The 105,084-nt window shown below is 60.4% G+C and carries 93 protein-coding genes and 2 pseudogenes; 42 read left to right on the plus strand and 53 right to left on the minus strand.

All coding sequences use genetic code 11. From position 1 onward, the window contains the following. Positions 1–47: 47 nt before the first annotated feature. Both ACTJK7_RS24125 and ACTJK7_RS24130 read right to left on the minus strand, forming a co-directional pair. Positions 48–449 carry a MerR family transcriptional regulator gene (locus ACTJK7_RS24125; protein WP_039767497.1) on the minus strand — a complete coding sequence of 134 codons (402 nt, stop codon included), beginning with the start codon at positions 447–449 and terminating at the stop codon, positions 48–50. 55 nt (positions 450–504) lie between these two features. Next, the gene (locus tag ACTJK7_RS24130) at positions 505–1,449 is read right to left on the minus strand and encodes a LysR family transcriptional regulator (protein WP_064380747.1); all 945 of its coding nucleotides are present in this window, start codon (positions 1,447–1,449) and stop codon (positions 505–507) included. 176 nt (positions 1,450–1,625) lie between these two features. Here ACTJK7_RS24130 and ACTJK7_RS24135 point away from each other — a divergent pair, with 176 nt between their 5' ends. Continuing rightward, entirely contained in the window at positions 1,626–2,855 is a 1,230-nt protein-coding gene (locus ACTJK7_RS24135; protein ID WP_011334996.1) for an acyl-CoA dehydrogenase, read from the plus strand. Between the two features lie 172 nt (positions 2,856–3,027). Here ACTJK7_RS24135 and ACTJK7_RS24140 read toward each other — a convergent pair whose 3' ends face one another. Together ACTJK7_RS24140 and xthA are read right to left on the minus strand one after the other, a co-directional pair. After that, complete coding sequence (locus tag ACTJK7_RS24140; RefSeq protein WP_108563704.1) at positions 3,028–4,362, minus strand: substrate-binding domain-containing protein; 1,335 nt, start codon at positions 4,360–4,362, stop codon at positions 3,028–3,030. A gap of 115 nt (positions 4,363–4,477) precedes the next feature. Continuing rightward, positions 4,478–5,290 (minus strand): exodeoxyribonuclease III, encoded by an 813-nt coding sequence (xthA, locus tag ACTJK7_RS24145; protein ID WP_064380745.1) that lies wholly within the window; start codon positions 5,288–5,290, stop codon positions 4,478–4,480. A 326-nt stretch (positions 5,291–5,616) separates the two neighbouring features. Between xthA and ACTJK7_RS24150 the strand changes: the two genes are divergently transcribed. The 7 genes from ACTJK7_RS24150 to ACTJK7_RS24180 all read left to right on the plus strand — a co-directional run bounded on the left by ACTJK7_RS24150 (position 5,617) and on the right by ACTJK7_RS24180 (position 16,857). Beyond that, the gene (locus ACTJK7_RS24150) at positions 5,617–6,267 is read left to right on the plus strand and encodes a GNAT family N-acetyltransferase (protein WP_064380744.1); all 651 of its coding nucleotides are present in this window, start codon (positions 5,617–5,619) and stop codon (positions 6,265–6,267) included. A 66-nt stretch (positions 6,268–6,333) separates the two neighbouring features. Beyond that, positions 6,334–8,061, plus strand: a complete 1,728-nt coding sequence (locus tag ACTJK7_RS24155) for an autotransporter assembly complex protein TamA (RefSeq protein WP_440780939.1) — start codon at positions 6,334–6,336, stop codon at positions 8,059–8,061. Then, on the plus strand, positions 8,058–11,732 hold the full coding sequence (locus tag ACTJK7_RS24160; protein WP_108562729.1) for a translocation/assembly module TamB domain-containing protein: 3,675 nt from the start codon (positions 8,058–8,060) through the stop codon (positions 11,730–11,732). Before ACTJK7_RS24155 ends, ACTJK7_RS24160 begins: the two co-directional genes overlap by 4 nt. A 260-nt stretch (positions 11,733–11,992) precedes the next feature. Beyond that, on the plus strand, positions 11,993–12,475 hold the full coding sequence (locus ACTJK7_RS24165; protein ID WP_011334990.1) for a MarR family winged helix-turn-helix transcriptional regulator: 483 nt from the start codon (positions 11,993–11,995) through the stop codon (positions 12,473–12,475). Further along, positions 12,465–13,934 (plus strand): efflux transporter outer membrane subunit, encoded by a 1,470-nt coding sequence (locus ACTJK7_RS24170; protein ID WP_440780942.1) that lies wholly within the window; start codon positions 12,465–12,467, stop codon positions 13,932–13,934. The genes ACTJK7_RS24165 and ACTJK7_RS24170 overlap by 11 nt, the downstream gene beginning before the upstream one ends. A gap of 15 nt (positions 13,935–13,949) precedes the next feature. Then, positions 13,950–15,152, plus strand: coding sequence for an HlyD family secretion protein (locus ACTJK7_RS24175; RefSeq protein WP_201820069.1), 1,203 nt, complete (start codon positions 13,950–13,952; stop codon positions 15,150–15,152). 175 nt (positions 15,153–15,327) lie between these two features. Then, positions 15,328–16,857 carry a DHA2 family efflux MFS transporter permease subunit gene (locus ACTJK7_RS24180; RefSeq protein WP_102717016.1) on the plus strand — a complete coding sequence of 510 codons (1,530 nt, stop codon included), beginning with the start codon at positions 15,328–15,330 and terminating at the stop codon, positions 16,855–16,857. Positions 16,858–16,914: 57 nt separating this feature from the next. Here the strand turns inward: ACTJK7_RS24180 and lpxH are convergent, their stop codons facing one another. Then, positions 16,915–17,670 carry a UDP-2,3-diacylglucosamine diphosphatase gene (gene lpxH / locus ACTJK7_RS24185; RefSeq protein WP_440780943.1) on the minus strand — a complete coding sequence of 252 codons (756 nt, stop codon included), beginning with the start codon at positions 17,668–17,670 and terminating at the stop codon, positions 16,915–16,917. After that, on the minus strand, positions 17,667–18,173 hold the full coding sequence (locus ACTJK7_RS24190) for a peptidylprolyl isomerase (protein ID WP_011334985.1): 507 nt from the start codon (positions 18,171–18,173) through the stop codon (positions 17,667–17,669). Before ACTJK7_RS24190 ends, lpxH begins: the two co-directional genes overlap by 4 nt. 250 nt (positions 18,174–18,423) lie before the next feature. On the opposite strand from ACTJK7_RS24190, the gene ACTJK7_RS24195 reads away from it, so the two are divergent. From ACTJK7_RS24195 to ACTJK7_RS24205, 3 genes are all read left to right on the plus strand, one after another. Then, positions 18,424–20,124 (plus strand): glutamine--tRNA ligase/YqeY domain fusion protein, encoded by a 1,701-nt coding sequence (locus tag ACTJK7_RS24195; RefSeq protein ID WP_108562722.1) that lies wholly within the window; start codon positions 18,424–18,426, stop codon positions 20,122–20,124. Positions 20,125–20,144: 20 nt separating this feature from the next. Beyond that, positions 20,145–21,527 (plus strand): cysteine--tRNA ligase, encoded by a 1,383-nt coding sequence (cysS, locus tag ACTJK7_RS24200; RefSeq protein ID WP_440780944.1) that lies wholly within the window; start codon positions 20,145–20,147, stop codon positions 21,525–21,527. 286 nt (positions 21,528–21,813) lie between these two features. Next, entirely contained in the window at positions 21,814–23,025 is a 1,212-nt protein-coding gene (locus ACTJK7_RS24205) for an MFS transporter (protein ID WP_440780946.1), read from the plus strand. A gap of 16 nt (positions 23,026–23,041) precedes the next feature. Here ACTJK7_RS24205 and ACTJK7_RS24210 read toward each other — a convergent pair whose 3' ends face one another. After that, complete coding sequence (locus ACTJK7_RS24210; protein ID WP_108562715.1) at positions 23,042–24,892, minus strand: sigma-54-dependent Fis family transcriptional regulator; 1,851 nt, start codon at positions 24,890–24,892, stop codon at positions 23,042–23,044. Positions 24,893–25,194: 302 nt separating this feature from the next. On the opposite strand from ACTJK7_RS24210, the gene ACTJK7_RS24215 reads away from it, so the two are divergent. From ACTJK7_RS24215 to ACTJK7_RS24240, 6 genes are read left to right on the plus strand one after another with little or no spacing between them, the layout of a single operon-like run. Further along, entirely contained in the window at positions 25,195–26,289 is a 1,095-nt protein-coding gene (locus ACTJK7_RS24215) for an ABC transporter ATP-binding protein (protein WP_007951489.1), read from the plus strand. Next, on the plus strand, positions 26,289–27,401 hold the full coding sequence (locus ACTJK7_RS24220) for an ABC transporter ATP-binding protein (protein WP_007951488.1): 1,113 nt from the start codon (positions 26,289–26,291) through the stop codon (positions 27,399–27,401). The genes ACTJK7_RS24215 and ACTJK7_RS24220 overlap by 1 nt, the downstream gene beginning before the upstream one ends. Beyond that, positions 27,398–28,264 carry a carbohydrate ABC transporter permease gene (locus tag ACTJK7_RS24225; RefSeq protein ID WP_007951487.1) on the plus strand — a complete coding sequence of 289 codons (867 nt, stop codon included), beginning with the start codon at positions 27,398–27,400 and terminating at the stop codon, positions 28,262–28,264. Before ACTJK7_RS24220 ends, ACTJK7_RS24225 begins: the two co-directional genes overlap by 4 nt. Before the next feature lie 9 nt (positions 28,265–28,273). Then, a complete protein-coding gene (locus ACTJK7_RS24230) occupies positions 28,274–29,074 on the plus strand; it encodes a carbohydrate ABC transporter permease (protein WP_064380730.1) in 801 nt (266 codons plus the stop codon). Positions 29,075–29,084: 10 nt separating this feature from the next. Then, positions 29,085–29,357, plus strand: coding sequence for a DUF2160 domain-containing protein (locus tag ACTJK7_RS24235; RefSeq protein WP_039767461.1), 273 nt, complete (start codon positions 29,085–29,087; stop codon positions 29,355–29,357). 47 nt (positions 29,358–29,404) lie between these two features. Continuing rightward, entirely contained in the window at positions 29,405–31,147 is a 1,743-nt protein-coding gene (locus tag ACTJK7_RS24240; RefSeq protein WP_064380728.1) for an ABC transporter substrate-binding protein, read from the plus strand. A 43-nt stretch (positions 31,148–31,190) separates the two neighbouring features. On the opposite strand, the gene ACTJK7_RS24245 is transcribed toward ACTJK7_RS24240, so the two are convergent. From ACTJK7_RS24245 to ACTJK7_RS24270, 6 genes are all read right to left on the minus strand, one after another. Further along, entirely contained in the window at positions 31,191–32,069 is an 879-nt protein-coding gene (locus ACTJK7_RS24245; RefSeq protein WP_440780949.1) for an alpha/beta fold hydrolase, read from the minus strand. After that, the gene (locus tag ACTJK7_RS24250) at positions 32,066–33,016 is read right to left on the minus strand and encodes a class I SAM-dependent methyltransferase (protein ID WP_064380725.1); all 951 of its coding nucleotides are present in this window, start codon (positions 33,014–33,016) and stop codon (positions 32,066–32,068) included. The genes ACTJK7_RS24245 and ACTJK7_RS24250 overlap by 4 nt, the downstream gene beginning before the upstream one ends. Next, positions 33,013–34,236, minus strand: a complete 1,224-nt coding sequence (locus tag ACTJK7_RS24255; protein ID WP_108562709.1) for a YcaO-like family protein — start codon at positions 34,234–34,236, stop codon at positions 33,013–33,015. The genes ACTJK7_RS24250 and ACTJK7_RS24255 overlap by 4 nt, the downstream gene beginning before the upstream one ends. 50 nt (positions 34,237–34,286) lie before the next feature. Next, entirely contained in the window at positions 34,287–34,415 is a 129-nt protein-coding gene (locus ACTJK7_RS24260; RefSeq protein WP_256576142.1) for a hypothetical protein, read from the minus strand. Positions 34,416–34,787: 372 nt separating this feature from the next. Beyond that, positions 34,788–36,197, minus strand: a complete 1,410-nt coding sequence (locus ACTJK7_RS24265; RefSeq protein WP_108562707.1) for a heavy metal sensor histidine kinase — start codon at positions 36,195–36,197, stop codon at positions 34,788–34,790. Beyond that, on the minus strand, positions 36,194–36,868 hold the full coding sequence (locus ACTJK7_RS24270; protein WP_007951475.1) for a heavy metal response regulator transcription factor: 675 nt from the start codon (positions 36,866–36,868) through the stop codon (positions 36,194–36,196). The genes ACTJK7_RS24265 and ACTJK7_RS24270 overlap by 4 nt, the downstream gene beginning before the upstream one ends. A gap of 409 nt (positions 36,869–37,277) precedes the next feature. On the opposite strand from ACTJK7_RS24270, the gene ACTJK7_RS24275 reads away from it, so the two are divergent. The 5 genes from ACTJK7_RS24275 (at position 37,278) to ACTJK7_RS24295 (ending at position 43,682) form a co-directional block, all read left to right on the plus strand. Continuing rightward, entirely contained in the window at positions 37,278–38,525 is a 1,248-nt protein-coding gene (locus ACTJK7_RS24275; protein ID WP_108562705.1) for a TolC family protein, read from the plus strand. 49 nt (positions 38,526–38,574) lie between these two features. Continuing rightward, positions 38,575–39,768 (plus strand): efflux RND transporter periplasmic adaptor subunit, encoded by a 1,194-nt coding sequence (locus tag ACTJK7_RS24280; RefSeq protein ID WP_108562703.1) that lies wholly within the window; start codon positions 38,575–38,577, stop codon positions 39,766–39,768. 15 nt (positions 39,769–39,783) lie between these two features. After that, positions 39,784–42,936, plus strand: a complete 3,153-nt coding sequence (locus ACTJK7_RS24285; RefSeq protein ID WP_108562701.1) for a CusA/CzcA family heavy metal efflux RND transporter — start codon at positions 39,784–39,786, stop codon at positions 42,934–42,936. A gap of 134 nt (positions 42,937–43,070) precedes the next feature. Beyond that, the gene (locus tag ACTJK7_RS24290; protein ID WP_041475587.1) at positions 43,071–43,271 is read left to right on the plus strand and encodes a co-regulatory protein PtrA N-terminal domain-containing protein; all 201 of its coding nucleotides are present in this window, start codon (positions 43,071–43,073) and stop codon (positions 43,269–43,271) included. Positions 43,272–43,349: 78 nt separating this feature from the next. After that, positions 43,350–43,682 carry a DUF2790 domain-containing protein gene (locus tag ACTJK7_RS24295; protein ID WP_064380710.1) on the plus strand — a complete coding sequence of 111 codons (333 nt, stop codon included), beginning with the start codon at positions 43,350–43,352 and terminating at the stop codon, positions 43,680–43,682. Positions 43,683–43,832: 150 nt separating this feature from the next. Here the strand turns inward: ACTJK7_RS24295 and ACTJK7_RS24300 are convergent, their stop codons facing one another. From ACTJK7_RS24300 to ACTJK7_RS24415, 24 genes and pseudogenes are all read right to left on the minus strand, one after another. Then, positions 43,833–45,158: an OprD family porin gene (locus ACTJK7_RS24300; RefSeq protein ID WP_108562699.1), complete on the minus strand. Its 1,326-nt coding sequence runs from the start codon at positions 45,156–45,158 to the stop codon at positions 43,833–43,835. Between the two features lie 322 nt (positions 45,159–45,480). After that, positions 45,481–45,561 (minus strand): annotated as a pseudogene (locus tag ACTJK7_RS24305) (transcriptional regulator); the annotation flags it as partial. 194 nt (positions 45,562–45,755) lie between these two features. Then, entirely contained in the window at positions 45,756–47,219 is a 1,464-nt protein-coding gene (gene nuoN, locus ACTJK7_RS24310; RefSeq protein WP_011334964.1) for an NADH-quinone oxidoreductase subunit NuoN, read from the minus strand. A gap of 7 nt (positions 47,220–47,226) precedes the next feature. Continuing rightward, on the minus strand, positions 47,227–48,759 hold the full coding sequence (gene nuoM / locus ACTJK7_RS24315) for an NADH-quinone oxidoreductase subunit M (RefSeq protein ID WP_011334963.1): 1,533 nt from the start codon (positions 48,757–48,759) through the stop codon (positions 47,227–47,229). 39 nt (positions 48,760–48,798) lie between these two features. Further along, positions 48,799–50,652: an NADH-quinone oxidoreductase subunit L gene (gene nuoL / locus ACTJK7_RS24320; RefSeq protein ID WP_085690006.1), complete on the minus strand. Its 1,854-nt coding sequence runs from the start codon at positions 50,650–50,652 to the stop codon at positions 48,799–48,801. Next, positions 50,649–50,957, minus strand: coding sequence for an NADH-quinone oxidoreductase subunit NuoK (gene nuoK, locus ACTJK7_RS24325; RefSeq protein WP_003180046.1), 309 nt, complete (start codon positions 50,955–50,957; stop codon positions 50,649–50,651). Before nuoK ends, nuoL begins: the two co-directional genes overlap by 4 nt. A 3-nt stretch (positions 50,958–50,960) precedes the next feature. After that, entirely contained in the window at positions 50,961–51,461 is a 501-nt protein-coding gene (gene nuoJ / locus ACTJK7_RS24330; RefSeq protein WP_011334961.1) for an NADH-quinone oxidoreductase subunit J, read from the minus strand. 9 nt (positions 51,462–51,470) lie between these two features. Beyond that, positions 51,471–52,019 carry an NADH-quinone oxidoreductase subunit NuoI gene (nuoI, locus tag ACTJK7_RS24335; RefSeq protein ID WP_011334960.1) on the minus strand — a complete coding sequence of 183 codons (549 nt, stop codon included), beginning with the start codon at positions 52,017–52,019 and terminating at the stop codon, positions 51,471–51,473. Between the two features lie 11 nt (positions 52,020–52,030). Beyond that, positions 52,031–53,038 (minus strand): NADH-quinone oxidoreductase subunit NuoH, encoded by a 1,008-nt coding sequence (nuoH, locus tag ACTJK7_RS24340; protein WP_007951460.1) that lies wholly within the window; start codon positions 53,036–53,038, stop codon positions 52,031–52,033. Continuing rightward, on the minus strand, positions 53,035–55,749 hold the full coding sequence (gene nuoG, locus ACTJK7_RS24345; protein ID WP_064380704.1) for an NADH-quinone oxidoreductase subunit NuoG: 2,715 nt from the start codon (positions 55,747–55,749) through the stop codon (positions 53,035–53,037). The genes nuoH and nuoG overlap by 4 nt, the downstream gene beginning before the upstream one ends. A gap of 137 nt (positions 55,750–55,886) precedes the next feature. Beyond that, complete coding sequence (gene nuoF, locus ACTJK7_RS24350) at positions 55,887–57,242, minus strand: NADH-quinone oxidoreductase subunit NuoF (RefSeq protein ID WP_064597744.1); 1,356 nt, start codon at positions 57,240–57,242, stop codon at positions 55,887–55,889. Further along, positions 57,239–57,736, minus strand: coding sequence for an NADH-quinone oxidoreductase subunit NuoE (gene nuoE, locus ACTJK7_RS24355; protein WP_003223804.1), 498 nt, complete (start codon positions 57,734–57,736; stop codon positions 57,239–57,241). Before nuoE ends, nuoF begins: the two co-directional genes overlap by 4 nt. A 2-nt stretch (positions 57,737–57,738) precedes the next feature. After that, a complete protein-coding gene (nuoC, locus tag ACTJK7_RS24360; RefSeq protein ID WP_323151600.1) occupies positions 57,739–59,523 on the minus strand; it encodes an NADH-quinone oxidoreductase subunit C/D in 1,785 nt (594 codons plus the stop codon). Between the two features lie 69 nt (positions 59,524–59,592). Next, the gene (locus tag ACTJK7_RS24365; protein WP_007951456.1) at positions 59,593–60,267 is read right to left on the minus strand and encodes a NuoB/complex I 20 kDa subunit family protein; all 675 of its coding nucleotides are present in this window, start codon (positions 60,265–60,267) and stop codon (positions 59,593–59,595) included. 10 nt (positions 60,268–60,277) lie between these two features. Then, a complete protein-coding gene (locus tag ACTJK7_RS24370) occupies positions 60,278–60,691 on the minus strand; it encodes an NADH-quinone oxidoreductase subunit A (RefSeq protein ID WP_003223812.1) in 414 nt (137 codons plus the stop codon). A gap of 547 nt (positions 60,692–61,238) precedes the next feature. After that, positions 61,239–62,564 carry an isocitrate lyase gene (gene aceA, locus ACTJK7_RS24375; protein WP_011334956.1) on the minus strand — a complete coding sequence of 442 codons (1,326 nt, stop codon included), beginning with the start codon at positions 62,562–62,564 and terminating at the stop codon, positions 61,239–61,241. Between the two features lie 476 nt (positions 62,565–63,040). Continuing rightward, positions 63,041–63,793 carry a secretin N-terminal domain-containing protein gene (locus ACTJK7_RS24380; RefSeq protein ID WP_011334955.1) on the minus strand — a complete coding sequence of 251 codons (753 nt, stop codon included), beginning with the start codon at positions 63,791–63,793 and terminating at the stop codon, positions 63,041–63,043. Positions 63,794–64,038: 245 nt separating this feature from the next. Continuing rightward, complete coding sequence (locus tag ACTJK7_RS24385) at positions 64,039–64,464, minus strand: GNAT family N-acetyltransferase (RefSeq protein ID WP_007951452.1); 426 nt, start codon at positions 64,462–64,464, stop codon at positions 64,039–64,041. Then, the gene (locus ACTJK7_RS24390) at positions 64,457–65,632 is read right to left on the minus strand and encodes a ribosomal protein uL16 3-hydroxylase (RefSeq protein WP_440780955.1); all 1,176 of its coding nucleotides are present in this window, start codon (positions 65,630–65,632) and stop codon (positions 64,457–64,459) included. The genes ACTJK7_RS24385 and ACTJK7_RS24390 overlap by 8 nt, the downstream gene beginning before the upstream one ends. Before the next feature lie 86 nt (positions 65,633–65,718). Further along, positions 65,719–67,089, minus strand: coding sequence for an adenylosuccinate lyase (gene purB / locus ACTJK7_RS24395; RefSeq protein WP_064380697.1), 1,371 nt, complete (start codon positions 67,087–67,089; stop codon positions 65,719–65,721). A 127-nt stretch (positions 67,090–67,216) separates the two neighbouring features. Further along, positions 67,217–67,840 carry a high frequency lysogenization protein HflD gene (hflD, locus tag ACTJK7_RS24400; protein ID WP_064380694.1) on the minus strand — a complete coding sequence of 208 codons (624 nt, stop codon included), beginning with the start codon at positions 67,838–67,840 and terminating at the stop codon, positions 67,217–67,219. Continuing rightward, positions 67,837–68,961, minus strand: a complete 1,125-nt coding sequence (gene mnmA, locus ACTJK7_RS24405) for a tRNA 2-thiouridine(34) synthase MnmA (RefSeq protein ID WP_323151602.1) — start codon at positions 68,959–68,961, stop codon at positions 67,837–67,839. Before mnmA ends, hflD begins: the two co-directional genes overlap by 4 nt. Before the next feature lie 59 nt (positions 68,962–69,020). Then, positions 69,021–69,467: an NUDIX hydrolase gene (locus ACTJK7_RS24410; protein WP_323151603.1), complete on the minus strand. Its 447-nt coding sequence runs from the start codon at positions 69,465–69,467 to the stop codon at positions 69,021–69,023. A gap of 200 nt (positions 69,468–69,667) precedes the next feature. Then, positions 69,668–71,893, minus strand: a complete 2,226-nt coding sequence (locus ACTJK7_RS24415; RefSeq protein WP_108562685.1) for an NADP-dependent isocitrate dehydrogenase — start codon at positions 71,891–71,893, stop codon at positions 69,668–69,670. Positions 71,894–72,374: 481 nt separating this feature from the next. On the opposite strand from ACTJK7_RS24415, the gene icd reads away from it, so the two are divergent. After that, positions 72,375–73,631, plus strand: a complete 1,257-nt coding sequence (gene icd, locus ACTJK7_RS24420; RefSeq protein WP_064380687.1) for an NADP-dependent isocitrate dehydrogenase — start codon at positions 72,375–72,377, stop codon at positions 73,629–73,631. 79 nt (positions 73,632–73,710) lie between these two features. On the opposite strand, the gene ACTJK7_RS24425 is transcribed toward icd, so the two are convergent. Beyond that, positions 73,711–73,992, minus strand: coding sequence for a cold shock domain-containing protein (locus ACTJK7_RS24425; RefSeq protein WP_064380685.1), 282 nt, complete (start codon positions 73,990–73,992; stop codon positions 73,711–73,713). Positions 73,993–74,216: 224 nt separating this feature from the next. Here ACTJK7_RS24425 and clpS point away from each other — a divergent pair, with 224 nt between their 5' ends. Both clpS and clpA read left to right on the plus strand, forming a co-directional pair. Next, positions 74,217–74,600 (plus strand): ATP-dependent Clp protease adapter ClpS, encoded by a 384-nt coding sequence (gene clpS, locus ACTJK7_RS24430; RefSeq protein ID WP_011334948.1) that lies wholly within the window; start codon positions 74,217–74,219, stop codon positions 74,598–74,600. Positions 74,601–74,630: 30 nt separating this feature from the next. Next, complete coding sequence (gene clpA / locus ACTJK7_RS24435) at positions 74,631–76,901, plus strand: ATP-dependent Clp protease ATP-binding subunit ClpA (RefSeq protein WP_007951436.1); 2,271 nt, start codon at positions 74,631–74,633, stop codon at positions 76,899–76,901. A 954-nt stretch (positions 76,902–77,855) separates the two neighbouring features. Here the strand turns inward: clpA and infA are convergent. The 3 genes from infA to aat all read right to left on the minus strand — a co-directional run bounded on the left by infA (position 77,856) and on the right by aat (position 79,633). Then, positions 77,856–78,074, minus strand: coding sequence for a translation initiation factor IF-1 (infA, locus tag ACTJK7_RS24440; RefSeq protein WP_002553999.1), 219 nt, complete (start codon positions 78,072–78,074; stop codon positions 77,856–77,858). A 112-nt stretch (positions 78,075–78,186) separates the two neighbouring features. After that, positions 78,187–78,894 carry an arginyltransferase gene (locus tag ACTJK7_RS24445; RefSeq protein ID WP_064380683.1) on the minus strand — a complete coding sequence of 236 codons (708 nt, stop codon included), beginning with the start codon at positions 78,892–78,894 and terminating at the stop codon, positions 78,187–78,189. 58 nt (positions 78,895–78,952) lie between these two features. Beyond that, positions 78,953–79,633, minus strand: coding sequence for a leucyl/phenylalanyl-tRNA--protein transferase (gene aat, locus ACTJK7_RS24450; protein ID WP_064380682.1), 681 nt, complete (start codon positions 79,631–79,633; stop codon positions 78,953–78,955). Between the two features lie 521 nt (positions 79,634–80,154). Between aat and ACTJK7_RS24455 the strand changes: the two genes are divergently transcribed. From ACTJK7_RS24455 to cysG, 6 genes are all read left to right on the plus strand, one after another. Continuing rightward, positions 80,155–82,563: a DNA translocase FtsK gene (locus ACTJK7_RS24455; RefSeq protein ID WP_084776936.1), complete on the plus strand. Its 2,409-nt coding sequence runs from the start codon at positions 80,155–80,157 to the stop codon at positions 82,561–82,563. A gap of 74 nt (positions 82,564–82,637) precedes the next feature. Continuing rightward, on the plus strand, positions 82,638–83,258 hold the full coding sequence (gene lolA / locus ACTJK7_RS24460) for an outer membrane lipoprotein chaperone LolA (RefSeq protein WP_108562683.1): 621 nt from the start codon (positions 82,638–82,640) through the stop codon (positions 83,256–83,258). Positions 83,259–83,282: 24 nt separating this feature from the next. After that, positions 83,283–84,605, plus strand: a complete 1,323-nt coding sequence (locus ACTJK7_RS24465; protein ID WP_007958186.1) for a replication-associated recombination protein A — start codon at positions 83,283–83,285, stop codon at positions 84,603–84,605. Continuing rightward, the gene (gene crcB, locus ACTJK7_RS24470) at positions 84,605–84,979 is read left to right on the plus strand and encodes a fluoride efflux transporter CrcB (protein ID WP_323151189.1); all 375 of its coding nucleotides are present in this window, start codon (positions 84,605–84,607) and stop codon (positions 84,977–84,979) included. The genes ACTJK7_RS24465 and crcB overlap by 1 nt, the downstream gene beginning before the upstream one ends. A gap of 15 nt (positions 84,980–84,994) precedes the next feature. Then, positions 84,995–86,275 (plus strand): serine--tRNA ligase, encoded by a 1,281-nt coding sequence (serS, locus tag ACTJK7_RS24475; protein WP_064380676.1) that lies wholly within the window; start codon positions 84,995–84,997, stop codon positions 86,273–86,275. Beyond that, positions 86,276–87,670: a siroheme synthase CysG gene (gene cysG / locus ACTJK7_RS24480; protein ID WP_108562679.1), complete on the plus strand. Its 1,395-nt coding sequence runs from the start codon at positions 86,276–86,278 to the stop codon at positions 87,668–87,670. It begins immediately after the preceding gene. Positions 87,671–87,715: 45 nt separating this feature from the next. Here the strand turns inward: cysG and ACTJK7_RS24485 are convergent, their stop codons facing one another. The 8 genes from ACTJK7_RS24485 to ACTJK7_RS24520 all read right to left on the minus strand — a co-directional run bounded on the left by ACTJK7_RS24485 (position 87,716) and on the right by ACTJK7_RS24520 (position 92,338). Further along, a complete protein-coding gene (locus ACTJK7_RS24485; RefSeq protein WP_108562677.1) occupies positions 87,716–88,717 on the minus strand; it encodes a glutathione S-transferase family protein in 1,002 nt (333 codons plus the stop codon). Between the two features lie 91 nt (positions 88,718–88,808). Beyond that, positions 88,809–89,810: a glycosyl transferase family protein gene (locus ACTJK7_RS24490; RefSeq protein WP_440781055.1), complete on the minus strand. Its 1,002-nt coding sequence runs from the start codon at positions 89,808–89,810 to the stop codon at positions 88,809–88,811. Further along, the gene (locus tag ACTJK7_RS24495) at positions 89,807–90,142 is read right to left on the minus strand and encodes a TusE/DsrC/DsvC family sulfur relay protein (RefSeq protein WP_064380667.1); all 336 of its coding nucleotides are present in this window, start codon (positions 90,140–90,142) and stop codon (positions 89,807–89,809) included. Before ACTJK7_RS24495 ends, ACTJK7_RS24490 begins: the two co-directional genes overlap by 4 nt. Next, complete coding sequence (tusB, locus tag ACTJK7_RS24500) at positions 90,139–90,432, minus strand: sulfurtransferase complex subunit TusB (RefSeq protein WP_440781053.1); 294 nt, start codon at positions 90,430–90,432, stop codon at positions 90,139–90,141. Before tusB ends, ACTJK7_RS24495 begins: the two co-directional genes overlap by 4 nt. Beyond that, positions 90,432–90,788, minus strand: a complete 357-nt coding sequence (tusC, locus tag ACTJK7_RS24505) for a sulfurtransferase complex subunit TusC (RefSeq protein ID WP_201820379.1) — start codon at positions 90,786–90,788, stop codon at positions 90,432–90,434. The genes tusB and tusC overlap by 1 nt, the downstream gene beginning before the upstream one ends. Position 90,789: 1 nt before the next feature. Then, positions 90,790–91,182 (minus strand): sulfurtransferase complex subunit TusD, encoded by a 393-nt coding sequence (tusD, locus tag ACTJK7_RS24510; protein ID WP_064384074.1) that lies wholly within the window; start codon positions 91,180–91,182, stop codon positions 90,790–90,792. A 100-nt stretch (positions 91,183–91,282) separates the two neighbouring features. Next, on the minus strand, positions 91,283–91,984 hold the full coding sequence (locus tag ACTJK7_RS24515; RefSeq protein ID WP_440781051.1) for a YoaK family protein: 702 nt from the start codon (positions 91,982–91,984) through the stop codon (positions 91,283–91,285). 24 nt (positions 91,985–92,008) lie between these two features. Then, positions 92,009–92,338 (minus strand): DUF6388 family protein, encoded by a 330-nt coding sequence (locus ACTJK7_RS24520; RefSeq protein ID WP_085654286.1) that lies wholly within the window; start codon positions 92,336–92,338, stop codon positions 92,009–92,011. A gap of 135 nt (positions 92,339–92,473) precedes the next feature. Here ACTJK7_RS24520 and ACTJK7_RS24525 point away from each other — a divergent pair, with 135 nt between their 5' ends. Then, on the plus strand, positions 92,474–92,824 hold the full coding sequence (locus tag ACTJK7_RS24525; protein ID WP_064380660.1) for a hypothetical protein: 351 nt from the start codon (positions 92,474–92,476) through the stop codon (positions 92,822–92,824). A 64-nt stretch (positions 92,825–92,888) separates the two neighbouring features. Here ACTJK7_RS24525 and ACTJK7_RS24530 read toward each other — a convergent pair whose 3' ends face one another. Beyond that, complete coding sequence (locus ACTJK7_RS24530; RefSeq protein ID WP_323151192.1) at positions 92,889–93,314, minus strand: GNAT family N-acetyltransferase; 426 nt, start codon at positions 93,312–93,314, stop codon at positions 92,889–92,891. A gap of 137 nt (positions 93,315–93,451) precedes the next feature. Between ACTJK7_RS24530 and ACTJK7_RS24535 the strand changes: the two genes are divergently transcribed. The 4 genes and pseudogenes from ACTJK7_RS24535 (at position 93,452) to ACTJK7_RS24550 (ending at position 96,547) form a co-directional block, all read left to right on the plus strand. After that, positions 93,452–93,889 (plus strand): hemerythrin domain-containing protein, encoded by a 438-nt coding sequence (locus tag ACTJK7_RS24535; protein WP_011334931.1) that lies wholly within the window; start codon positions 93,452–93,454, stop codon positions 93,887–93,889. 223 nt (positions 93,890–94,112) lie between these two features. Then, on the plus strand, positions 94,113–94,748 hold the full coding sequence (locus ACTJK7_RS24540) for a lytic polysaccharide monooxygenase auxiliary activity family 9 protein (RefSeq protein WP_108562669.1): 636 nt from the start codon (positions 94,113–94,115) through the stop codon (positions 94,746–94,748). Positions 94,749–94,788: 40 nt separating this feature from the next. Then, a pseudogene (locus tag ACTJK7_RS24545) lies at positions 94,789–95,814 on the plus strand (chitinase); the annotation flags it as partial. 142 nt (positions 95,815–95,956) lie between these two features. Then, complete coding sequence (locus ACTJK7_RS24550; protein WP_064380653.1) at positions 95,957–96,547, plus strand: NUDIX domain-containing protein; 591 nt, start codon at positions 95,957–95,959, stop codon at positions 96,545–96,547. Here the strand turns inward: ACTJK7_RS24550 and ACTJK7_RS24555 are convergent. Further along, entirely contained in the window at positions 96,544–97,059 is a 516-nt protein-coding gene (locus tag ACTJK7_RS24555; protein ID WP_064380651.1) for a methylated-DNA--[protein]-cysteine S-methyltransferase, read from the minus strand. The genes ACTJK7_RS24550 and ACTJK7_RS24555 overlap by 4 nt on opposite strands. A 136-nt stretch (positions 97,060–97,195) precedes the next feature. Between ACTJK7_RS24555 and ggt the strand changes: the two genes are divergently transcribed. From ggt to ACTJK7_RS24570, 3 genes are all read left to right on the plus strand, one after another. Then, positions 97,196–98,923 (plus strand): gamma-glutamyltransferase, encoded by a 1,728-nt coding sequence (gene ggt / locus ACTJK7_RS24560; protein ID WP_108562667.1) that lies wholly within the window; start codon positions 97,196–97,198, stop codon positions 98,921–98,923. 66 nt (positions 98,924–98,989) lie between these two features. Beyond that, entirely contained in the window at positions 98,990–99,523 is a 534-nt protein-coding gene (locus tag ACTJK7_RS24565; protein WP_440781050.1) for a cysteine hydrolase family protein, read from the plus strand. Positions 99,524–99,631: 108 nt separating this feature from the next. Next, entirely contained in the window at positions 99,632–100,651 is a 1,020-nt protein-coding gene (locus tag ACTJK7_RS24570) for a lysozyme inhibitor LprI family protein (protein WP_108562663.1), read from the plus strand. A 4-nt stretch (positions 100,652–100,655) separates the two neighbouring features. On the opposite strand, the gene ACTJK7_RS24575 is transcribed toward ACTJK7_RS24570, so the two are convergent. After that, positions 100,656–101,297: a TetR/AcrR family transcriptional regulator gene (locus ACTJK7_RS24575; protein ID WP_064600889.1), complete on the minus strand. Its 642-nt coding sequence runs from the start codon at positions 101,295–101,297 to the stop codon at positions 100,656–100,658. A 123-nt stretch (positions 101,298–101,420) separates the two neighbouring features. Here ACTJK7_RS24575 and ACTJK7_RS24580 point away from each other — a divergent pair, with 123 nt between their 5' ends. Further along, on the plus strand, positions 101,421–101,879 hold the full coding sequence (locus ACTJK7_RS24580) for a GNAT family N-acetyltransferase (RefSeq protein ID WP_323151193.1): 459 nt from the start codon (positions 101,421–101,423) through the stop codon (positions 101,877–101,879). Between the two features lie 5 nt (positions 101,880–101,884). Here the strand turns inward: ACTJK7_RS24580 and ACTJK7_RS24585 are convergent, their stop codons facing one another. After that, the gene (locus ACTJK7_RS24585; RefSeq protein WP_064384072.1) at positions 101,885–102,184 is read right to left on the minus strand and encodes a DUF7693 family protein; all 300 of its coding nucleotides are present in this window, start codon (positions 102,182–102,184) and stop codon (positions 101,885–101,887) included. A gap of 174 nt (positions 102,185–102,358) precedes the next feature. Here ACTJK7_RS24585 and ACTJK7_RS24590 point away from each other — a divergent pair, with 174 nt between their 5' ends. Both ACTJK7_RS24590 and ACTJK7_RS24595 read left to right on the plus strand, forming a co-directional pair. After that, a complete protein-coding gene (locus ACTJK7_RS24590) occupies positions 102,359–103,804 on the plus strand; it encodes a SulP family inorganic anion transporter (RefSeq protein WP_108562659.1) in 1,446 nt (481 codons plus the stop codon). Between the two features lie 311 nt (positions 103,805–104,115). After that, positions 104,116–105,078, plus strand: a complete 963-nt coding sequence (locus ACTJK7_RS24595; RefSeq protein WP_440779566.1) for an IS110 family transposase — start codon at positions 104,116–104,118, stop codon at positions 105,076–105,078. Positions 105,079–105,084: the final 6 nt, after the last annotated feature.

Genomic DNA, 105,084 nt, shown 5'->3' on the forward strand with positions numbered 1-105,084 from the left:
CCGCATTCGCGGGCAAGCCCGCTCCCACAGGAGATGAATTGTGGCTGTTACTGCGCGACTTGCTGACTCTTGAGCGTCTGCTCCAGCGCCTGCACGCAGCGTTCTTCGGCGGTGTCGAGTTCCAGCTTCATCTGTTCGATGTCCAGCAGTTGCTGTTCAAGCTGTGCCCGGCGCTCGCTGATTTTCGCCAGCATGCTGTTGAGTTGTTTGGTGTTACCGCTGGAAGGGTCGTAGAGCTCGATCAGTTCACGGCACTCGGCCAGGGAAAAACCGATGCGCTTGCCCCGCAGGATCAGCTTCAGACTGACCTTGTCGCGCGGCGAATAGATGCGTTCCTGGCCTCGGCGCTCGGGGCTGAGCAGGCCTTGTTCTTCGTAGAAGCGGATCGCCCGGGTGGTGATGTCCAGCTCGCGGGCGAGGTCGGAAATGCTGTAGGTCTGGCTGCTCATGAAAGCGCTCGAAGAAGGGTCTTGGCGCTAAGCTAATGGCAGGTTGACGTTTACGTCAAGTAGCGGGCGTCTGCAGCTTGTCGAGCTTCTTCTCGTGCGCTGTCACTTGCTGGCACAACTCGATCATCTGCTCGCGCATCCAGCGGTTGGCCGGGTCCTGATCGGTGCTTTCGTGCCAGTACAAATGGGTTTCCACCGGCGGCACATCGTTGACCGGCAGATTGAACGCATGCAGGTCATGGCGCCGGGCGAACCGCTCCGGCACGGTCATCACCATGTCGGTCTGCTGCAGCACTTGGGACGCCATCAGATAGTGCTGCGAGCGCAGGGCGATCTTGCGCTGGATGCCCATTTTGCCCAGGGCCAGATCGACGTGGCCCAGACCACTGCGCCGGCTGGAAATATGAATGTGGGTCAGGGACAGGTAATCGTCGAGGGTGAATTTTTCCTTGGTCGCCAGCGGATGGCCCTTGCGCATGGCGCAGACGTAACGGTCTTCCATCAGCTTGACGTGGCGTACTTGCGGGTCGGTGTTGAGCGGCGCATCCACGGCAAAGTCGAGACGCCCGGCAGCCAGTTCCTTGGTGGTTTCCCGGCGTTTGGACAGAAAGCTTTCGATGATCACAGTCGGCGCCAGACGACGCAGACGCTGGAACAGCGGCGGCAGAATCACCGCTTCGGTCAGGTCAGTCATACTGATGCGGTAGGTCTTGACCGCTTGCGAGGGGTTGAAAATGCGGCTTTCCTGAACCGATACCCGCAGCAGCGACAGCGCATTGCGCACCGGGCCGATGATGTTCTGCGCCATGGGCGTCGGCACCATGCCCTGGGCGGTGCGTACGAAGAGCGGGTCGTTGAAGGTTTCGCGCAACCGCGCCAAGGCGTTGGACACCGCAGGCTGGGTAATGCCGACAATCTGCCCGGCGCGGGTCAGGTTGGCTTCGGTGTAGATCGCGTCGAAGACGATGAAAAGGTTGAGGTCGACCTTGCTCAGATTCATTACGCGGCTCTCTTGTTATAGGTGAATGGCGCGGGTCAGGGCGGCCAGGAAAATCAACCAATCATATATCGGTGATGAATGTTTATACACGCCGAGAATAGGCTAGGTAAATTATCAACGCTGTTCTAGCATCGATTGCATGACTTAAACAACCTGCCGAAAAAAGGTAATTGCTCATGGATTTCGCTTATTCGCCCAAGGTGCAAGAACTGCGTGAGCGCGTGACCGCGTTCATGGACACTTACGTTTACCCGGCCGAAGCCGTGTTCGAACGCCAGGTTGCCGAAGGCGATCGCTGGCAGCCGACGGCGATCATGGAAGAACTCAAGGCCAAGGCCAAGGCCGAAGGTCTGTGGAATTTGTTTCTGCCTGAGTCGGAGCTGGGTGCTGGCCTGACCAACCTCGAATATGCGCCATTGGCGGAAATCATGGGCCGTTCGCTGCTCGGGCCCGAGCCGTTCAACTGCTCGGCACCCGACACCGGCAACATGGAGGTGCTGGTGCGTTACGCCAACGAAGAACAGAAACAGCGCTGGCTCGAACCGCTGCTGCGCGGCGAGATTCGCTCGGCGTTCGCCATGACCGAGCCGGACGTTGCGTCCTCCGACGCCACCAACATGGCCGCCCGTGCCGTGCGCGATGGCGACGAGTGGGTGATCAACGGCAAGAAATGGTGGACCTCCGGCGCCTGCGATCCGCGCTGCAAGATCCTGATCTTCATGGGCCTGAGCAACCCCGACGCCCCGCGTCACGCTCAGCACTCGATGATCCTGGTGCCGGTCGACACCCCCGGCGTGAAGATCATCCGTCCGCTGCCGGTGTTCGGTTACGACGACGCACCGCACGGTCACGCCGAAGTGCTGTTCGACAACGTGCGGGTGCCGTACGAAAACGTCCTGCTCGGTGAAGGACGCGGCTTCGAAATTGCACAAGGTCGCCTTGGCCCAGGCCGGATTCACCACTGCATGCGTTCGATCGGCATGGCCGAGCGCGCACTGGAACTGATGTGCAAACGTTCGGTAAGCCGCACCGCGTTCGGCAAACCGCTGGCGCGTCTGGGCGGTAACGTCGACAAGATTGCCGACTCGCGGATGGAAATCGACATGGCGCGTCTGCTGACCCTGAAAGCGGCGTACATGATGGACACCGTGGGCAACAAGGTCGCCAAGAGCGAGATTGCGCAGATCAAGGTCGTGGCACCGAACGTCGCGTTGCGGGTGATTGACCGGGCGATCCAGATTCATGGCGGGGCAGGGGTGTCGAACGATTTCCCGCTGGCCTACATGTACGCCATGCAACGCACCCTGCGCCTGGCCGACGGCCCGGACGAAGTGCACCGTGCGGCGATCGGCAAGTTCGAGATCGGCAAGTATGTGCCGAAGGAAATGCTGCGTAGCGAGCGCTGATTACAGACATTCCGCGTCAGCCCTGATCGTTCCCACGCAAAGCGCTGATCGCGGTGATCGTTCCCACGCTCTGCGTGGGAATGCATACCGTGACGCTCCGCGTCACAGTGGACGCGGAGCGTCCATGGCTGCATTACCACGCAGAGCGTGGGAACGATCAGTGGTTCGAGGTTCAGTAAACCCAAACCTCAACCCGCCGATTCTTGATCCGGCCCTCATCCCCGCTGTTGGTCGCCACCGGCATCAGTGCGCCAAACCCGCGCACTTCGCGCAATACCACGCCGTTTTTCACCAACTCTCGGCGTACCGCCATCGCCCGCAGCTTCGACAGCAAATCCGCCCGTGCCGGGTCATCCTTGGCGTCGCCGAAGCCCACCAGTGTTACCGCGCGGTCGGTCTTGTCGTGGTGCTTTATATAGTCGAACACCCGAGCCAGATCCTGGCGGGCCTTGTTGTCGAGGCTGGCGCTGCCTTCCTCGAATCGGAAGTTCACCGTCAGACGCTGGGCGTGGCGGCTGAGGGATTGATAACCCTCGGGCATCAGCGCATTCGGTGTGACGGCGATGGCTTGCACGGTCTGGGCGATAAAACCGTTGGCCGCGACAATCGCCTGACCCTGGCGGCTCTGCGCAAACTCCACCAACGCCCTGGCCCAGGGATTGTTGCTGTCGGGCGGCAGATAGAAGAACAGCCGCCGCGACAGTGGATAGTCTTCGGTGGCGATCAGGCTGGCGAGTGGCAGCATCGCCTGGGATTGCCCGTCGACAATCGCCACGGCCCTTGCCTGGCGCACATAGGGCAGGCCGATAAAACCGATGGCCTGCGGATCGGCACTGACGGCGTCGGACAACTGCTCGCTGGATTCGAACCGTTTCGCGGCATTGCTCAGGGATTTCCCACGACGACTGAGGACAAGTTCCTTGAACGTGTCGTAGGTGCCGGACTGGTCATCCCGCGCATATAAATGAATTGTCCCACCCTTGCCGCCGACGTCTTCCCACGTCTTCGCCTCGCCACTGAAGATCCGCGCCAGTTGTTCGGTGTTCAGTTGATTCAGCGGATTGTCGGGATGGAGGATGATTGCCAGGCCATCGATGGCGATGACCTGCTCGGCATCGGGGCTTTTCAGATCGCCCCGGGCTTGCAGGTTCAACAGTTCGCTGTCCTTGATCGGGCGCGACGAGGCGGCCAGATCGGCGCTGGCGTTCTTGAGTGCAGTGAAACCGGTGCTCGAACCGTGGGCGGCGATCTCCACCACGACCCTCTGGCCTTGGGCTGTCAGGCCGACGATCCGTTGTTCATTGGCGGTGTCCGGGGTTTCGCTGTGGACTTTCAACAGCCCCTGATCTTGCAACAGGCCTTCCACCAGTGCCGGACCGAGCGCCGCGCCGATGGTGTTGGAACCCTGGATACGCAATACCGGGCCGTTCTCGGGAATGGGCAACGCCGCAAACCCAACCTGCAGCCAGGCGCTCAGGAGAAAGACGAACAGAACACGCAGGGTCATGCCGGCACCGATTGCAGCCAAGGGGATTGCCGGGGAGATTAAGTCAGTGAGGTTGCTGAAAGATGACAGGGCAGAAGATCACAACCGCTGGCTGTGATCTTCTGCTTCAAGCGGGTCAGCTCAATTCCAGCCAGATCGGCGCATGGTCCGAAGGCTTTTCCATCCCGCGCAGTTCATAGTCGACGCCGGCGGCTTTCACCCGTGGCAGCAAACCGTGGGACGCCAGAATCACATCGATCCGCAGGCCGCGCTTCGGCTCGTCTTCAAACCCGCGGCTGCGGTAGTCGAACCAGCTGAACGTGTCGGTCACGTCCGGGTTCAGGTGACGGAAACTGTCGGTCAGGCCCCAGTTTTTCAGGCGGGCCATCCACTCGCGCTCTTCCGGCAGGAAACTGCATTTGCCGGTTTTCAGCCAGCGCTTCATGTTGTCCGGGCCGATGCCGATGTCGCAGTCTTCCGGGGAGATGTTGACGTCGCCCATCACCACCAGCGGCTGCTCGTTGTGGAACTGGCTTTCCAGCAACGCTTGCAGATCGCTGTAGAAGCGTTGCTTGGCGGGGAATTTGGTCGGGTGGTCGCGGCTTTCGCCCTGTGGGAAATAGCCGTTCATGATCGTCACCGGCACGCCGTTGGCGTCGGCGAACGTGCCCCAGATGAAGCGTCGCTGCGCGTCTTCTTCATCGGTGGCAAAGCCCTTGTGCACAGCAATCGGTTCCTGGCGCGAGAGCAGGGCAACGCCGTAATGACCTTTCTGGCCGTGGAAATACACGTGATAACCCAGGGCCCGCACTTCATCCAGCGGGAACTGGTCGTCGTGGACCTTGGTTTCCTGCAGGCCGATCACGTCCGGCTGATGCTTCTCGATCAGCGCCGCCAGCTGATGCGGACGGGCCCGCAGTCCGTTGATGTTGAAGGAAACGATCTTCATGGTCGGCAGTCCTGGCAAAAGGGCGATGCTAGCTGACATGTAGGATCTGGGCCAGCGTGGGGTAAGCAGATTCATTCAGGTCTGTCAGAGGTGCGCTGCCTTTAATGGCCTCATCGCTGGCAAGCCAGCTCCCACAGTTTCCGGTTCGTCCACAAAATTCGTGTACGCAAAAAATACCTGTGGGAGCTGGCTTGCCAGCGATGAGGCCCGACCAGTCGATGAAGATCTCTGGTTGGTCTATACCTGTGGGGAACTGTGCCATCACCAAAAGGTTCGTACCAACAAGAGCGCCGCCATCCGAGCACGCCCCGGGGAGAATCACCGTCATGCCTGAAACCCAAACCGCCATTGCCGACATTCATATGCTCGACCGCGGCTATTCCCGTGAAGCGCGATCCCTTCTTTATCAGGCCTATCGTCACGAGCCGACCTTCGCCTACCTGTTCGAAGCCGAGCGTCCGGGTTACGAGCAGCGGGTACGGGCCACGGTGCGGGAGCTGGTCAAACAGCATTTCCTGCAGGATCTGCCGGCCATCGGCCTGTTGGTCAACGACCGCTTGATCGGCATCGCCCTGATCGCGCCGCCGCAGCGGCGTCTGGGTGTTACCGAGAGTTGGGCCTGGCGTTTGCGCATGGTGTTGAGCACCGGTTTCCGCTGCACCCGGCGTTATCTGGAATACCACGCCGCCGTTGAAGCCTGCGTGCCGACCGACTCGGTGCACATGCTGCCGCTGCTCGGTGTGCATCCGCAATTTCAGGGCAAACACTTCGGCGAACAGCTGCTGCAAGCGGTGCATAACTGGTGCGCGGTGGACGAAACCTCCCAAGGCGTGATCCTCGACACCGGCAACCCGCGTTACCTGGAGTTCTACAAGCGTCAGGGTTACGAGGAAATCGGTGAAGTCGCCGTCGGCCCGGTGCGCGAGCACGTGTTTTTCCACGCCAACCCGCAGGTGTTACAAACAGCAACGGGATGACCATCGAACTTTTTCGGAAATTTCCTGTTCTATCACGCTCCCAAGCCCGTGATAGCATCCGCGCCTATGAAGTTTCCAGGAAGATTTACCAGTGGCGTGCTCATGCTGTTCAGCAGCTGCGCGGCGCTGGCGCAAAGTGAATTGGATGTGCGGATCAAACCGTCCAACGATGAACTGAAAGCCAATATAGAAGGCTATATCGGCAGCCTCGGCGATCGTGACGAAGAAGCCTTGCAGCGCTTCAGTCGCGGCGCCGAAGAGCAGGCGCGCAAGGCCGCCCAGGCCTTGGGTTATTACCAGCCGCAGATCGAAAGTGACGTCAAGGGCGGTGAAAAACCGCGTCTGGTGCTGAACATCGATCCCGGCGAGCCGATCCGCCTGCGCAACGTGACCGTTCGCGTCAACGGTCCGGCGGCCTCCCTCAAATCCTTTCGAGTCCCGAAAAGTGACGTGCTCAAGCCCGGCGCGGTGCTCAACCATGGGCGTTACGAAGACGCCAAACGCCTGATTCAGAATCAGGCCTCGCGTTATGGCTTCTTCAGTGGCCGTTTCACCAGCCAGAAATTGATGGTCGACCCACGCGCCGGGGTCGCCGACGTCGAACTGATCTACGAAAGCGGCCCGCGTTATGCGCTGGGCAAGGTCAGCTTCGAAGGCGACACCCCGTTCGACGAAGACCTGCTGCAACGCATGGTGCCGTTCAAGGCCGGCGAGCCGTATGACTCCGAACTGATCGCCGAACTCAACCGCGACCTGCAATCGAGCGGCTACTTCGAAGGTGTGCGGGTCGATGCCGCGCCGACCGCCGCAAAAAACGACGTAATCCCGGTGGACGTCAAACTCGACACCCGCAAGCCGCGCACCATGGGCCTGGGTCTTGGTTATTCCACTGACGTCGGCCCGCGAATCAAGGCCAACTGGACCCGCCACTGGGTCAACCCGCAGGGCGACAGTTATGGCTGGGAGGCCGAACTGTCGGCGCCACGGCAGAACGTCGGCCTGTTCTATGACATCCCGCTGGATCCGCCGCTGACCGATAAGCTGCGCTGGGCCGGCGGTTATCAATACGAGGACATCGACGGTTCCGACACCTTGAGCAAGCTGCTGACCTTCGGCCCGGAATGGCACAGCAAATTGCCGAGCGGCTGGCAGCGGGTGATCTCGCTGAAATGGCAGCGCGAGGAATATCAGCTCGGCGATGACTCCGGCCTGAGCACCTTGCTGATGCCCGGTGTCAGCTATTCCTACCTCAAGAGCGACAACCGCATCGATCCGCACAATGGCTATCGCCTGACCTTCGAAAGCAAAGTGGCGAAAGAAGGCCTCGGCTCAGACAACAACCTGGTTTACGGCACGGCGTTGGTCAAAGGCCTGACCACCGTGTTCGACAAGCACCGTCTGCTCGGCCGGGTCCAGGTCGGCGGCAGCGCCACCAACGGCTACAAATCGGTGCCGCCGTCGCTGCGCTTCTTCGCCGGTGGCGATCAGAGCGTGCGTGGTTACGACTATCAGAGCCTGTCCCCGGAGAACTCCGAGGGCGACCGCATCGGCGGGCGCTACATGGTGGCCGGCAGCGTCGAGTATCAATACTCGATTGCCGAGAAGTGGCGCGTGGCGACTTTCGTCGATCAGGGCAACTCCTTCAACAAACTCGAACTGCCGAACCTCAAGACCGGGGTCGGTATCGGTGTGCGCTGGGTTTCGCCAGTGGGGCCGATCCGCCTCGACCTGGCCCACGCGCTGGACGACGATGGCGGCATCCGGCTGCACTTTTCCATGGGGCCTGAGCTGTGAAGCGTGGTTTGAAAATATCGGTGCTGGCGTTGTTGTCGCTGGTGCTGCTGATTGTATTGAGCATCACCGTTGTGCTCGGAACCCAGGCAGGCAGCCGTTGGGTGCTGGGTCTGGTGCCGGGCCTGAGCGTCGACAATTTCCAGGGTCGCCTCGGCGGGCAGTGGAGCGCCGATCATCTGCTGTGGCAGCAGGACAGCAGCCGCGTCGAACTGAGCAAACCGATCTTCGAATGGTCGCCTCTGTGCCTGACGCGCATGACGTTGTGCATCGAACAGCTCAAGGCCGATACCGTCAGCCTGCAATTTCCGCCGAGCGAGGAAGTTACTGAAAGCGGCCCAATCAAGCTTCCTGACCTGCAATTGCCCGTGGCCATCGAGCTGGGTGACGTGCAGGTCGGCAGCCTGTTGTTCAATGGCAGTGAGGAGTTGAAAGGCCTGCAACTGGCGGCGCACTGGACCGCCAAGGGCCTGCAGATCGACAGCGTGAAACTGCAACGCGACGAGTTGAGCCTGAACCTGTCCGGCCTGTTGCAACCGACCGGCAACTGGCCGTTGAGCATCGCCGGTGATCTGACCTTGCCGTCGCCGGCGCCCGAGCCGTGGACGCTGGCGTTGAAAATCGACGGCGACCTGCTGAAAACCCTCAACCTGCACGCCGACAGCCGTGGCTACCTCGACGGCCAGTTGAGCGGCGAACTTCAACCGCTGGTGGAAAATCTGCCGGCCAAGGTGCGGATCACCGCGGAGGCGTTCAAGCCGAGCGCCGATCTGCCGGACACTCTGCAATTCAATCAACTGGTATTGACCGGCGAAGGCGATCTGAAAAACGGTTACCAATTGCTCGGCAATGCCACGTTGCCTGCCGAGAAAGGCCCGGTAGCGCTGTTGCTCAAGGGTAAGGTCGACGCCAAAGGTGCGCAGATTGCCGGCCTCGACCTGACGGCCAACGACAAGCAAAGCCTCAAGCTCACCGGCAACGTTGACTGGAGCAAAGCCCTCAGCGCCCAAGCCAATATCAACTGGCTGGACTTTCCCTGGCATCGGCTCTATCCGGAGATCGAAGAGCCGCAGGTCACATTGCGCACCTTCACGGGCGAAGTCTCCTACACCGACGGTCAGTACCTCGGTAACTTCGCCGCCGCCGCAGACGGGCCGGCGGGGGCGTTCACCCTGAGCAGTCCGTTCAGCGGCAATCTCAAGCAGATCTTCCTGCCACAACTGAAACTCGAAGCCGGGCAGGGCAAGGCCGAAGGCCATGTGAACGTACAGTTCGCCGATGGCATCGCCTGGGACGCCGCGCTGGAATTGTCGGCGCTCAATCCGGCGTACTGGGTTGCGGAGTTGCCGGGCACCCTGGCCGGTCCGTTAAAGAGCAAAGGCGAAATGAAGAACGAGCGCCTGAGCCTGAATGCCGACCTCGATCTGAAAGGCAAACTGCGCGGGCAACCGGCGATCCTGCAAGCCAAGGCTGACGGCGCGGGCGAGCAGTGGAATCTGAATGCCCTGCAAATCCGCCTCGGCGACAACAGCATCAACGGCAAGGGCAGCCTGCAACAAAAGCTCACCGGGCAGATCGACATCAAACTGGCGCGTCTGGCCCAGCTCTGGCCACAACTGCGCGGGCAGATCAACGGTCGGGTCGATGTCGCCGGCACGCTCAAGGCGCCGCAGGGCAAGCTCGGCCTGCAGGGTTCGCAACTGGCGTTCCAGGACAATCGCCTGCAAAGCCTCAACCTCGATGCCACCCTCGACAGCGCGCAACGGGCGAAAATCGACCTCAAGGGCAGCGGGATTCAGGCCGGCGACACGTCGCTGGGCACCCTGACCGCCAGCGCTCAGGGCGATATCAAAAACCAGAAACTCAACCTCGACCTGCTCGGGCCGAAGCTGAAACTGGCGCTGGGCCTGGACGGCAATCTGGACAACGGCAACTGGCGCGGACGACTGGCCAGCGGTGACATTCAGGCCGGCGGTCAGGACTGGAAGTTGCAAAACCCGGCCAAACTCGAGCGTCTGGCCGACGGCAAAATCAACTTCGGCGCCCATTGCTGGATGTCCGGCAATGCCAGCCTGTGTGGCGAAGACCAGCGCCTGATGCCGGAGCCGAAGCTGCGTTATCACCTCAAGCAATTCCCGATCGAAAGCCTGGCGCAATGGCTGCCGAAGGATTTCGCCTGGCAGGGCAAGCTCAACGCCGACCTGCAACTGGACCTGCCGGCCAGCGGCCCGAACGGCCAGATCAGCGTCGATGCCAGCGGCGGCACCTTGCGCATGAAGGAAAAGGATCAGTGGGTCGACTTCCCGTACCAGACCCTCAAGCTCACCAGCAAACTCACGCCCAAGCGCATCGAAACCGACCTCAACTTCGTCGGCGGCAAGCTCGGTGAATTGATGGTGCAGGCGCAGCTCAACCCGCTGCCGAAGAACAAGCCACTCAGCGGTACATTCCGCCTCAGCGGACTGGATCTGTCGGTGGCGCGGCCGTTTGTGCCGATGGTCGAGAAACTGACTGGGCGGCTGAACGGCAGCGGCACGATTTCCGGTGGTCTGCTCGCGCCGCTGGTCAACGGTACGGTGCAACTCAGCGACGGCGAAGTGTCCGGGCCGGAATTGCCGATCGAGCTGCAAGCGTTGCAATTGCAAGCGGTGATCGCCGGTGAGGCTGTGCAACTGAACGGCGGCTGGAAAAGCGGCAAGAGCGGGCAGGGCAGCCTGAACGGCAACATCGCCTGGGGCCAGGCGCTGGTGGTGGATCTGGCGCTCAAGGGCACGCAATTGCCAGTGACGGTCGAACCCTACGCCAAACTGGAAGTGGCGCCTGACCTGAAGATTTCCATGGCCGGCGATGAGCTGGCGATTGCCGGCAAGGTGCGGGTACCGAAAGGCGAAATCACCGTGCGGGAACTGCCGCCATCAACGGTGAAAGTCTCCGATGACACGATCATCGTCGGCGCGCAGACCGAAGAGGGCAAACCGCCGCTGGCGATGAAAATGGACATCGACGTGGTGGTCGGCCAAGACAAATTGAGCTTCGCCGGATTCGGCCTGACCGCCAACCTGCAAGGCCAGGTACACATCGGCGACAACATGGACACCCGTGGCGAGCTGTGGCTCAACGACGGTCGATACCGCGCCTACGGCCAGCGCCTGACGGTGCGTCGCGCGCGCCTGCTGTTCGCCGGGCCGATTGATCAGCCGTATCTGGACATCGAAGCGATTCGCCAGACCGACGACGTAATCGCCGGTATTCGACTGAGCGGCAGCGCCGAGCAGCCGACCACGCAGATCTTCTCGGAACCGGCGATGAGCCAGGAACAGGCACTGTCCTATCTGGTGCTGGGGCGTCCGCTGAGCACCACCGGCGAGGACAACAACATGCTCGCGCAGGCGGCGCTCGGTCTGGGTCTGATGGGCAGTTCCGGGGTCACCAGCAGTCTGGCCAGTGATCTGGGCATTCAGGACTTCCAGCTCGACACCCAAGGCAGCGGCAACACCACCAGCGTGGTGGCCAGTGGCAACATCTCCGAGAAACTCAGCCTGCGTTACGGCGTGGGTGTGTTCGAGCCGGCCAACACCATCGCCCTGCGCTACAAGCTGAGCAAAAAGGTCTACCTCGAAGCCGCCAGCGGCGTGGCCAGTTCGCTGGACATTTTCTACAAGCGGGATTTCTAGCCCGCTTTTCCCTTTTGAGCATTCCCACGCTCTGCGTGGGAATGCAGCCCCCGGACGCTCCGCGTCCCATTCAACAGCTGACACAGAGCGGCCATTCAGGCATTCCCACTCAGACGGTTCGACGCCTGGACGTGGGAACGATCTCGTGCGGTCAGTTATCGGCTAATTACAAAGCAACCTAACTATTACGTTGACATTCGCTGCCTAGGCAGTAACATCTCGACATACATTCACTGCCTAGGCAGTTATTAGGTGAGCACATGAAGCATTTCACCCCAGACGAATTCCAGCATTGCCATCTCGGCCTGTTGCTCGGCCGTGCGGCCTTGCTCAAGGACAAGATCATCGACACCCACATGGAACCCCACGGCATCACCGCCGCGCAGTTCAAGGTGTTGATCATCATGGCCCAGTTCGGCGTCGACACCCCGGCCGAGCTGTGCCGGCACCTGTCGCTGGACAGCGGTTCGATGACCCGCATGCTCGATCGTCTGGAGCAGAAAGGTTTCCTGGTTCGCCAACGCAGCGAAGGCGATCGCCGTCAGGTGCAACTGAAACTCACCGAGCAGGGCCAGCAACTGGCCGATCGCCTGCCGCACATCGGCGCCGACGCCATGAATGAGCTGGCCGGTGCCGTGACCCCGGACGAGTTGAAAACCCTGGAATACATCCTCAAGAAAATTTTGCTGGCAGCCGGTGACCCCATCACCATCCAGCGGTTAGGTGAACACAATGAGCGGTAAAACCTTGCGCAGCAGCCTGACACTGGTGCTGTCGGCGATGATTCTCGCCGGTTGCGCCAACTACAGTGGCCTCGATACCCAGGGCGCGAGCCTCGATGCGAAAACCCTGCAGACCGGGCAATCGCTCAACGGCGTCACCCTGTCCCAGGCCGCGTGGCCGAAGAGCGACTGGTGGACCAGCCTCGGCGACCCGCAACTCGACGGTCTGATCCGCGAAGCCCTGAAAGACAGCCCGGACATGCAGATCGCCGACGCCCGCTCCCATCAGGCCAGCGCCGCTGCGTACGCCGTCGATGCCGAGCGTTATCCGACCCTCGACGCCAGCGCCGGCATCAGCCGTTCGCGTCTGGCCCGGGATCAGGATCCGTTGGGGCAGGGTGGGGCTTACTCCACCGTGCGCAACATCAGCGCCGGCTTCAATTACAACTTCGACCTGTGGGGCGGTCAGCGCGATGCCTGGGAAGCCGCACTCGGTCAGGCCCGCGCCGCCGAAGTCGACCGTCAGGCCGCACAGTTGACCCTGGCTGCTGACGTGGCCCGGGCCTACAGCGATCTGGGTCAGGCGCACATCGTTTATGACCTGGCCAACGAAGACCTCAAGCGCACCAAACAGATGCTCGACCTGAGCCAGCGCCGCCTGAGCTCCGGGATCGACAGCCAGTACCAGTTCCAGCAGACCCAAAGTCTGGAAGCCAGCTCCGAAGCCAGCCTGATCGACGCTGAAAAGCGCCTGAACAGCGCCAAAATCGCCCTGGCCGTATTGCTCGGCAAAGGCCCGGATCGCGGTAACGAAATCGCTCGGCCGAAAGTCCTGCAAGCCAGCGCTGTCGCACTGCCATCGGTGCTTCCCGCCGAACTGCTGGGCCGTCGCCCGGATCTGGTCGCCGCGCGCTGGCGTGTCGAGGCCGCGAGCAAGGACATCGACTCGGCCAAGACCCGCTTCTATCCCAACCTGAACCTGTCGGCTTCCGCTGGTGCCGAATCCTTGTTGGGGGACGCGATGTTCGGTTCCGCCAGTCGCTTCTTCAACATTGCCCCGACGATTTCGGTGCCGATCTTCGATGGCGGACGCCTGCGCGCCAACCTCGATGCGCGCGACGCCGATTACGACCTCGCCGTGGCGCAGTACAACAAAAGCCTGGTGAAAGCCCTGGGCGATGTCAGCGACACCATTAACCAGCTGCGTGACATCGGCCGGCAGATCGGCGCCCAGCAGCACGCGACCGAGATTGCCCAGGATTCTTACAACACCGTCGTCCAGCGTTACGGTTCCGGCATCGGCAATTACCTGGACGTGCTCAGCATCGAGCAGCAATTGCTGCAGGCCCAGCGTCAGCTGGCCAACCTGAATGCCGAGCAGATCGACCTGTCGATTCAACTGATGCAAGCGCTGGGCGGCGGCTTCCAGGGGCAAACCCTGACCGCAGCCAACGCCACCCCAGCCACGCCGCACAACTAATTCAAGGTACTTGTCATGGCCACTGCCGAAAACACACAAGCTCAAGACAACGCCCAGGACACTGGCAATCCGCGCAAACGCAAGGTGATGCTGCTGGTGCTGGCCGTTGTGGTTGCCCTCGCCGGTGCCGGCGTCTGGGCGTATCACGAATTCATCGGGCGCTGGAGCGAAAGCACCGACGACGCCTACGTCAACGGCAACGTGGTGGAAATCACCCCGCTGGTGACCGGCACCGTGGTCAGCATCGGTGCTGACGATGGCGATCTGGTGCATGAAGGCCAGGTGCTGATCAACTTCGACCCGAATGACGCCGAAGTCGGCCTGCAAAGTGCCAAGGCCAATCTGGCCCGCACCGTGCGTCAGGTGCGCGGCCTGTACAGCAACGTCGACGGCATGAAGGCCCAGGTCAATGCGCAACAGGCCGAAGTGCAGAAAGCCCAGGACAACTTCAACCGCCGGAAAAACCTCGCGGCCGGCGGGGCGATTTCCCAGGAAGAACTGTCCCACGCCCGCGATGACCTGACCTCGGCGCAGAACGCCCTGGCCAACGCCAAACAGCAACTGAAAACCACCAGCGCGCTGGTCGATGACACCGTGGTGTCCTCGCACCCGGACGTGATGGCCGCCGCCGCGCAACTGCGTCAGGCCTACCTGACCAACGCTCGCAGCACCTTGATTGCGCCGGTCACCGGTTATGTCGCCAAACGCACCGTGCAACTTGGCCAGCGTGTGCAGCCGGGCACCGCGCTGATGGCGGTGATTCCGCTGGATCAGCTGTGGATCGACGCCAACTTCAAGGAAACCCAGCTGCGTGACATGCGCATTGGCCAACCGGTGGAGATCGAGTCGGACATCTACGGCAGTGACGTCAAGTTCAACGGCACCGTCGACAGCCTCGGCGCGGGCACCGGCAGCGCGTTCGCCCTGTTGCCGGCGCAGAACGCCACCGGTAACTGGATCAAGATCGTGCAGCGTGTGCCGGTACGGATTCATGTCAACGCCGAAGAGCTGGCCAAACACCCGCTGCGCGTCGGCCTGTCGACCAATGTCGAGGTCAATCTGCACGACCAGAGTGGTCCGGTACTGGCCCAGCAACCGCCGCAAAAGGCCTCGTTCAGCACCAACGTCTACGACCGTCAACTGGCCGAAGCTGACGCGATGATCACCCAGTTGATCCACGACAACAGCGCGGCGGTCAGCAAGACCGCGCAACGCTGATCCACCACTGACCCTGTGGGAGCGGGCTTGCTCGCGAATGCTGCCTGACATTCAACATAGATGTTGTCAGACACACCGCTTTCGCGAGCAATTCGAATCGTCGCACCGCCGCTCCCACAAAGGGCAGCTGTGTCCGTAACAGACACGGCGCCAACCCGGCTTCATAGGATTCGCGATGAGCAATAACGCCTCTTTTACGCCGCCCAGCCTGTTGCTCAGCACCATCGGCCTGTCGCTGGCGACCTTCATGCAGGTGCTCGACACCACCATCGCCAACGTGGCGCTGCCGACCATTTCCGGCAACCTCGGCGTGAGTTCGGAGCAGGGCACCTGGGTCATCACCTCGTTCGCCGTGAGCAACGCCATCGCGCTGCCACTCACTGGGTGGCTGAGCCGTCGCTTCGGTGAGGTGAAGCTGTTTCTGTGGGCGACCATTCTGTTTGTGCTGGCTTCGTTCCTCTGCGGTATTTCCACGTCGATGCCGGAACTGATCGGCTTCCGCGTGCTGCAAGGCCTTGTAGCGGGGCCGTTGTACCCGATGACCCAGACGCTGCTGATCGCGGTCTATCCACCGGCGAGGCGGGGCATGGCCCTCGCATTGCTGGCGATGGTCACGGTGGTGGCGCCGATTGCCGGACCGATCCTCGGCGGCTGGATTACCGACAGTTACAGCTGGCCGTGGATCTTCTTCATCAACGTGCCGATCGGGATCTTCGCGGTGATGGTGGTGCGCCAGCAGCTGGCCAAACGCCCGGTGGTCACCAGCCACCAACCGATGGATTACGTCGGGCTGATCACGCTGATCATCGGCGTGGGCGCGTTGCAGGTGATCCTCGACAAGGGCAATGACCTGGACTGGTTCGAGTCGAACTTCATCATCATCGGCGCGGCGATTTCGGTGATCGCGCTGGCGGTGTTCGTGATCTGGGAAATGACCGACCAGCATCCGGTGGTCAACCTGCGGCTGTTTGCCTATCGCAACTTCCGCATCGGTACGCTGGTGCTGGTATTGGGTTACGCCGGGTTCTTCGGCATCAACCTGATCCTGCCGCAATGGTTACAGACCCAGATGGGTTACACCGCGACCTGGGCCGGGCTGGCGGTGGCACCGATCGGCATTCTGCCGGTGTTGCTGTCGCCGTTTGTCGGCAAGTACGCGCACAAGTTCGACCTACGTCTGTTGGCCGGTCTGGCGTTCCTGGCGATCGGCCTGAGCTGCTTCATGCGTGCGGAGTTCACCAACGAAGTGGACTTCCAGCACATCGCATTGGTGCAGTTGTTCATGGGGATTGGCGTGGCGCTGTTCTTCATGCCGACCTTGAGCATTCTGATGTCGGATCTGCCGCCGAGCCAGATTGCCGATGGCGCGGGTCTGGCGACGTTCCTGCGGACATTGGGCGGCAGCTTTGCGGCGTCGTTGACTACGTGGATCTGGATTCGCCGGGCGGATCAGCATCATGCCTATATGAGCGAGAGCATCAGCACCTATGAGCCGGCGACTCGCGAGACCTTGCATTCGCTGGGTGGCGCGAGCCAATCGGCCTATGCGCAGATGGATCAGATCCTCACCAGCCAGGCTTACATGCTCTCCACCGTGGATTACTTCACGCTGCTGGGATGGGGGTTTATGGGGTTAATATTGATTGTTTGGCTGGCTAAGCCGCCGTTTGCCGCAAAAGCAGGCCCTGCGGCCAGCGGCCACTAAGTCAGGCAGATCGTTCCCACGCAGAGCGTGGGAACGATCAACTAAGTCCGGGAACGATCAGGCGGTGGCAGGGGCGGGTAGTGCAGGCGGTGGCGCAAAATCAAACGGCGCCAACACAAACCCGTTCTCATCCACCTGCAACGCCCAACCCTGACGATCCCAATCCCCCAGCACGATCCGCTTCGCCGCTTGGTCACCGATCTGCAACTTGTGGATGGCCGGGCGATGGGTGTGCCCGTGAACCAGGGTTTTCACCCCGTATTCCTGCATGATCCGCGGAATTTCCTCCGGCGTGACATCGACGATGTCATTGGCCTTCATCCGCGTCTGCGCCCGGCTTTCGCTGCGCAGTTTGCGCGCCAGTTTGTGGCGGGTGCGCAAGGGCAGGTGGCGCAGGATGAACAGGCTCAGCGGGTTGCGCAGGTAGCGGCGCAGCTTCATATAGGCTTCGTCGCGGGTGCACAGACTGTCGCCGTGCATCAGCAGTACCGGTTCGCCGTAAAACTGCACGACACTCGGGTCCTTCAACAGCGTGCAGCCAGCCTCTTTGCAGAAGGCCTTGCCGAGCATGAAGTCGCGATTGCCGTGCATCAGAAAAATGGCCGTGCCGCTGTCGCTCAAGTCGCGCAGGGCCTGGCAGATGGAACGCTGGAAGGGGGTCATGGCGTCGTCGCCAATCCACGCCTCGAAAAAGTCGCCCAGAATGTACAACGCACTCGCCGAGCGGGCGCGTCCGGCGAGCAAATCCAGAAACGCCCGGGTAATGTCCGGGCGCTCCTCTTCCAGATGCAAGTCTGAAATCAGCAATATCACGCTTCGATGATCTCGGCTTTCTCGATGATCACGTCGTCTGCGGGTACGTCCTGGTGGCCTGCCTTGGACGTGGTGGAAACGCCTTCGATCTTGTCGACAACGTCGGTGCCCGCAACCACTTTACCGAATACGGCATAACCCCAGCCCTGGGCGGTCTTGGCGGTGTGGTTCAGGAAGCTGTTGTCGGAGGCGTTGATGAAGAACTGCGCCGAAGCCGAATGCGGGTCCATGGTACGGGCCATGGCGATGGTGTACTTGTCGTTCTTCAGACCGTTGTCGGCTTCGTTCTGGATGCTCGGGCTCTTGTCTTTCTTTTCTTTCATGCCTGGCTCGAAACCGCCGCCCTGGATCATGAAGCCTTTGATGACGCGGTGGAACACGACGTTCTCGTAGTGACCTTTCTTGACGTATTCGATGAAGTTGGCGGTGGTGAGAGGCGCCTTTTCAGCGTTCAGTTCGATGACGATGTCACCGAAGTTGGTGGTCAATTTAACTTGAGTCATGATCGATGCTCTTTATAAGGAATTCGTGGGTATTGGGACATTTGGGCCCCGTACCGGTTCAGCCCGTGAGGGCCAAGGTGCGCAGTTTAGCGTGACAGGCGCGAATTTCGAGGCTGTTTTTCAAAACCCGGCGATTAAATGCATTCCTTTTAAGCCCTGCTCTGTCAGGGGCTTGACAGCATCGGCTATGATAGCCGCTTTGTTTTGTCAGGCCCGTGTCCCGGCCGCGCACTGTACGTTCAAGGATCCTATGAGCAAGCCCACTGTCGACCCTACCTCGAATTCCAAGACCGGCCCCGTCACGCCGGTCAATTTCCTGCGCCCGATCATCCAGGCGGACCTGGACTCGGGTAAGCACACGCAGATCGTCACCCGTTTCCCGCCTGAGCCCAACGGCTACCTGCACATCGGCCACGCCAAGTCGATCTGTGTGAACTTCGGCCTGGCCCAGGAGTTCGGCGGCGTCACTCACCTGCGTTTCGACGACACCAACCCGGCCAAGGAAGACCAGGAATACATCGACGCGATCGAAAGCGACGTCAAATGGCTGGGCTTCGAATGGTCCGGCGAAGTGCGCTACGCCTCGCAATACTTTGACCAGTTGCACGACTGGGCCGTCGAGCTGATCAAGGCCGGCAAGGCCTACGTCGACGACCTGACGCCCGAGCAAGCCAGGGAATACCGTGGCAGCCTGACCGAGCCGGGCAAGAACAGCCCGTTCCGCGACCGGTCGGTGGAAGAGAACCTGGACTGGTTCGCCCGCATGCGCGCCGGCGAGTTCCCGGACGGTGCCCGCGTACTGCGTGCCAAGATCGACATGGCCTCGCCGAACATGAACCTGCGCGACCCGATCATGTACCGCATCCGCCACGCCCATCACCACCAGACCGGTGACAAGTGGTGCATCTACCCGAACTACGACTTCACCCACGGTCAGTCGGACGCCATCGAAGGCATCACCCACTCGATCTGCACCCTGGAGTTCGAAAGCCATCGTCCGCTGTACGAGTGGTTCCTCGACGCACTGCCGGTGCCGGCGCACCCGCGTCAGTACGAATTCAGCCGTCTGAACCTCAACTACACCATCACCAGCAAGCGCAAGCTCAAGCAACTGGTTGACGAGAAACACGTCAACGGCTGGGACGATCCGCGCATGTCCACGCTGTCGGGCTTCCGCCGTCGTGGCTACACCCCGGCGTCGATCCGCAACTTCTGCGAGATGATCGGCACCAACCGTTCCGACGGCGTGGTCGACTTCGGCATGCTCGAGTTCAGCATCCGTCAGGACCTGGACGCCAACGCCCCGCGCGCCATGTGCGTGCTGCGTCCGTTGAAAGTCGTGATCACCAACTACCCGGAAGATCAGGTCGAGAACCTCGAACTGCCGCGTCATCCGCAGAAAGAAGAACTTGGCGTGCGCCAGCTGCCGTTCGCCCGTGAAATCTACATCGACCGCGATGACTTCATGGAAGAGCCGCCAAAAGGCTACAAGCGCCTGGAGCCGAACGGCGAAGTGCGTCTGCGCGGCAGCTACGTGATCCGTGCCGACGAAGCGATCAAGGACGCCGACGGCAACATCGTCGAGCTGCGTTGCTCGTACGATCCGGACACCCTGGGCAAGAACCCTGAAGGCCGCAAGGTCAAGGGCGTGATCCACTGGGTGCCGGCCGCTGCCAGCGTCGAGTGCGAAGTGCGTCTGTACGATCGCCTGTTCCGTTCTCCGAACCCGGAGAAGGCCGAAGACAGCGCGAGTTTCCTGGACAACATCAACCCTGACTCACTGCAAGTGCTGACCGGTTGTCGTGCCGAGCCTTCGCTGGGCAATGCACAGCCGGAAGACCGTTTCCAGTTCGAGCGCGAAGGCTACTTCGTCGCGGATATCAAGGACTCGAAACCAGGTCAGCCGGTATTCAACCGTACCGTGACCCTGCGCGATTCGTGGGGCCAGTGATCAAGTCTTAAGGAAACACCGTGCTTACGATCTACAACACGCTCACCAAGAGCAAAGAAGTCTTCAAGCCGCTGGATGGCAACAAGGTGCGCATGTACGTCTGCGGGATGACCGTATACGACTACTGCCACCTGGGCCATGGCCGCAGCATGGTCGCGTTCGACCTGGTGACCCGCTGGTTGCGGTTCAGCGGTTATGACCTGACCTACGTGCGCAACATCACCGACATCGACGACAAGATCATCAACCGGGCCAACGAGAACGGCGAGTCGTTCGAAGCGTTGACCGAGCGCATGATCGCCGCGATGCACGAAGACGAAGCGCGCCTGAACATCAAGAAGCCGGACATGGAACCGCGCGCCACGGATCATATTCCGGGCATGCACGCGATGATCCAGACCCTGATCGACAAGGGTTACGCCTACGCCCCGGGCAATGGCGACGTGTACTACCGCGTCGGCAAGTTCATGGGCTACGGCAAGCTGTCGCGCAAGAAGATCGAAGACCTGCGCATCGGTGCGCGGATCGAGGTCGACGAAGCCAAGGAAGATCCGCTGGACTTCGTGCTGTGGAAAGGCGTCAAGCCGGGCGAGCCGAGCTGGGATTCGCCGTGGGGCGCCGGGCGTCCGGGCTGGCACATCGAGTGCTCGGTGATGTCCACCTGCTGCCTCGGTGAGACCTTCGACATTCATGGCGGCGGCAGCGACCTTGAGTTCCCGCACCATGAAAACGAAATCGCCCAGAGCGAAGCGGCCACCGGCAAGACCTACGCCAACGCGTGGATGCATTGCGGCATGATCCGTATCAATGGCGAGAAGATGTCCAAGTCCTTGAACAACTTCTTCACCATTCGCGACGTGCTCGACAAGTACCACCCGGAAGTCGTGCGTTACCTGCTGGTGTCGAGCCACTACCGCAGCGCGATCAACTACTCGGAAGACAACCTCAAGGACGCCAAGGGCGCACTGGAGCGTTTCTACCATGCGTTGAAAGGCCTGCCGAATGTGGCGCCGGCTGGCGGCGAAGCGTTCGTCGAGCGTTTCACCACGGTGATGAACGACGACTTCGGCACGCCGGAAGCCTGCGCGGTGCTGTTCGAGATGGTGCGTGAGATCAACCGTCTGCGCGAGAGCGATCTCGATGCCGCGGCCGGTCTGGCGGCGCGTCTGAAAGAACTGGCCAGCGTGCTCGGTGTGTTGCAGCTCGAAGCCGATGATTTCCTGCAGGCCGGCGCCGAAGGGCGTGTCGATTCTGCTGAAGTCGAGGCGCTGATCGCTGCGCGTCTGGCGGCACGTGCCGGCAAGGACTGGGCCGAATCCGACCGCATCCGCGACCAGCTCACCGCCATGGGCGTGGTGCTGGAAGACGGCAAGGGCGGCACGACCTGGCGTCTGGCTGACTGATCGCTGCGCTTGCTACAAACAAAACCCGCCTTGTGCGGGTTTTTGTTTTTCTGTCCGATTGATCGTTGATCGTTCCCACGCTCCGCGTGGGAATGCAGCCCGGGACGCTCCGCGTCCCATGCCGAAGCGGACGCGGAGCGTCCATTGAGGCATTCCCACGCAGACGGTTCGACGCCTCGACGTGGGAACGATCCAGACAATGTGCGATTGCTTTTGGTATTCGCATAGGTCTTGATAGCGCACGCGGCAGGATGCTCATCAGCGGCGAATCCGGAAGGGAGGAATCATGGCTAATCACTATCGCGAACTGGTATCGACACCCGGCGCCACCGGGCTGATCCTCGCGAGCTCCATCGCCCGACTGCCCCAGGCAATGATCGGCATCGGCATCATCACCATGCTGGTGCAGCAGACCGGCGTTTACTGGCTGGCCGGTGCAGTCGCCGGTACGTTTACCCTGACCAACGCGCTGCTCGGCCCGCGCATCTCGAAACAGGTTGATCGGCGTGGCCAGAGTCGCGTGCTGCCCGTCGTCACGGCCTTCAGTATCGTCATGCTGCTGGCGCTGATTGTTGCCGTGCACCTGAGGGCTCCGGCCGCGTTGTTTTTTGTGCTGGCGGCTCTGGCGGGGACGATGCCGAGCATGCCGTCCATGATCCGCGCACGCTGGACGCAGCTGTTTCGTGGCAAGCCGCAACTGCACACCGCGTTCTCGCTGGACACGGTCCTCACTGAACTGGCTTACATCATCGGCCCGCCACTGGCGATCGGTTTGAGTGTGAGTTTCTTCGCAGAAGCCGGGCCGCTGGTGGCGGTGGGGCTGCTGGCCGTCGGCGTGACGGCGTTTCTCATGCAGCGTCAGACCGAGCCGAAAGTGGTGGCGGGCAACCGGAAAAACAGCGGTTCGACCCTGCTGATTCCCGGCGTTCGCACCATTGTCCTGGCGTTGCTGGCGATGGGGGTTATTGGCGGAGCGATCGATGTTGCCGTTGTGGCCTTCGCCAATGCGCAAGGCTGGCCATCGGCTGCCACCTTCATTCTTGCCGCCTATGCATTCGGCTCGCTGGTGGCGGGTCTGACCTTCGGCGCGCTGCGGGTTTCGCTGGCGATTGAAAAACAGTTCTTTATCGGGATCCTGGTCACGGCAGTCACCGGCGTATTGCCGGTTTTCTCACCGGACGTTTATGTCCTTACCGCGATGCTGTTTATCGCCGGCATCTCGTTCGCGCCGACCATGGTGGTGGTGATGAAGCTGGGGACGATCATTATCCCGGCGGCGAGGATGACCGAAGGGCTGACGTGGATGACCACCGGGATCAGCATCGGCGTGGCGCTCGGCGGCATGCTGGCGGGGCTGGTGATTGATGCCTGGGGCGCACGGGCAGGGTTCGGCGTTGCGATAGCCGCAGGTCTGATGATGATGGTTGTGGTGTTGATGGGCCTGCGTACGTTGGCGGCCGCATCGGCTGCGCCTGTTGAGCCAGCCGTTTCGGTCTGATCCGCTATGAAGGCGCTCAGCTCTCAAGCTGCCGCAATCGTTTGTACAGCGTATTGCGGCTCACCCCCAACCGTCGCGCCAGATGGGAAATATTGCCCCCGGCCAGCTGCAACTCCCGATTCAACGCCTCGGCATCGTTCAGATCGATGCCCAACGGCTCGGCCACCTCTACTGGCTCCATCTCCAGATCGACAAAAAAGTCGTCCGGCAAATGCTCGGGTCGAATCGGTTGTTCCTCGGCCATCGCCAGTGCCACCTGCATCACGCTGCTGACCTGACGCAGATTGCCCGGCCACGGGTGCCGCTCGAACAGCTCCAGCACCTCACGACTCAATCCCGCCCACTGCGACGGCTCGCGATGTTGTTCCCACAGCCGTTTGAACAGCGCCTGCTTGTCGCTGCGCTCGCGTAGCGGTGGCAATTCCAGGGTCAAACCGCCAATGCGGTAGTACAAGTCTTCGCGAAAACGCCCCAGTTGCACCTGTTCCCTGAGCGAGCGGTTGGTGGCTGAGATGATCCGCAGATCCACCGGAAACAGCTCGCTGCTGCCCACCGGTTGCACGCAGCGTTCCTGCAACACCCGCAACAGGCGGGCCTGGGTCGGCAGTGGCATGTCGCCGATTTCATCGAGGAACAGCGTGCCTTTGTCGGCCTTGCGGATCAGGCCGATGCTGCCTTTCTGGTTGGCGCCGGTGAATGCGCCTTTCTCGTAGCCGAACAGCTCCGATTCCACCAGTTCGGCGGGGATCGCCGCGCAGTTGACGGCAATGAACGCCTGTTTGCTGCGGGAGCTGGCCTGGTGCAGGGCCTTGACGAAGACTTCCTTGCCGACCCCGGTTTCCCCGTGAATCAGCAGCGGAATGTCCTTTTCCAGCAGGCGTTCGGCCTGGCGCACGGCTTTCTCCACGCGACTGTCGCCGAAGTGCAGAGTACTCAGGCTGATGGCCGTCGGTACGGTGACTTTCGGTTCAGCGGTTCTGGCTTCAGTAAAGACCCGCGCCTGAACCGGCGCCTGTTTAGGTCGCTTCAGCAAACACTGGAAACGATTGCGCCCGGAAGTCTGCAAGGCAAACGGCAAGCCATCCGGCTGATTGATCAACTCCAGCAACGACACCTTGAACAGGCTTTCAACGCTGACCCGCGACAACCGCACCCCCAGCAGATTGTCGGCCCGACGGTTGGCCGACAACACCTGACCGCTTTCATCAAAGATCAGCAGCCCGGCCCACTGGCTGTCGAGGTTGTTCAACCCGGTGTTGAAGGTCAGTTGAAAGTGCTGGCCATGGAACAGGTTGAGGATCAGCCGGTTTTCCACGGTCTGGCTCATCATCTTGACCATGCCGAGGGTGTGCGACGGTGGCAGATAGCTGTCGCTGGACACATCGAGCACGGCGATGACCTTGCGCTCGGCATCGAAAATCGGCGCGGCGGAACCGGTCATGAAGCGATTGGCCTTGAGAAAGTGTTCATCGTGTTCAATGTGCACCGCCTGCTCGCAGGCCAGCGCCGTGCCGATGGCGTTGGTGCCGCTGGCGCGCTCGACCCAACTGGCGCCGGCCTGAAAACCGCGCGCCAGGTTCGGCTCGATGAAGCGCTGTGTACCCCAGGACGTCAGCACCTGGCCCTGATTGTCGGCCAGCATGATCAGGCAGTTGGAGTTGCTCAGGATGTTCTCGTAATACGGCAGCACTTCCTGGTGAGTGGTCTGTACCAGCGAATGATGGCGGTCGAGCAACTGCGCGATGCCGGCGGCGGGCAACTGATCGAAAGCCGGGGCGCTTTGATGATTGAGACCGAAGGCGCGGCAACGGGACCAGGAGTCCTGGACGATCGCATCGTGGGAAATCGGCGGGGCAGGTGCGGCCATGGCAGTCAGCCTCTGAATACAGCATTTTTATTATTGTTATTGAGATCTCTTTGGGAGTGAGCAAGCTCGCTCTCACAGGATCCGTGCCAAAAAGCATCCATAGAGTGTTGTTCACGATTGTTCATTGTCAATCGCCCGACTGTTCAATTGTTCATTCGTAACTGTTCATTTGTGTTCAGCTACGAACCACGGTTTACGTGGCTTGCAGCGAATTCGACGGTAAATCAAAGGCTTGGCGTTTCTGGCACGAATGTCGCTCTACAGCACAGGTCGCTTGACTCCAATAATATAAAGGCCGAGCCATGTCACTCACCCTGGAGCACGTCAGCCGCACCGTCGAGGGCCAGACCTGGATCGACGATGCGAGCCTGAAATTCGAACCTGGATCCTTCAACGTTCTGCTCGGGCGCACGCTGTCCGGCAAGACCAGTCTGATGCGCCTGATGGCCGGTCTGGACAAGCCCGACAGCGGCCGCATCCTGATGAACGGCGTCGACGTCACCCAGCGCCCGGTGCGTCTGCGCAACGTGTCGATGGTCTATCAGCAGTTCATCAATTATCCGACCATGACGGTGTTCGAGAACATCGCCTCGCCGCTGCGCCAGGCCGGGATCTCCAACGAGCAGATCCAGAGCAAGGTGCAGGAAACCGCGAAGATGCTGCGCATCGAGAAATTCCTGAAGCGCTATCCGCTGGAACTGTCCGGCGGCCAGCAGCAGCGCACCGCGATGGCGCGGGCGCTGGTCAAGGATGCCGAGCTGATTCTGTTCGACGAGCCGCTGGTCAACCTCGACTACAAACTGCGCGAAGAACTGCGCCAGGAAATGCGCGAGCTGTTCAAGGCGCGCCACACCATCGCCATCTACGCCACCACCGAACCCAACGAAGCGCTGGCGCTGGGCGGCACTACGACCATTCTGCACGAGGGCCGGGTGATCCAGAGTGGCCCGTCGACCGAGGTCTATCACCAGCCGCAAACGGTGCTGGCCGCCGAATTGTTCTCCGAGCCGCCGATCAACCTGATGCCGGGGCGCATCGCCGGCAACGAAGTGAGTTTCGCCAACTTCGTGCACTTTCCGTTGAACGTCGATCTGCGACCGGTGGGCGAGGGCGAGTTCCGTTTTGGCGTGCGCCCGAGCCACATCTCGCTGGTGCCGAGCAACGACGACGACCTGGAACTGGCGGTGACCGTCGAGGTGGCCGAGATCAGCGGTTCGGAAACCTTCCTCCACGTGCGCAACGAGCATTTCCTGCTGGTGCTGCATCTGCCGGGGGTTCACGAATACGACGTCGATGCGCCGATCCGCATCTATATCCCGACCCATAAACTGTTTGTGTTCGATGCGCAGGGCCGTCTGGTGCAGGCACCGGGCCGGCGTGTCGCGAGGGTTGCCTGATGGCCGAAATCCGTTTGCAGCACCTCGCCCACAGCTACAGCAAAACCCCGAGCGGGCCCGAGGATTACGCGATCCGCGAGATGGACCACATCTGGGAGCAGGGCGGCGCCTATGCCTTGCTCGGTCCGTCGGGCTGCGGCAAGTCGACCTTGCTCAACATCATTTCCGGCCTGCTCAGTCCTTCCCAGGGCCATGTGCTGTTTGACGGCAAAGCGGTCAACGACCTGACCCCGGAGAAGCGCAACATCGCGCAGGTGTTCCAGTTCCCGGTGGTGTACGACACCATGACCGTGTTCGACAACCTGGCCTTTCCTTTGAGAAATCAGGGCCTGGCCGAGGCGAAAGTGCACAGCAAGGTGCAGGAAATCGCCGAAGTCCTCGACCTGCAAAACCTGCTGAGCAAAAAGGCGCGCAACCTCACCGCCGACGAAAAACAGAAAGTCTCCATGGGCCGTGGCCTGGTGCGCGATGACGTCTCGGCGATCCTGTTCGACGAGCCGCTGACGGTGATCGACCCGCACCTGAAATGGAAACTGCGGCGCAAGCTCAAGCAGATCCACGAGCAGTTCAACATCACCATGGTCTACGTCACTCACGATCAGCTGGAGGCCTCTACCTTCGCCGACAAGATCGCGGTGATGTACGGCGGCCAGATCGTCCAGTTCGGCACGCCACGGGAATTGTTCGAGCGGCCGAGCCACACCTTTGTCGGCTACTTCATCGGCAGCCCGGGGATGAACCTGATCGAAGTGCAACCGCAACCGGGCGGGGTCGGTTTCAACTCGACCCATCTGCCGCTGTCGGACGGCTTGCAGCGCCATATCGAACACGGCCAGTGGAAAAATCTGAAGGTCGGCATCCGTCCCGAGTTCATCCATGTGTGGGACGAGCCGTTTGATGATGCGATGCAGGCACGGGTCGTACACGTCGAGGACCTCGGCACCTACAAGATCATGACCCTGGATCTGGACGGCGCACCGCTGAAAGTGCGTCTTGCCGAGGACAAACCGGTGCCGCAGGGCACGGCCTACATCAGTTTTCCGGCGCAGTGGCTGATGGTCTATGCCGACGAATTTCTGCTGGATGCCACCGACAGCGAGGTACAGCCATGAACAAGGTGCAGAACAACAAGGCCTGGTGGCTGGTGTTGCCGGTGTTCCTGCTGGTGGCCTTCAGTGCGGTGATCCCGATGATGACTGTGGTCAACTATTCGGTGCAGGACATCTTCGACCAGTCCAGCCGCTACTTCGTCGGTGCAGACTGGTACAAGCAGGTGCTGCTCGATCCGCGTCTGCACGACTCGTTGCTGCGCCAGTTCATCTACTCGGCCTGTGTGCTGCTGATCGAAATCCCCCTCGGCATCGCCATTGCGCTGACCATGCCGACCAAGGGCCGCTGGTCGTCGGTGGTGCTGATCGTGCTGGCGATCCCGCTGCTGATTCCATGGAACGTGGTCGGCACCATCTGGCAGATTTTCGGCCGTGCCGACATCGGCCTATTGGGTTCGAGCCTCAACGCCATGGGCATCAGCTACAACTACGCGGCCAATACCATGGACGCCTGGGTCACCGTGCTGGTGATGGACGTCTGGCACTGGACTTCGCTGGTGGCGCTGCTGTGTTTCTCCGGCCTGCGGGCGATTCCCGATGTGTATTACCAGGCCGCGCGCATCGACCGGGCCTCGGCCTGGGCCGTGTTCCGCCATATTCAGTTGCCCAAGTTGAAGAGCGTGCTGCTGATCGCGGTGATGCTGCGCTTCATGGACAGCTTCATGATCTACACCGAGCCGTTCGTGCTCACCGGCGGCGGGCCGGGTAACTCGACGACCTTCCTGAGTCAGACCCTGACCCAGATGGCCGTAGGCCAATTCGACCTGGGGCCGGCGGCGGCATTCTCGCTGGTGTACTTCCTGATCATCCTGCTGGTGTCCTGGCTGTTCTACACCGCCATGACCCACAACGATGCCAACCGCTGAGGCCCGGCCATGAGCAAAAGAAAGCTGATTCCCCTGCTGCTCTACATCCTGTTCCTGCTGGTGCCGATCTACTGGCTGCTGAACATGTCGTTCAAGAGCAACACCGAAATCCTCGGCGGGCTGACCCTTTTCCCACAGGATTTCACGCTGGCGAACTACAAGGTGATCTTCACCGACCCGAGCTGGTACACCGGCTATATCAACTCGCTGTATTACGTCAGTCTGAACACGGTGATTTCCCTGAGCGTGGCACTGCCGGCGGCCTACGCGTTTTCGCGCTACCGCTTTCTTGGCGACAAGCACCTGTTCTTCTGGCTGCTGACCAACCGCATGGCGCCGCCAGCGGTATTCCTGCTGCCGTTCTTCCAGCTGTATTCGTCGATCGGCCTGTTCGACACCCATATCGCCGTGGCGCTGGCGCACTGCCTGTTCAACGTGCCGCTGGCGGTGTGGATCCTCGAAGGTTTCATGTCCGGGGTGCCGAAGGAAATCGACGAAACCGCCTACATCGACGGCTACAGTTTTCCCAAGTTCTTCGTGAAGATCTTCATACCGCTGATCGGCTCCGGCATCGGTGTGACGGCGTTTTTCTGCTTTATGTTTTCCTGGGTCGAACTGCTGCTGGCGCGCACGCTGACTTCGGTGAACGCCAAACCGATCGCGGCGGTGATGACGCGCACGGTGTCGGCGTCCGGCATTGACTGGGGCGTACTGGCGGCGGCGGGGGTGTTGACTATTCTCCCCGGCATGCTGGTGATCTGGTTCGTTCGCAACCACGTGGCCAAGGGCTTTGCCCTGGGCCGGGTCTGAGGAACTGATGATGGAATGGATGAGCTGGACCGTCCCGACGGCGGCGTTTTTCATCGTGATCGGGTTGATCCTGGTGGGCATGACCACCTGGGAACTGCGCTCGCCGAGCATCTTGCGGCGAGGGTTTCTGCCGATTGCCACCACCCGTGGCGATCGCTTGTTCATCGGTCTTCTCGGCAGCGCCTACCTGCATCTGCTGGTAATCGGCGTGACCGACTGGAGCATCTGGGTAGCGTCCGCGTTGTCCCTGGTGTGGCTGTTGGCTGTGATGCGTTGGGGCTAGTCGAATCGCTCGGCAATCGTGCTCCGAAAACCTAACAGGAGGTCTCTATGTTCGATAAGAAAAATAAGCTGCGACATAGCATTTCATTGGCAGCCATGCTGGCACTCAGCGGTTTGAGCGCGTCCGCCTGGGCCGACGCCTACGAAGATGCCGCAAAAAAATGGATCGGCAGCGAGTTCAAACCGTCGACCCTGACGGCAGATCAGCAGCTCGAAGAACTGAAGTGGTTCATCAAGGCGGCCGAGCCGTTTCGCGGGATGGACATCAAGGTCGTCTCGGAAACCCTGACCACCCACGAATATGAATCCAAGGTGCTGGCCAAGGCCTTCAGCGAAATCACCGGGATCAAGCTGACCCACGACCTGCTGCAGGAAGGCGACGTCGTGGAAAAAATGCAGACGGTGATGCAGTCGGACAAGAACATCTACGACGGCTGGGTCAATGACTCGGACCTGATCGGTACGCACTTTCGCTACGGCAAGACCGAATCGATCACCGACCTGATGGCCAACGAAGGCAAGAACTTCACTTCGCCGACCCTCGACATCAAGGATTTCATCGGCATCTCCTTTACCACCGCGCCGGACGGCAAGATCTATCAATTGCCCGACCAGCAGTTCGCCAACCTGTACTGGTTTCGCGCCGACTGGTTCGAACGCGCCGACCTGAAAGCCAAGTTCAAGGAAAAGTACGGCTATGAACTGGGCGTACCGGTGAACTGGTCGGCCTATGAAGACATTGCCAAGTTCTTCAGCGAAGACGTCAAGGAAATCGACGGCAAACGCATCTACGGGCACATGGACTACGGCAAGAAAGACCCGTCCCTGGGCTGGCGCTTCACTGATGCCTGGTTCTCCATGGCCGGTGGCGGCGACAAGGGCATTCCCAACGGCTTGCCGGTGGACGAGTGGGGGATTCGCGTCGAGGATTGCCACCCGGTCGGCTCCAGCGTGACCCGCGGCGGCGACACCAACGGCCCGGCGGCGGTGTTCGCCACCACCAAATATGTCGACTGGCTGAAGAAGTACGCGCCACCGGAAGCGGCGGGCATGACCTTCTCCGAGTCCGGCCCGGTGCCGTCCCAGGGCAACATCGCCCAGCAGATCTTCTGGTACACGGCCTTCACCGCCGACATGACCAAACCGGGCCTGCCGGTGGTCAACGCCGACGGCACGCCGAAATGGCGCATGGCGCCGTCGCCACGCGGACCGTATTGGGAAGAGGGGATGAAACTCGGTTATCAGGACGTGGGCTCGTGGACCTTCATGAAATCCACGCCTGAGAAACAGAAACTCGCGGCCTGGCTGTACGCGCAGTTCGTGACCTCGAAAACCGTTTCGTTGAAGAAAACCATCGTCGGCCTGACGCCGATTCGTGAATCGGACATCAACTCGCAAGCGATGACCGACCTGGCGCCGAAACTCGGTGGTCTGGTCGAGTTCTACCGCAGCCCGGCCCGTGTGCAGTGGACCCCGACCGGCACCAACGTGCCGGATTATCCACGCTTGGCACAGCTGTGGTGGAGCCACATCGCCGAGGCCGCCAGCGGCGAGAAGACCCCGCAACAGGCCCTCGACGGTCTGGCCAAGGATCAGGACGCGATCATGACCCGTCTGGAACGCTCCAAGGCCCAAGCGGTGTGCGCACCGAAAATGAACCCCGAGCGCGACGCGCAATACTGGTTCGACCAGCCGGGCGCACCAAAACCGAAACTGGCCAACGAGAAGCCGAAAGGCGAAACCGTTAGCTACAACGAACTGCTCAAGTCGTGGGAGGCGGCACGCAAATAAGGTTTTTTGTGGGACGGAACGGCACCTTCGGGTGCCGTTTTTTTTAGCCTTCGATTTCACGTTTCACCGCCTGACGCACTGCTTTGAGGATCGCATTTTCAAAGGCGTTGTGCCCGGCATGCAGCAGCCGGCAGTGGATGTTCATGCGTTGCCTGAGCCAGCGCACGCTGGCCATGCCATGGGTGTCGCGGATGCCCTGGATCAGCAGGGTGTTGTCGTCGAGGGTCAGGTATTCGTCCTTTGGTGTGAAGAAATAGTTTTGCAGGTGGTATTGCAGTTCGAGGCGGATCGCGAGCACCGCTTCCTGATCGACGAAACGCTCCAGGGTGTCGGGGCAAATGGTCTGTCCTGTGCGACGTAGAACAGCGTTCAACCATTCGATGGCGGCGCGGTGCTGCTGCGATGGACAGCCTTCGCCGAGGATCCGGTAGATGTCCCTGGCCTGTTGGCCGGGCGACATTTGAGGTGACTGCGCCAACCCGTCATTGAGCGCCTGATCGTATGCCCGGACGTTGGCGGCAAACGGCACGAACACCGAAACCAGTGTGCTTTTCAGCACGTGCTGCGGGTAGCGCTGTTGGTACTGAACTGCCAGCCAGCTGCCCCATGACACGCCCAGCACACTGATTTTTTCGAAGCCGAAATGCTGGCGCAGGGCATCGATGTCTTCGACACACAGCCCGGTAGTGTTGTCCCGCAGCTCGCCGTAAGGCGTCGAGCGCCCGCAACCCCGTTGGTCGAACAGGATGATGTCGAACCGGCCCGGGTCGAAAAATTGCAGATGGTGACGACTGATTCGTCCGCCAGGGCCGCCATGGAGGAAAAACACGGGTTCGTGTCCCGGAGCACCATGTCGTTCCCAATAGAGTTGATGGCCGTCGCCGGTCGGGTAATAACCTCGGCTGTGCAGGGAAAAACTCATGGCGCCGAAACCGTCAGACGATAGAACTGGAACAGCTCGACCTGCCCCGGCCGCGCCGCGACACTGGATTCAAGTTTCAGGTGGTGGATGGAGGCAAGCCAGGTGACCGGAATCAGCACCGGGGTGTGACCGAAGACGAGGATCGTACCGCCGGGCTTGATGCAGCGGATCAGTGACTCGAATGCGGTTTGGGCCTCACGACGGGTCAAGACTTCGGCGTTGAGGAAACGCAGGATCAAGACATCGCAGCGAATCCCGGAATCGAAAGCTTCACTCGCCTCCAGCACATCGAACTCGACGGATGTCCCGCTGTGCCAGCGCTTGGCGTGTTCGATCATCGAGGCCGAACGATCACTGCCCAGGCACAGACAGTCGGGCAGGGCGCGGGCGAGGTGGGCAATGAACGCGCCGGTCGAACAGGCCGGGTCGTAAATCAGCGCGCCTTTTTCAGTGATGGCCTGGAGCAGCCCGGCGCAGTATTCGCGCAAGTGCTGCTCGTCAGTGTTCAGCTGTTCGGCCAGTGATGCGTTGCATTGCCAGAAGTCTGCCGGACAGACCGCTTCCCTGCCTGTCTCATCCAGCAGTGGAAAGGGAAACAGGATCTCGCTGTCAGCCTGATGCAAGGCGTGCTCGAAGAACTGCGCTTTGTCTGCGGGGGAAGCGGTCCGATAGCCGATCGACAACCCGTCATCACCCCACAATGAATGCAGATGCGGGCCAAACAACATGCCGGGTTTGAGCGCGCTGCCGGTCTGCCATCGGAAATGCCGGTCACGTTGCAGGAGCTTGCGGCCAACCCAGAGTTCATCGTTCACCCGCAGAAAAAAAATGTGATGCAGTCCGCTGCCTCGCGGTTCGAAGTAGTGGCCAACAGCGCCGTTCTCGTTGAGGTAAAGGCGCATGGATCGGGCCAGTGTCAGCTCCCGGTTGCGATCGGGTCGGTTCATGGGGCGGGCCTCTCCAGCGTACGGCCCCGGGCTTGCGGGACGACCACGTTACCGCTGGAGACCACGAAGAAGCGTTCCAGTCCGGGGATCACCACGTTGAGCAGGGTCGTGCCGAGCTCGGCTCGCTGCAGGACGGCGGCACCCAGCGTACGGCCATGAATCCGCAGGTCTTGAATCAGCAAGTGCAGTTGATTGTCCACCGACAGGTCTTTAGCGGAATCCGGCAGTTTCACCTCGTGTTGAACGCAGCGATGCAGCAGCGTCTGCGGATCGAACTGCGCACAGCGCAGCAGGCGCGGGAAGGGCCGCAGGTTGCGCAGCGCATTGGCCAGTGTCTGGCGGTACTCAGGTTCGGTGGCACTCAGTTGCAACTGCACCAGTTCAGTGAGCGCCCGCCACGCAGCATGCCGCGGGTCGAGAGAGCTGCCGCTGCCAAATACCTGTGGGTTAGAGCCCGGCTTCGTGGTGAAGGCCAGAAAGGTCCGCACCTTGAACTCGGTACTGATATCCACCAGCACGATTTCGCCGTCGATTTCCTGTTCGGCATCGGTCCATAGACGACCGAGTTCGTCCTTTTCCGTGAGACGTGCCACCCGGCGCAGTGGCGGATGGTTCTGATAGTAGAAATGGTTGAGCAGAAACAACGATACGGCGTCGCGCTCGATGCACTCGTTGGCGGCGTGCAGCAGCGCTTCGTTGTAAGTGGCGCCAATCGCGGTGCCGCTGTTGCTGGCGTAGCGCTGTACGGCGCGGCAGTCCGCCATGCCCTGTGACGAGGGCAAACGTGAGCCGTTCGGCGAAGTCAGCGCCACCGGATAGGAAAACCGGTCATGCCACGGCGGACAGACATAGGTCCGGCAACTGATGCGCACGTTCTGCTGGCACGTGAGCCTTTGCAGAAGCGAGTCATCGGCAAACATCGGCGTGTCTTTGAAATAGCGTTCAGTCTCTTCGTGAACATCGCAGGTGCAGAGCTTATCCGTCCAATAGTGCTCGAGCGCTTCATAAAGCGCGCCCAGGTGCGCCTGATCTGCATAGCCCTTGCCAAAGCCGCGGGCATGGCGGTTGTCGCTGCCCTGAAGACTCGCCTGGACGGCAACCACTTTGCTGCCTAGGGTGCGGGTGTGCGGTGTGAGCCCCAGGCGTGAAATTTCGGTATGAATACGCCGTTCTGCCTGATCGGCCGTGAGCTCTCGCTCGACCAACGTTGTCTTGTCCATGATTCCCTTCCCGCAAAGCCCGCGAGGGCGCAAGGCCCCCGCGGGGTCTGTCACTCGGCGTTGAGTTCCGCCCGTTCTTCTTCGGTCAGTTGCAGGGCTTCGATCTGCTCTGCCGAGGGTGCTTCCTGCTCTTCAAGTTCATCGATCTGGTTGGCATTCCAGCTGCCCATGTAGCCCATGATGTTGCTCCTTGGTTGTCGTTTGGGAGTGCTGTGGCAAGCACGAGCCGAATCTAAAAGGGCGGTGACGGCGGGGTCAAAAATGTCCGGACGTTTCCAGTCGCGGCTTTCAGCGGTATCGAAATACGTACTGATAAAGCGTGAATTGACGCCGCGAGGACGTGTTTCTGAGGGGCCGCACTGCGTTGCAACGGGCGAGCCACGCGAAAGGAATCAGCGGTTTGAGGCGTTCTGTCTTCTGCCGCTGTCAGACATTTCAGCGCAGGGACGACGCAAATTCGTGCTGAAGGATTTACGGGGATGGATGCAGCACTTGTGCGGCGATTTTTCCCATGAGGTTTGAGAAAACACCGCACAAATCGGCTTGAAGGTTCAGTGCCGTTCCGGGTGCGTCACGGGAAACACCAGACTGAATATCGTCATCGCCCCCGGTCGGCTTTGAACCTGCGCAGAGCCTTGATGCAAGGTCATGATCGAGTGCACGATGGCCAGTCCCAGACCGGTACTGCCCTGTGACCGGGTGCGGCTGCTGTCGACCCGGTAAAAACGGTCGAACAGATACGGCAGGTGCTGCGCTTCGATGCCCGCACCGGGATTGCTCACCCGCAATGACACCTCGTTCGGCGCCTGTTCGATGAACAGCGAAACGGTCTTGCCGGACGGGCAGTGGCGCAGGGCATTGGACAGCAGATTGGAAATCGCTCGCTGAATCATCAGCCGGTCCCCCGACACCTGCGCGCTGCCGATGATCTTCAGATCGATCTGTTTGTCCTGTGCCGTCAGGGAAAACAGATCCACCACCCTGGACGCCTCTTGCTCCAGCGCAATCGGTTCGAACGAGGCGTGCGCCGCAGGCTGGCGGGCCTGGGCCAGGAACAGCATGTCCGAGACAATCCGCGCGACCCGCTCCAGCTCTTCAGTGCAGGACACCAGAACGTTGGTGTATTCCTCGACCGAGCGCTCGCGCGACAGCGTCACCTGGGCCTTGCCCATCAGGTTGTTGATCGGCGTGCGCAGTTCGTGGGCCAGGTCATCGGAGAACTGCGACAACTGCTGCACGCCGCTGTCCAGTCGATCGAGCATGACGTTGATGCCCTGCGCCAGTTCGCTGAGTTCCTGGGGCATGTTCAGCACCGACAACCGGTGATCGAGATCCTGCGTCGTCACTCGCGCCGCCACTTTGCGAAACTCGCGCAACGGTGCCAGCCCTCGCTGCACGGCGCCCCAAGCGGTCAGGCCGATAAATACCAGCAGCAACGGTAAAGCCATCAACGTCGAGCGCAAATAAGCACTGAGCAAGGCCTGATCGTGGGCGTTATCCATCGACAGCAGCACCGGTACGTTGCTGCCGTCCTTGAGGCGAATCAGCTTGGAGACGGTGAGAAACTTCGCACCTTCGGCATCGGCGCTGTCGGTGTGGGTCAACTGATCGGTCGTCGCCCGTACTGCCTTCAGTTCAACCCGTGGATCGGTCAGGCCCGAGCCGGATTTGAGCAGCGGAGTGCGCAGGTTGTTCAGGTCATAAATGGTCAGCGTCAGGTTGTCGTGCCCCATGACCTGATCGAGCAGAATGTGCGGTTTGGCGCTGATCTCGCCGGTGTCGAAGTACAGCGTCAGGCTGTGCTCGACCTGTTCCAGCTTCTTTTCCAGGCTGTCGCGCGATAGCGCGTTCAGCTCGTGGGTCAGGGCGAAATACGCGAGGATCGCCAGGAACACCACCAGCAGCGCGCCGAGAATGCTGACCGTCAGACCCAGCCGCAGCGACAGGCTTGCCGGCTTCATTCCCGCGCCTCCAGCACATAGCCGACGCCGCGCAGGGTGTGGATCAGTTTGCTGTCGAACGGGTCGTCGATCTTCGCCCGCAAGCGACGGATCGAAACTTCGACCACGTTGGTGTCGCAGTCGAAATTCATGTCCCACACCAGCGAGATGATCTGGGTGCGGGTCAGCACTTCGCCGGACTGGCGCATCAGCAGGTGCAGCAGGGCGAACTCCTTGGTGGTCAGGTCGATGCGCTGGGTGCCGCGAAAGGCCCGGTGACGGCCCGGATCAAGTTCCAGATCGGCGACCTTGAGCACCTGTGGCACCGGGATGTTTTCACTGCGCCGCATCAACGTACGCACCCGCGCCAGCAATTCCGGAAACTCGAACGGCTTGACCAGATAATCATCGGCGCCCAGATCCAGACCCCGGATCTTGTCCGCCAGCCGCCCGCGTGCGGTGAGCATCATCACCCGGGTGGAGTGAGTGCGACGCAGTTGTTCCAGCACGCTCCAGCCGTCGAGTTCCGGCAGGTTCACATCGAGGATGATCAGGTCATAAACCTGTTGTTGCGCCAGGTGCAAACCATCCGCGCCATTGACCGCGTGATCAACGATATAACCACTTTCGGTCAGGCCCTGATGCAAGTATTCGGCAGCTTTAAGCTCGTCCTCGACGACAAGGATTCGCATGATGTTTCACCACTTTTAATGAATGGGTATTTAACTAAGTGAGTCTGGAAGTTGCAGTTTTTTGTAGGGGCTTCCTGACCGAATTTGTAACTGAGTGGCGTGCACGGTAAAGGCTGTAGTGGCTACAGAGTCAACGCCTGAGCCCTTTAAATCGGCCATTCGCGACAGCCTGTCGCAGTGGAATGGCGCATTTTTCACGACTTTCATTTCGGCAAGTGCTGTTCGGCGGATAACTAATGTGCATTTGTTTCTATCTATTGCAACAAGCTCATTCGAACTTCGAATCCTAGAGCAAAACAACTTCGATAAACCGTGGATAACGGATTTGTAATGTTCACGTCACCTTGTCGATAAGTTCAAAACCCTACCGTGGCGCCATCAACGATTTTTGATTGAAGGAAGCCTTCCATTGCCCGGTTTAATTGAACTGACGGCGCGATCACGCCTGAAAAAAACCGCCAGCGGCCTGTTGTTGCTGGCTTGTACCAGCCTTGCCAGCGCATCGACTTTGACGCTGGATCAGGCGTTGCAAACCGCCTTCGCCAGCAACCCGGAGCTGGCCGCCGCGCAGTGGGAAATCGGCATTGCCGACGGTGACCGCAAGCAGGCCGGGCTGATCCCCAACCCCGAGGTGTCGTGGGAGGCCGAAGACACCCGGCGTGAATCACGCACCACCACGGTGATGCTCAGCCAGCCGATCGAGCTGGGCGGCAAGCGTGGTGCGCGGATTGATGTGGCGAGTCGTGCGCAGGATGCCGCCGGCATCGAACTGGAGCGCAAGCGCAACGCGCTGCGCGCCGACGTGCTTCAAGCGTTCAACGGCGCGCAGACCGCGCAGCAACGTTTGCAACTGGCCCGGCAGTCGCTGCGACTCGCCGAGCACGGTTTGCGTGTGGCGCAGGGGCGGATCGAGGCGGGCAAGTCGTCGCCGGTGGAAGGCACGCGGGCGCAAGTGCAGCTTTCGGAAGTGCGCCTGGAATTGAGCCGCGCCGAGCGTGATCAGGCCAATGCGTACCAGCAATTGGCCCAGGTCATGGGCGCACCGTTGCCGACGTCGACCACGGTGCAGACCGCAACTCAAAGTCTGTCCAGCGTACCGCCGTCCACCCGTTTGCTTGAGCGTCTGAACGAAACAGCGGAGCTGCGGCTGGCCAGGTTGCAGATCGACCAGCGGGAAGCGTCGCTGGGGCTGGAAAAGTCCCAGCGGATTCCCGACCTCACCGTCAGCATCGGCAGCCAGTACAGCGAAACCGAGCGCGAGCGGGTCAACGTGGTCGGGCTGTCGATGCCGATTCCGCTGTTCAACCGCAATCAGGGCAACGTGCTGGCGGCGGCGCGGCGTACCGATCAGGCGCGGGACCTGCGCAACGCCACCGAACTGCGCTTGCGCACGGAAATCCAGACCACGCTGGCGCAATGGCAGACCGCCAACGGCGAAATCCAGGCGTTCGACCGGACCATCCTGCCCGCCGCGCAAAGTGCGGTGGACAGCGCCACCCGCGGTTTCGAAATGGGCAAGTTCGGCTTCCTCGACGTGCTCGATGCTCAGCGCACATTGATCGCCGCTCGCAGCCAATACATCCAGGCGGTGAGCGAGGCGACCGACGCCCGGGTCCGCATCGAACGCATCTTCGGCGACCTCAGCGCCAACCCTTGAATTTCAACGTTCTGATGACTGCGCGATGGTTTGGCGCAGAGGAGTTTCCATGGATAAAAAACTGATCGTGGTCGCTGCGGCGACCTTGGCGCTGGGCATTGGCCTCGGCGCGGTGTGGAGCGGCAATGCGTCTGTCGATGCGCATGCCGATGAAGCGGCGGAGCACGCCGACCATGCCGAAGAAGGCGTCGCCGCTGACGGCGGGCACGACGAAGAAGGGCACATCGAACTGACGGCCGAGCAGATCGCGGCGGCGGGGATTCAACTGGCCGCCGCCCAGGCGCAGAGTTTCAGCCTCGGTCTGTCGTTCCCCGGCGAAGTGCGCTTCGACGAAGACCGCACCGCACATGTGGTGCCGCGTGTGCCGGGCGTGGTCGAGTCGGTGTCGGTCAACCTCGGACAGTCGGTGAAGAAAGGCCAGTTGCTGGCCGTGATCGCCAGTCAGCAGATCTCCGATCAGCGCAGCGAGCAGGCGGCCGCGCAACGCCGTCTGGCCCTGGCCCGCACGACGTTCGAGCGCGAGAGGAAACTGTGGCAGGACAAGATCTCCGCCGAGCAGGATTTTCTCCAGGCGCGCCAGGCTCTGGAAGAAGCCGAGATTGCGGTGAGCAACGCCCGGCAAAAGATCAGCGTGCTCAGTGGCAGCGTGGTCGCCACTGGTGGCAATCGCTATGAACTGCGCGCGCCGTTCGATGGCGTGGTGGTGGAAAAACACCTGACGCCGGGCGAGGTGGTCGATGAAACCACGGCAGCGTTCACGCTCTCGGATTTGTCGCGGGTGTGGGTCACGTTCGGCGTTTCGCCCAAGGACCTGAACAAGGTGCAAGTGGGCAAACCCGTCACCGTCAGCGCGGCGGAGTTGAACGCCGAAGTCAGCGGCACCGTGGCTTACGTCGGCAGCCTGCTCGGCGAACAGACCCGTACCGCGACCGTGCGCGTCACCCTGGAAAACCCGCAAGGCTCATGGCGCCCGGGCCTGTTTGTCACCGCGCTGGTCGCCACCGACAGCCGCCAGGCCAAAGTCGCCGTACCGGAAACCGCAATCCAGACCGTCGAGGACAAACCCACGGTGTTTGTGCGCACCGACGACGGCTTCAAGGCGCAAGCAGTGGAGCTGGGCAGTCGCGCGGCAGGCCAGGTGGAAGTCATCGCCGGACTGGAACCGGGCGTGCAAGTCGCCAGTACCGGCAGCTTCGTCCTCAAATCAGAGCTGGGCAAAGCCTCGGCCGAGCACAGTCATTAATCGCGGAAGACTCCCATGTTCGAACGCCTGATCCAGTTTGCCATCGAGCAGCGCATCATCGTGCTGCTCGCCGTTCTGCTCATGGCCGGCCTCGGCATCGCCAGTTATCAGAAACTGCCGATCGACGCCGTGCCCGATATCACCAACGTCCAGGTGCAGATCAACACCGGCGCGGCCGGGTTCTCGCCGCTGGAAACCGAGCAGCGCATCACCTTTCCGATTGAGACCGCGATGGCCGGCCTGCCCGCGCTGGAGCAAACCCGCTCGCTGTCGCGTTCGGGGTTGTCGCAGGTCACGGTGATCTTCAAGGAAGGCACCGATCTGTTCTTTGCCCGGCAATTGGTCAACGAGCGGTTGCAGTCGGCCAAGGAGCAGTTGCCCGAGGGTGTGGAAGCGGTGATGGGGCCGATTTCCACCGGGCTCGGCGAGATCTTCTTATGGACGGTCGAGACCAAGGAAGGCGCGCTGAAAGAGGACGGCACGCCCTACACGCCGACCGACTTGCGGGTGATTCAGGACTGGATCATCAAGCCGCAACTGCGCAACGTTCCCGGCGTGGCCGAGATCAACACCATCGGCGGTTTTGCCAAGGAATATCAGATCGCGCCCGACCCGAAAAAACTTGCGGCCTACAAACTGACCCTCACCGATCTGGTGACGGCGCTGGAGCGCAACAACGCCAACGTCGGCGCCGGGTACATCGAGCGCAGCGGCGAGCAATTGCTGATTCGCGCACCGGGCCAGGTAGCGAGCACCGAAGACATCGCCAACATCGTCATGGCCAACGTCGACGGCACGCCGATCCGGATCAAGAACGTCGCCTCCGTGGACATCGGCCGCGAACTGCGCAGCGGCGCCGCCACGGAAAATGGACGTGAAGTGGTGCTCGGCACGGTGTTCATGTTGATCGGTGAAAACAGCCGCACGGTTTCCCAGGCCGTCGCCGCCAAGCTCGAACAGATCAACAAGTCGTTGCCCGCCGGCGTGATCGCGGTGCCGGTGTACGACCGCACGCATCTGGTCGACAAAGCCATCGCCACGGTGAAGAAAAACCTCGTCGAGGGCGCGATTCTGGTGATCGCGATCCTGTTTCTGTTTCTCGGCAATATCCGCGCTGCGCTGATCACGGCGATGGTGATTCCGCTGTCGATGCTGTTCACCTTCACCGGCATGTTCAGCAACAAGGTCAGCGCCAACCTGATGAGCCTCGGCGCGCTGGACTTCGGCATCATCGTCGACGGCGCGGTGGTGATCGTCGAAAACACCCTGCGACGACTGGCCCATGCGCAGCAGCATCACGGACGGCTGTTGACGCGATCCGAGCGTTTCCATGAAGTGTTTGCGGCAGCGAAAGAGGCGCGGCGACCGCTGATTTTCGGCCAGTTGATCATCATGGTGGTGTACCTGCCGATCTTCGCCCTGAGCGGCGTCGAGGGAAAAATGTTCCACCCGATGGCGTTCACCGTGGTCATCGCGTTGCTCGGCGCCATGCTGTTGTCCGTGACTTTTGTGCCGGCGGCGATTGCGCTGTTCGTGACCGGCAAGGTCAAGGAAGAAGAGGGCGTGGTGATGCGTGGCGCCCGTCGCGTTTATGGGCCGACGCTGAACTGGGTCATGTCCCATCGGACGATGGCGGTCGGCGCGGCGTTGGCTGTGATTGTGCTCAGTGGCGTGGTCACCAGTCGCATGGGCAGCGAGTTTGTGCCGAGTCTCAGCGAAGGCGATTTTGCCTTGCAGGCGCTGCGCGTGCCGGGCACCAGCCTGACGCAATCGGTGGACATGCAGCAGCGGCTGGAAACGTTGATCCTGAATAAAGTGCCCGAGGTTGAGCGCGTGTTCGCCCGCACCGGCACTGCCGAAATCGCCTCCGACCCGATGCCGCCGAACATCTCCGACAGCTACGTGATGCTCAAGCCCAAAGAGCAATGGCCGGACCCGGGCAAGTCTCGCGAAACCCTGATGGCCGAACTGCAACAGGCCGCGGCAACGCTGCCGGGCAGTAACTATGAACTGTCGCAGCCGATCCAGTTGCGCTTCAACGAACTGATTTCCGGCGTGCGTAGCGACGTGGCGGTCAAGGTGTTCGGTGATGACATGGACGTGCTCAACGCCACGGCGGCGAAGATTGCCGCCGCGATGCAGAAGGTCAACGGCGCGTCCGAGGTCAAGGTCGAGCAAACCAGCGGTCTGCCGGTGCTGACCATCAATATCGACCGCGACAAGGCCGCGCGTTACGGGCTCAACGTCGGCGATGTGCAGGACACCATTGCGGTGGCCGTCGGTGGACAGAAGGCCGGCACTCTGTATGAGGGGGACCGTCGATTCGACATGGTGGTGCGCTTGTCCGACGCCATGCGCAAGGACGTCGACGGGTTGTCGGCGCTGCTGATTCCGGTGCCGGCGGCGGGTGGTGATGCTTCCAGTCAGATCGGCTTCATTGCGCTGAAGGACGTTGCCAGCCTCGATCTGGTGCTGGGGCCGAATCAAGTCAGTCGCGAGAACGGCAAGCGCCTGGTGATCGTCAGCGCCAACGTGCGTGGGCGCGACATCGGTTCTTTTGTCGCCGAGGCGGGCGCAGCGATCGAGCGTGATGTGCAGGTGCCGGCGGGTTACTGGACGACCTGGGGCGGGCAGTTCGAGCAACTGCAATCAGCGGCCAAGCGCTTGCAGATCGTGGTGCCGGTGGCGTTGCTGCTGGTGTTCGGGTTGCTGTTCATGATGTTCAACAACCTCAAGGACGGCTTGCTGGTGTTCACCGGGATTCCGTTTGCGCTGACCGGCGGGGTCATGGCGTTGTGGCTGCGGGATATTCCGCTGTCGATCTCGGCGGGTGTCGGGTTTATCGCGCTGTCCGGCGTGGCAGTGCTCAACGGGCTGGTGATGATCGCGTTCATTCGCAACTTGCGGGAGGAGGGGCGTTCGCTTGCCGAGGCGATTCACGAAGGTGCGCTGACGCGATTGCGCCCGGTGTTGATGACGGCGTTGGTGGCGTCCCTGGGCTTCATTCCGATGGCCCTGGCGACCGGCACCGGTGCCGAGGTGCAGCGCCCGCTGGCGACGGTGGTGATTGGCGGGATTCTGTCTTCGACCATTCTCACGTTGCTGATTCTGCCGGCGTTGTATCAGCTGGCGCATCGTCGGGACGAGGAATCGCCCGCTGCTGTTTAGTCACTTCGGGGTTGAAAAACAGGCCCGCCATTGCGGGCCTTTCTACATAACGGATATGTAATTTCGGCGCCACCGTCACGAAAGGTTCGGATTGTTACCTTGATCCCGTCAGTGACTTGAATGAGGAATCAATGATGAAACTTGCACAGATTGGCGCGTTTGCCGTGGCTCTGATGATGTCTTCCCTGGTGTTGGCCGAAGGTGGCGGCGACCGCACTTTCGAAAAAATGATGGCTGCCAATGGCCGCTCGATGGAAGTTTTTGCCGCAAAGGAAAAGGCCCGTGATCCGGTCGTCGTGAATGACAAGAAGGACGACAAGACCCAAGACCTGTAAGCGTGCTGCCAGTGAATGAGCCCGTCATCGCGCATCGATGGTGGGCTTTTTTATGAGTTTGTTTTGAAGGAGATGGATATGAAGCTTCTCAAGTGGATGGCGTTCACCAGTGTCATGGCCATGTCCGTGAATGCGCTGGCCGAAGGCGGTGGCGACAGAACGTTTGACCGGGCGCTCAGCGCCAATGCAAAAGCCATGGAGCAGTACGCGGCCAGTCAGGGCAAAGCGGCGCCGGTGGTCAAGGCATACGAGTACGGAATGAAGCTGGATGTGAAGAAGGTGGTCAGCGTTGTCCGGCCAAAGAATGAATGCGCTGTGGTGCCGGCTGCGATGACTTATGAGGACTCCAAGGGGCAGCTCAATACGGTCACTTACAACGTGATGGGGAATTGTCGTCAGCAGGGTGGCTGACGCTAATCCCGGCTGAAGCGCCCGGTTCATGTGCAGTGAGTCGGGCTTTTTTTCGGGCGTAAAAAAAGGCGTCCCGAAGGACGCCAAAGATTCACCTCTTACCAAAGGAGCAAGGAGCTTCTAAAGGTGAATGGGCATTGCTCGTGAAACTCAGAGAATCGCCAGCGGGTATTCGACGATCACCCGCACTTCATCCAGATCCGATTCGAACGCGGTGGCGCGGGTAGTGGCCTGGCGCAGACGCAGCGACAGGTCTTTCATCGAACCGCTCTGCACCACGTATTTGACTTCGATGTCACGCTCCCAGCGCTTCTGGTCAGTCAGCGGATTGCCCTCGGCATCGGGGCGCATGTACACGGCGTTGGCGTTGGAATAGTCAGCGTCAGTGCCGCGTGCATAACGGCTCATGAACGACAGGCCCGGCACGCCATAGGTGGTCATGTCGAGGTCGTAGCGCACCATCCACGAACGCTCTTTCGGCGAGTTGAAGTCGCTGTACTGAATGGAGTTGTCGAGGAAGATCGAGTCGGACTGACGCAGGTAATCGAAGTCATCATTGCCGTTGTTGCGCTGGTGGGAGAGGGCGACGGAATGCGCGCCGAGCTTCACGCCGACGCGGCCGCTCCAGATGTTGTTGTCGAACTCGCCGAGCAATTGTTTGCCCTCGTCGACCGCCTTGTAGTAATTCAGGCCGCCGAACAGCGACAGGTCATCCGACAGCGGATACGTCCAGGCGGTGCCGGCGTAGTACTGGTTCCAGGCATCTTTGAGGCGGCTGGAGTACAGGCTGAAACTCAGGTTTTTGTTCAGCGCGTAATCGCCGCCGCCGTAAGCAATCCACGGCGAATTGACCGGGCCGGCATAGAAAGTCGCGAAGTTCTCGCGCAAGTCGCTGGACACCGGTTGGCTCATCGCATGCAACCGGCCGCCCTGGATCGACAGACCTTCGATGCTGGTGTTGGTCGCCGTCACACCGCGAAAGCTTTCCGGCAGCAGTCGCGAATCACCTGCTGCCACCACTGGGTTGGCCGGGAACACATCACCGACTTTCACCACCGTATCGAAAGCCCGCACTTTGGCGGCTCCACCAACCTTGGTGTATTCGTCCCGCGCTTCACCGTCGCCGTTGACCGGCAACACGTCGAACGAACTGCGGCCACCGTTGCGGCCGTCGCCGGTGTCGAGTTTCAGACCGATCATCGCAAACGCATCCACCCCGACCCCGACGGTACCCTGGGTGAAACCGGATTCGAACTTGCTGATGACCGCATGGGCCCAGGCCTCGGAATATCCGTTGCCGGTGGGACTGGACTGGCCGTTGCGGTGGTCACGGTTGAAGTAAAGGTTACGGTTGAGCACCGTCAGGCTGCTGCCTTCGATAAACCCTTCGGGTTTTTCTTCTGCAAACACCGTGGACGGCCCGGCGCCGACAACCACTGCCAGAGCGGCCATCGACATTTTTGTGTTGTTAACCATCAATCACTCCTTGGGTTCGGCAGAACGGGAACGAGCTTCGGCGTGGGTTTTATTGTTCGAACGGGCAAGGGCCCGCCGGGAGAGTCGCCGGGTGACATCGTTGCAGGCTGCGGATAACGCGGAGGTGATGGGGGAATTACGATTTTGTCAGGTGGGGTGGAGTCGAAACTCACACACAGGGTGGATCTGATTGTTCCATGTATGCAGATGTCCGTTTCTACCGTTCGAAGCTATCCAGCACGTCTTCTGGCAGAGAGGTATCGATGTCATTGGGAAGTGTGAGTTTGCCCTTCATGGTTCCGATCCGTTGGGCGCGCGTTTTTTTCAAGGTGACTTTGTCTTTACGTTCATCGGCTAACGCCTCAAGGCCGTCCATCAACTCTGAAAAAATATCTCGCTTCATGGTTCATGTATCTCCACTTGATGGGTGACTTTCGAATTTAACGGCATAGGCCAACCGTGTGATGTCAGCCGTTGCTCATCGTTTTGAAGGCAAATTCCTTAAAAAGGAGAGGGCGTTGAAAATGAAAAACCCACGAAAACAAAAACGGCACCCGAAGGTGCCGTTTCTGTTTCTAGCTAGCTATCGCTAAGCGATCAGCCCGCCAGGCCCGATTGCTGAACCAGAGTCAGCAGCGGTTGTGGGTAGACGCCGAGGAAGAACGCAACCACAGCGATTGCCAGCAGCATCACGCCGCCTGCTTTCTGTTCCCAGTGCAGCTGGGCGTCGTGGCGGCGCAGGTTTGGTTCGATCAGGTACAGGGTGACCATCACGCGCAGGTAGTAGAAGACGCCGATGGCGCTGCCCAGTACCAGGGAACCGACCAGCCACCATTGGTGCGACTCGACACCGGTAGCAATGATGTAGAACTTGCCGATGAAGCCTGCAGTCAGCGGGATACCGGCCAGGGACAGCATCATCACGGTCAGTACGGCGGTCAGGTACGGACGGCGCCAGAACAGGCCGCGGTATTCGTACAGCGCGTCTGCGTCACGGCCGTTGTACGGCGAGGACATCAGGGTGATCACACCGAAGGCGCCGAGGCTGGTGATCACGTAGGTGACCAGGTACACGCCGATGGCTTCCACCGCCAGACCCTTGCTTGCCACCAGTGCGATCAGCAGGTAGCCGAAGTGCGCGATGGACGAGTAACCGAGCAGACGCTTGAGGTTGCTCTGGGTCAGGGCCAGCAGGTTACCGAACAGGATCGAGGCGATGGCGATGATGGTCAGCACGTTGCTCAGTACGCCACTGCTGGCGGCAGGGGAGATCTGGAACAGACGAACCATCACGGCGAACACGGCCACTTTCGAAGCGGTGGCGAGGAACGCGGCCACCGGTGCCGGAGCACCTTCGTACACGTCCGGCGTCCACAGGTGGAACGGTACCAGCGACAGCTTGAACGCCAGACCGATCAGCATCATGCCCAGGCCCAGTTGCGCCAGCGAGCTTGGCAGACCGGTCGCGGCCAAAGCCTGACCGATACCGACGAAGCTCAGCGAACCCGAGTCTGCGTACAGCAGCGCCATACCGAACAGCAGGAACGCGGAACCGGCGGCCGACAGCACCATGTACTTGATGCCGGCTTCCAGCGAACGCTTGTTGAAGAAGGCGTAGGCCACCAGACCGTAGACCGGCACCGACAGCAGTTCCAGACCGATGAACAGGCCGGCCAGGTGCTGCGCGCTGACCAGAACCAGGCCACCGGCGGCAGCCATCAGGATCAGCAGGTACAGTTCTTCACGGTTGCCCGGGTAACCCGAACCGCCATCGCCGAGGTAGGCGTGGGCGAGGGTGACGCAGGCGAGGGTGGCGACCAGGATCAGCGCCATGTACAGGCAGGCAAAGGTGTCGATCTGCAGCAATGGGGTCACGGCCAGAGGCGCGACTTTCAGGGCCGGCAGGATCGACAGCAAGGCCAGGTTCAGACCGGCCACCGAAATCAGGAAGGTCTGCGAGTGGTTGCGGCGCCAGGCGATTGCCAGCATCACCACGATAATGGTGAGGCTGGTGATCAACAGTGGCGCAAGCGCAATAAAGTGTTGAATCGTGAATTCCATAGCGCTCTTACCGGGCCGAAGCGAGTTGAGTGAAGGCGGTGCCGAGCCACTGCTGCACGCCATGCATCGTGGCGGCAGAAGTGTCGAGGAACGGTTGCGGGTAGACGCCGAGGTAAATCAGCAGTACCGCAAGGCCCAGCACCATGATCAGTTCGCGACCGTCCATGCCGTGCAGGATCGAATCCGATTTGGACGGACCGAAGTAAGCGCGGTGGATCATGATCAGCGAGTAGACCGAACCGAACACCAGACCGGAGGTGGCAATCGCGGTGATCCATGGAGCACTGGCGAACGTACCGATCAGGATCAGGAACTCGCCGACGAAGTTACCGGTGCCCGGCAGACCCAGAGAGGCGGCTGCGAAGAACAGGCTGATCGCCGGCAGGTAAGCGATACGCGACCACAGACCGCCCATCTCACGCATGTCACGCGTGTGCAGACGCTCGTACAGCTGACCGCTGAGGATAAACAGTGCAGCGGCCGACAGACCGTGCGCCAGCATCTGGATCACTGCACCTTGCAGCGCCAGTTGGCTGCCGGAGTAGATGCCGATCAGTACGAAGCCCATGTGGGAAACGGACGAGAAGGCGATCAGACGCTTGATGTCGGTTTGCGCGAAAGCGAGGAACGCACCGTAGAAGATCCCGATCAGACCGAGGGTCATGGCGATCGGCGCGAACTCGGCCGAGGCGTTCGGGAACAGCGGCAGGGCGAAACGCAGCAGACCGTAGGCTGCGGTTTTCAGCAAGATACCGGCGAGGTCGACGGAACCTGCAGTCGGCGCCTGGGCGTGAGCGTCAGGCAGCCAGGAGTGGAACGGAACCACGGGCAGCTTGACCGCGAAGGCGATGAAGAAGCCGAGCATCAGAATGTACTCGGTGGTCATCGACATCTTGGTCTTCAACAGATCGGCGTAGTTGAAGGTGATCACGCCGGTGCTGTTGTAGTTGACCAGGACCAGACCGAGGATCGCCACCAGCATGATCAGGCCGGAAGCCTGAGTGAAGATGAAGAACTTGGTCGCCGCGTAGATCCGGGTTTTCTTGCCGTCCGAAGAACTGTGACCCCAGAGCGCGATGAGGAAGTACATCGGCACCAGCATCATTTCCCAGAAGAAGAAGAACATGAACAGGTCGAGGGCGAGGAACACGCCGACAACGCCGCCCAGGATCCACATCAGGTTCAGGTGGAAGAAGCCGACGTGACGCTGGATCTCTTTCCACGAGCAGAGTACCGACAGGATACCCAGCAGACCGGTCAGCAGGATCATCAGCAACGACAGGCCGTCGAGGGCCAGGTGCACGTTGATGCCGAAGCGCTGGATCCAGACGTGCTTGAACTCAAGCGCCCAAGTCGGATCGGCGCCAGGCGCCGGAGCAAATGAATAGTCACCGTGGGCCCACAGCCAGAGGCCGAGGGCGAGTTCCAGGGTCATGGTCAACAGCGCAATCCAGCGGGGGAGGGTGGCGCCGAAGCGCTCACCCAGCCAGCACAGCAGGCCGCCGATGAAGGGGATCAGGATTAGCCAAGGCAGAATCATGACGGGCTCGTTTCCTTTCGCAAATTCGCAAGGTTCATATCAGACCGCTACCAGCACGACAGCGCCGATGACCAACACGGCACCAGCAGCCATCGAAGCAGCGTACCAACGCAGTTGACCGGTTTCGGTACGGCTCAGGGCGGTGTGACCCCCCTTGGCCATGCGCGGGATCAGACCGATGGTCTGGTCGAGCGGGTCTTTGCGCAGCATGTGGCTGATCGCAAGGTACGGCTTCACGAACAGTTTGTCGTAGATCCAGTCGAAGCCCCAGGCAGCGAACCACCAGGCCGAAAGGAGACGGCCGATGCCGCTGTTGGCGATCGCGGTCACAAAGCGACGCTTGCCGAGGAACAGCAGGGCCGCCAGCAGGATACCGGCCAGGGCGATGGCGCCCGAGGCGATTTCCAGACTGTGCTTGGCTTCGCCACCGGCATGGCCAACGCTCTCGGGCAGTACGCCGTGCAGCGGTGGAACGATCATGGCGCCGACGAAGGTCGACAGCACGATCAGCACCGACAGTGGCAGCCAGTGAGCGATGCCGTGACCGGCGTGGGCTTCGGTCTTGGCTTCACCGTGGAACGCGATGAAGATCAGGCGGAAGGTGTACAGCGACGTCATGAATGCGCCGACCAGACCTGCGTAAAGCAGACCGTGGTTGCCGCTGGCGAACGCTTCCCAGAGGATTTCGTCCTTGGAGTAGAAACCTGCGGTCACCAGCGGCAGGGCGGCCAGAGCGGCACCACCGACGATGAAGCTGGCGTAGGCCAATGGCAGTTTCTTCCACAGGCCGCCCATCTTGAAGATGTTCTGCTCGTGGTGGCAGGCAACGATCACCGCACCGGAAGCAAGGAACAGCAAGGCCTTGAAGAAGGCGTGGGTCATCAGGTGGAAGATCGCGCCTTCCCAGGCGCCAACGCCCAGCGCCAGGAACATGTAGCCGATCTGGCTCATGGTCGAGTAGGCGAGGATACGTTTGATGTCGGTTTGCACCAGTGCGGCGAAACCGGCCAGTACCAGGGTCACACCGCCGACGATGCCGACCAGGTGCAGAATGTCCGGCGCCAGGGCGAACAGACCGTGGGTACGGGCGATCAGGTAGACACCGGCAGTCACCATGGTTGCGGCGTGGATCAGTGCCGAAACCGGGGTAGGGCCGGCCATCGCGTCCGCCAGCCAGGTTTGCAGCGGCAGTTGAGCCGATTTACCGACCGCACCACCCAGCAGCATCAGGGTTGCCAGCACGATCCAGAAATCGCCGACCTTGAAGTGCTCAGGCGCCTTCACCAGCAGTTCCTGGACGTTCAGCGTGCCCAGTTGCTGGAACAGGATGAACAGGCCGATCGCCATGAACACGTCGCCGATACGGGTGACGATGAAGGCTTTCAGTGCAGCGTTACCGTTGTTGCGGTTGCTGTAGTAGAAACCGATCAACAGGTACGAGCACAGGCCCACGCCTTCCCAACCGAAGTAGATGAACAGCAGGTTGTCGCCCAGGACCAGGAACAACATGCTGGCGATGAACAGGTTGGTGTAGGCGAAGAAGCGCGAGTAACCGGCTTCACCGCGCATGTACCAGGAGGCGAACAGGTGGATCAGGAAACCCACGCCGACCACCACACCGAGCATGGTCACGGACAGACCATCCAGGTACAGGGCGAAGTTCGGCTGGAAGCCTTCCACCGAGATCCATTTCCACAGTACGTGGACGTATACGCCACCTTCCGGTGGAGCGACGTTGAACTGCCAGATCACGTAGGCCGCGACGATGGCAGACAGGCCGATGGAGCCGACACCGATCAGCGCCGACAGGTTTTCCGAGAAGCGGCCGCGCGAGAACGACAGCAACAGGAACCCGATCAGAGGGAATACGAAAGTCAGAAAGAGTAGGTTCATCCGCGCATCTCACTGGCAGCGTCGATATCGAGCGTGTGGAAGCGGCGATACAGTTGCAGCAGGATCGCCAGGCCAATACTGGCTTCGGCGGCTGCAAGGCTGATCACCAGGATGAACATGATCTGTCCATCCGGTTGCGCCCAGCGGGCGCCCGCAACGATGAAGGCCAGTGCAGAGGCGTTCATCATCACTTCCAGACTCATCAACACGAACAAAATGTTGCGGCGGACCATCAGGCCGACCAGACCAAGGCAGAACAGGATGCCGGCAACCGCCAGACCATGTTCGAGAGGGATAGCAGGCATGTCTTACTCCTTCGCCTCGTTACGGCCCAAATGGAACGCCGTGACGGCTGCAGCGAGCAGCAGCATCGAGGCGAGTTCGACCACCAGCAGGTACGGACCGAACAGGCTGATGCCCACGGCTTTCGCGTCCACGGTGGTTTGACCGATGGCCTGACCGCTCTGGTGAGCGAACAGCACATACAGCAGTTCGGCCAGCAGCAGGGCGGCGAGAATCACCGGTCCTGCCCAGATGCCGGGCTTGAGCCAGGTGCGTTCCTGCTGAACCGAGGCAGGCCCCAGGTTCAGCATCATCACCACGAACACGAACAGCACCATGATGGCGCCGGCGTAGGCGATCACTTCCAGCACGCCGGCGAACGGTGCGCCGAGCGCGAAGAAGGTCATGGCCACGGCGATCAGCGAAATGATCAGGTAGAGCAGGGCGTGCACAGGATTGGTGTTGGTGACCACACGCAATGTGGACACAACAGCGATACCCGATGCGAAATAGAAAGCGAATTCCATCGTTCTTCCTTAAGGCAGCAAGCTCTTCACGTTGATCGGCTCGGCTTCGTTTTGTGCGGCGCCTTTCGGCTTGCCCGCAACGGCCATACCTGCAACACGATAGAAGTTGTAATCAGGGTTTTTGCCGGGGCCGGAGATCAAAAGATCTTCTTTCTCGTACACCAGGTCCTGACGTTTGAACTCGGCCATCTCGAAATCCGGGGTAAGCTGGATCGCGGTGGTCGGGCAGGCTTCCTCGCAGAGACCGCAGAAAATGCAGCGCGAGAAGTTGATACGGAAGAAGTCCGGGTACCAGCGACCGTCTTCGGTTTCAGCTTTCTGCAGCGAGATGCAACCCACCGGGCACGCCACGGCGCACAGGTTGCAGGCTACGCAGCGTTCTTCGCCATCGGGGTCGCGGGTCAGGACGATGCGGCCACGGTAGCGTGGCGGCAGGTAGACCTGCTCTTCCGGGTATTGCAGGGTGTCGCGCTTGCGAAAACCATGGCCGAAGACCATGACCAGGCTGCGCAACTGGGTACCGGTACCCTTAACGATGTCGCCAATATATTTGAACATGGGTCAAATCCTCACTGAACCGCAACCGCAGGCGTGTTCCACAACACGATTGCAGCGGTCACCAGCAAATTGATCAGGGTCAGTGGCAGGCAGAATTTCCAGCTGAAATCCATCACCTGGTCATAACGCGGACGCGGGATGGAAGCGCGCAGCAGGATGAACAGCATGATGAAGAACGCGGTCTTCAGTGCAAACCAGACGAAGGACAGTTGCGGCAGGATGCCGAACGGACCGTGCCAGCCACCGAAGAACAGGGTGACCAGCAGCGCCGAGATCAGGATGATGCCGATGTATTCACCGACGAAGAACATGCCCCATTTCATACCGGCGTATTCAATGTGGTAACCGTCGGCCAGTTCCTGTTCCGCTTCCGGCTGGTCGAACGGGTGACGGTGAGTCACGGCCACGCCAGCGATGAAGAAGGTACAGAAGCCGAAGAACTGCGGAATGATGAACCACAGGTTCTGCGCCTGGTACTCGACGATGTCGCGCATGTTGAACGAGCCGACCTGCACCACGATGCCCATCAGGGCCAGGCCCATGAACACTTCGTAGGACACGGTCTGCGCCGAGGCACGCAAGCTGCCGAGCAGGGCGAACTTGTTGTTACTCGACCAGCCGGCGAACAGCACCGCGTAGACCGAAAGACCGGCCATGGCGAAGAAGAACAACAGACCGATGTTCAGATCCGCCACGCCCCAGGTCGGGGTGATCGGGATGATCGCGAACGCGATCAGCAGGGCGGACATGGCCACCACCGGCGCCAGGGTGAAGATCACCTTGTCGGCAAACGGAGGGGTCCAGTCTTCCTTGAAGAACATCTTCAGCATGTCGGCCGCGATCTGGAACATGCCGAATGGGCCAACGCGGTTCGGACCGTAACGGTCCTGCCACCAGCCCAGCAGGCGACGTTCGACAAAGCTGAGCAAAGCGCCTGCGACCACCACGGCCAGCAGGATCACGATGGCCTTGATGACCGTCAGGATCACATCGATCACTTCAGGGGTGAACCAGGTCATTGCGCTGCCTCCTGCAGACCATCAACGGATACGCCGGCGAATGCCGGTGGAATGCCGGCGATGCCCGCAGGCAATGCCACCAGACCTGCGCCCAGTTCTTCATTGATACGCAGCGGCAGGCGCAGGGTCTGGCCGGCAACGTTGAGGCTCAGCAGTGCGCCGTCGTTGACGCCCAGGCGATCCGCTTCGGACTTGGCCAGTGCAACGTAGGCGGCCGGGATGCGTTCCTGAACCGGAGCGGCTTTCGACGAGTTCTCGTCGCTGCCGAACAGGTGGTAGAACGGCACGGCTTGCCAGGTGCCCTGGGCCGGGTTGAACGCGCGCGGAACACTGGCGAACCAGTTCAGCGAATCACCGCTGCTTTCGATCAGGCGGGTGCCCGGATCGCCAGCGCGCAGGTGACCACCGACTTCGTCCTGGAACTTGTTCCAGGCTTGCGGCGAGTTCCAGCCCGGCGACCAGGCGAACGGCACTTGCTGACGCGGTTCGGCGGAGCCCGAGTAACCTTCCATCGAGAAGGCGAACGCGGTGTCCTTGTCTTGCGGGGTGCGTGGTTCGTGAACGCTGATGTCGGCGCGCATCGCGGTGCGACCGGAGTAACGCAGCGGCTCACGGGCCAGTTTCAGACCCTTGATGCGGAACGAGGCGGACGGCGCGGCGTCGACGATACGGGCCAGCTGCGGGGTGCTCGAAGCAACGGCAGCGGTCACGTGGTCGAGTTGCGTCCAGTCGATCGGCTGGTTCAGCAGGGTGGCGCGCAGGGCGTGCAGCCAGCGCCAGCCTTCGTGGACCAGAATGCTCGCGTCCATGTATTGCGGGTCGAAAACCTGGAAGAAGCGCTGGGCGCGGCCTTCCTGGCTGACCAGCGTACCGTCGCCTTCAGCGAAGCTGGCGGCCGGCAGAACCAGATGCGCGCGGTCGCTGGTGGCGGTCTTTTGATGGTCGGCAACGATCACTACTTTCGCAGCGTTCAGTGCCGCATCGACCTTGGCCTTGGCGGTACGGGTGTACAGATCGTTTTCCAGCACGACGATGGCGTCGGCCTTGCCGTCAATCACTGCTTGCAGCGCAGCATCAACCGATTCGCCACCGAGCATGGCCAGGCCGAGGCTGTTGGCTTCCGGCACGATCAGGCTGATCGAACCGTTTTTCTCGCGCAGCTTCAGGGCCTTGGCGATGTTCGCAGCCGCTTCGATCAAGGCTTTGGAGCCCAGCGAAGTACCGGCGATGATCAGCGGACGCTTGGCAGCGAGCAGGGCATCGGCGATGCGCTTGGCCAGTTCCAGGGCTTCAGCGTCCAGGCCTTCAACGGCAGGCGCGCTGGCGTCCAGGGCGTGAGCCACGGCGAAACCGATGCGTGCCAGATCGTCAGGAGCGGCGTGTACGCATTCTTCGGCGATGTCGTCGAGCTTGGTTTCAGCCAGGCTGGCGATGAACAGCGGGTTCAGTTCGTGCTGACCGATGTTCTTCACCGCAGCGTCGAGCCAAGGCTGAACGCGCATGGCTTCGGCCATGTCTTCGGCCTTGCCTTTTACCGACTGACGCAGGGCCAGGGCCATGCGGGCGGCGGTCTGGGTCAGGTCTTCACCGAGGACGAACACGGCGTCGTGGTCTTCGATGTCGCGCATGTTCGGCACTGGCAGCGGGCTGTCTTTCAGCACTTGCAGGACCAGACGGATGCGTTCCAGCTCGGAGGCTTCGATACCGGAGTAGAAGTGCTCGGCGCCTACCAGTTCACGCAACGCGTAGTTGCTTTCCAGGCTGGCACGCGGTGAACCGATACCGACGATGTTGCGACCGCGCAGCAGGTCGGCGGCTTTGTCCAGCGCGGCATCCAGTCCAAGCTTGGTGCCGTCGGCCAGCAGTGGCTGACGTGGGCGGTCGGTGCGGTTGACGTAGCCATAACCGAAACGGCCACGGTCGCACAGGAAGTACTGGTTCACCGAACCGTTGTAACGGTTTTCGATGCGACGCAGTTCGCCGTAACGCTCGCCCGGGGAGATGTTGCAACCGCTCGAGCAGCCATGGCAGATGCTTGGCGAGAACTGCATGTCCCACTTGCGGTTGTAGCGTTCGGAGTGAGTCTTGTCGGTGAACACACCGGTCGGGCAGACCTCTGTGAGGTTGCCGGAGAACTCGCTTTCGAGGGTGCCGTCTTCAACGCGACCGAAGTACACGTTGTCGTGAGCGCCGAATACACCGAGGTCGGTGCCGCCAGCGTAATCCTTGTAGAAACGCACGCAGCGGTAGCAGGCGATGCAGCGGTTCATCTCGTGGGAAATGAACGGGCCCAGTTGCTGGTTCTGGTGGGTGCGTTTGGTGAAGCGATAACGGCGCTCGTTGTGGCCGGTCATCACGGTCATGTCTTGCAGGTGGCAGTGACCGCCTTCCTCGCACACAGGGCAGTCGTGCGGGTGGTTGGTCATCAGCCATTCAACAACACTGGCGCGAAACGCCTTGGATTCTTCATCGTCGATGGAGATCCAGGTGTTGTCGGTGGCAGGCGTCATGCAGGACATGACGATGCGACCACGGGTGTCGTTCTCGTCGGTGTACTGCTTGACCGCGCACTGGCGGCAGGCCCCGACGCTACCAAGCGCGGGGTGCCAGCAGAAATAAGGGATGTCGAGGCCCAGCGACAGACATGCCTGTAACAGGTTGTCTGCCCCGTCGACTTCGAGCGCTTTGCCGTCTACGTGGATAGTGGCCATGGTTCAAAGGTCTTCGTTGGCCCGGTGTCAGCGGGCGTGGCTAATGGAATCTTGTTATCCGTCCGAATCCAGTCAGCCCCGAAAGGCGTCATCGGACGAAAGGCGAAGGGCACGGACCCTTCGCCTTTTTTAAGCGTTTACGCGCCGACCGTGATCGGCTTCGCCAGAGGCGGGACGGCGGCGCTTGCGGGCGCGATACCGGCTTCGAACTCTGGACGGAAGTATTTGATGGCACTGCCCAACGGTTCCACGGCACCCGGTGCGTGAGCACAGAAGGTCTTGCCCGGGCCGAGGAAGTTGACCAGACCCAGCAGGGTCTCGATGTCACCCGGCTGGCCGCGACCTTGTTCGATGGCCATCAGCAGCTTGACGCTCCATGGCAGGCCATCACGGCATGGGGTGCAGAAACCGCAGGATTCGCGAGCGAAGAACTGCTCCATGTTGCGCAGCAGGGACACCATGTTGACGCTGTCGTCCACCGCCATGGCCAGGCCGGTACCCATACGGGTGCCCACTTTGGCGATGCCGCCGGCGTACATTTGTGCGTCGAGGTGTTCCGGCAACAGGAAACCGGTACCGGCGCCACCTGGCTGCCAGGCCTTGAGCTTGTAACCGTCGCGCATGCCGCCGGCGTAGTCTTCGAACAGCTCGCGACCGGTCACGCCGAAGGGCAGTTCCCACAGGCCGGGGTTCTTGACCTTGCCGGAGAAGCCCATGAGCTTGGTGCCCATGTCTTCGCTGCCGTCGCGGGCCAACGATTTGTACCAGTCCACGCCGTCGGCAATGATCGCCGGCACGTTGCACAGGGTTTCAACGTTGTTCACGCAGGTCGGCTTGCCCCACACGCCAACGGCGGCAGGGAAGGGCGGCTTGGAACGCGGGTTGGCGCGGCGGCCTTCGAGGGAGTTGATCAGTGCGGTTTCTTCACCGCAGATGTAACGCCCGGCGCCGGTGTGGACGAACAGCTCGAAATCGAAGCCGCTGCCCAGGATGTTCTTGCCCAGCAGGCCGGCTGCCTTGGCTTCTTCCACGGCACGGTTCAGGTGCTTGGCGGCGGTGGTGTATTCGCCACGCAGGAAGATGTAGCCACGGTAGGTTTTCAGCGCGCGGGCGCTGATCAGCATGCCTTCGATCAGCAGATGGGGCAGTTGCTCCATCAGCATGCGGTCTTTCCAGGTGTTCGGCTCCATTTCATCCGCGTTGCACAGCAGGTAGCGGATGTTGATGGATTCGTCCTTTGGCATCAGGCCCCACTTCACGCCAGTGGGGAAGCCTGCACCGCCGCGACCTTTGAGGCCGGCATCTTTCACGGTCTGGACGATGGCGTCCTGATCCATGTCGGCGAAGGCCTTGCGCGCAGCGGCGTAACCGTTCTTGGCCTGGTACTCGTCGAGCCAGACGGCTTCGCCGTCGTCACGCAGGCGCCAGGTCAGCGGGTGAGTCTCGGCCGAACGCTGGATGCGGTTGGCCGGACCGAAAGAAGTCAGGGTCATACGTAGCCCTCGAGCAGTTTGGCGACGCCGGCAGGCTGGACATCGCCAAAGGTGTCGTCATCGATCATCAGCGCCGGTGCCTTGTCGCAGTTGCCGAGGCAGCAGACCGGCAGCAGAGTGAAGCGACCGTCGGCGGTGGTCTGACCCAGGCCGATACCCAGGTTGTTCTGGATTTCGCTGACCACCGACTCGTGGCCACCGATGTAGCAGACCATGCTGTCGCAGACGCGAATGATGTGACGGCCGACCGGCTGACGGAAGATCTGGCTGTAGAACGTGGCCACGCCTTCAACGTCGCTGGCCGGGATGCCGAGGATCTCGCCGATGGCGTACAGAGCGCCGTCCGGCACCCAGCCGCGTTCCTTCTGGACGATCTTCAAGGCTTCGATCGACGCCGCGCGCGGATCTTCGTAGTGATGCAGCTCGTGCTCGATGGCCGAGCGCTCGGTTTCACTCAAGGTGAAACGGTCTGTCTGGATAAGCGTGCTGTTCATGCTTAGCGGTCCACGTCGGCCATAACGAAGTCGATACTACCCAGGTACGCAATCAGGTCCGCGACCATGCTGCCTTTGATCACCGAAGGGATCTGCTGCAGGTGGGCGAAGCTCGGAGTACGGATCCGGGTACGGTAGCTCATGGTGCCGCCGTCGCTCGTCAGGTAATAACTGTTGATGCCCTTGGTCGCTTCGATCATCTGGAAGGATTCGTTGGCCGGCATGACCGGGCCCCACGAAACTTGCAGGAAGTGCGTGATCAGGGTTTCGATGTGCTGCAGCGTGCGCTCTTTCGGCGGCGGCGTGGTCAGCGGGTGATCCGCCTTGTACGGGCCTTCCGGCATGTTGCGCAGGCACTGGTCGATGATCTTGACGCTCTGGCGCATCTCTTCGACGCGAACCATGCAGCGGTCGTAGGCATCGCCGTTGGAGGCCAGCGGTACTTCGAACTCGAAGTTCTCGTAGCCGGAGTACGGGCGCGCCTTACGCAGGTCGAAATCGCAACCGGTGGAACGCAGGCCGGCACCGGTGACGCCCCATTCCAGGGCCTCTTTGGTGTTGTACTGGGCAACGCCGATGGTACGCCCCTTGAGGATGCTGTTCTGCAGGGCGGCCTTGGTGTATTCGTCGAGGCGCTTCGGCAGCCATTCAACGAAGTCTTTCACCAGTTTTTCCCAGCCGCGCGGCAGGTCGTGGGCGACGCCGCCGATGCGGTACCAGGCCGGGTGCAGACGGAAACCGGTGATGGCTTCGATCACCGTGTACGCCTTCTGGCGGTCGGTGAACGTGAAGAACACCGGAGTCATCGCGCCGACGTCCTGGATGTAGGTACCCAGGAACAGCAGGTGGCTGGTGATCCGGAAGAACTCGGCCATCATGATGCGGATGACGTCGACTTTCTCTGGCACCTTGATGCCGGCCAGCTTCTCGACCGAGAGCACGTACGGCAGGTTGTTCATCACGCCGCCGAGGTAGTCGATACGGTCGGTGTACGGAATGAAGCTGTGCCAGGACTGACGCTCAGCCATCTTCTCGGCGCCACGGTGGTGGTAACCGATGTCCGGAACGCAGTCGACGATTTCTTCACCGTCCAGCTGCAGGATGATGCGGAACGCACCGTGCGCCGAAGGGTGGTTCGGGCCCAGGTTGAGGAACATGTAGTCCTCGTTCGGGCCGGAGCGCTTCATGCCCCAGTCTTCAGGACGGAAACGCGCGGCTTCTTCCTCGAGCTGTTGCTTGGCCAGGTTCAGGCTGAACGGATCGAATTCGGTGGCGCGCGCCGGGAAGTCCTTGCGCAGCGGGTGACCTTCCCAGGTCGGCGGCATCATGATGCGCGACAGGTGCGGGTGACCTTTGAAGTCGATGCCGTACATGTCCCAGACTTCACGCTCGTACCAGTTGGCGTTCGGCCAGATGCTGGTGACGGTCGGCAAGCTGAGGTCGCTCTCGGACAAGGCGACCTTGATCATCACGTCACTATTACGTTCCAGCGACATGAGGTGATAGAACACGGTGAAATCGGCACCGCTCGGCAGCCCTTGACGCTTGGTGCGCAGACGCTCGTCCACGCCGTGCAGGTCATAGAGCATGACGTACGGCTTGGGCAGATTACGCAGGAAGGTCAGGACTTCGACGAGCTTGGCGCGAGCCACCCACAGCACCGGCATGCCGGTGCGGGTCGGCTGAGCGGTGAACGCTTCGGCGCCAAAACGGTTGTTGAGTTCGACGACCACATCCTGGTCGTCTGCCTTATAAGGCGGGATGTACAGAGCACTGCCTGTAGTCATGGTTATTTTTTCGCTTTCGGTCAACGTAAAGAATGAAGCCAGCTTCTCGTTTCTTTGAAACAGACTGGATCAGACTTCGTCAGGGCTGCGCAGGTTGGTGACTGCGATTCGCTGTTCGCGGCGCTGTTCCTTCTGCGAAGGCATGTCGGCGCGATAGACGCCTTGATCGCCAACGACCCAGGACAGTGGGCGACGCTCCTGGCCAATGGATTCCTGCAACAGCATCAAGCCTTGCAGAAATGCTTCTGGACGGGGCGGGCAGCCAGGTACGTAGACGTCAACGGGCAGGAACTTGTCCACCCCCTGAACCACGGAGTAGATGTCGTACATGCCGCCGGAGTTGGCGCACGAACCCATCGAGATCACCCACTTGGGCTCAAGCATCTGCTCATACAGGCGCTGAATGATCGGCGCCATCTTGATGAAGCAGGTCCCGGCGATAACCATGAAGTCGGCCTGACGCGGTGATGCCCGGATAACTTCGGCGCCGAAGCGCGCGATGTCGTGGGGAGCCGTGAAGGCGGTGGTCATTTCCACGTAGCAGCACGACAGACCGAAGTTGTACGGCCACAGGGAGTTCTTACGTCCCCAGTTGACCGCGCCACTCAGCACGTCTTCCAGCTTGCCCATGAAAATGTTTTTGTGGACTTGATCCTCTAACGGATCGGAAACGGTTTCCCGCTGGCCGATCGGATACTGCTCGTTAGGAGCATCGGGGTCGATTCTGGTGAGATTGTATTGCATTGCCAAAGCCTCATTGTTTCAGCTTCGCCTGCCGCTTGCGACGAGCTTCCGGAGCCCAGTCAAGGGCGCCCACTCGGAACAGGTAGACAAGACCTGCCAACAGAATTGCTATGAAAACGAGAGCTTCGACGAATCCGGTCCAGCCGCTTTCGCGGACGGACACAGACCATGCAAAGAGAAAGAGGGCTTCGATATCGAAGATCACGAACAGCATCGCGACCAGATAGAATTTGGCTGAGAGCCGCAAGCGGGCGCCACCGGTAGGTAGCATGCCGGACTCGAACGGTTCGTTTTTGCTGCGGCCCCAGGCTTTTGACCCGAGGAGGCTGGAGACACCGAGCATGAAGGCACACAGGCCGACTACACCCAGAAGGAAAATGGCAAAGCCCCAGTTGTGGGCCATGAGTCCTGTCGCTTCGGGCATGCTGGAAATCCTTAACAGAGAGCAAAGGTCTCTGAGCTTGATAAAGAAATAAGGCAGTGACGATATGTCGCAGCAATCAATCGCGCTGATTTTATGGCTAAACACCCGGCAAGTAAAATTCCTATAGCGAAATTATTTATTGGAATAAGGACATAGCGCACCTCGAAGGGCCCGCAGCCCATGCGCTGCGGGCATTAGCCGGGATTTCACGAATTATGTTTTGTAGGAAATGTAACGAACATAGTTGTCGCTAAATGATAATTGATATCGTTTGGAGTGATTGCGTAACTGTTTAACGGGTCAGTAGTCGGGAAGTTGTCTTATATCCGCGTTACTGCAAGTAGCGGCGGCGCCCGTTTTAACCGGTTTTTCCGATACGGATACCGCTCTGGATCAATGTTTTGCCTGACAGGCTGTGCCATTTCCTAAGGTGCCCGGAAAAGCGCAGGCAAAAAAAACGCCCCGAACCAGTCGGGGCGTCAGTTTTTCGGCAGTGCGGTTAGCTTTCTATACGGTCCGCAAAGGCCGTTCGCTCAGGCGAAGTCGATCAGTGGAACTGTTCTTCTTCGGTCGAACCGGTCAGTGCGGTCACCGAGGACGTGCCGCCCTGGATCACGGTGGTCATGTCGTCGAAGTAGCCAGTGCCCACTTCCTGCTGGTGAGCCACGAAGGTGTAACCCTTGGCGGCGTCAGCGAATTCCTGCTCTTGCAGCTTCACGTAGGCAGTCATGTCGTTGCGGGCGTAGTCATGCGCCAGGTTGAACATGCTGTGCCACATGTTGTGAATGCCGGCCAGGGTAATGAACTGGTGCTTGTAACCCATGGCGGACAGTTCGCGCTGGAACTTGGCGATGGTCGCGTCGTCCAGGTTTTTCTTCCAGTTGAAGGAAGGCGAGCAGTTGTACGACAGGATCTGGTCCGGATATTCCTTCTTGATCGCTTCAGCGAAACGACGGGCTTCGTCCAGGTCCGGCTTGGCGGTTTCGCACCAGATCAGGTCGGCGTACGGCGCGTAGGCCAGGCCACGGGCGATTGCCTGGTCCAGACCTGCACGAACCTTGTAGAAACCTTCCTGGGTACGGGTGCCGGTCACGAACGGCTGGTCGTACGGGTCGCAGTCGGAAGTCAGGAGGTCGGCAGCGTTGGCGTCGGTACGGGCCAGGATGATGGTCGGTACACCAGCAACGTCGGCAGCCAGACGGGCAGCGGTCAGCTTCTGCACGGCTTCCTGGGTTGGAACCAGAACCTTGCCGCCCATGTGGCCGCATTTCTTCACGGAAGCCAGCTGGTCTTCGAAGTGAACGCCGGCGGCGCCTGCTTCGATCATGCTCTTCATCAGCTCGTAGGCGTTCAGTACGCCGCCGAACCCGGCTTCAGCGTCAGCCACGATTGGCGCGAAGTAGTCGATGTAGCCTTCGTCGCCCGGGTTCTTGCCGGCTTTCCACTGGATCTGGTCGGCACGACGGAACGAGTTGTTGATGCGCTTGACCACGGTCGGAACCGAGTCCACCGGGTACAGCGACTGGTCCGGGTACATCGATTCGGCGGAGTTGTTGTCCGCAGCGACTTGCCAGCCCGACAGGTAGATCGCCTGGATACCGGCTTTGACCTGCTGCACAGCCTGGCCGCCGGTCAGGGCGCCCATGCAGTTGACGAAGTCTTTCTCTGGGCGGAAGGACGGCTTGGCACCCTGGGTGACCAGGTTCCACAGTTTTTCGGCGCCCATTTTTGCAAATGTGTGCTCTGGTTGAACCGAGCCACGCAGACGGACGACGTCAGCAGCGGAGTAATTGCGAGTCACGCCTTTCCAGCGCGGGTTTTCAGCCCAGTCTTTTTCAAGGGCTGCAATTTGCTGTTCGCGTGTCAGTGCCATGGAGATAAACCTCGTCGCGTCTTTATGAAAAGTTGTTCTGCGGTGGAAAATTCCTTGCGCTCGCTGACCAGAAGCTTAGGTGGTCAGGTCGGGTTCGGCGGGGCAGGCGACGGGATGAACGATGGGCTCGAGGGGAAGTGAGCAGGTAAAGGCGAACTGGCGGGCGCATTCGGGCGTCGTGGGCCTTTATACGAACTACAGTGTAGAGCCGGGTTACCTAATTACGCTTCCGTCCCTCGGGACAACTTCGTTCCAGTCGGCAACCTCGTCAAACACACCTTGTGGGCGGTACAGACACGAAACGGCTCGCGGGGATGGTTGCGAGCAGCGCTTCGAAGGCCCTTGCCAGGGCCTCTGATTAGCGGGAGCGAGGCCATCATGCCTTCGCTTTTTTGGCTCGTCAAACGTTTTGTAGTGCTTTTTTTCAAGCACTACATCTTTCGTCTAATACGACTAATCAGTCAGTTTTCGGTGCTTTAGTCCAACGTGTCGACTTTCACCCGCAACGTCATGTCATCCCGGCCTTGAGTCGAGTAGCTGCGGGCCAGGCCCTGTTTGTCGGCCTGGGTCTGGCGATTCACGCCGGCGAGGGTGATCCACTCGCCCAGGCGTCCGGTGACAGTTGTGTCGGTGCTTTGAACGTTCACTACATCGGGACGTTCCTGGCTCATGCGGTCACGGTTGGTACTGATTGCCAGGTGAACGGTTTCGCCGGTGACGCTGGCGGTGACGTAAAAGCCCTGGGTGACGTTGCGATATTGCGTCTGGCTGCTGTAATCGCCGTAGGAGTTGGTCTGGCTGCTGGTGATCGGCACGCTCTGGCCGACCTGGATCAGTGCCGGTGCACCTTCGCTGGCCTGAATTTGCTGAATGCCGCCGTCACGGCTGGCGGTGCTGCGGCTGATGATGCGGGTTTGCGCGCCATTGACCGAATAACCTTCATCGCCACGACCGTTGTTTTCGTTGGTGTCGACCGTGATCAGCAAGCGCTTGGGCGCGGTGTCGAGCTGCGAGAGCAGGTCCTTGAGTTCTTGAATCTTGCCGGGCTCGGCCTTGACGATCAGTTGGTTGCCATAGGCGCTGACCTGGCCGTCCTTGCCGATGAAGTCCTGAGCCACCGGCAGCATGTCGGCACTGGTGTGGTACTTGAGGGGCACGATTTCTGTGGCTGCCATCACCGAAAAACTGCAGCCGAGCAGCAGGGTGGTGAGCAGGGTGCGTAGGGACATGTCCGTTATCTCCGCTTTCGAAAGGCTTGATATTGCCAGTTTGTCGGCCCGGGGTGGGGCAAGTTGAATCGTAGACAGCAAAACGCCCCGGCATCGTTAGATGGCGGGGCGTTTTAGGTGTTGATCGTTCCCACGCTCTGCGTGGGAATGCAGCCAGTGACGCTCTGCGTCACATGCCGCAAGGGACGCGGAGCGTCCCGAGAGGCATCCCCACGCAGAGCGTGGGAACGATCGGTGCCTGGGTCTTAAGCCGAATGACGAACCATGTCCACATGCGGAATCCCGGCCTCGAGGAATTCCTCGCTGACCAGATTGAAACCCAGACGCTCATAGAACGCCGTGGCCTGAACCTGGGCACTGAGCATCTGCTGCTTCAGGCCGCGTGCTTCCGCTTCGGCAATCACCGCTTGCATCAGCGCATCGCCGACCTTCAGGCCGCGCCAGTCCTTCAGCACCGAAACCCGGCCAACATGCCCGTCGGGCAACAGGCGGGCGGTGCCGATCGGAAAGTCGCCTTCGAAGGCCAGGAAATGCACCGCCGTAGCGTCATCGGCGTCCCACTCAAGCTCGGGTGGAACCGATTGTTCGGCAATGAACACCGTTTCGCGAATGCGGCGGATCTCGGCGTTGTCCTTTTGCCAGTCTGCAACACGTACGCGAATCTTATTCATCGTCGGCGAACCCCAGGCTTCCCTGTTTGACCAGTTCGCACAGCAGGCCGCGACCGTCTTCGTCGCTCAGCCAGTCACCGAGGTTGTCGGTGTGCAGGGCGTCGGCGGAGCAGATCAGCTTCAGCAGTTCGCGCAGCTTGCCCGGCAGGTAGCGGCTCTGGCCGCTGGCGAACAGAAGCAGATCGTCATCGACGTCCGACCACGCCAGGCGCGCGCTCGGGTTGCGGATCAGGATGGCGCCGTCTTCGAGCGCGCCGAGCAAGTCTTCTTCCTCGACCTCTTCCGGACCGACCACCAGCTCTGGATAACGCGGCTCGGTCATGTACTGGCCGAACCAGGTCAGCAGCAGGCGTTCGTCGCTCATGTGCTCGGCGAGCAGCGCTTTCAGGCGGCCGAGGGCATCGTGCTGGATCTGATGTGGATCATCGCTGACCGGTTTTGCATCGGCGTCGGTATAACGCTCTTCGTCAGTCAGGAACTGGCTGAGGAAGTCGGTGAAGTGGGTCAGCACTTCAGCGGCGCTCGGTGCGCGGAAGCCGACCGAGTAGGTCATGCAGTCATCAACGGCAACGCCGCAGTGAGCCAGGCGCGGCGGCAGGTAGAGCATGTCGCCGGGTTCCAGGACCCACTCTTCAGTCTCGTGGAATTCGGCGAGGATGCGCAGCTCTGCGTGTTGCCGCAGCGGGCTTTCGGAGTCGCACATCTGGCCGATTTTCCAGTTGCGCTTGCCGTGGCCTTGCAGCAGGAACACGTCGTAGTTGTCGAAGTGCGGGCCGACGCTGCCGCCCGGGGCCGCGAAGCTGATCATCACGTCGTCGACGCGCCAGCTCGGCAGAAAGCGGAAGTTTTCCAGTAGCTCGCTGACTTCCGGCACGAACTGATCGACGGCCTGTACCAGCAGGGTCCACTCGCGTTCCGGCAGTTTGCTGAATTCGTCTTCGGCGAACGGGCCGCGGCGCAGTTCCCAGGGACGCTCGCCGTGCTCGATCACCAGACGCGATTCAACTTCTTCTTCCAGGGCCAGGCCGGCGAGTTCGTCGGCGTCGATCGGGCTTTCAAAATCAGGAAACGCCTGGCGGATCAGCAGTGGTTTTTTCTGCCAGTAATCGCGCATGAACTCGCGCGCCGTAAGACCACCCAGAAGTTGAAGAGGAATATCGGGATTCATATGTAACCTATTGAAAAAAAGCATTTTTCAGACGGGAATAAAAACGCCCGGCGCGGCCGGGCGTCTCAAACGGGTCAAGCAGTCGATCAGATGCGTTTGGCTTGCGCTACAGCGTTGCCGATGTAGTTGGCCGGGGTCAGTTGCTTGAGCTCGGCTTTCGCAGCGGCCGGCATGTCCAGGCCATCGATGAAAGTCTGCAGTGCTTCAGGGCTGATGCCCTTGCCGCGGGTCAGTTCTTTCAGCTTCTCGTAAGGGTTTTCGATGTTGTAGCGGCGCATCACGGTCTGGATCGGCTCGGCCAGGACTTCCCAGCAAGCGTCCAGATCGGCAGCGATCTTGTCAGCGTTCAGTTCGAGCTTGCTGATGCCTTTGAGACTCGCTTCGTACGCGATCACGCTGTGGGCGAAACCCACACCGAGGTTACGCAACACGGTGGAGTCGGTCAGGTCGCGTTGCCAGCGGGAGATCGGCAGTTTGCTCGCCAGGTGCTGGAACAGTGCGTTGGCGATGCCCAGGTTGCCTTCGGAGTTTTCGAAGTCGATCGGGTTGACCTTGTGCGGCATGGTCGACGAACCGATTTCGCCGGCGATGGTGCGCTGCTTGAAGTAACCCAGGGAGATGTAGCCCCAGATGTCACGGTCGAAGTCGATCAGGATGGTGTTGAAGCGCGCAATGGCGTCGAACAGCTCGGCGATGTAGTCGTGCGGTTCGATCTGCGTGGTGTACGGGTTGAAGGCCAGGCCCAGCTCGTCTTCGATGAAGGCGCGGGCGTTGGCTTCCCAGTCGATCTGCGGGTAGGCCGACAGGTGAGCGTTGTAGTTGCCGACAGCACCGTTGATCTTGCCCAGCAGCGGAACGGCAGCGACCTGAGCGATCTGACGCTCGAGACGGTAAACCACGTTCGCCAGCTCTTTACCCAGAGTGGTCGGCGAAGCCGGCTGGCCGTGGGTGCGCGACAGCATTGGCACGTCGGCGAAGCGCAGGGCCAGTTCGCGGATGGCGGTGGCGGTCTGGCGCATCAGCGGCAGCATCACGTCGTCACGGCCTTCGCGCAGCATCAGGGCGTGGGACAGGTTGTTGATGTCCTCGCTGGTGCAGGCGAAGTGGATGAATTCGCTGACCTTGGCCAGCTCCGGCAGCTTGGCCGCCTGCTCCTTGAGCAGGTATTCGATCGCTTTGACGTCGTGGTTGGTGGTGCGCTCGATCTCTTTCACGCGCTCGGCGTGCTCCAGCGAGAAGTTTTCGGCCAGTTCGTTCAGAACGGCGTTGGCTTCGGCGGAGAAGGCTGGCACTTCCGGGATGCCGGCGTGAGCGGCCAGGCGCTGGAGCCAGCGCACTTCAACCAGAACGCGGGCACGGATCAGGCCGTACTCGCTGAAAATTGGGCGCAGGGCCTGGGTTTTGCCGGCGTAGCGGCCGTCAACAGGGGAAACCGCAGTGAGCGAAGAGAGCTGCATGGGGTGTTCTCGGACAGTCGGGCAACGAAATGGGGCGCGTATCATACATGAAAAAATCCGCCGGTCCGTCGCCAACTGACCGGCGTATTACGCGTTACAGACTACAAAGCTTTTGTTGCGCGGTGATTTACTCGCTGCGCATCAACGGATACAGCTCTTTGAGCAATTTGCGCCGACTGATGACCAGTTGCCAGCGATGACCGCCGAGCTGACGCCACAGGCGTGCAGAGCGAATGCCGGCGAGCAGCAGGGCGCGGATCTTCGAGGCATTGCTCGGCTGCTGCAGGTTGCGCATGTCGCCATGCACCTGAATGCGTTGGCGCAGCGTGCTCAGGGTGTCCTGATACAGCGCGCCGCAGGCCGCGATCACGTTTTCGTGGGCCGGGCCGAAATGCTCGACCTGCGACTGGATCTGCGGCAAGCGCTTGCCGATCACGTCGAGCATGTCGTTGCGCTTGGCCAGTTGTCGCTCAAGGCCGAGCATCGACAGGGCGTAGCGCAGCGGCTCGCGCTGCAAGGTGCTCGGGTCGCGCTCGAGGGCGCCGATCAGCGCGCGGTAACCCTCGCGCAGGTTGATATCGTCGCCGCCGTAAACATCCAGCGTGTCTTTCGGGTCACGAACCAGCAGGCTGCCGAGCATGCAGCTCAGGCCGGCCTCGTTGGTCTGACCGGTCTTGGCGATCCGGTCGACCAGCACGGCGGCGAGAAACACGCCGCCCAGAGCGGTCAATTGCTCCTGAGTCGGGCTCATGCCTGGCCGCTCCACGGCTCGGCGACTTCGATCACGCCGCCACCGAGGCAGATTTCACCGTCATAGAACACCACCGACTGGCCCGGCGTGACCGCGCGTTGCGGCTCGTCGAACACGGCGCGATAGCCGGTTTCGGTTTTTTCCAGCGTGCAGGCCTGATCGCTCTGGCGATAACGAACCTTGGCGGTCAGGCGCAGCGGCTGGCTCAAATCGATCGGGTTGACCCAATAGATTTCCGAAACGAGCAGGGCGCTGGAGAACAGCCACGGATGGTTGTTGCCCTGGCCGACGATCAGCTCGTTGGTGTCCAGATCCTTGCGCAGCACGTACCACGGCTCGTCGCCGGCGTCTTTCAGGCCGCCGATGCCCAGGCCCTGGCGCTGACCGATGGTGTGGTACATCAAGCCGTGGTGACGGCCGATGACTTCACCTTCGGTGGTCTTGATCTCGCCCGGTTGCGCCGGCAGGTATTGCTTGAGGAAATCGCTGAAACGACGCTCGCCGATGAAGCAAATTCCGGTGGAATCCTTCTTCTTGGCGGTCGCCAGTTCGTATTTCTCGGCAATCGCACGGACTTCAGGTTTTTCCAGCTCGCCGACCGGGAACAGGGTCTTGGCGATCTGTTCGCCGCCGACAGCGTGCAGGAAGTAGCTCTGATCCTTGTTCGGATCCAGGCCCTTGAGCAGCTCGGTGCGGCCATCGATGTCGCGGCGACGCACGTAGTGACCGGTAGCGATCAGGTCAGCGCCGAGCATCATGGCGTAGTCGAGGAACGCCTTGAACTTGATCTCGCGGTTGCACAGGATATCCGGGTTCGGCGTGCGGCCGGCCTTGTATTCGGCCAGGAAGTGCTCGAACACGTTGTCCCAGTACTCGGCGGCGAAGTTGGCGGTGTGCAGCTTGATACCGATCTTGTCGCACACGGCCTGGGCATCCGCCAGGTCGTCCATGGCGGTGCAGTATTCCGTTCCGTCGTCTTCTTCCCAGTTCTTCATGAACAGGCCTTCCACTTCATAGCCCTGCTCGATCAGCAGGAGAGCGGAAACGGAAGAGTCCACGCCGCCGGACATGCCGACAATGACGCGCTTCTTGGATGTGTCAGAAGGGGCTGGATCACGCATAGGGATTCAATGAGTGTCTTGAAAAAGGACGCGATTCTATCAGGCTCACGGCCTCAAGGCTAAAGGGAAGGGCGGATCAGTTCGAGGCCGAAGCGATTGCCGGCCAGATAATCATCAATGCAACGGATGATCAGCTCGCTGCGCCAGTTATCGCGCTGGGCCAATAATTCGTCGCGGGTCAGCCACTTGGCGCCGACGATGCCGTCGTCCAGTTGATAATCCGGGTGATGTTTCACGGCTTTGGCGCTGAAGCATACGCGCTGGTAAGTCACGCCGTTGCTCGGGGCGGTGTACAGATAAATGCCGATCACGGCGGTAGGTTCGACGTCCCAGCCGGTTTCTTCGAGGGTTTCGCGTACGGCGGCTTCGATCAGGGTTTCGTCCGGATCCAGATGGCCGGCCGGCTGATTGAGCACGTTGCGCCCGGCCTTGTGTTCCTCGACCATCAGGAAACGACCGTTGTCCTCGACGATGGTGGCAACGGTGATGTGGGGGAGCCAGTCCATAAGTCGTCCTCAATTTTCCAAATCTTGAAACACTATCCCTGTGGGAGCTGGCTTGCCAGCGATAGCGGTGGATCAATCACCATGATTGTTGGCTGATCGGCTGCCATCGCTGGCAAGCCAGCTCCCACAAGGGTTTGTGTTGTCTTCAGAAACACAAACCCCGGCACGGGGCCGGGGTTTGTGATGTTCCCTTTACAACCTTATACCAGCGCAGCAATCGCCGCGTTGAAGGTTGCGCTTGGGCGCATGGCCTTGCTGATCAGCTCGGCATTGGCGTGGTAGTAACCGCCGATGTCCACTGGCTTGCCTTGAACGGCGTTGAGCTCGGCGACGATGGTCGCTTCGTTCTCGGTCAGGGTTTTGGCCAGAGTCGCGAACTGCGCTTGCAGGGCAGCGTCTTCAGTCTGGGCGGCCAGGGCTTGTGCCCAGTACATTGCCAGGTAGAAGTGGCTGCCGCGGTTGTCGATGTTGCCGACTTTGCGCGATGGCGACTTGTTGTTGTCGAGGAACTGGCCAGTGGCCTGGTCCAGAGTCTTGGACAGCACCAGCGCTTTCGGGTTGTTGTAGTTCACACCCAAGTGCTCGAGAGAAGCGGCCAGGGCCAGGAATTCACCCAGCGAATCCCAGCGCAGGAAGTTCTCTTCGACCAGTTGCTGTACGTGCTTCGGCGCCGAACCGCCGGCGCCGGTTTCGAACAGGCCACCGCCGTTCATCAGCGGCACGATCGAGAGCATCTTGGCGCTGGTGCCCAGTTCCATGATCGGGAACAGGTCGGTCAGGTAGTCGCGCAGTACGTTGCCGGTCACCGAAATGGTGTCCTTGCCTTCGCGGGTGCGCTGCAGGGTGAATTTCATGGCATCGACCGGCGCCATGATCTGGATGTCCAGACCGGTGGTGTCGTGATCCTTCAGGTAAGCCTGAACCTTCTCGATCACCACGCCGTCGTGTGCGCGCATCGGGTCCAGCCAGAAAATGGCTGGAGTTGCGCTTGCACGAGCACGGTTGACGGCCAGTTTGACCCAGTCCTGGATCGGCGCGTCCTTGGTCTGGCACATGCGGAAGATGTCGCCGGCTTCAACAGCCTGTTCCATCAGCAGGGTGCCTTTGCTGTCGGTCACGCGAACCACGCCGTCGGCCTTGATCTGGAAGGTCTTGTCGTGGGAACCGTATTCTTCGGCTTTTTTAGCCATCAGGCCAACGTTTGGCACGCTGCCCATGGTGGTCGGATCGAAAGCGCCATTGGCTTTGCAATCTTCGATCACGGCCTGGTAGATGGTGGCGTAGCAACGATCCGGGATCACGGCCTTGGTGTCGTGCAGCTGGCCGTCGGTGCCCCACATCTTGCCGGAGTCACGGATCATGGCCGGCATCGAGGCGTCGACGATAACGTCGCTCGGCACGTGCAGGTTGGTGATGCCTTTGTCGGAGTTGACCATCGCCAGCGACGGACGAACGGCGTAGACCGCTTGAATGTCAGCTTCGATCTGGGCTTGCTGCTCGGCCGGCAGGGATTTGATGCGGGCGTACAGGTCGCCGATGCCGTTGTTCAGGTTGAAGCCGATTTCGGCCAGCACGTCGGCGTGCTTGGTCAGGGCGTCCTTGTAGAACTCGGCAACGATCTGACCAAACATGATCGGGTCGGAGACCTTCATCATGGTGGCTTTCAGGTGAACCGACAGCAGCACGCCTTGTTGCTTGGCGCTGTCGATTTCAGCGGCGATGAACGCGCGCAGGGCCTTTTTGCTCATCACGGAGCAGTCGAGGATCTCGCCCGCCTGAACGGTGGTCTTTTCTTTCAGGACGGTCGCGGTGCCGTCTTTGGCGATCAGTTCGATCTTCACGGCGTCAGCGGCGTCGATCAGGACAGCTTTTTCGCTGCCATAGAAATCGCCGGTGCTCATGTGAGCGACATGAGACTTGGAGTCTTTGGCCCAGGCGCCCATTTTGTGCGGGTGCTTGCGAGCGTAGTTCTTGACCGACAGCGGCGCACGACGGTCGGAGTTGCCTTCACGCAGAACCGGGTTCACGGCGCTGCCCTTGACCTTGTCGTAACGCGCCTTGGCTTCTTTTTCGGCGTCGTTGGTCACGGATTCCGGGTAGTCCGGCAGGTTGTAGCCCTGGGCTTGCAGTTCTTTGATCGCGGCCTGCAACTGCGGAACCGAAGCGCTGATGTTCGGCAGCTTGATGATATTGGCTTCAGGCGTAACGGCCAGGTCGCCCAGTTCGGCGAGGTGGTCGGCTACGGCTTTGTCGCCCAGTTGCTCGGGGAAGCTGGCCAGAATGCGTGCTGCAAGAGAGATATCGCGGGTTTCCACGGCGATATCGGCCGAGGCGGTGTAAGCCTCGATGATCGGCAGCAGGGAATAGGTGGCGAGGGCTGGAGCTTCGTCGGTGAAGGTATAGATGATCTTCGAGCGGGTGGGCATATTCGGATTAACTCTCTCTTCTTTGCTAAAGCGTGCGCAGAAACTCGAGGGGCGCCGGGTAAGCGCGTTCGTTCAAAGTCATCCATGAACCGAATGTCGAGAATCTTCGCGGTGATGTTGGGTGCATCAGTAGAGCGTCAAGCAGTCGGACTGCGGTAACAACCCGACCAATCAGGCGGAAAGTCTCGTGCTAGAGAGGCCAGCCGTCGTGACCCTGTGGTCAGCGGGCGGCATTATACATAGGTAGCTGGCAATCTGCCGATGGTTCATATGCAACGATTCTCGTCCATTGGTCTAAAGGTCGCAGGGGGGGGTGGGGCGTAGAGTCGCCGTGAATGCTTGAGATTGGCGCTTTTCCCTTTGCTTTCAGGCTTGTACGAAACGAGATGTGGTCGCGCCCGGAACAGAGGGTTTGCGTGTTGATTCAACTGGGTTACGCTCGAACCAAGCCAGATGTTCAATCCAAACAATGGAGTTCAGCATGGGTTACAAGAAGATTCAGGTTCCAGCCGTCGGCGACAAAATCACCGTCAACGCAGACCATTCTCTCAATGTCCCTGATAACCCGATCATTCCCTTCATCGAAGGTGACGGCATTGGCGTCGACGTCAGCCCTGTGATGATCAAAGTGGTTGATGCTGCCGTAGAAAAAGCCTACGGGGGCAAGCGCAAGATTTCCTGGATGGAGGTTTATGCTGGCGAAAAAGCAACTCAGGTTTATGACCAGGACACCTGGCTGCCCCAGGAAACCCTGGACGCGGTCAAAGATTACGTGGTTTCCATCAAAGGCCCGCTGACCACTCCGGTCGGTGGCGGCATCCGCTCCCTCAACGTCGCCCTGCGTCAACAGCTCGATCTCTATGTCTGCCTGCGCCCTGTGGTGTGGTTCGAAGGCGTGCCGAGCCCGGTGAAAAAGCCTGGCGACGTCGACATGGTGATCTTCCGCGAGAACTCCGAAGACATTTATGCCGGTATCGAATGGAAGGCCGGCTCCCCTGAAGCCACCAAGGTCATCAAATTCCTGAAAGAAGAAATGGGCGTCACCAAGATCCGTTTCGACCAGGATTGCGGCATCGGCATCAAGCCGGTTTCCAAAGAAGGCACCAAGCGTCTGGTTCGCAAGGCGCTGCAATACGTGGTGGACAACGACCGCAAGTCGCTGACCATCGTGCACAAGGGCAACATCATGAAATTCACCGAAGGTGCCTTCAAGGACTGGGGTTACGAGGTGGCGAAGGAAGAATTCGGCGCCGAGCTGCTCGATGGCGGCCCATGGATGAAATTCAAGAACCCGAAAACCGGTCGTGAAGTCGTCGTCAAGGACGCCATCGCCGACGCCATGCTTCAGCAGATCCTGCTGCGTCCGGCCGAGTACGATGTGATCGCCACCCTCAACCTCAACGGTGACTACCTGTCCGACGCCCTGGCAGCGGAAGTGGGCGGTATCGGTATCGCGCCGGGTGCCAACCTGTCCGACACCGTGGCCATGTTCGAGGCGACCCACGGTACCGCGCCGAAATATGCCGGCAAGGACCAGGTCAACCCGGGCTCGGTGATCCTGTCGGCGGAGATGATGCTGCGCCACCTGGGCTGGACCGAGGCGGCCGACCTGATCATCAAGGGCACCAATGGCGCCATCAAGGCCAAGACCGTGACCTACGACTTCGAACGTCTGATGGAAGGCGCCACGCTGGTGTCTTCTTCGGGCTTCGGTGATGCGCTGATCAAGCACATGTAATAAAGCCAGCTGCAACGAAACCGCCCGGCTCGAGTAATCGAGTCGGGCGGTTTGTTTTCTGGCAGGTGTTCGGGTCGCTTCAGCTGGTCACTGACTGGTGATGAGCAGCGGACGGGGCCGCATCTTTTGCGGCTTCGACATTCTGAATTTTTGTGGCATGCAGGCCTTTGGGGCCTTGCACGATCTCGAATTTGACGATCTGCCCGGCTTTGAGGGTTTTGTATCCGTCCATTTCAATGGCGGAATAGTGGGCAAAGAAATCGATCTCCTTGCCGTCCTCGTCCTTCCCCTCGCGGGAGTCGGTGTTTATGAAACCGAACCCCTTGGCATTGTTGAACCATTTCACCTTGCCGACAGCCATGCTCAAATCCCTCTGCAACAGTCTCCATCGCTGGAGTATCATCCAATTCATCCGCAGTCGAATCCGTTAAAAAGATTGACTCCGCGGATCTTTTTTCCCCACTGTGGGTTCTATTGGTTGTAACACCGTTTTCCCGATAGTCAAGGTGACCGGGCAGTCGGAGTTGAAAACGTGTCAAGCCGCCCCCACCACTGTATTTGCACAACTGACGAACCTTTCTTTCCATGCATGCAATCAGCCAGATTCGACTAACATTCAATCAGGATCGCCCGCTTCTCCAAAAGGATCTTCCACAGGAGCACGACGACGATTCGGCAGGCGTTGCTGTTCAGGAAGCAAAGCCTGCGTTACAGGCGCCGCCGATGTACAAGGTGGTTTTGTTCAATGATGACTACACACCGATGGATTTCGTCGTCGAAGTGCTCGAGGTGTTTTTTAACCTGAATCGCGAGCTGGCGACCAAGGTCATGCTGGCCGTCCACACAGAAGGGCGGGCAGTATGTGGAGTGTTTACCCGCGACATCGCCGAGACAAAGGCCATGCAGGTCAACCAGTACGCCAGGGAAAGCCAGCATCCGCTACTCTGTGAAATCGAGAAGGACGGTTAATCGCCGACCACTTGGGTATGAGGTGAAGCTATGTTAAACCGCGAGCTCGAAGTCACCCTCAATCTTGCCTTCAAGGAGGCACGTTCGAAACGTCATGAGTTCATGACCGTCGAACACCTGCTGCTGGCCCTATTGGACAATGAGGCTGCCGCCACCGTATTGCGTGCCTGCGGCGCAAACCTCGACAAACTCAAGCACGACCTGCAGGAGTTCATCGACTCCACCACGCCATTGATCCCCGTCCATGACGAGGATCGCGAAACCCAGCCAACCCTGGGCTTCCAGCGTGTGCTGCAACGTGCTGTCTTTCATGTGCAGAGCTCGGGCAAACGCGAAGTGACCGGCGCCAACGTGCTGGTTGCAATCTTCAGTGAGCAAGAGAGTCAGGCGGTGTTCCTGCTGAAACAGCAGAGCGTTGCACGCATTGATGTCGTCAACTATATCGCTCACGGCATTTCCAAAGTGCCGGGGCATGGCGATCACTCTGAAGGTGAACAAGATATGCAGGACGATGAGGGCGGTGAGTCTTCTTCTTCAGGCAATCCGCTGGACGCTTATGCCAGCAATCTCAACGAACTCGCACGTCAGGGCCGGATCGATCCGCTGGTCGGGCGGGAAACGGAAGTCGAGCGTGTCGCGCAGATTCTTGCGCGCCGTCGCAAGAACAATCCGCTGCTGGTGGGCGAGGCGGGCGTGGGTAAAACCGCGATTGCCGAAGGCCTGGCCAAGCGCATTGTCGACAACCAGGTGCCGGACCTGCTGGCCAACAGCGTCGTTTACTCACTCGATCTGGGCGCTCTGCTCGCGGGCACCAAGTATCGCGGTGATTTCGAGAAGCGCTTCAAGGCGCTGCTCAACGAGCTGAAAAAACGTCCGCAGGCGATCCTGTTCATCGACGAGATCCACACCATTATCGGTGCAGGTGCCGCTTCGGGCGGCGTCATGGATGCCTCGAACCTGCTCAAGCCGCTGCTGTCGTCTGGCGACATTCGCTGCATCGGTTCGACCACGTTCCAGGAATTCCGTGGCATCTTCGAAAAAGACCGCGCCCTGGCGCGTCGCTTCCAGAAGGTCGATGTCGTCGAGCCGTCGGTGGAAGATACCATCGGTATCCTGCGCGGTCTGAAAGGGCGCTTTGAACAGCATCACAACATCGAATACAGCGATGAGTCACTGCGCGCCGCTGCGGAACTGGCTTCGCGCTACATCAATGACCGGCACATGCCGGACAAGGCCATCGATGTGATCGACGAGGCCGGCGCTTATCAGCGTCTGCAACCGGTCGAGAAGCGTGTGAAACGCATCGAAGTCCCTGAAGTCGAGGACATCGTTGCGAAAATCGCGCGGATTCCGCCGAAGCACGTCACCAGCTCCGACAAGGAACTGCTGCGTAACCTCGAGCGTGATCTGAAGCTGACGGTGTTTGGTCAGGACGCGGCGATCGATTCGCTGTCGACTGCGATCAAATTGTCCCGTGCCGGCCTCAAGTCGCCTGACAAGCCTGTCGGTTCGTTCCTGTTCGCAGGGCCGACCGGTGTCGGTAAAACCGAAGCCGCGCGTCAATTGGCCAAGGCGTTGGGGATCGAACTGGTGCGCTTCGACATGTCCGAGTACATGGAGCGCCACACCGTATCGCGTCTGATCGGTGCGCCTCCGGGTTATGTCGGTTTCGATCAGGGCGGTCTGCTGACCGAAGCGATCACCAAGCAGCCGCATTGCGTATTGCTGCTCGATGAAATCGAGAAGGCGCATCCGGAAGTCTTCAACCTGCTGCTGCAGGTGATGGACCACGGCACGCTGACTGACAACAACGGGCGCAAGGCGGACTTCCGCAACGTGATCGTGATCATGACCACCAACGCCGGTGCTGAAACGGCGGCACGTGCTTCGATCGGCTTCACCCATCAGGACCACTCGTCCGATGCGATGGAAGTGATCAAGAAGAGCTTCACGCCGGAATTCCGCAACCGTCTGGATACCATCATTCAGTTTGGTCGCCTCAGTCATGAGGTTATCAAAAGTGTGGTGGACAAGTTCCTCACCGAACTTCAGGCGCAATTGGAAGACAAACGTGTGCTTCTGGAGGTTACCGATGCGGCGCGCAGCTGGCTGGCGGCCGGTGGGTACGATTCGGCCATGGGCGCTCGTCCGATGGCGCGTCTGATCCAGGACAAGATCAAGCGTCCGCTGGCGGAGGAGATTCTGTTTGGCGAGCTGGCCGAGCATGGCGGTGTGGTTCACATCGACATCAAGGATGGTGAGCTGACGTTTGACTTCGAGACCACTGCAGAAATGGCCTGACGGCTGGTAAGTGAAAAGGCGCCTTCGGGCGCCTTTTTATTGTCTGTTTGTTTGGTGTGAATATCCGTTGTTGCGGTAACGGCTTCTTAGGGTTCCGCCCTTACGGCGGGTCACTTTTGGCAAACGCCCGGAATGCCGGCCCAGCCAAAAGTAACCAAAAGGTCTCTAACCCTGACGTACGGCCCCTCGCTGAGGCTCGGGGTTCCTTCGCTCCGGGATCGATCCGGGGGCATCGCCTACGGTTTGCTTCGCTGCACCTCCTCTCGATGTGTTTGGCTTCGCCAAACGGTCGCTGCGCTCCCACCCCCGGATCAATCCCTCCACTCAGCCTGCCGACGGGCCCTGCGATCAAAAGCGGTACTCGAGCTAACGCTCATCGTTTTGAGTGGGAAGGAGCGGGGCGTGTTTGGTTTTGGTTTTGTGGTGGGTTTACCCCTCACCCCAGCCCTCTCCCCGAGGAGAGGGGGCCGATTTGTGGGCTTTTCAAAACTTGAGTTCGACTCGGTACTTCACGTCGGCGTCGTTCAGTCCCCTCTCCCTCCGGTACATACAGGGAGAGGGCTAGGGTGAGGGGCTCTTGATCTGGCTCTTGATCTGCTTTTGATCTTTAGCCCCTTCGGCAGGCCGAGCGGAGGTGTCCATCAGGGGGTAGGCGCATAGCGCCGTGCGGCGAAGCCGCATGCATCGAGAGGAGGTGCAGCGAAGCAAACCGTAGGCGATGCCCCCTGGTGGACACCGTAGCGAGGGAACACTGAGCCTAGGCGAAGTGCCGTACGCCGGGGCAAAAGCCTTTTGGTTCCTTTTTGGCGTTTGAAAAAGGGACTCGCTGTAAGAGCGAAACCATAAGAAGCCGTTACCGCAGCAACGGATATACACCCAAAACTCAAGCACAAACCCAAAACCCAGACAAACAAAAACGCCCGGCATTAAGCCGGGCGTCTTGTATTGACTTGATTAGCGAGCGCGGTAAGTAATACGCCCTTTGCTCAAGTCATAGGGCGTCAGCTCGACGCGCACTTTGTCACCGGTAAGAATACGAATGTAGTTCTTGCGCATCTTGCCGGAAATATGCGCGGTTACGACGTGCCCATTTTCCAACTCCACACGAAACATGGTGTTGGGCAGGGTGTCGACGACAGTGCCTTCCATTTCGAAGCTGTCTTCTTTCGACATGCAGTAAAGCCCTCGGTATCCAATGAATGGCCCGGTGCAACTGCGCCAGGCAAAAGCGGCGTGCATTGTGCCCGAAAAATGGGGTTTACGCCAAGGGGTTTAGGGTTTGCATTCAGTTCAGGATGACCCAGCGCTGATTAATGAGCAGTTCAATGGGCCGATATTGGGTCTTGTAGTTCATCTTTTTGCAGTTTTTGATCCAGTAACCCAGGTAGACCGCCTCAAGCCTCAGGCGCTGGGCTTCGGCGATTTGCCAGAGGATGGCGTAGCGCCCGAGGCTGCGGCGTTCTTCCTGCGGTTCGTAAAAGGTGTAGACCGCTGACAGGCCGTTGGGCAGGAGGTCGGTGACGGCCACTGCCAGCAACCGTCCGTCGAGCCGGAACTCGTAAAAGCGGGAGAAGGGCAGGTCGCGTACCAGAAAAGTCGAGAATTGATCACGGCTCGGCGGGTACATGTCGCCATCCGCGTGGCGCTGTTCGATGTAGCGCTGATAAAGGTCGAAATACTCTTCGCTGAACGCCGGCTTGACCGGGCGCACCTGCAAATCGCTGTTGCGTTTGAAAATACGTTTCTGCTGCCGGTTGGGGTTGAACTGCGCTACCGGAATGCGCGCAGGCACGCAGGCATTGCAGTTCTGGCAATGCGGGCGGTACAGGTGATCGCCGCTGCGACGAAAGCCCATTTCTGACAGGTCTGCGTAGACATGCACATCCATGGGCTGGCTCGGATCAAGGAACAGGGTCGTGGCCTGTTCCTCGGGCAGATAACTGCAAGAGTGAGGCTGAGTGGCATAAAACTTCAACCGCGCCAACTCGGTCATGATCAACCCTCAAGGGTAAGCTGGTGAATTAAGTGTAAGCCACGCGCGCAAAAGTCGCTCAGCAAACCCAGGTAGCAAGATTGGGTTGATCGAGGTATCTGGTCAGATAGTCGGCGAATGTCTGCCGTGAAATGGCCCGGGCGCCGAGGCTGTGCAGGTGGTCGGTTGGCATCTGACAGTCGATCAGCGCGAAACCCGCTTCCTTGAGATGTTGCACCAGTGTGGCAAAGCCGTACTTGGAAGCATTGTCCGCACGGCTGAACATCGACTCGCCGAAGAACAGTTGCCCCATCGCCAGGCCGTACAGGCCGCCGACCAGTTCGCCCTGATCCCAGACTTCCACCGAATGGGCAAAGCCACGTCGATGCAGTTCGATATAGGCGTCCTGCATCGCCTCGGTGATCCAGGTGCCGTCGGCGTATTCCCGGGGAGCGGCGCAAGCGCGGATCACGGCGTCGAAATCCTGATCGAAGGTCACTCGATAGCGTTGTTTACGCATCAATTTGCCAAGGCTGCGCGAGACGTGCAGTTCGTCGGGAAAAAGCACGGTGCGCGGATCCGGCGACCACCACAGAATCGGCTGGCCTTCGGAAAACCACGGAAAGCAGCCGTGACGATAGGCCTGGATCAGGCGATCGGCGGACAGGTCGCCGCCGGCCGCCAGCAATCCGTTGGGATCGCGCATGGCCTTTTCCAGTGGCGGGAAAGTCAGTGAATTGCGTTGTAACCAAGTCAGCATGGCGTCCAGGCTTGCAAAAGGGGAGGGCGGTGGGCGCTGGGCCCGCGCTAAAGTGTGCCGGGAAATGAGGCGAATGTCCTCCGTTGCAGTACGGCTTTTGCGTAGCTGCAACTTGAGCATCCGGATGCGGTCGTAATCGGGCGTTGCACCGGTGCGAGCAAGCTTGCCGACGTCAATGTGTGGCGTTCATGGGAGATGAGGTGCGCATGCTTCGCTACGTTCATCAAATACACCTCATAAGCCTTTGTCACAAAAGACAATGCATGCTCAAATTGAACGCCGGGTGTTGTGCGTTTGGCTATGCTTGAACCAGAGACCTGGAAGCATGGCATCGAACGCGCAAACCCGTACAATGCCGGGCTGTTACAGAATATTCGCCGCGTGCCGTGTTTATAAAAGGCGGGGCGCAGTGTTAAAAGTAGTCTCCGTTGCGCCCGTCAATTTTTTACCTGCCTGGATTGGGCAGTTTTTTATCGTCATTCAATAGATGGACGCGCCTCTGGCGCAGGAAAAGAAGCGTTTTGAAGAAATCCACGGAAGCACCAAAAACAGTCGTTCCGCTTTGGCGCCAGCAATTGCACTACCGGCTCAAGGAAGGTGCATTGATCGCCATCGGCGCCTTGTGCCTGTTCCTGATGATGGCTTTGCTGACCTACGGCAAGGACGATCCGGGCTGGAGCCACAACAGCAAGATCGATGACGTGCAGAATTTCGGTGGCCCGGCGGGCTCCTACAGCGCCGACATCCTGTTCATGGTGCTGGGTTACTTCGCGTACATCTTCCCGCTGCTGCTGGCGATCAAGGCGTATCAGATCTTCCGTCAGCGCCACGAGCCGTGGCAGTGGAGCGGCTGGCTGTTCTCCTGGCGCCTGATCGGCCTGGTGTTTCTGGTGTTGTCCGGCGCCGCGCTGGCGCACATTCATTTCCATGCACCCACCGGATTGCCGGCCGGCGCGGGTGGTGCGCTGGGTGAAAGCCTTGGTGACCTGGCCCGCAATGCCCTGAACATTCAGGGCAGTACGTTGCTGTTCATTGCGCTCTTCCTGTTCGGCCTGACGGTGTTCACCGACCTGTCGTGGTTCAAGGTGATGGACATCACCGGCAAGATCACCCTCGACCTGTTCGAACTGTTCCAGGGCGCGGTCAACCGTTGGTGGTCGGCGCGTACCGAGCGCAAGCAACTGGTCGCGCAGCTGCGTGAAGTCGACGATCGCGTGCATGACGTGGTTGCACCGACGGTCACCGACAAACGCGAGCAGGCCAAGGTCAAGGAGCGTCTGATCGAGCGCGAACAGGCCCTGAGCAAGCACATGTCCGAGCGCGAGAAACAGGTGCCGCCGGTCATCGCCCCGGCCCCGGTCAAGGCGCCGGAGCCAAGCAAGCGCGTGCAGAAAGAGAAGCAGGTGCCGTTGTTCGTCGACAGCGCCGTGGAAGGCACCTTGCCACCGATCTCGATCCTCGATCCCGCGGAAAAGAAACAACTCAATTATTCGCCCGAGTCCCTGGCCGCGGTCGGCCACTTGCTGGAGATCAAGCTCAAGGAATTCGGCGTCGAAGTGACCGTGGATTCGATCCATCCCGGCCCGGTCATTACCCGTTACGAAATCCAGCCTGCTGCGGGCGTCAAGGTCAGCCGTATCGCCAACCTGGCAAAAGACCTTGCGCGTTCGCTGGCCGTGACCAGCGTGCGGGTGGTGGAAGTGATTCCTGGCAAGACCACGGTCGGTATCGAGATCCCTAACGAAGACCGGCAGATCGTGCGCTTCTCCGAAGTGCTGTCGACCCCCGAGTACGACAACTTCAAATCGCCAGTCACTCTGGCCCTGGGCCACGACATCGGCGGCAAACCGGTCATCACCGATCTGGCAAAGATGCCGCACCTGCTGGTGGCCGGTACCACCGGTTCCGGTAAGTCGGTGGGCGTGAACGCGATGATCCTGTCGATCCTGTTCAAATCCGGCCCGGACGACGCCAAGCTGATCATGATCGACCCGAAAATGCTCGAGCTGTCGATCTACGAAGGCATTCCGCACCTGCTGTGCCCGGTCGTGACCGACATGAAGGACGCCGCCAACGCCCTGCGCTGGAGCGTGGCCGAGATGGAGCGTCGCTACAAGCTGATGGCGAAGATGGGCGTGCGAAACCTGTCCGGCTTTAACGCCAAGGTCAAGGAAGCCCAGGATGCCGGCGAGCCGCTGAGCGATCCGCTGTACAAACGTGAAAGCATCCACGACGAAGCGCCGCTGTTGCAGAAGCTGCCGACCATCGTCGTGGTCGTGGACGAATTCGCCGACATGATGATGATCGTCGGCAAGAAGGTCGAAGAACTGATCGCCCGTATCGCCCAGAAGGCGCGTGCGGCCGGTATCCACCTGATCCTTGCTACCCAGCGGCCGTCGGTGGACGTGATCACCGGTCTGATCAAGGCCAACATCCCGACCCGGATGGCGTTCCAGGTGTCGAGCAAGATCGACTCCCGGACCATTATCGACCAGGGCGGCGCCGAGCAACTGCTCGGCCACGGTGACATGCTCTACATGCCGCCGGGCACCAGCCTGCCGATTCGGGTCCACGGCGCCTTCGTGTCCGACGATGAAGTTCACCGGGTGGTTGAAGCCTGGAAACTGCGCGGCGCGCCGGAATACAACGACGACATCCTCAACGGTGTCGAAGAGGCGGGCAGTGGTTTCGAAGGCAGCAGCGGCGGCGGTGACGGCGACGATCCGGAAGCCGACGCGCTGTACGACGAAGCCGTGCAGTTCGTACTTGAAAGCCGTCGCGCCTCCATCTCCGCTGTACAGCGCAAGCTGAAGATCGGTTACAACCGTGCCGCGCGCATGATCGAAGCCATGGAAATGGCCGGGGTCGTGACGTCGATGAACACCAACGGTTCCCGCGAAGTCCTGGCCCCTGGCCCGGTACGCGACTGATTCGATTGATCCAAATGCAATGGGCGGTGCATGAAGCGCCGTCCTCTTTCCCACGAGTATTCAAGAGGACTCCCATGCGTCTTATCCGCATGTTGCTGCCGGTACTGGCTTTGACCACCCTCACGGCTCACGCCGATGACAAGGATGTGTCTCGCCTGACCCAATTGCTCGAAACATCCAAGACCCTGACCGCCAACTTCTCCCAACTGACCCTCGACGGCAGCGGCACCCAGTTGCAGGAAACCACCGGCGACATGACCCTGCAGCGTCCGGGCCTGTTCTACTGGCACACCAATGCGCCCGCCGAGCAGACCATGGTGTCCGACGGCAAGAAGGTCACCCTGTGGGACCCGGACCTGGAACAGGCCACCATCAAGAAGCTCGATGAACGTCTGACCCAGACCCCGGCTCTGTTGCTGTCCGGCGACGTATCGAAAATCAGCCAGAGCTTCGACATCACCGCCAAAGAGGCCGGTGGCGTGATCGACTTCACCCTGAAGCCGAAAACCAAGGACACCCTGTTCGACAGCCTGCGCCTGTCGTTCCGCAACGGTCTGGTCAATGACATGCAACTGATCGACAGCGTCGGCCAGCGCACCAACATCCTGTTTACCGGGGTCAAGGCCAACGAAGCGGTTCCGGCCTCGAAGTTCAAGTTCGACATCCCGAAGGGTGCCGATGTGATTCAGGAATAAACACAGAGGTTTCAACAGTACGTGATGGATCTGTTTCGCAGTGCACCGATTGCCCAGCCACTGGCCGCCCGTTTGCGGGCGACCAATCTGGATGAGTACGTCGGTCAGGAACACGTGCTCGCTCGCGGCAAGCCTTTGCGCGAAGCGCTGGAGCAGGGTGCCCTGCATTCGATGATCTTCTGGGGCCCGCCGGGCGTGGGCAAGACCACGCTGGCGCGGTTGCTGGCGGAAGTCTCGGATGCGCACTTTGAAACGGTTTCGGCGGTGCTGGCCGGGGTCAAGGAGATCCGTCAGGCGGTGGAAATCGCCAAGCAGCAGGCCGGCCAATACGGCAAGCGCACGATTCTGTTTGTCGATGAAGTACACCGCTTCAACAAGTCTCAACAGGACGCCTTCCTGCCGTACGTTGAAGACGGCACGCTGATCTTCATTGGCGCCACCACCGAAAACCCTTCGTTCGAACTGAACAACGCATTGCTGTCGCGGGCGCGAGTCTATGTACTCAAGAGCCTCGACGAAGCGGCGTTGCGCAAACTGGTGCACCGCGCACTCACCGAAGAGCGTGGTCTGGGCAAGCGTCATCTGACCCTCAGCGATGAAGGCTTCCAGATGCTGCTGTCTGCCGCCGACGGCGATGGCCGGCGCCTGCTGAACCTGCTGGAAAACGCCTCGGATCTGGCTGAAGACAACAGTGAGATGGGCACCGAGCTGTTGCAAAGCCTGCTCGGCGACACTCGCCGGCGCTTCGACAAGGGCGGCGAAGCGTTCTACGACCAGATTTCCGCGCTGCACAAGTCAGTGCGCGGCTCCAATCCGGATGGTGCGCTGTACTGGTTTGCGCGAATGATCGACGGCGGCTGCGATCCGCTGTACCTCGCCCGGCGCGTGGTGCGCATGGCCAGCGAAGACATCGGCAACGCCGATCCTCGTGCCTTGAGTCTGTGCCTCGCCGCGTGGGAAGTGCAGGAACGTCTCGGCAGCCCGGAAGGTGAGTTGGCAGTGGCTCAGGCCATCACTTATCTGGCCTGTGCGCCGAAAAGCAACGCGGTGTACATGGGCTTCAAGACCGCGCTGCGCGCCGCCGCCGAACATGGCTCGCTGGAAGTGCCGCTGCACCTGCGCAATGCGCCGACCAAATTGATGAAGCAATTGGGTTATGGCGACGAATACCGTTATGCCCACGACGAGCCAGACGCCTACGCGGCCGGCGAAGACTATTTCCCGGAAGAACTCGACCCGATTCCGTTCTACCAGCCGGTGCCCCGTGGCCTGGAGTTGAAGATCGGCGAAAAGCTCAACCACCTCGCCCAACTTGATCGATTAAGCCCCCGGCAGCGGAGAAAATAGTGGTTCCACTGATCGTTGCAGTCTCCGTCGGCGGGATTGCCGGCACCTTGTTGCGCTTCGCCACCGGCAATTGGGTCAGCGCCAATTGGCCGCGGCACTTCTATACCGCGACGCTGGCCGTTAATATCGTGGGCTGTCTGCTGATTGGCGTGCTGTACGGCCTGTTTTTGATACGCCCGGAAGTACCGATCGAGGTGCGTGCCGGGTTGATGGTCGGCTTCCTCGGGGGGCTGACGACATTTTCATCCTTTTCACTGGATACGGTGCGCCTGCTGGAAAGCGGGCAAGTGCCGCTGGCCCTGGGCTATGCGGCCATCAGCGTATTCGGCGGGCTGCTCGCGACCTGGGCCGGCCTGTCCCTGACCAAACTTTGATAACGAGAAACCGACATGCTCGATTCCAAACTGTTACGTAGCAACCTTCAGGACGTAGCGGACCGCCTGGCTTCCCGTGGCTTTGCCCTGGATGTCGCGCGCATCGAAGCGCTGGAAGAACAGCGCAAGACCGTCCAGACCCGCACCGAAGCACTGCAGGCTGAGCGTAACGCGCGTTCCAAATCCATCGGTCAGGCCAAGCAGCGCGGCGAAGACATCGCGCCGCTGATGGCGGACGTCGAGCGCATGGCGGGCGAACTGAGCGCCGGTAAAGTCGAGCTGGACGCGATCCAGACCGAACTGGATTCGATCCTGCTGGGCATCCCGAACCTGCCGCACGAATCGGTACCGGTCGGCGAAGACGAAGACGGCAACGTCGAAGTCCGTCGCTGGGGCACCCCGACCGCTTTCGATTTCCCGGTACAGGACCACGTGGCCCTTGGCGAGAAATTCGGCTGGCTCGACTTCGAAACTGCCGCCAAGCTGTCGGGCGCACGTTTCGCCCTGCTGCGCGGCCCGATTGCCCGCCTGCACCGCGCACTGGCGCAGTTCATGATCAACCTGCACGTCACCGAGCACGGCTACGAAGAGGCCTACACGCCTTATCTGGTTCAGGCTCCGGCGCTGCAAGGCACCGGCCAATTGCCGAAGTTCGAAGAGGACCTGTTCAAGATCGCTCGCGAAGGCGAAGCCGATCTGTACCTGATCCCGACCGCCGAAGTGTCGCTGACCAACATCGTGGCCGGTGAAATCGTCGATTCGAAACAGCTGCCGATCAAGTTCGTCGCTCACACTCCGTGCTTCCGCAGCGAAGCCGGCGCGTCGGGTCGTGACACTCGCGGCATGATCCGTCAGCACCAGTTCGACAAGGTCGAGATGGTGCAGATCGTCGAGCCGTCGAAGTCGATGGAAGCGCTGGAAAGCCTGACCGCCAACGCCGAGAAAGTTCTGCAACTGCTGGGTCTGCCTTACCGTACCCTGGCGCTGTGCACCGGTGACATGGGCTTCAGCGCGGTCAAGACGTACGACCTGGAAGTGTGGATCCCGAGCCAGGACAAATACCGTGAAATCTCGTCGTGCTCCAACTGCGGCGACTTCCAGGCCCGCCGTATGCAGGCGCGTTTCCGCAACCCGGAAACCGGCAAGCCTGAGCTGGTGCACACCCTGAACGGTTCCGGTCTGGCGGTCGGTCGTACCTTGGTGGCCGTGCTGGAAAACTATCAGCAGGCCGACGGTTCGATCCGTGTGCCGGACGTGCTGAAGCCGTACATGGGTGGCCTTGAGGTCATCGGTTAAATGAAATATCTGCCGCTGTTTCACAACCTGCGCGGCAGTCGTGTGTTGGTTGTCGGTGGGGGGGAGATTGCCTTGCGCAAGTCCCGCCTGCTGGCCGATGCCGGTGCGCTGCTGCGGGTGGTCGCACCTGAAATCGAAGCGCAACTGCGCGAACTGGTTGCCGCCAGCGGTGGCGAATGCCTGCTGCGTGGCTACACCGAAACGGATCTGGACGGTTGCGGGCTGATCATTGCCGCCACCGACGACGAAGCGTTGAACGCGCACGTCTCCGCCGATGCCCATCGGCGCTGCGTGCCGGTCAATGTGGTCGATGCGCCGGCGCTGTGCAGCGTGATTTTCCCGGCGATTGTCGATCGTTCACCGCTGATCATCGCGGTCTCCAGTGGCGGCGATGCGCCGGTGCTGGCCCGACTGATTCGCGCCAAGATCGAAACCTGGATTCCCTCGACCTACGGCCATCTGGCCGGTCTGGCCGCGCGGTTTCGCGATCAGGTCAAAGGCCTGTTTCCCGATGTGCAGCAACGTCGCGGTTTTTGGGAAGACGTGTTCCAGGGGCCGATTGCTGATCGGCAACTGGCAGGACAGGGCGCCGAAGCCGAACGTTTGCTGCAAGCCAAGATTGACGGCGAAGCCATGGTTACGACCGGTGAGGTGTATCTGGTGGGCGCAGGGCCGGGTGATCCGGATCTGCTGACCTTCCGCGCCTTGCGCCTGATGCAGCAAGCCGATGTGGTGCTGTACGACCGCTTGGTGGCTCCGGCGATTCTTGAACTGTGCCGCCGCGATGCCGAGCGGGTCTACGTCGGCAAGCGTCGCGCCGATCACGCCGTGCCGCAGGATCAGATCAACCAGCAACTGGTGGATCTGGCCAAGGCCGGCAAGCGTGTGGTGCGGTTGAAGGGCGGGGATCCGTTCATTTTCGGCCGTGGCGGCGAAGAGATCGAAGAACTGGCGGCCCATGGCATCCCGTTCCAGGTGGTGCCGGGCATCACGGCGGCCAGCGGTTGCGCGGCGTATGCCGGGATTCCGCTGACCCATCGCGATTATGCGCAGTCGGTGCGTTTCGTCACCGGGCACTTGAAGGACGGTTCCACCGACCTGTTGTGGGCGGACCTTGTCGCGCCGGCGCAGACCTTGGTGTTCTACATGGGCCTGGTGGGATTGCCGATCATCTGCGAGCAGTTGATCAAACATGGTCGTGCGGCCGAAACGCCGGCAGCGCTGATCCAGCAGGGCACCACGGTCAATCAGCGGGTCTTCACCGGCACGCTGGCCGACCTGCCGCGTCTGGTGGCGGAGCATGAAGTGCATGCGCCGACGCTGGTGATCGTCGGCGAAGTGGTGCAACTGCGCGAGAAACTGGCGTGGTTCGAGGGCGCTCAGGGTCAAATCTGACGACTCTGAGAGGATCGTCCCCACGCGGTGGGAACGATCCTGCTCTCAACCTCGGCGCCAAACCCCTTTCCCGCCCAACCGGTCCCGGTCATGGGCAACAGTGAAATCCTGCTTCGGCCCCTTCGGCACTACCCCGGTCGGGTTGATGGTCTTGTGGCTGCCGTAGTAGTGATGCTTGATGTGCTGGAAATCCACGGTCTCGGCAACGCCCGGCCACTGGTACATCTCACGCAGCCAGTTCGACAGGTTCGGATAATCGCTGATCCGCCGCAGATTGCATTTGAAGTGCCCGTGGTACACCGCGTCGAAACGAATCAGTGTGGTGAACAACCGCACGTCCGCCTCGGTCAGGTATTCACCCGTCAGATAACGGTTGGCGCCCAGCACCTGCTCCAGATGATCCAGTTCGGCAAACACGTCATCGAACGCTTCTTCATAGGCTTTTTGCGAGGTGGCGAAACCGGCGCGATACACGCCGTTGTTCACGGCAGGGTAGATCCGCTCGTTCAGCGCATCGATCTCGCTGCGTAATGGCGCTGGATAGAAGTCCAGATCGTTGCCGGTCAAGTCATCGAAGGCGCTGTTGAACATGCGGATGATCTCCGCCGATTCATTGCTGACGATGCGTTTGAGCTTCTTGTCCCACAGCACCGGCACGGTGACGCGGCCGGTGTAGTTGGCGGTGTCGGCGGTGTAGCGCTGGTGCATGAAATCGAAATGGTCGAGTTTGTCGCCGGTCGAACCGAGGTTCTGATCGAAGGTCCAGCCGTTTTCCAGCATCAGCCAGCTGACGACGGAAACGTCGATCAGACTTTCCAGGCCCTTGAGCTTGCGCAGGATCAGCGTGCGATGAGCCCATGGACAGGCGAGAGAGACATAAAGGTGATAACGCCCGGCTTCGGCGGCGAAACCGCCTTCACCGCTCGGGCCCGGCTCGCCATTGCGAGTGACCCAATTGCGGCGCTGCGCCTGTTCGCGCTGGAAGGCGCCGTCCTTGCTGCTTTCGTACCACTTGTCCTGCCAGCGGCCGTCGACGAGTAAACCCATGATCAAGACTCCAGAAACCAGTAATCGTTGGAGCCGAGTCTATTCCGATGAGTTCGAACAAAAAGCGCAAAGATCGGGCGTTTATGATCGGTTAAATCGATTTGTCCCGCGCGGCCCAGTATTGCTCGGCAGTTTCGAAAGCCTGCTCACGGCTCTGACCGAGGCCACGCAGTGCCAACGCCATGGTCGAAATCAGCGCCATTTGCGGGTAACTGTCGATCACATCCCCACGCCAGACGGCCTTCAAATGCTCGATATCCAGCGAAGAAGGTTTGACGTGACGCTGCGCCGACAGCTGCGGCCATTCCTCGTCCCAGCCCTTGCCGCCAGTGGTGCCGTACAAGTGGCTGTCGGCATCCGGATTGATCTCGATTTCGCCGCCGTCGCCCTTGATCACGATTGCGGTGTCGCCAAGCAGGCCGCTGGCATCGCGGTGCACCGCCTGATAGCCGGGGTGGAAAATACTCTGCAGGCCACAACGCGCTCCCAGCGGATTGAGAATCCGCGCCAGTGAGTGAATCGGCGAGCGCAGGCCGAGGGTGTTGCGCAGGTCGATCATCCGTTGCAGCTGCGGCGCCCAGTCCACCAGCGGCATGAACGCCAGGCCACCGTCATCCAGCGCCGCGCCGACCTGTTGCCAGTTGCGACACAGTGGGATTTTCAGCTGACCGAGCAATTGTTCGGAGTACAAGCGCCCGGCGGTGTGGGCGCCGCCGCCGTGCATGAAGATACGCACGCCGTTCTGTGCCAGGCACTTGGCGGCCAGCAGATACCATGGCAGGTGACGCTTCTTGCCGGCATAGGTCGGCCAGTCCAGATCGACGTTCAGTGCTGGCGCCTGCAAGCGCTCGCGCAGGGCCTCGGTGAACCCGGCCATTTCCTCGGCGCTTTCTTCCTTGTGCCGCAGCAGCATCAGGAAGGCGCCGAGCTGGGTTTCTTCGACCGCTTCGTCGAGCACCATGCCCATGGCTTCCCGCGCTTCCTCGCGGGTCAGGTCGCGGGCGCCGCGCTTGCCCTTGCCGAGGATGCGCACGAACTGGGCGAACGGATGTTCGGCGGGCGTTTCGAGGGTCAGCGCTGGATAGTCGGTCATAGGCAATTCGTCGGTTTGGGCAGGCCCGCCAGTTTCGCGGCGAGTTTGGCAGGGGTGCCTTTGAACAGTCGGTTCAGGTGCAGGCTGTTGCCTTTCTCCGCGCCGAGCTTGAGCGCGGTGTACTTGATCAGCGGCCGGGTGGCCGGAGACAACTGGAATTCGGCATAGAAGCTGCGCAGCAGTTCGAGGATTTCCCAATGTTCCGGGCTCAGCTCGATGTCTTCGGCAGCGGCGAGGGCGCTGGCGACTTCGGCCGACCAGTCGTTGAGGTCGACCAGGAAGCCGTCCTTGTCCAGTTCGATGGCGCGGGTGCCGACGGTCAGCGCATTCATAGCCAGGAGTTGACCTTGTCGTGGTGGATCGACAACTCGACGAAGGCGGGGTAATCGATGGCTCCGGCCCAGTCCGGAACCTGCACGGCACGGGCTTGCGCGTCTTCGGCCAGCACGAACAATTTCACCTGACGAGATTCCAGCGCACTGAACGGCGCAGTGCCAGGTTGCAGCGCATAAGCGGCATCGCCCGACAGCAACAGCGCATCGCTGGCACCCAGCAGGCGCAGGCAACTGGTCAGGCGTTCGTCACCGAACGGGGAATGGGACAACACATGCAGAGTCGACATCAGAGGGTGATCACCTGGTCGTAACGGTCAATAAGGGCGGTGATTTCATCGGCGGCCAAGGGCTGCGCCTCGTCCAGCGAACGATCGCCGAGGCCGCGAACCCTGGCGCTGTCGGCGCAGTAGAACAGCTCTTCGACGCCGAACATCGGCAGCGCTTGCAGGTTGGCGCTCAGGTCTTTCTGCTGCAGTGCCTTGGCGTTTTGCCCGGCCGCCAGTTGCAACACACCGTCGTCGAGAAACAGCAGGCCGATCGGCAGATCGAAGGCGCCGCCGGCGAGCACGATGTCCAGCGCTTCGCGGGCGCCGGGGCCTGACCAAGGCGATTGACGGCTGATAATCAGAAGGGATTTGGCCATGTCAGGCGCCTCCGAAACAGATCAGGCGGTCGGCATCCTGCACCGCGTCATGCAACTGGCCGAGGCCGGACAATTCCCACGGCGCGCTGACGGCCACGGCATCACGCTGATAACGCCCGGCTTCCTCGGTATTCAACACGCCGCGGCGCAGGGCGGCGGCGATGCACACCACGCCGTCGAGGTTTTGTTCGGTGATGAAAGATCGCCACTGCTTGGGCAGGTTCAGTTCGTCCTGCGGTGTGACCACCGCGTCGGACGCGTTGTGGACGCCGTCCTGATAGAAAAACAGCCGGACAATCTCATGTCCGCCGGCCAGTGCGGCTTGGGCGAATAGCAGGGCGCGGCGCGAGGAGGGCGCATGGGCGGCGGAAAACAGCGCAATGGCGAACTTCATGACGGACTCGATCAGCAAAACTGCGGCCATGATAAAGCTTTCTCGGCGGGGCGGCGAAGTCGATGTTTCCCGTGTCCGTCCTGATGCGATCAGGTGTCTGTCAGCGCGGCATGTAGCCCAACTGCCAGCGCCGCGGAATTTTCAGGGTCAGCAGCCCCAGTACGGCGGCGAACAGACCGCTGACCAGCATCGCCTTTAGCCCCAGATGATGTTCCAGCACTGCCCCCAGAATGGCCCCGACCAGCATCCCGCTCCACGGCACCATTTGCACCCGCCAGCCGCTTCGCCGTTCGCCGAGCACCCAGCGGCCCAATCCACGGCCGAATCGGGACAGGGCGCCGGTGACGTACGTCAGCCCGACCGGCAGACCGTTCACTTCCTCCACCGCTGCGTTGAGCATACCCATCGCAACAATCGCCGCCAGCAGGGCCGGCAGTTGAGTGTCAAAGGGCCAGGCTGCCAAACAGAGCAGAGCGGCGATGGACAACAACAGGGGCAGCGCCCGCCGTCCACCCAGTCGGCTGACTACAACCCCGAGGGCATTACCGACAATGAACGTCGCGACCAGCAGGATCAGCCTTAATGTCAGTGCGCTGTCGCCATCACTGATCGCCACGGCCAGCCGCGTGGTGTTGCCGCTCATGAAGGAAACGAAATCGCCGCTGGCCATGAAGCCGATAGCGTCGGTCATGCCGGCCAGTACCGACAGGCTGGCAACCAGCGCCAGGCCCACACGGCCGCGCCATTTCTGTATGTGAAGATGTCCGGGGCTGGCGCGGTGGGTCGAGGTCGAAGGCAGCATCGATAAAGCGTCCTTGAGCAGGGGTTACGGTTCTATGCCATACAGATCGCAATATTCCAGCCAATCCATGCCGGCCATTTCCGCCACTTCGCGATGCACTTCCAGACGTTGCGCCTGATATTCCTCGGGCGTCGCGGCAGTCAGTTGCAAGGTCAGTTCCCAGGCAAACAATCCTTGGCCTTCGGCCTCGGCTTCGAAGGCTTCGTGCAGGCGTTCTTCGCGGTACTGCGCCTGCGTTTCGCCCTTGGCCTGGGCCAGCAGCGGGTTGAGGTGGTCAAGGGCTTCGCGCAGTTCCGGACGCGCATCGAGAAACAGTTTCAGGGCCTGTTCGTGTCGCTGGTCAGTAGGCGCCATGGGCTTTCCTTGTAAGGCTGATGAACGTTAATGTGCCGCAGCGGCCGGCATGTGTCGCGCTTTAAATGCAGTAAAGCAGAACGATTTTTCCGGCTGCGGTGATACAGTCCGCTTTTTTCCGAATGAGCGAATGCAATGCGAATGCTGATGGTGGCACTGGCGGCAACCCTGCTGGCCGGTTGCGCGGGCTCGGCGATGGAAGACGCCCGCACGCAAACCCCTTACAAGACCCTGAGCTCGGAGAAGCCCGAAAAAGACGTGGCCCGATGCGTTCAGTTCGCCTGGCAGGACGAAGCGGTGTTCGGCGTGGACGCGGCGGCGTATCTGCAACCGGGCAAGAAGGGTGGTTCAACGGTTTACACGCGCTCGGCTGAGTCGTTTGTCGACTTGAGCACGGATGCGTCCGGCACCGTGTTGAACTACTACGCGCAGAAGGATGATTTTGTGGCCAAGCGCCGCTTGGCGGCGTTGGCGACCTGTCTGTAACGGGCGGTTGAATGCATTGAAGCATGCGCGACCCTCGCCAGCCTGCGGGCGAGGGTCGCTGAATTCAATCAATCAAACGCTTCTGGAAAAAATGCCGCTTGTGCCCCAGCGGATAATCCACAATCTCGCCACACTCGGTATACCCCAGTTTTTTGTAGAACCCGGGCGCCTGAAAATCAAAGGTATCGAGCCAGATCCCCACGCAGTCTTTTCCCCGGGCGAATTCCTCGACCATGTTCATCAGCTTCGAGCCGATGCCCTGTCCCCGGCCTTCTTCCGGCACCGCCAGTAACTCGATAAACAGCCACCGATAGAACGTGTGCCCATAGAGGCCACCGAGGATCGCGTCGTTATCGTCGCGCACCAGCAACGCGACCGGTTCGTACAGCGACGGCCCGGCCTTGGCAATGTTGTAGGCACGCAGCGGCGCCAGGATGGCCGCGCGCTGTTCTTCGGTGGGGTCCTGCGACAGCTCGATCCGCAACGTCATGTTGTCTTCCTTGTAGTAATGAATCGGCAGCCTATCGCGCCACCGTCGGTTGAAGCAATCGCTTGGAACCGTTGCTCCTGCGCCGCGGTCTAGCCCTTCAGGGCGTCCATCCGGAACGCGTTTGCCTGGGAGATTCCATGAACATTTTCGAAGCCCTGCGTGAAAGCCACGATCGTCAGCGGACCTATGCGAAATCGTTGATCAAGACCAGCGGTGACACCCCGGAAAGGGTCGAGGCCTACAAGCAGTTGAAGGCTGAGCTGCAAGCCCATGAAACGGCTGAAGAGCGCCATTTCTATATTCCGCTGATGGAGTACGACAACGGTATCGACCTCAGTCGGCATGCCATCGCCGAGCACCATGAAATGGACGAAATGATGGAAGAGCTCGACGAGACCGAGATGTCCAGCCCGGCCTGGTTGGCCACGGCGAAAAAGCTTTCGGAGAAGGTCCATCACCACTTGCAGGAAGAAGAGCAGAAATTCTTCCAGATGGCCGGCAAATTGCTCGACGACAAGCAAAAGGTACAGCTCGCCGGGCAGTATCAAAAGGAGTTCGAGGCACAGCTTCCCTGAACCGGTAAATGCGGGTTTTTGTAATAACGCGGTGTAGTCCTTTTGCCCTTCGTTGGGTGAGCGTCGTCGTAATGCACTGTGTTTATATACAGTGTTTTCGGCGTTTTTCGAGTTTCGCCAAGGCAGACTGCGACAAAACCGCCGATGGACAAAAAATCCCCCTCCGTTAGCTTGAAGGCCTCTCCTCGGACAGGAGAGTTCTTAAATCAACGGAGTGAAAAACATGAACCAACCACAAGCTCAAACCCAACTGCGACACGGTCGCGTCATCTCCCCTGCAAGCCGCGGTGCGGTGGCCATCGAGCAAGGATTGCTCGGTGGCTGGCAGGTCAACGAAATGGAAGGTGGCAAGAACTTTCCGGCGCTGGCAGCCGGCCCGTTCCCCGCGCCGTTCGAAAGCGACAATCCGAGCGTCGTGCCGCCGGCTGACGGCTATATTCTCAGCGGCGGCAAAAACGACGCACGTGACTGCGTGAACTTCACCGCAGAAGAAATGAGCAAGAAGCTCGGGCGTCCGTTCTCCTGGCCGCTGCTCAATGTCACGCCTGGCCAGACCCTTGAGGTCAAGTGGGAGTACACCGCCCCGCACACCACCCGCGGTTACCGCTGGCTGATCACCAAGGATGGCTGGGACCCGAAACAACGCATCACCCGAGCGCAACTGGAGGCTCAACCGTTCGCCGAGGATTTCTATCTGCAAGTGCCGTACTACAGTCATGCGGCGGAATTGAAAGCCAAGGTCAATCACGCGGTGAAACTGCCGGACAACAAGCACGGGCATCACGTCATCGTCCTGATGTGGATCGTCGCCAACACCGGCAACGCCTTCTATCAGGCCTTCGATGTGGACTTCAAATAAGCCCGCAACGTCAAACTCACACGTTCTGAAGGATTAGAACATGTCAAACATCGACTTTACCCTATTGAAAAGCCAGGCCAGCGACGCCGCGTCGCTGATGCCGAGCCTTGCCGGCAAGAAGATCCTCATGGGCTTCTGGCACAACTGGCCGGCCGGCCCGAGCGATGGTTACCAGCGCGGCCAGTTCGCCAACATCACCCTGGAAAACGTGCCCAAGGAATACAACGTGGTTGCGGTGGCCTTCATGACGGGCAGCGGGATTCCGACCTTCAAGCCGTTCAACGTCTCCGATGCCGAGTTTCGCCGTCAGGTCGGCGTGCTCAACAGTCAGGGACGGGCCGTGCTGATTTCACTGGGCGGTGCCGATGCGCACATCGAATTGCGCGCCGGTCAGGAGCAACCGCTGGCCAATGAAATCATCCGTCTGGTGGAAACCTACGGTTTTGATGGCCTGGACATCGATCTTGAGCAGAGCGCGATTGATTTCGCTGCCAACAAGACCGTCCTGCCGGCCGCGCTGAAACTGGTCAAGGATCACTACGCCGGCCAGGGCAAGCATTTCATCATCAGCATGGCGCCGGAGTTCCCGTACCTGACCACCTCCGGCAAATACGTCGGTTATCTGCAGGCGCTGGAAGGCTATTACGACTTCATCGCTCCGCAGTTCTACAACCAGGGTGGCGACGGGGTCTGGGTGCCGGAGGCCAATAACGGCAACGGGGCGTGGATCGCTCAGAACAACGACGCGATGAAAGAGGACTTCCTCTATTACCTGACCGAGAGCCTGGTCACCGGCACTCGCGGTTTTACGAAGATCCCGGCGGACAAGTTCGTCATCGGCCTGCCGTCCAACGTCGATGCTGCTGCCACCGGTTACGTGATCGACAAAACCGTGGTCGGCAACGCGATGAAACGCCTGGCGGTCAAAGGGCATCCGATCAAGGGCCTGATGACCTGGTCGGTGAACTGGGACAACGGCACCAGCAAGGATCGCGTGCCGTACAACTGGGAATTCAGTCGGCGTTATGGACCACTGATTCACGGGGCGCCGTCTGCGGCGCAGGGCACTGATGCCGCAACGGTGAACGTCGCTCATCAGTAGTCAGTGAAGGAAAAGCCCGGTAGCGCTGCCGGGCTTTTTTCGTCGGCGGTTCGCATTATTTCACCTACCATGGCCATCTTCCGATGACAAAAAAGGATCAGGCGTCATGTCCAACACAGCCGAGCGGGTCAACATCGTCGATACCCAGGTGTTGTCCCACGACTGGTATCTGCTCAAGAAAATCACCTTCGACTATCACCGTAACAACGGTGACTGGCAGCGTCAGACGCGCGAGGTCTACGACCGTGGCAATGGTGCGGCAATTCTGCTGTTCAACCGCGAGCAACGCACCGTGGTGCTGACCCGGCAGTTCCGCCTGCCGGTATTCGTCAACGGTCACGACGGATTGCTGATCGAAGTGGCGGCGGGATTGCTTGAGGGCGCGGCGCCGGAGCAGCGCATCCGCGACGAGGCGGAGGAGGAAACCGGTTATCGCGTGCATGACGTGAAGAAGGTGTTCGAGGCCTACATGAGCCCCGGCTCGGTGACTGAGAAACTGCACTTTTTCATCGCCGAGTACGATGCCTCGTCAAAGGTCAGTGAAGGGGGCGGTCTGGAAGAGGAAACAGAAGAACTTGAAGTGCTGGAGTGGCGTTTCGACGACGCGCTGGCGGCGTTCCAGCGGGGTGAAATCTGCGATGCCAAGACCATCATGCTGCTGCAGTACGCGGCGATGAATAACCTGTTCGGCGGTTAAAACAGATCGCCGGTTTTACCGATGTCCGACCACTGGCCACCCTCCAGAGTCAGCAAGCGCTCCTTGGCTTCCAGGCCTCCGGCAAACCCGGTCAGTTTTCCTGAGGCGCCGATGACTCGATGGCACGGTGCAATGATCGAGATCGGATTGCGCCCGTTCGCCGCGCCAACGGCACGCACCGCGCTCGGGTGGCCGATCTGTTCGGCGATCTGGCTGTAGGTCCGGGTTTCGCCAAACGGAATGGTCAGCAACGCGGCCCAGACCTTTTTCTGGAATTCGGTGCCGGCAAAGTCCAGCTCCAGATCGAACGCGTTTCGCGTTCCTGCAAAATATTCTTCCAGCTGTCGCGCGGCTTTCATCAATACCGGGTTGTCCGGTGCCTCGCTCATTGGCCCGAGGCGCACCCGGTTCGGTTTGTCGTTTTCCCAGAGGATGGCGGCCAGACGTGAGCCGTTCGCGACCAGCTTCAACTCGCCGACGGGCGAGGGCAGGGTGATGAACGTGTAGGTCATGGGTAGAACTCCGGGACGGGGGTGAAAACTGCGCCCAGCATACTGCCGGATCGGGGAGGCGCAAACCGCAATCACGACCATACTGGCTGATGCTCTTGAAGCGCTTTCCTACCTTATAAAAAGAAGAGACCGACTCATGAAGTACGAACCTTTTGCCAAATCGCTGATGGCGACCTCATTGGCGCTCAGTTGCCTGATGGCTCACGCCGCCTCGGTTGCTCCGGTCGCCGCCGAAAACGGCATGGTGGTCACCGCCCAGCACCTGGCCACTCACGTGGGCGTCGACGTATTGAAAAGTGGCGGCAACGCGGTGGATGCGGCGGTCGCCGTGGGTTATGCACTGGCGGTGGTTTACCCGGCGGCGGGCAACCTCGGTGGTGGTGGTTTCATGACCATTCAACTGGCGGACGGACGCAAGACCTTCCTCGATTTCCGCGAAAAAGCCCCGCTGGCCGCGACGGCCAACATGTACCTCGACAAGGACGGCAACGTCATTCCGGACCTGAGTACCCGTGGCCACCTCGCGGTCGGCGTTCCGGGCACCGTGTCCGGCATGGAGCTGGCGCTGAGCAAGTACGGCACCAAACCACGCAAGGAGATGATTGCCCCGGCCATCAAGCTGGCCGAAGAAGGCTTTGCGCTGGAACAGGGCGATGTCGAATTGCTGGAATACGCCACCGACGTGTTCAAGAAGGACATCAAGGATTCCGGCGCGATCTTTTTGAGCAACGGCGAGCCGATGCAGGTCGGGCAGAAACTGGTGCAGAAGGATCTGGGTAAAACCCTGCGCACCATTTCTGAAAAAGGCGCCGACGGCTTCTACAAAGGCTGGGTGGCCGACGCCATCGTCACCTCCAGTCAGGCCAACAAGGGCATCATCACCCAGGCCGACCTCGACAAGTACAAGACCCGCGAATTGGCCCCGGTGGAGTGCGACTATCGCGGTTATCACGTGGTATCGGCACCGCCGCCAAGCTCCGGCGGCGTCGTGATCTGCCAGATCATGAACATTCTCGAAGGCTATCCGATGAAGGATCTGGGCTTCCATTCGGCCCAGGGCATGCATTACCAGATCGAGGCGATGCGCCACGCATACGTGGATCGCAACAGTTATCTGGGCGACCCGGATTTCGTGAAAAACCCGATCGAACACCTGCTGGACAAGAACTACGCGACCAAACTGCGTGACGCGATCCAGCCGCAGAAGGCCGGCGTGTCGGCGGAACTCAAGCCCGGCGTCGCGCCCCATGAAGGCAGCAACACCACGCACTACTCGATCGTCGACAAATGGGGCAACGCGGTCTCGGTCACCTACACCCTCAACGACTGGTTCGGCGCCGGCGTGATGGCGAGCAAGACCGGAGTGATCCTCAACGATGAAATGGACGACTTCACCTCCAAGGTCGGCGTGCCGAACATGTACGGCCTGGTGCAGGGCGAGGCCAACGCCATTGCTCCGGGCAAGGCGCCGCTGTCCTCGATGAGCCCGACCATTGTCACCAAGGACGGCAAAGTGGTGATGGTGGTCGGTACGCCGGGCGGCAGTCGCATCATTACCGCGACGTTGCTGACCATGCTCAACGTCATCGACTACGGTATGGGACTTCAGGAAGCGGTCGACGCGCCGCGTTTCCACCAGCAGTGGATGCCGGAGGAAACCAACCTCGAAGACTTCGCCGCCAGCCCCGACACGAAGAAGATTCTCGAGAGCTGGGGCCACAAGTTCGCGGGCCCGCAAGACGCAAACCACATCGCCGCGATTCTGGTCGGCGCACCATCGCTGGGTGGCAAACCAGTGGGCAAGAACCGCTTCTACGGAGCCAACGATCCACGGCGCAACACTGGGTTGTCATTGGGTTACTGAGCGGAGTAAAAAGGGGGCGGGCACACGTCCGCCCCTGTCCCAAGGACCGATCAAGGAAGGCTCACCATGACCACCGCATTGCTGATCATCGATGTCCAGCGCGCCCTGTGCGCGGGCGAATACGAATGCCACGACGCCAATCGGGTAATCGACACCATCAACGGCCTCAGCGCCCGCGCGCGTCAATCGGGTGTGCCAGTGGTGCTGATTCAGCACAACGAAAAGGACAGCCCGTTCGCTCACGGTGCCGAAGGCTGGCAATTGGCTGAAGGCCTGAGCACCGCACCTGGCGATCTGCGCGTCGACAAGACCGCCAACGACTCGTTCTACCAGACCAACCTGCAGAAACTGATCCCCCGGGAAGACTTCGACCGCCTGGTGATCTGCGGCATGCAAACCGATTACTGCGTCAACGCCACCGTGCGTCAGGCCCATCAACTGGGCTACGACGTGGAGCTGGCGGCCGACGCCCACACGACGGTCGACAACGGCAACATGAGCGCCGAAGACATCATCGCCGAACACAACAAGGACTGGGCGCACCTGACCGGTTCTGTAGCGCGGATCGATGTGAAGCCGGCGGCTGAAATCAGATTCTGAGTCGTTCTTGCACAAGAGCCCGGTTGTCCGCCAGCAACCGGTGAAAAATCAGAGCATCAATAGCCCAGGCCCGGCATACTGCCGCCGCCTCAGGAATGGAATCTGTCGATGCTCGCTTTCAATCTCCGTCACGCCTTGCTGCTGACGTCTCTCGTATTTGCTACCACCTCCCACGCTGCCAGTTTTGACTGTGCTGGAGCTTCCAGTCCGGTTGAAAAAGCCGTTTGTGCGGATCCGTATACCTCGAGTCTCGATGAAAAACTCGGGGCGCTCTGGCGGACAGCGTTGGCGCAGGTGGCTGACCCGCAAGCGCTCAAGGCTGATCAAAGAGCATGGTTGAAGAACCGCAGCCTTTGTGGCGCTGAACCGGCGTGCTTGCATCGTGAATATCTGATGCGCCTGACTGAGCTGAAATATGCGACCAGAACGTTCTCATGGGATGCCACATGGCAGTTGATTCCTCACGGGGTTAACTCGGCATCCGAAGTGATCATCAAGCGTCAAGACTCCACACACATCCGCTTTGGGATTTCAGCACAGGAGGGCGCCAACTCTGGTGAATTGGAAGGTATTGCTGTGTTGAACGGTGGTGAAGCCCGTTTCGAAGAAGGTAGTTGCACGCTTGTTTTTCGAGCGATCAATGGTGTACTGGACGTCACACAGAATGGCGATGACGTTGATTGCGGTGCCGGTATGGGTGTCTTTTATTCAGGTCGTTATGTGGCGTCTGAAAAACCACTATCGATGAATTACAACCTGTTGAGCCTTGGACTTGCTCGTACGCAGCAAGAGGATCAGGCGATGCATGAACTGCTCAAGGGTGATTATCAGAAACTGGTGGACCGTACGAGTACGATGACCGTCGGCGACCCGGCGGTTGATGTGCCTGATGCAGAGGTCATCGAGATGTGGGTACGTGGGCTGGGCAATATGAACGCGGCCATTCTGATGCGTGCGGCCAGTAACCGTTTCTGGGTGCTGATGTTGGTGCCTGAAAAAGAGGGCCATACGCGAGCCCGTTACTACACCAATGTACCGGAATGGAAAAAGCGCCTGCCTGCTCAGTTCCAGGCATGGTACGAGCGGATGGAAGGCGACCGCACGCTTCCGCTGGATTTCATGCCCTGACGCTTCAGGTCGCAAACAGCACGTCACGGATTTCCCCCTTCCGTGGAGCCACGACCCCCTCCAGCACCAGCCGCGTAATCGTCTCCGCCGCCACCGCATAATCCTCATCCTGCGGCACTTCCCGCCCGGTGATGCGCCCCATCTGCCAGCCAATGTTGGTGTAGGTGCGCGTCGCCGACCAGATGAACAGCATCAAATGCTCGGGATCCACAGGCGCCAGCAGCCCACGGTCGATCCAGCTGCGCAGACACTCGACATTGCGCCGGGCTTCGCCGTGCAGCAGGTCACGGCATTCGTCGGGCAACTGACGGCCGCCGAGCAGCAACTCACCACTGAAAACCTTGGCGATCGCCGGATGCTCGCGGGCGATGCGGATGCGGGCGGCGACGTAGGCGCGCAGGCCGATCAGCGGGTCATCGCTTTCGCGCAGTACCGCCGAAGCTTCCAGTAACGGTTCGACGAAGCCGAGCAGCACTTTGCCGTAGAGGTTTTCCTTGCTCTGGAAGTAGTAATACAGGTTGGCCTTGGGCACACCGGCGCGGGCGGCGATGTCGCGGGTCTGGGTCGCGTCGAAGCCGTTGGCGGCGAATTCTTCACTGGCGGCGGCCAGGATCAGTTGCTGGTTGCGTTCGCGGATGCTGCTCATGGACGGCATGGAGGTCTGGCCATTTCGGGTTCGCAATATACAAAACTATATAGCGAGTAGGCCAGCAAACTCGTTTGTCAGCGCTATGCTGGTTTCAATTTCAATAACGTCAGGAAAAGGCCAATGACTCTCCGGGCCCTGCGCGCCACGACGACTCACCTCGACGCGGTGGCGAAGCTGTTCGACGCCTATCGCGGCTTTTATGGCCAGCCGTCGAACCTCGAGCAATCGCGAGCCTTTATTGCCGAGCGCATGGCCGGCAATGAATCGGCGATTTTTCTGGTTGAGGATGAAAGCGGTGAGGCGCTCGGATTCGTCCAGCTGTATCCGACGTTTTCCTCGATTGATGCCCATCGCACGTGGTTGCTCAGCGATCTGTTCACCACGCCGGCCGCCCGAGGTCGTGGAGTCGGACGATTGCTGATGAATACCGCCCGCGACTTCGCCGTCGAAACCGGCGCCAAGGGACTGGTGCTGGAAACCGCCACCGACAATGTCACCGCCCAGGGCTTGTACAAATCACTCGGTTGGATACGTGACACTGGCTATTACACCTACCTGCTGGACTTGCGGCAGGTCTGATCCGGTCAGCCGACCTGGGCCAGCAATCGCTCGATCTGCGCCAGCTCCCAGGTGCTGAGCAGGCTGACCGGGTCGGTGCCGAAACGCTGAGTCGTGTCGAGTCGCCACACCCGATCTTCCGGGCTCCGACATTGCAGGCAGTGGTGCAGGCGCTGACCGTCAAAGTCGAGCAACAGCCGCCAGCCGTCGATCTCGACCGAGATCTGTCCAGGCCGGTATTCCTGCGCAATACGCTGTAACGCGTAAACCTCCAACGCCGCATCGCGCAAGCGCTGGCAGACTTCGCGAGTGGATAGCGGTGACATGTTCAAACCCGTTGCTCGATGAAGCGTGCAAGCATAGAGCGCCAACCCGTTCCTGTCAGCGATCACTGGCCCACGCCGGCGCATTTGCGTAACATCCGCAACCCTCTTTTTCCGCGGCGCTCTTTTGCGCCAATGCATGCGGCCGCGCCCGTCGGCCGCTCTGTCAGGTAAGCCATGAAACCGATTCGTCTGCGCGCCGATGTCCTGGCCGGACTCACCACCTCGTTTGCCCTGTTGCCCGAATGCATTGCGTTTGCGCTGGTGGCCCACCTCAACCCGCTGATGGGCCTGTACGGCGCCTTCATCATTTGCACGCTGACCGCGCTGTTCGGTGGCCGGCCGGGCATGGTCTCCGGGGCGGCGGGTTCGATGGCGGTGGTGATCGTCGCGCTGGTGGTGCAGCACGGCGTGCAATATCTGTTGGCGACGGTGTTGCTCGGCGGCTTGATCATGATGGCGTTCGGGCTGTTGCGACTGGGCAAACTGGTGCGCATGGTGCCGCACCCGGTGATGCTCGGGTTCGTCAACGGCCTGGCGATCATCATTGCGCTGGCGCAACTGGAGCATTTCAAGAGCGGCGAGCAGTGGCTCAGCGGCACGCCGTTGTACCTGATGACCGGGCTGGTGCTGCTGACCATGGCCATCGTCTACATCCTGCCGCGCCTGACCCGTTCGGTGCCGCCGGCACTGGTGGCGATCCTCGGCGTAGGCTTGCTGGTTTACCTGCTCGGCCTGCCAACCCGCACCCTCGGCGACATGGCGCACATCGCCGGCGGTCTGCCGAAGTTTGCGCTACCGGACATCCCTTGGAATCTCGACACCCTGCGCATCATCGCCCCCTACGCGATTCTGATGGCGCTGGTCGGCCTGCTGGAAACCCTGCTGACCCTCAACCTTACCGACGAAATCACTGAAACCCGTGGCTACCCGGACCGTGAATGCGTGGCGCTGGGCGCGGCAAACGTGGTCTCCGGTGCATTCGGCGGCATGGGCGGTTGCGCAATGATCGGCCAGACCGTGATCAACCTGAGTTCCGGCGGGCGAGGACGGTTGTCCGGCGTGGTGGCGGGTGTGTTGATCCTGCTGTTCATTCTGTTTCTGTCGCCGCTGATCGAGCGCATTCCGCTGGCGGCGCTGGTGGGGGTGATGTTCGTGGTGTCGCAACAGACGTTTGCCTGGGCTTCGTTGCGGGTGCTGAACAAAGTGCCGCTCAACGATGTGCTGGTGATCATCGCGGTAACGACCATCACGGTGTTTACCGATCTGGCCACGGCCGTGCTGTGCGGGATCATCATTGCCGCGCTGAATTTTGCTTGGCAGCAGGCGCGCGAGCTCTACGCCGATGAACATCTGGAAGCGGACGGCAGCAAACTGTATCGCCTGCACGGCACGCTGTTTTTTGCCTCGACCACGCCGTTTCTCAATCAGTTCGACCCGGCCAGCGATCCGCAGCGGGTGACGCTGGATTGCCGGCACCTGAGCTTTGTCGATTACTCGGCCATCGCCGCGCTGAAAACCTTGCGTGAACGCTACGCCAAGGCGGGCAAGCAGTTGCAGGTGTTTCACCTGTCCGAGCGCTGCAAGAAGTTGTTGAAACGCGCCGGGGTCGATCACGACTGACGCGTCCGACGCAGTACAAAATTCAATGTGGGAGCGAGCTTGCTCGCGATGGCGGAGTATCAATCGACAAAGATGCTGACTGATCCACTGCCATCGCGAGCAAGCTCGCTTGTATGTTTAGACTTGAAGGGGTGGGCGGGACTAAAAGCTCGATTCCGACTCTAGCCAGTACGGACCGTGGGAGACTTCTCGTCCCGCCCTTTCTACCTAAAGCGCCGATAAGGAATTCATCGGTAAAACCGACGATAGAGGCAAGCCAGCGCTACGGTAGACCCCGACAAGCTCTTAAACCCTAGCTCCGAGGATTCGTCATGACAATCCTTACCTCGCCAACGGTGATTGGTGTCGATGTGGCCAAGGCCGAAATCGTTGTTTATCGCGAAGATCTGGAAATTACCCAGGTCATCAACAATGACCGCACGTCTGTAGGTCGTTGGCTGAAGACCTTGCCCGCACAAAGCTCGATCGCTCTGGAAGCCACTAATCTCTACCACCTGGACACGGCCGAACTGGCCCATGGTATGGGGCATCGGGTTTACGTCGTGGACCCTTACCGGGTGAGCCATTACCGCGAAAGCATCGGTCAGCGTGCAAAAACCGACCCTTGTGATGCACGTCTTCTGGCGCGTTATCTAACCAGTGAACAGCACCGGCTGCGGGTCTGGAGCCCACCACCACGGCACTACACGGTGTTGAAAAGTCTGCTTAACAAGCGTGCGCAGCTGATGAAGGCCCGAGTCAGTATCATGCTGAGCTGGTCAAACGAACCTCTCCTTGAAGATCTTTTGGCCCGTGGGTTGGAGCATTTCAAACAGCTTGATCAAGCCATTCAGGAATTACTCCGCAAAGTCAGCCAAGAGGCCGGCATTAGCGAAAACATCAGACGCTGCAAAGCGATTGAAGGGATTGGTGAACTCACGGCAACGGGCTTGGCAACTACGTATATGCGAGGTGAGTTCGCCAGCGCCGATGCGTTCATCGCCTTTCTGGGAATGGATTTGAAGGCAAAGGACTCAGGCAAGAAACACAGTCCTCGCCACTTGAGCAAAAAAGGTGACGGAGAATTACGGCGTCTTGCACACAATGCAGCTATGGCAGCTTGTCGGTCCCCTGTTTGGAAACCGTTCTATGAATCCTATCTGGCAAGAGGTCTAGCCAGAACTCAGGCTTTGGTCATCCTCGCCCGTAAGCTTTGCCGGGTGGCATTCGCCCTCATGAAAAATCAGAGCGAATACCAACCCAATTTAAGGTTGCAGGGTTCCCCTGCAACATAGAATCTC

Source organism: Pseudomonas sp. 22085, assembly GCF_052045815.1.
GTDB lineage: Bacteria > Pseudomonadota > Gammaproteobacteria > Pseudomonadales > Pseudomonadaceae > Aquipseudomonas > Aquipseudomonas glycinae.

Coding starts and splice junctions, on each gene's coding strand:
- ACTJK7_RS24125 (WP_039767497.1), bottom strand. CDS start 449: ATGAGCAGCCAGACCTACAGCATTTCCGACCTCGCCCGCGAGCTGGAC.
- ACTJK7_RS24130 (WP_064380747.1), bottom strand. CDS start 1,449: ATGAATCTGAGCAAGGTCGACCTCAACCTTTTCATCGTCTTCGACGCG.
- ACTJK7_RS24135 (WP_011334996.1), top strand. CDS start 1,626: ATGGATTTCGCTTATTCGCCCAAGGTGCAAGAACTGCGTGAGCGCGTG.
- ACTJK7_RS24140 (WP_108563704.1), bottom strand. CDS start 4,362: ATGACCCTGCGTGTTCTGTTCGTCTTTCTCCTGAGCGCCTGGCTGCAG.
- xthA (WP_064380745.1), bottom strand. CDS start 5,290: ATGAAGATCGTTTCCTTCAACATCAACGGACTGCGGGCCCGTCCGCAT.
- ACTJK7_RS24150 (WP_064380744.1), top strand. CDS start 5,617: ATGCCTGAAACCCAAACCGCCATTGCCGACATTCATATGCTCGACCGC.
- ACTJK7_RS24155 (WP_440780939.1), top strand. CDS start 6,334: ATGAAGTTTCCAGGAAGATTTACCAGTGGCGTGCTCATGCTGTTCAGC.
- ACTJK7_RS24165 (WP_011334990.1), top strand. CDS start 11,993: ATGAAGCATTTCACCCCAGACGAATTCCAGCATTGCCATCTCGGCCTG.
- ACTJK7_RS24170 (WP_440780942.1), top strand. CDS start 12,465: ATGAGCGGTAAAACCTTGCGCAGCAGCCTGACACTGGTGCTGTCGGCG.
- ACTJK7_RS24175 (WP_201820069.1), top strand. CDS start 13,950: ATGGCCACTGCCGAAAACACACAAGCTCAAGACAACGCCCAGGACACT.
- ACTJK7_RS24180 (WP_102717016.1), top strand. CDS start 15,328: ATGAGCAATAACGCCTCTTTTACGCCGCCCAGCCTGTTGCTCAGCACC.
- ACTJK7_RS24190 (WP_011334985.1), bottom strand. CDS start 18,173: ATGACTCAAGTTAAATTGACCACCAACTTCGGTGACATCGTCATCGAA.
- ACTJK7_RS24195 (WP_108562722.1), top strand. CDS start 18,424: ATGAGCAAGCCCACTGTCGACCCTACCTCGAATTCCAAGACCGGCCCC.
- ACTJK7_RS24205 (WP_440780946.1), top strand. CDS start 21,814: ATGGCTAATCACTATCGCGAACTGGTATCGACACCCGGCGCCACCGGG.
- ACTJK7_RS24210 (WP_108562715.1), bottom strand. CDS start 24,892: ATGGCCGCACCTGCCCCGCCGATTTCCCACGATGCGATCGTCCAGGAC.
- ACTJK7_RS24215 (WP_007951489.1), top strand. CDS start 25,195: ATGTCACTCACCCTGGAGCACGTCAGCCGCACCGTCGAGGGCCAGACC.
- ACTJK7_RS24220 (WP_007951488.1), top strand. CDS start 26,289: ATGGCCGAAATCCGTTTGCAGCACCTCGCCCACAGCTACAGCAAAACC.
- ACTJK7_RS24225 (WP_007951487.1), top strand. CDS start 27,398: ATGAACAAGGTGCAGAACAACAAGGCCTGGTGGCTGGTGTTGCCGGTG.
- ACTJK7_RS24230 (WP_064380730.1), top strand. CDS start 28,274: ATGAGCAAAAGAAAGCTGATTCCCCTGCTGCTCTACATCCTGTTCCTG.
- ACTJK7_RS24235 (WP_039767461.1), top strand. CDS start 29,085: ATGGAATGGATGAGCTGGACCGTCCCGACGGCGGCGTTTTTCATCGTG.
- ACTJK7_RS24240 (WP_064380728.1), top strand. CDS start 29,405: ATGTTCGATAAGAAAAATAAGCTGCGACATAGCATTTCATTGGCAGCC.
- ACTJK7_RS24245 (WP_440780949.1), bottom strand. CDS start 32,069: ATGAGTTTTTCCCTGCACAGCCGAGGTTATTACCCGACCGGCGACGGC.
- ACTJK7_RS24250 (WP_064380725.1), bottom strand. CDS start 33,016: ATGAACCGACCCGATCGCAACCGGGAGCTGACACTGGCCCGATCCATG.
- ACTJK7_RS24255 (WP_108562709.1), bottom strand. CDS start 34,236: ATGGACAAGACAACGTTGGTCGAGCGAGAGCTCACGGCCGATCAGGCA.
- ACTJK7_RS24260 (WP_256576142.1), bottom strand. CDS start 34,415: ATGGGCTACATGGGCAGCTGGAATGCCAACCAGATCGATGAACTTGAA.
- ACTJK7_RS24265 (WP_108562707.1), bottom strand. CDS start 36,197: ATGAAGCCGGCAAGCCTGTCGCTGCGGCTGGGTCTGACGGTCAGCATT.
- ACTJK7_RS24270 (WP_007951475.1), bottom strand. CDS start 36,868: ATGCGAATCCTTGTCGTCGAGGACGAGCTTAAAGCTGCCGAATACTTG.
- ACTJK7_RS24280 (WP_108562703.1), top strand. CDS start 38,575: ATGGATAAAAAACTGATCGTGGTCGCTGCGGCGACCTTGGCGCTGGGC.
- ACTJK7_RS24285 (WP_108562701.1), top strand. CDS start 39,784: ATGTTCGAACGCCTGATCCAGTTTGCCATCGAGCAGCGCATCATCGTG.
- ACTJK7_RS24290 (WP_041475587.1), top strand. CDS start 43,071: ATGAAACTTGCACAGATTGGCGCGTTTGCCGTGGCTCTGATGATGTCT.
- ACTJK7_RS24295 (WP_064380710.1), top strand. CDS start 43,350: ATGAAGCTTCTCAAGTGGATGGCGTTCACCAGTGTCATGGCCATGTCC.
- ACTJK7_RS24300 (WP_108562699.1), bottom strand. CDS start 45,158: ATGGTTAACAACACAAAAATGTCGATGGCCGCTCTGGCAGTGGTTGTC.
- nuoN (WP_011334964.1), bottom strand. CDS start 47,219: ATGGAATTCACGATTCAACACTTTATTGCGCTTGCGCCACTGTTGATC.
- nuoM (WP_011334963.1), bottom strand. CDS start 48,759: ATGATTCTGCCTTGGCTAATCCTGATCCCCTTCATCGGCGGCCTGCTG.
- nuoL (WP_085690006.1), bottom strand. CDS start 50,652: ATGAACCTACTCTTTCTGACTTTCGTATTCCCTCTGATCGGGTTCCTG.
- nuoK (WP_003180046.1), bottom strand. CDS start 50,957: ATGCCTGCTATCCCTCTCGAACATGGTCTGGCGGTTGCCGGCATCCTG.
- nuoJ (WP_011334961.1), bottom strand. CDS start 51,461: ATGGAATTCGCTTTCTATTTCGCATCGGGTATCGCTGTTGTGTCCACA.
- nuoI (WP_011334960.1), bottom strand. CDS start 52,019: ATGTTCAAATATATTGGCGACATCGTTAAGGGTACCGGTACCCAGTTG.
- nuoH (WP_007951460.1), bottom strand. CDS start 53,038: ATGACCTGGTTCACCCCTGAAGTGATCGATGTGATCCTGACGGTCATC.
- nuoG (WP_064380704.1), bottom strand. CDS start 55,749: ATGGCCACTATCCACGTAGACGGCAAAGCGCTCGAAGTCGACGGGGCA.
- nuoF (WP_064597744.1), bottom strand. CDS start 57,242: ATGACCCTGACTTCTTTCGGTCCGGCCAACCGCATCCAGCGTTCGGCC.
- nuoE (WP_003223804.1), bottom strand. CDS start 57,736: ATGAACAGCACGCTTATCCAGACAGACCGTTTCACCTTGAGTGAAACC.
- nuoC (WP_323151600.1), bottom strand. CDS start 59,523: ATGACTACAGGCAGTGCTCTGTACATCCCGCCTTATAAGGCAGACGAC.
- ACTJK7_RS24365 (WP_007951456.1), bottom strand. CDS start 60,267: ATGCAATACAATCTCACCAGAATCGACCCCGATGCTCCTAACGAGCAG.
- ACTJK7_RS24370 (WP_003223812.1), bottom strand. CDS start 60,691: ATGCCCGAAGCGACAGGACTCATGGCCCACAACTGGGGCTTTGCCATT.
- aceA (WP_011334956.1), bottom strand. CDS start 62,564: ATGGCACTGACACGCGAACAGCAAATTGCAGCCCTTGAAAAAGACTGG.
- ACTJK7_RS24380 (WP_011334955.1), bottom strand. CDS start 63,793: ATGTCCCTACGCACCCTGCTCACCACCCTGCTGCTCGGCTGCAGTTTT.
- ACTJK7_RS24385 (WP_007951452.1), bottom strand. CDS start 64,464: ATGAATAAGATTCGCGTACGTGTTGCAGACTGGCAAAAGGACAACGCC.
- ACTJK7_RS24390 (WP_440780955.1), bottom strand. CDS start 65,632: ATGAATCCCGATATTCCTCTTCAACTTCTGGGTGGTCTTACGGCGCGC.
- purB (WP_064380697.1), bottom strand. CDS start 67,089: ATGCAGCTCTCTTCGCTCACTGCGGTTTCCCCTGTTGACGGCCGCTAC.
- hflD (WP_064380694.1), bottom strand. CDS start 67,840: ATGAGCCCGACTCAGGAGCAATTGACCGCTCTGGGCGGCGTGTTTCTC.
- mnmA (WP_323151602.1), bottom strand. CDS start 68,961: ATGCGTGATCCAGCCCCTTCTGACACATCCAAGAAGCGCGTCATTGTC.
- ACTJK7_RS24410 (WP_323151603.1), bottom strand. CDS start 69,467: ATGGACTGGCTCCCCCACATCACCGTTGCCACCATCGTCGAGGACAAC.
- ACTJK7_RS24415 (WP_108562685.1), bottom strand. CDS start 71,893: ATGCCCACCCGCTCGAAGATCATCTATACCTTCACCGACGAAGCTCCA.
- icd (WP_064380687.1), top strand. CDS start 72,375: ATGGGTTACAAGAAGATTCAGGTTCCAGCCGTCGGCGACAAAATCACC.
- ACTJK7_RS24425 (WP_064380685.1), bottom strand. CDS start 73,992: ATGGCTGTCGGCAAGGTGAAATGGTTCAACAATGCCAAGGGGTTCGGT.
- clpS (WP_011334948.1), top strand. CDS start 74,217: ATGCATGCAATCAGCCAGATTCGACTAACATTCAATCAGGATCGCCCG.
- clpA (WP_007951436.1), top strand. CDS start 74,631: ATGTTAAACCGCGAGCTCGAAGTCACCCTCAATCTTGCCTTCAAGGAG.
- infA (WP_002553999.1), bottom strand. CDS start 78,074: ATGTCGAAAGAAGACAGCTTCGAAATGGAAGGCACTGTCGTCGACACC.
- ACTJK7_RS24445 (WP_064380683.1), bottom strand. CDS start 78,894: ATGACCGAGTTGGCGCGGTTGAAGTTTTATGCCACTCAGCCTCACTCT.
- aat (WP_064380682.1), bottom strand. CDS start 79,633: ATGCTGACTTGGTTACAACGCAATTCACTGACTTTCCCGCCACTGGAA.
- lolA (WP_108562683.1), top strand. CDS start 82,638: ATGCGTCTTATCCGCATGTTGCTGCCGGTACTGGCTTTGACCACCCTC.
- ACTJK7_RS24465 (WP_007958186.1), top strand. CDS start 83,283: ATGGATCTGTTTCGCAGTGCACCGATTGCCCAGCCACTGGCCGCCCGT.
- serS (WP_064380676.1), top strand. CDS start 84,995: ATGCTCGATTCCAAACTGTTACGTAGCAACCTTCAGGACGTAGCGGAC.
- cysG (WP_108562679.1), top strand. CDS start 86,276: ATGAAATATCTGCCGCTGTTTCACAACCTGCGCGGCAGTCGTGTGTTG.
- ACTJK7_RS24485 (WP_108562677.1), bottom strand. CDS start 88,717: ATGGGTTTACTCGTCGACGGCCGCTGGCAGGACAAGTGGTACGAAAGC.
- ACTJK7_RS24490 (WP_440781055.1), bottom strand. CDS start 89,810: ATGACCGACTATCCAGCGCTGACCCTCGAAACGCCCGCCGAACATCCG.
- ACTJK7_RS24495 (WP_064380667.1), bottom strand. CDS start 90,142: ATGAATGCGCTGACCGTCGGCACCCGCGCCATCGAACTGGACAAGGAC.
- tusB (WP_440781053.1), bottom strand. CDS start 90,432: ATGTCGACTCTGCATGTGTTGTCCCATTCCCCGTTCGGTGACGAACGC.
- tusC (WP_201820379.1), bottom strand. CDS start 90,788: ATGGCCAAATCCCTTCTGATTATCAGCCGTCAATCGCCTTGGTCAGGC.
- tusD (WP_064384074.1), bottom strand. CDS start 91,182: ATGAAGTTCGCCATTGCGCTGTTTTCCGCCGCCCATGCGCCCTCCTCG.
- ACTJK7_RS24515 (WP_440781051.1), bottom strand. CDS start 91,984: ATGCTGCCTTCGACCTCGACCCACCGCGCCAGCCCCGGACATCTTCAC.
- ACTJK7_RS24520 (WP_085654286.1), bottom strand. CDS start 92,338: ATGGCGCCTACTGACCAGCGACACGAACAGGCCCTGAAACTGTTTCTC.
- ACTJK7_RS24525 (WP_064380660.1), top strand. CDS start 92,474: ATGCGAATGCTGATGGTGGCACTGGCGGCAACCCTGCTGGCCGGTTGC.
- ACTJK7_RS24530 (WP_323151192.1), bottom strand. CDS start 93,314: ATGACGTTGCGGATCGAGCTGTCGCAGGACCCCACCGAAGAACAGCGC.
- ACTJK7_RS24535 (WP_011334931.1), top strand. CDS start 93,452: ATGAACATTTTCGAAGCCCTGCGTGAAAGCCACGATCGTCAGCGGACC.
- ACTJK7_RS24540 (WP_108562669.1), top strand. CDS start 94,113: ATGAACCAACCACAAGCTCAAACCCAACTGCGACACGGTCGCGTCATC.
- ACTJK7_RS24550 (WP_064380653.1), top strand. CDS start 95,957: ATGTCCAACACAGCCGAGCGGGTCAACATCGTCGATACCCAGGTGTTG.
- ACTJK7_RS24555 (WP_064380651.1), bottom strand. CDS start 97,059: ATGACCTACACGTTCATCACCCTGCCCTCGCCCGTCGGCGAGTTGAAG.
- ggt (WP_108562667.1), top strand. CDS start 97,196: ATGAAGTACGAACCTTTTGCCAAATCGCTGATGGCGACCTCATTGGCG.
- ACTJK7_RS24565 (WP_440781050.1), top strand. CDS start 98,990: ATGACCACCGCATTGCTGATCATCGATGTCCAGCGCGCCCTGTGCGCG.
- ACTJK7_RS24570 (WP_108562663.1), top strand. CDS start 99,632: ATGCTCGCTTTCAATCTCCGTCACGCCTTGCTGCTGACGTCTCTCGTA.
- ACTJK7_RS24575 (WP_064600889.1), bottom strand. CDS start 101,297: ATGAGCAGCATCCGCGAACGCAACCAGCAACTGATCCTGGCCGCCGCC.
- ACTJK7_RS24580 (WP_323151193.1), top strand. CDS start 101,421: ATGACTCTCCGGGCCCTGCGCGCCACGACGACTCACCTCGACGCGGTG.
- ACTJK7_RS24585 (WP_064384072.1), bottom strand. CDS start 102,184: ATGTCACCGCTATCCACTCGCGAAGTCTGCCAGCGCTTGCGCGATGCG.
- ACTJK7_RS24590 (WP_108562659.1), top strand. CDS start 102,359: ATGAAACCGATTCGTCTGCGCGCCGATGTCCTGGCCGGACTCACCACC.
- ACTJK7_RS24595 (WP_440779566.1), top strand. CDS start 104,116: ATGACAATCCTTACCTCGCCAACGGTGATTGGTGTCGATGTGGCCAAG.